Source organism: Helicobacter sp. 11S02629-2 (assembly GCF_002272875.1).
Taxonomy (GTDB): domain Bacteria; phylum Campylobacterota; class Campylobacteria; order Campylobacterales; family Helicobacteraceae; genus Helicobacter_I.
Genome location: NZ_MLAN01000004.1, coordinates 57,672 through 153,386 on the forward strand (window position 1 = coordinate 57,672; position 95,715 = coordinate 153,386).

Consider the following 95,715-nt stretch of genomic DNA (forward strand, 5'->3'; position numbering starts at 1 on the left):
AAGCAACATGAATCAATAAAAATGAAGTTTTTTTGACATTCTCATAAAAATAGTAAAAAATATATAACTTTTATAGTATTTTTAGGAATTTTTTAAGATTTCAGAAAAAGAAAACTAACTTTTGCATCAAGCTAGTCATCTTTATGGATTTAATGTTATATTACTACCTTATTTGATTCTAAGGAGAAAATATGAAAAAGATAGAGACTAAAAAAGCACCAGGTGCTATAGGACCTTACTCTCAAGGTATGATAGTTGGAGACTTTGTCTTTACTAGCGGACAGATTCCACTTTTACCTGATGGAAGCTTTTTAGATGGAAATATCAAAGAGCAAACTCACCAAGTTTGTAAGAATCTAAAAGCTGTTTTAGAAGAAGCGGACTCAAGCCTTACAAAAGTTATAAAAACTACAGTTTTTTTAAGTGATATGAGTTACTTTGCAGAGTTTAATGAAGTCTATGCGGAATACTTTTCACACAAGCCCGGACGCAGTACAGTAGCGGTTAAAAGCCTGCCTAAAGATTCTAAAGTAGAAATAGAGTGCATAGCTAAGTTGTAAAAATAATCTTATACATAAGTCTTATAATGACGTAAGATATTGTTTGTTTCTTTGCTTATCCCCTTAGCCCTAAAGCGTCATGGCAGGGGAAATATAAAGATAATTATTTAAAAATAAATAGTTTTTAGGAAGGGTAAATTTAGATTATAGAATCTAAAAATATCTAACTGATGCATTATTCATTGCACTCTTTTCTTGTGATGACAAAAATAGCATTAAGAGAAGTAGCACAGTAAAGATACCCAGAAAAGATGATAATTTTGTAATCTTGATTTTTATTATAAGTGGTGGAGTGTAGGGGGATCGAACCCCTGACCTCAACGCTGCCAGCGTTGCGCTCTCCCAGCTGAGCTAACACCCCTAGTTAAATTAGGATTTAAAAATGCTAAGGGCTAAATTATAAAGTAAAAAGCTTAAATATAACTTATTTTAAAGGCTTAGGATTCTCTTTAAAACTCCAAAGTTACTCTAAAAAATACCTAATCGCCGCAAATCCAGCCACTCCTAAAGACTTAACTAAGTCTATATTAGAACTATCTATGCCACCTAGTGCTATGGTTTTAGACTTTAGTTCTAAGGGAAGATTCTTAAAGTACTCTACTCCTTTAGGTGCTCCCTTATTAGGTGTGGTAAATAGAGGGCTTAAAGTCACAAAGTTTGCTCCAAGTCTTAAGGCCTTTAAAGCTGTATCTTCATCATGAGTTGAACATATAACATCAACTTTAGTTTTGTCAAACTCCAACATATCAGAATCTAAAAACGACAAAAATTTTTCTTTTAGATGTAAGTTAACTTTTAAACCTTGCTTTAATAAACTAAGGCTAGTTTCAAGATAAGAAAGATTAATAAAAGGCTTTATACCTTTTTTATCACAGACTTCTAAAAACACATTAAGCAAAGCTAGCTCTTTAGAATCTAACTCTTCACTCTTTGTGATAAGCCTAAAACATGCAAAGTGCACGTCTTTTTGACTTGCTTTTAAAAGAGTGGCTTTAAAAACAGAAGGAGAGTTATCTGGATGATAGATTGGTGAAGTTATAAGATAGCTAAACATCGACCTAGTTTACTTAAAGCTAACTTTAAGGCTTTAAGTCTTGCTCACTACTAAGTCTATCAGTAGTCTTGCTAAGAGCTTCTTTAAAACTGCCCTGCTCGCTTAAGGTCACAAAGTAAAGCATAACGCGCAAGAGGAGATTAAAAAACATGCATAGACAAAACGCAGCTAGTGCGTAAAGCACTGCTAGCAAAAAAGGTCTAAAAAGAAAGAGGATGACTACAGCACTAAATATAGCCAAGCCGAAAAACAGCCCTATAAAAAACCTAAGACTAGCTATTAGGAATCTTGCAGACTGCTTTTCTTTAGGCGTCACTTTAGTGTTCTTCGTCTATTATCACAGCACTTGCTAGATAGATATAAGTCAGTATCATAAATACGAATGCTTGAAGCACAGCCATAAACATAAGGATAGCAAAAGGTAAAAGTGGAACTATCCAAGGGATAAGCTGCAACATAACTAGCAAGAACATATCATCGCCTTTGATGTTTCCAAAAAGCCTGAAAGCTAGTGACACTATCCTAGAAAGGTGAGAGATTATCTCCACTGGGAACATAAGCGGTGAAAGAAGCAGTATAGGACCTGCAAAGTGACCAAAGTACTTCTTAAAGCCATTAGCCCTTATACCTTCAAAGTGGTAGTAAAAAAAGACTATGAGTGCTAAGACTAGGGTGTAACTAGTACTTGAGCTTGGTGCTTCAAAGCCCGGTATGATACCTATAGCATTACAATAAAAAACATAGATTCCAATAGTACCTGCTAGTGGAAAGTACTTTCTAGCTAGTTTATCACCTAGTGCGTCTTTTCCTATATAAAGCATACCGCCTATGATGTACTCATAGAAGTTTTGAAGTCCTGTTGGCACAACTTGCATACGTCTAGTAGCTAGCATGCTTATGACTATGGTAATTATGGCAATAAGAACAGTGTAAAAGCCTATGACAAAGCTGTGATTGTTACTTATAAGCCCTGCAAAAGTAAATAATCTTCCTTCCATATACACCCTTTTTTTATAATGTCGTAAGGATAGCTTGGATTAACTTAAAATATATTGATTTTAGTATAAAAACAAGTTTGGAATGATTTTGCATATTAAAGTGTAATATTTAAATTTGACAATGCAAATTAGCTAGATATAAAATACCAAAACTATTTAAGCAGGTTTAAAAGGAGTACAAGTACTATGGGACGAGCGTTTGAGTATAGAAGGGCAGCAAAAGAAAAAAGATGGGATAAGATGAGCAAGGTCTTCCCAAAACTAGCAAAAGCTATAACTGTAGCTGCAAAAGCTGGGGGAAGTGACCCTTTGATGAATGCAAAGCTTAGAAGTGCCATAGCTACAGCTAAAGCCCAAAATATGCCAAAAGATAACATAGAAGCAGCTATAAAAAGGGCTAGTGGAAAAGATGGCGACTTTGTAGAGCTAACCTATGAAGGAAAAGCACCCGGTGGAGTTTTGATCTTTGTAGAGTGCACTAGTGATAACCCAACTAGAACAGTGGCTAATCTAAAAAGCTACTTTAATAAAAGCAAAAACTCTACTTTGCTGGTTAATGGGTCAATTGACTTTATGTTTGAGAGAAAAGCACAGTTTAAGTTTAAAACTAATGATGATTTAGATTCCATAGAGTTAGCTTTAATAGACTTTGGACTAACTGAGATAGAAAAAGCTGAAGATGAAGAAAGTACCTACATAGCTTATGCTAACTTTGAAGACTTTGGGCACATGCAGCAAGGACTTGAAAGCATGCCAAGTCTTGAGATTCTAAGCTCAAAAACTGTAAGAGTGCCAACTACTCCTATAGAAGTAGATGAAGAAAACTTAGAAATCGTAGAAAAACTGCTAGATAAGATAGAAGATGATGATGATGTATTAGCAGTTTATACAAATATCTTGTAATATATATTTTAAGGAATCACTAAGTCACTAAAAGTTGGCACTGAAATTGCTTAGTTTTGGCAGTTGCATTTAGTTATTTGCAAGGTTTTCAAGGAGACTTCATATGGATATAAGTAGCACTTTAAGCCCAAGCTTTGATACTTCAAAGGCTTATAAGCTAGTCTATCAAGCACTAGATTATAGATCTTTAAGACAAGATCTTATAGCTAGCAACATAGCTAATATAGACACGCCCTACTATAGACCAAAAGATGTGGATTTTGAAAGCATGCTAGCAGAGAAGGAAAGAGAAGTCTTTGACGGAGATAAAGGGCAGCAGACTTTAAAGCTAGCAGAGACTTCAGGGAGACATTTGCCCGGAAACACAGCCTCTTTAGATAAAGCTTCTATATTTTTTAGAGATGGCCACCTAGCAAGAAATGATGGTAACAGCGTAGACTTAGATGTAGAAACTACAGAGCTTTCTAAAAACTCTATGATGTATCAAGCATTAACTACAGCACTAAAGATGCATAAAGGTATATTTGCCTATGCACTAGATTCTAGTAAAAACCTATAAGGACTAAGCCATGTTTTTAAGTACTTTTGATATCAGTGGATACGGCCTTTCAGCCCAACGCTTTAGAGTAAATGTCATCTCTTCTAACATAGCTAATGCCAACACTACTAGAACAGATGAAGGTGGACCTTATAGAAGACAAGAAGTTGTACTAAAAGCATTTGATTTCAATAAAATGTTAAATAAAAAGCTTTCTAAAGATAACGACATGATAGGCTATGAAGACCCACTAGATGAAGGAGACTTAGATAAAAAGCCAAATCCTGCCATAACTGGCGTTTATGTAGATAAAATAGTACGTGATGATAGTGCACCTATCATGAAGTATGACCCATCTAATCCTGATGCAAACTCTGCTGGATATGTTGCTTACCCAAATATTAATCCAGTTGTAGAAATGGCCGATCTTATAGAAGCTACAAGAGCATATCAAGCAAACGTAGCTGCTTTTCAAAGTGCTAAGAACATGGCGAGCAACGCTATAGCGATGTTTCACGCCTAGAGTTTTATCCAAGGAGGACAGAAATGGCGCAAATTAACAATATAAGTGTTCCAAAGCTTAGTGATATCTCTCTTACAGACTCTCCTAGTAGCGTCAAAGAAGGTGGAGCTAACTTTTCAACACTGCTTAAAAAATCTTTAGATGAACTAAATGTATCTCAAGAGGCTTCTGATAAAGCTTTAGCAGATATGGCAAGTGGTCAAATTAAAGATTTACACCAAGCAGCCATAGCTATAGGCAAGGCAGAAACTAGTATGAAACTAATGCTAGAAGTACGTAATAAAGCAATCAGTGCCTATAAAGAGATACTAAGAACACAAGTTTAAGCTTAGAGTAGGCTTTACTTGCAGAGAAAAAACTTATTTACAAAAGATAATACCGCCTCTAAAACCTCTTCAAGCATCCCTCCTAAAGAGGATGATGTAAGAAGAAGTAGGCTAGATGAAAACAAAACAAACACACAAAAAACTTACACAAATACCAAACAAGACACAACATCTTTTAGCTTTTATGAAAGAGATGCTTTAATAGAAAAAAAGATTCAAGAAGAAAGACTTTTAAAAGAACAAACCCAAATTAAAACTAAGCAAGAGTTGCTAAGACAAGAAGCACAAAGACAAGAGACGCTAAGACAAGCCAAGCTAAAAGAACTTCAAGAAGCAAAAGAAATATCTAAAAACTTAAACACTAAAAGCAAATCAGCTAAAAAACAACTTCCTTCTAACCAGCAAACGCTTACAAAACAAACAGACACAAAATATCTAAGTAGTCCAAAAATACTTCCTAGCGACAAAGTAAGCAGCGCCCAAAAGAAAAGCACTACTAAACACTTATCTATCAAAGAACATCAAAGCACTAAGATAAACCCACGCAATCTAAGAAAGACTTTTAATGCCCAAGCTATAAGTATGGGGAGAGAGCATGAAAATGTAGAAAAGTTTTTTAGAGCTACTAGACTTCTAGGACTAGTTGTCATACTTTTTGTATGCTTTTTAGTCTTTGTGCTTGCAGTGCTTGCTAAAGGTGTACTGCCCCGCAAGATTCCAGCAGTAGTCATTAGCAAAACAGATGTTGCAAATAGAGGCTCTATTTATAGTAGTGATGGCTACATACTTGCTAATAGCTCAAAGCTTTACAAGATAAGCATAAACCCACAGTCTATAAATCCAGCCAAAAAAGACCTCTTTGTAAACCTCCTTTCAATCTATGGGAATCTAAAAAAAGAAGACATACTAAAAGCACTTGCAAAAAAAGGCTATGTGACTATAAGCTATAAAGTACCCGCCACAGTGGCTGCAAACTTAAGACTTTTGAATATTAAATTTATAGGCTTAGATGTCTTTCAAGAATACACTGATGCTAGAGGCAAGCTAATACAAAAGATGGGGCTTGATATACAAGATAGCGGGATAAATAGAATCTATCCTTTACAAAATGCCATAGAGCCAACCATAGGCTATGTAAGGAAGATAGAATCTGGTCGCATAACACGCGTTGAAGGTGTAAAAGGCATAGAAAACTATAGAGATGGAATCTTAAGCTCAAAAAGAGATGGCAGAGTAACTGGAAGGCGTGATATAGGAGATAACATCATCTTAAACAAAAGCTCTGAGATAGTCTCAAGAGAAGATGGTTTTAACATAGTTTTAAGCATACCTCTAGATCTGCAAATAAGAGTAGAAAAGCTTTTAAAAGAGGCTAATGATAAGTACAAAAGTCGTGAGATGATAGCTGGCATCATGGATCCAAAAACTGGTCAGATGCTAGTGCTTGCCTCATCTAATACCTTTAATCCCAACCTTATAAAAAAAGAAGACTATCCTTCGCTAAATAGCAGTGCAGTTGAGACTTCTTATGAGCCAGGAAGTACCATAAAGCCTATGATTTACTCCTATCTTTGGGAGCATGGACTGCTAGATCCTAATAAGATTATAGATCTAAACAATGGAGTTTATAACCTAAGAGGCTACACTATAAGAGATTCTAGTCCGCTTGCCAAGGCTAAAACTAAAGAGATACTTATACGATCAAGCAACATTGGTATGATGAAACTAACGCAGGGCTTAAGTGGTCAACAGATGTATGATATATTTAAAAACTTTGAGCTTTCAACTATCACTGGTATAGACTTGCCTTATGAGCAAAATGGAATCTTGCCAAGTATAAGCCTTTTAAATCGTGAAGTGTATAAAGCAACTGTAAGTTATGGCTATGGCTTAAGGGTTACTTTCATGCAGCTACTTAGGGCCTATGCTAGCTTTAGTAATGGCGGACTTTTGATGAAGCCAACTATAACTAAGTACTTCATAGCACCAGATGGTGAGAAGTTTAGAGCTAAGCCTGAAGTGCCTAAAAGAGTGCTAACGCAAGATATAGCTAATGGCATGGAAGGCTTACTTCATGAAGTGGTTACTAGCGGTACAGGAAGGCGTGCAAATGTAACTGGAGTCATAGTTGGAGGAAAGACTGGAACTGCAAGAGAGACTAAAAAAGGACGCTATGGAGACCTTTATATAGGCTCATTTTTTGGTTACGCAAAAGATGATTCTAACACCTACACCATAGGAGTAGTAACCTTTGGCTCCCACTCTAATGAAGAATACTACGCCGCCCAGACAGCAGCCCCAGTCTTTTCGGAGATAGTAAAACTTTTAATTAATGAAGGCTATCTTAAAGGTAGCAGTAAGTTTGATAAGAAAAAATAGCCTTTTATAAGTTCTATAGTTTTATAGAATCTATTTTTATTAAATCTTATAAATGCCACTCTTGTGATTAAAGCCATAGAATCTAAAAGCTTTAAGCCTTTTAGATTCTACTAATGCCACTTAGTTTACAACTAAGCTAAGATTTTTATAGCTTGCTTGGTTGTTAAGACTTCACTTGCTAGATATCTGTAGTTTATAAGGGCTGCTAAGTAGCCATCACCTTCAGGAAGCTTAGCCCCAGCTGTAGCATCTTTTATAACTGCCACTTCAAAGCCTTCTTCTTGCAAGTTTCTTAGGTGAGATTCTACACATAAGTTTGCTGCCATACCACAAAGTAATATCTGACTAATGCCTCTTTTTCTTAACTGCAAAGAAAGGTCATTGGTTTGATTCCCAAAGATCTTATGAGGGCTAGCGATTATGGTTTTATTATCCAAGATGTAGGGCTTAAACTCAGGCATGAAGTCAGCCCCACTCCCTTCAAAGCCTTCCATAGTAAAAGCACCCTTCCTATCAAACATACCAGTGTTATGCATAAAGTGCTCACCTGGCCCACCAAACTCCCACTTATGGTCAGTTGGATAGTAAAAGTGAGGTGAAACTGCTACTACTATATTAGCCGCCTTTGAAGCTTTAAAAAGTGAGAGTAAGTGCTCAACTGTATTTTGCTCTTTTAAGCTAGCACCAAAAGCACCCCAACCTACACCTTTTGGACTTAAAAAGTCCACTTGTGGGTCTATCACCACTAAGGCAAGTTTGCTTTTATCAAACTTCATAGGCACACGAGGCAAAGCATACTTTTCTGGGTCTTTATACTTATCCATATCACTTACTGCTTCACTTGTGTTTGCTGCGCTTGCAGATGTTCCTGCAACTACTGCACCTAATGCACCAAGGGCTGCTATCTTTGCACCAGTGCTTAGGGCATCTCTTCTATTTAGTAACTTTTTATCTTTGTTCATTAAAAACTCCTTTAGGTCAAAACTAAAATAAGTATATTTAAAATTCTCATCTGATAATTAATCATTTCTAAATAGTATGAATTTTTCTTAATATTTAAAGTTTGTGCAAATAATCTAATTGGGGAGATGAACTAATTGAGGAGATGTAAAAAACTTTAAGCCCTTAAAAGTAAGGACTTAAATAGAAGCTATAAAGGCTAAAGATAGAATCTATTTAGATTCCATCTTTACTAAAGTAATGCTAGAAAGCCTTAAACTTTCATCTTTTTAGGTTGTTTGAAGACATCTACTGGGTCTGCTTTGCCTTTATATTTTTCAATGTTTACTAGGGCAGTGTTAGCACAGTTTGCATTAGCAAGTTTTGAAGTAGGTATATCAAGCGTTAGGATGTTTGGACAGCCATTTTTGCAAAGTGAGCCAATTTTTCCGGGCTTAACTGGATCATACCAAACACCTTCACTTAGTCTAACTACTTTTCTTGAGATATCTTTAGTTACATAAGCTCCAGCTAGAACTTCACCTCTTGCGTTAAATACTCTTACTAAGTCACCATTTTTGATGCCTTTTTCTTTAGCATCTTCTTCATTTATCCATATAGGCTCACGTCCAGCTATGGCGTAAACATCCCTTAGCTTAGTTTGAGACATCTGAGAGTGAAGTCTATAACCACTATGCGGACTTACCATGTGGAACTCTGCAGGTTTGTTTTTCATACCTAGCCACTCAGCTGGCTCAAACCATGAAGGGTAAGGACGGCAGTCATCGTACTTAAAGCTTGCGATTTTCTCAGAGTAGATCTCTATCTTACCGCTTGGTGTTCCTAGTGGGTTTAAGATAGGGTCTTCTATAAAGTTAGCATATCTTACAAACTCTCCACCTTCTTGAGATTCTTCAAACTGTACAGGTTTATTTTTCTCCCAGAACTCTTTAAACTCTGGCATAGGAATCTTTTGTGCCTTAGCTTGTTTTAAAGCACCGTTATAAAACTCTTCTATCCAGCCAAACTCATCTTTACCACCACCACTAAACTCTTCATACACGCCAAACTCTTTAGCAAGTGAGCTAAATACATCATAGTCATCTACGCTTTCAAACTGTCTTTTTACAAGTGCTTTCATAGGAGTTATCATGATGTTTGAGAAGTCTCCGACCATAGAGATGTCATTTCTTTCATACTCTGTAGTTACTGGCATAACGATGTCTGCATATCTTGCAGTTGGAGTCCAGTAAGCTTCATTAACAACTACAGTGTGAGGCTTTCTCCAAGCTTTCAAGTTATTGTTAGTATTTTGATGATGCACTATAGGGTTTCCACCTACCCAGTAGATCATATCTATATCTGGATAAGTTACTTTGTGACCATTAGCGTCAATTGTTTTGCCCGGATTTAAAAGGGCGTCTGCGATTCTTGCTACTGGGAAGGCTACTTTTGCTGAGTGACCAGCTGTGTTCATACCACCTATTACTGCGGCTTTTCTAGTTGGAACACCACTATTAGCATAGTGGTAAGCTAGACCAAAACCACCACCTGGAAGACCAATTTGCCCTATCATAGAAGCTAAGGTTACTAACATCCAGTGAGGTTGTTCGCCGTGGTGTGCCCTCTGCATAGACCAACCACTCATAAGCATAGTTCTATTTTCATAGAAAGTTTTGGCTAGATTTTTTATAACATCTACTTTTATACCTGATATCTTAGAAGCCCAAGCAGCGTCTTTTACTACGCCATCAGTCTTACCTAGCATATAAGGAAGGAACTTATCAAAACCTTCAGTATAGTTAGCTATGAAGTCTTTGTTGTACTTACCTGTTGTATACATTGTGTGCATGATACCAAGCATTAAAGGTACATCTGAGTGAGGCACTGGAGCTATCCACTCTGCATCTAGTAACTTACAAGTTTCATTTCTTACTGGGTCTATGAAGATGATTTTTTTACCACTATTTTTAAGTTGGGCTAAGAAGTCTGCACCTAGTCCATCGCTTACTGCAAAAGAGATTCTAAGTGTTAGAAGTGGGTTAGATCCCCAGATAACTACTACTTTAGAGTCACTTAATACTAAAGGCCATACAGTTTGTTGTTCATAAACTTCTATGCTTCCTACAACATAAGGCATGATAACTTGAGATGCACCAGTTGAGTAATCGCCTGTTATACCAGAAAAACCACCTGTCATCCCTAGGAATCTTTGAAGCAAAGCCCTACAACTATGAACGTTACCACTTGACTTCCAGCCATAGCTTCCGGCAAATATACCTTCACTACCTTTTTCTTTTCTAGTGCGTCTTATAGCATCAGCTATTAGCTTAATAGCTTTGTCATAGCTTACTCTTACCCACTCATCGCCACCTCTAAGCTCTGGCTTTGGTGAGAGAGGATTTTCAAGATAAGACTTTCTTACCATAGGGTATCTCACTCTAGATTCTGTATAAACCATATCGCCAATGTACTTTTGCATAGGGTTTTCCATCTTTCTATCAAGAGCAGATTCAGACTTAACTATCTTACCGTCTTTCACAGTAACTTTTACTACACCCCAGTGAGCACCAGTTATAACCTCTCCATTTTTTACTAGCTTGCTAGTGAACTTTTTTCCAGCGACATTGGCCATTTTTTCTTTAGCAGAAAGGGTTCCACCAAAAAGACCTTGAGCCATAGGCACCATGGCAAATAAAGCACTAGCTTTTAAAACCGTTCTTCTGCTTATTTTTTCTGTCAAGTTGTTCTCCTGTGTTGAATTTAAATATGTGTGAATGCTTAAAGATTATCTTCTTGTGAAGATAATCTTAAGATGTTAGAAAATGCTTCTTCTTTTGTGTTTTTGTTTTAAAAGTAGCTTAATTGATACTAAGTAATGCTCTGTACTTATTTTGTGTTAGTTCCCGGCATATCGCTTGCATTTTTTTGAAGGTATTGAACTAAAAGGTACTTATCCTCTTTTGGTATACCAGTTCTTGGGAACATAGAATCTACAACACCTGGCCATTGGTTAGCATTAAACTCTTTTGTTGCGTGTAAGCCGTGGCATATAGAGCAGTTTTCACCATAAAGTGCTTTTGCTTTAGAGTATAAAGATTCTACATCTTTTGAAAAGTTACCACCATCTGTATAAAGTTGTACTTCTACTTGGTACCATTTTTTACCGCTTTCTTTATCGTTTATCTCTTTTACTTTTTTAACTTGGATGTTTGCACTTTTTGCAAGACCAGCTACTAAGATTCTTCTATTAACTGCGTAATAAATAGCGTTATCTACACCTTCTTGTGAGTAACCTTCTATCTGTATAAGCTCTTTATTACCCTCTTGCTTTATCATCTTAACTGCTGATGTTGGAAGCAACCTACCAACTACCTTATCACTTCCCTTTTGATAAAGAGACTTAACAGTTGTAGGATACATAACATTATCCGCCGCAAACATAAGACCAACTAGAGCTAAAAACACTAGGACTACTTTCTTCATTCCATCATTCCTTAAATTAAAGATATATATGAATTATAGTCATTTTTGATTCTTAAAAGGTGTAAATAGTCAATTTTTATACATAATTTTTAACTTTTAGGAAAATTTGGTTAAATATTTTTAACTACTAATAACATTTTTTATTTGCATACGTATCGTAATGAGTGAAAATCGCTTTTTATACAAAAATGTTGGGTAAAGATAAAACTTACCTAAATGAAGATGTTTGATGGGCAATTACTTAGGGCTTTGTAAAAAAGCCCCATTTTTAATAAAGATCTTTAAAAGAGGATAAAAAATATTAAAAGAAAATGCTATTAAGCTGCTACAATCCACAACCCTTAAAAGTTTTTAGTCAAATCCATACCCTTATACATACTAGCGACCTCTTCGCCATAGCCATTAAACATCTTAGTAGGTATACGTTCATTAAAGAAGCTATCACCTATATAGTTTTCGCTAGCTTGAGACCAGCGTGGATGCGGTACATTTGGATTAACATTAGCATAAAATCCATACTCATCACTAGCTAGATTAACCCACATAGTACTTGGTAGCTTATCTACAAAAGAAATTCGCACTATACTTTTTATAGACTTAAAGCCATACTTCCAAGGCACAACTAGTCTTAAAGGCGCACCTGATTGAGGAAGTAAAGCTTTTCCATAAAGCCCTATGGCAAGAAGTGTTAAGTCATTATATGCTTCATCTAGCCTTAGCCCTTCGATGTAAGGAAACTTTATACCACCAGCTATACTTGGTGACTTAACAGCTGGCATCTCAGGGTCTACTATAGTTTCAAAGTGGACAAACTTCGCACTGCTTAGCGGCTTAACTACAGCTAGTAAGTCTTTAAGCCTAAAGCCCATATAAGGTAGATTCATACTCCATGCTTCAACGCATCTAAAGTGGTAGTTTCTTTCTACTAAAGGCATCTTAGCTACTATAGTCTCTAAGCTTAGTTTTACTGGCTTTTCCACTAGCCCATCAATCACCACACTCCAAGGGTCAAGCTTAGCTTTGCTGAAAACTTCATTTGCTGCTTTACTAGATGAAGGATCTTCTTTTTGCACACCAAACTCATAGTAGTTGTTATAAGTTATAGCCTTTTTTTCAGGTGTCAAAGAGTTAGGGGTAAGTTTAGAAACTGGAAATGCTGGGTCTTTTTTAAAAAAGAACTTTCTTTGTATAAAGTCGCTTTTTTCAGCCGCTGCTTGTGCTTGCAAGGAGCTGCCTAGTGGAAGTGCTAGAGCACCTAGGGCAAGGGCTTTCATTATAGTTTCTCTTCTGTTATAGTTTTCTATACTTGTTAGTTCGCTATCTTTAATCTCATAAGGTTTTGTCCTTTTTATTAACATATCTCATCCTTTTCCTAGTGAATCTAAAATGCAGCGATTCTAAAGGAAAAGTAACTGTAATAGTAAATAAAATCTTAAAAGTAAATATAAAGTTATATATAAGTCTATCTCTTGAAACTATCTATATAAAAAGTAGATTTCTAAAAGATAAAAGATTAACTTATACTTAACTATCTAAGCTATCTTCAAAGACTACAAAGCTTATAGCATAAGGAAGCATGGAGATTCTACCTGCCTTTAAAGGTGTGCCATTAAGCTCTGGAAGCTTTTCATCTTTTAGCATTAAAGGCACACCATTAAGACTAACTTCTCCATTACTCATAGTCTTATAAGGGTTATCTGAGTGGTAAGGACTAGGTGCTAAAACATAAATCATCCCGCTAGTTTTAAAATCAAAAGTATGCAAGCTACTAGTAGGATTTATAACCATTAAAACCTTCCCTTTTTTACTACCTTTTAAGCTATGTGCATAGATTCTAAGTCCTTTTACTTTTAAGTTAGTTTCATAGACTTCTTCTCCCATAAGCTTTTGCCAAAGAAGGGCAGCGTAGTAGTTAGGTTTGGGCTCATAAGTCTCACCATCAAGCAAGCCATATTCACTAGCACATAAAGTATTATGCATAACTACTTTTACACCAGATTTTGCTAGGCTTCCTAGCTGATTTAAGAATCTAAAAGTATCAAAAAATGTAGCAGCCCAAGGGTTCCCCCCACAAGCACTATCAGCAGTCTCGCTTATCCAAAGAGGAGCTTTTGGTAAGTACTTATCACGCAAGTTTTTATAAAACTCAGCCACGCCATCAGTCTTATCTAACCACTCTAAGCTTAAGGCATCTTCTAAAGTAGTGCCACCTTCTTTAGGACTTTTAGCACAACGCTTAGAGACCGCCCCATAGTAGTGATAAGAAAAGACATCAAACTTAGGCGTTGGCGTAGCAGATAAAAGCATTTCAGTGTTTAAAGCAGACTTGACCATAGGCAAGGCCCCACCTTCACCCACACAGCCCGGCCCCAAAGTTAACATACTTGGAATCTTTTCCCTTGCAAACTTGGTAAAAACTGCTACATCTTTAGCAAAAGAACTAGCATTATAACCCTTAGGCGCAGCACTTACTTCTAAGAGATTAGGCTCATTAAAAAGCTCGGCTGCAGCGATATGACCGCCAAGTTTATGAGTATAGTTTGCTATCTTAGTGGCTTCTTTTGGAGTCCAGATTCCATCTTTATTGCGTGTGCCAGAACTGATGGCAAAAGATGTAACTAGCTTTGCATCAACTGCTTTTATAAAGTCTATAACGCCCTTCCACTCTTTACGCGTTAGTACATTTTCAAAGCCTTTAGGGGCTTTTTTAAGCTTAGGCTTATCATCATCTTGAAAGTAGATGCTATTAGCCCAAGTGCCACTAACACGCACATAGGCTGAACCTAGCGCACTTGCTAGCATGCGAAGTTTTTTATCACTTAGATCAAGTGGCTTTAAGGCTTTATAGAGGTTAGAATTATCATGGCTTAAGTTTTCATTTGACTTTTTAGAATCTATGTCTTTATAAGGCGCCCAAAACTTGCCACCTACTACTTCTACCATCTCTATGTTATAAGATAGATAGCACTTATCAACACTAGTTAGATAGATAAAAGATTTAGGATTGACACTAACTGAGCTTTTAGGATCCCAGCCAGCAAAACTTTTCTCCATAGTGTCATCATTTGCTAAAAGAGAAGCACCTAGCAAAGTCTTTGCCATAGGAGTAAAGGCTAGCAAGGCACTAGCTTTTAAAACTCCCCTTCTATTAAGTCTATCAGCCATGTCTATCCTTTTAAAATGATAATTTTAAAAAGCATTGTAAAACTATATTCATTAACTTTAGTAAAATAAGCCCAAAGTTAAAAGGACATGATGAAAATGGATTCTTATGAATACGGTGAGTTATTAAAAACATTAAGCACAAAAACTACAAATATAGAAAAGATCATAAACCCCACACACATAAAAGAAAGGCTAAAAGATATAGAATCTAAGTCTTTAGACAAAGACTTTTGGGAAGATGCCAGCCTTGCTTCAAAGCTTTTAAAAGAAAAGCAAAGGTTAAACTCCTTGCTTAGTGCTTACATAACAGCAAGTGATAATCTAAAAGATGCTAGCGAGCTTTATGAGATGTCTTTAGGAACTGAAGATAATGACACTTTAGAGCTTTTATATCTTGATAGTGAAGGCTTAGAAAATAGCATCAAAGACTTAGAGATAAAAGTCATGCTTAGTGATGAGTTAGATTCCATGAATGCTATCTTTACTATACAGCCAGGAGCTGGTGGGACTGAAAGCATGGATTGGTGCTTGATGCTTTATAGGATGTATGTTAGATGGGCACAGCGTCGTGGCTTTAAGCTAGAGCTTTTAGACTATCAAGAAGGTGAAGAAGCAGGTCTAAAAGGAGTAAGTTTTATTATAAGAGGAGAAAACGCTTATGGCTATGCAAAAGTAGAATCTGGTGTGCATAGACTAGTTAGGATTTCACCTTTTGATTCTAACGCTAAGCGTCATACTTCTTTTGTAAGCGTGCAAGTAAGTCCTGAGCTAGATGATAATATAGATATAGAGATACTAGATAAAGACATAAGGATAGATACTTATAGAGCTAGTGGTGCAGGCGGACAGCATGTTAATAAAACTGAATCTGCTATAAGGATAACCCACATCCCAACTGGCATAGTAGTGCAATGCCAAAATGACAGATCTCAGCACAAAAATAAAGCCACTGCTTTAAAGATGCTAACTTCTAAACTCTACGCCCTAGAAAAGCAAAAAAACACTGATAGGGCTAATAGTAATGATAAAAGCGAGATGGGCTTTGGCTATCAGATAAGAAGCTATGTCTTAGCACCTTATCAGCAAGTAAAAGACACTAGAAGCAACCTTGCTTACTCTAACACCCAAGCCATACTTGATGGCGAGATAGATTCTATAATGGAAGGCGTTTTAGTAAGCCTAAATCAAGCCAAATAGCACAAGCTAATAACATGAATAAAAGATGATAAAATCACATATGCTAAACCCTACTTATAATAAAGACCTTGCGATGAGAGATGACTTAACTGATATGGATTCTTTAAAAGAAAAGTGTGCTGTAACTGGGATTTATAACTCAAATCACGCAGCTAACCTTGCCTACTACACCCTCTTTGCCATGCAGCACAGAGGTCAAGAAGCAAGCGGTATAAGCGTTAGTAATGGCCACGATATAGCCACTTTTAAAGATAGTGGATTAGTAACTGATGTCTTTAAAAAAGACACCTTAAAAGCCCTAGCTGGCTTTAGTGCCATAGGGCATAATCGCTACTCAACAGCAGGCGATAACTCCCTTGCAGACTCCCAGCCTCTTTTTGCAAGATATAACTTAGGTGAGTTTTCTATAGCCCATAATGGCAATATAACCAACGCTTTAGAACTTCGCGAGATGCTTACTCGTGAAGGGGCTATATTTCAAAGTCAGCTAGATACTGAAGTTATCCTCCATCTTATAGCCAGAAGTAAGCAAACTAACCTTACAGCTAGAATCATAGAAGCTATAAAGATGCTTAAAGGTGCTTTTGCCTTAGTTTTTATAAGCCGTTCTAAAATGTTTGCACTGCGTGATAGATTTGGTCTTAGGCCTCTTTCACTAGCCCAGCTTGATAATGAAGATGGCACTAAAGGCTACGTAGTAGCTAGCGAAACCTGTGCTTTTGATCTAATAAATGCTAAGTTTATAAGAGATGTAAAACCGGGTGAGCTACTAGTCTTTGAAAGAAATAAGATGGAATCCATTCATGAAGCACGATTTGTAAGTACTATGTTTGATGAAAGCACTCCTAGTAAGCCTTGTATCTTTGAGTATGTCTACTTTTCAAGACCTGATAGCTTGGTGTTTGGAAGAAGTGTGTATGAAGTAAGAAAAGCACTTGGGAAAAGACTAGCCATTGAGCATAAAGTAGATGCTGATATGGTAGTGCCCGTGCCAGATAGCGGCATAGCAGCAGCCCTAGGCTATAGCGTGCAATCAGGCATACCTTTTGAACTAGGCTTGATTAGAAACCACTACGTAGGAAGGACTTTCATAGAGCCAACACAATCCTTGCGTGAGTTAAAAGTAAGATTAAAACTAAATCCTATCAAAGAAGTGATAAAAGATAAAAAAGTCATCGTTATAGATGATTCACTAGTTCGTGGGACTACTTCTAAAGCCATAGTTAGACTTTTAAGAAACGCTGGAGCTAAAGAGGTACATCTTTTAATAGCTGCTCCTCAAACCATAAGTCCTTGCTACTACGGGGTAGATACACCCAATAAAGAAGAGTTAATCTGTGCTAATAAAAGCTTAGAAGAAGTAAAAGAGTATCTTCACGCTGATAGTTTAGGCTTTTTAAGTTTAGAAGGTTTAGAGGCTGCACTAACTGAGATAAAAGACGTAAAAAGTGAGACAAATCGTTGCAGTGAGTTTTGTAAAGCCTGTTTTGATGGAATCTATGTAGAGTAAAGGCAATATGCACCATACTTATATGCTAGAATGTAAGGGTAATAAAATAAAGCAAGGTTATATATGAGTTTTTATCACAAAGTTAGATCATATATATTTAAACTAAACCCAGAGACTGCACATGAGATAGTGGAAAAGGCCCTCTCAGGTGTAAGCTACACCCCACTAATAGAAAATATGCTAGCTTCACACTTTTGTAAGTACCACGCTAGCCTTGATAATGAGATTTTAGGTATGAGATTTTACAACCCTATAGGCTTAGCACCGGGTTTTGATAAAAATGCCACAATGGTTAGAGGGCTAACAACGCTAGGTTTTTCACACTTAGAGCTAGGTACCATTACTCATAATCCACAAGATGGCAACCCAAAACCTAGACTTTTTAGACATGTGGAAGCTAAGTCTTTACAAAATGCCATGGGATTTAATAACCTAGGCGTTAGGGCAGTTATAAATAACTTGCAAAAAGTCTATCCTTTTTGTATACCTCTTGGCATAAATCTAGGTAAAAATAAAAATATAGCTCTAGCAGATGCCCTAACTGCTTATGAGCTAGCTTTAAAAGCTACTATAGATTATGGCGACTACTTTGTTTTTAACGTCTCTTCTCCTAATACTGTTGGCCTTAGAGACTTGCAAGATGTAAGCTTTGTAAATGAACTTTTCTCTATGGCAAAAAGCCTAACTAATAAACCGACTTTTTTAAAGATCTCTCCTGATATGGAATTAGATTCCATGCTTGAAGTATGCAAAAGTGCACTTAGTAGTGGGGCAAGTGGACTAATAGCTACTAATACTACGATTGACTACTCCTTAGTTTCTAGCCCAAAGTTAAAAGATGGAATCCCTTTTGGTGGGCTAAGTGGTGAGGTTTTAAAAACTAAAAGTAATGAAGTTTTAAAAGAGCTAGGCAAGGCTTTTTTCAAAGAAGGCATCATAGTCTCAGTTGGTGGTATAGATAGTGCTAGTGATATTTTAGAAAGACTTAAAAATGGTGCGTCTTTAGTTCAGATTCTAACTAGTATAATATATGAAGGACCCGGAGTAGTAAAAAGACTAAACAGTGAACTTTCTTCGCTAATGGTGCAAGAAGGCTTTTCTAATATAAAAGATGTTATTGGGATTAATGTAAGATGAGATTTGTAATAATGATAGGAGTTTTAATGAGTGCTCTAAGTGCGGCTGTATCGCTACCTTTTCAGGTAGAAACACTAAAAGAAAATGGACTAAATATAGTCGTAGTGCCTTTAAGAAATGGCTCTAATGTCATAGAAACTGATGTTATCTATAATGTAGGCTCAGGCGATGAGAAAATGGGCAAAAGTGGTATAGCGCATATGATAGAGCATATGAACTTTAAGTCAACCAAGAATCTAAAAGCTGGTGAGTTTGACACTATAGTAAAACGTATGGGTGGAGTTGATAACGCTTCTACTGGCTTTGACTACACTCGCTACTTTATAAAATCATCCTCTAGTAACCTAGATACTTCCCTAAAGCTTTTTGCTGACTTAATGGGGAATCTCACTTTAAAAGATTCTGAGTTTCAAACCGAAAGACAAGTAGTTATGCAAGAAAGACTTTGGAGAACTGAAGATAACCCTATAGGCTATCTTTACTTTAGATTCTTTAACACTGCCTTTGTTTATAGTCCCTACCATTGGACTCCAATAGGCTTTCATAGCGATATACTTAATTGGAATATTAAAGACTTAAAAGACTTTCACAAAACCTACTATCAACCAACAAATGCAACTGTTTTAATAGTTGGCGATATAGACCCAAAAGAGGCCTTTGCTAAAACAAAAAAGTACTTTGGTAATATCAAAAATAAGAAAGAAATTCCTGCATTTTACGAAAACGAACCAGATAGTGATGGTGAAAAAGTAGTAAATATACACAGATACACAGGTGGCTTAGAGTACCTAGCCCTCGGCTTTAGAACTTCTAAACTAAGTGATAAAAGAGATGAAGCAGCCAAGTATAAAGATAAAGTAGTCTTAGATGTACTAGGCTATATCTTAGGTGGCACTAACTCTTCTTTGCTAGATGAAAAACTAAGCGATGAGTTAAAACTAACTAGTGATATAAGTAGTTTTAATATGAAACTAAAACATGGCGGAGTATTTTTCATCATAGCTACTATGAACAAAGACAAAAAAGCAAGTGATGCTAAAGATGAAATCTTAAAAGTGATACAAAATATCAAAGAAAGAAAGATAAGTGAGGCTGACTTAGATAAGGCTAAGGCTGCTATTAATGCGAGATTTTTATATAGTTTTGAAAGTAGTAGCAAGCTAGCTGGAATCTTTGCAAGCTTTATAGGTGGGGCTGATAGCAAAGACGTAGATGTATCCTTAAAGCATCTTAAAAACTACATAAAAGATGTGAACTCTGTGAACTTAAAAGACTTGCAAGATGTTTCAGACTACTACTTCACTAAAGCTAACTTAACAACACTCACTATGAGTCCAAAGTCCAACTCACACAAGGAAGATGAATGATAACTGGAGCCATGAGTGCTTTAATCACGCCACTTAAAAATGACAAGATAGACACAGAGACTTATGAAAAACTAATAATTAGGCAGATGAAGTATGGCATGGATGCTTGTGTGCCAGTAGGAACAACTGGCGAAAGTGCTACTTTAAGCCATAAAGAACATATGGAGTGCATAGAGATAGCAGTTAAAACTTGCAAGGCTTATAATGCAAAACATGGCACAAAAGTAAAAGTGCTTGCAGGCGCTGGGAGTAATAGCACTAAAGAAGCTATAGAGTTAGCTAGGTTTGCCCAAAAGTGTGGTGCAGATGGAATCTTATGCGTTACACCTTATTACAACAAACCAACCCAAGAAGGCTTATACCTCCACTACAAAGCTATAGCAGAGAGTATAGAGCTTCCAGTCCTACTTTATAACGTGCCGGGTAGAACAGGAGTTAATATAGAAGTAGAGACTGTTATAAGACTATCAAAAGTTAAAAACATCTACGGTATAAAAGAAGCTTCAGGCTCTATAGAAAAGGTTATGGTTATGAGGATAAAGATGCCAGACTTTGTGGTGATGAGTGGAGATGATATGCTAAATCTTCCTATATTACTCCAAGGCGGACAAGGGGTTATCTCAGTTACTGGGAATCTGCTTCCAAAAGAGATATCAGACCTAACTAAGCTAAATTTGAAAGAGGCTTCAGCTATAAATAATAAGCTTTATGATATAAATAAAGCTTTATTTTACGAAAGTAATCCAATTCCTATAAAAGCAGCTATGCATTTAAGTGGGTTAATGCCTACCTTAGAGTACCGACTTCCACTGTGTAATCCTAGTGATGAATGCTTAAAGGTACTAGAACAAACTTTAAAAGAATATGAGGTACAACTATGACACAAGACAGCACTCAGGGCTATATGAGAGGAAAAACACTAGTTATAAGCGGGGCGACAAGAGGCATCGGAAAGGCTATACTTTATAAGTTTGCCCAAAATGGCGTTAATGTGGCATTCACTTATAACAAAAACGAAGAAGAAGCAAAAAAGATAGCAGCTGAGTTGGAATCTAAGTATAAGATAAAGGCTAGATGTTATCCACTAAATGTACTAGAGCCAGAGCAGTATGTAAGACTTTTTGAAGAAGTAGATAAAGACTTTGATAGGGTTGACTTCTTTATATCTAATGCCATTATTTATGGCAAAAGTGTAGCTGGTGGCTTTGCGCCTTTTATGCGTCTAAAACCAAAAGGACTTAATAATATATACACAGCTACAGTTTTAGCCTTTGTAGTAGGTGCACAAGAAGCTACAAAACGTATGAAGCTTGTAGGTGGAGGCTCTATAGTCACACTTAGCTCAACTGGCAACCTAGTCTACATGCCAAACTACGCAGGACATGGTAACTCAAAAAATGCAGTTGAAACCATGGTTAAGTATGCTGCAACTGAGTTGGGTGAGTTTGGTATAAGGGTTAATGCAGTAAGTGGTGGGCCTATTGACACAGATGCACTAAAAGCCTTCCCAGACTATGCCATCATAAAAGAAAAGGTTGAAGAGCAAAGCCCGCTTAACCGCATGGGTACTCCAGAAGATTTAGCTGGGGCTGCATTTTTCTTATGCGATAAAACTCAGTCTGGTTGGATGACTGGACAAACTATGGTTGTTGATGGTGGAACGACTTTTAAATAAGGTCTATACCTTACAAAATGCATTTTTAAACTATTATGCATTTTTACTTCGCTTTAAGTTCTACAATTTTTATAAAGATGTTAAAGAAAGCATTGATGATGAGTTATTAGTAGAACTCCCTATACACCCTCCACTAGAAAAAGAAAAAGACTTAAAAGTTCCACTTGATAGTCTTAAAGCTACTCCTACTTATAATGACCTTTTTATACTAGACCCAAAGCTTAGGCCTTTTGGCAAGACAACTAGAGCCTTTTTGATGCTTTGTAATATTTTAGTTAATAAGCTTTTCCCAAAAGCCTTCATAAGACACATAGCTTTTATACGTATAGATGACTTAAAGATACTAAGAGTAAAGATAAGCAAGCATGATCTAAACTGTGAGTATAAAGGTAGCTTTAAAAGCCTTGCGCTTTATAAGGCCTATGAGAAAGAAAAAGACTTTGCTTATGAGCATTTAGATATAAAGATATTTGATAGAGCTGGCGATAACTATATCTGTCATCTTCACTACACCTTGCCAAGTCACATACAAAACTTACAAGATGCCTATAAACATAAGATGTATTTTATAAATCCAATCTTTATGTTTTCTCACATGGGGAACTTACACCCGCTTCTTGCAAACTGTCTAATAGTAGTACAAGATAGCTTACAGTTTTTAGTACTTGGCTATACAGAAGGCTGTTTAAGCTTTACTGGCAATGCAAAAAGAGAAAAAACTATAAAGCAAAACGATCTAGCCTATCTGCTAGCAAAAGTTCAAAGACACTACAAACAAACCTACTACTTTGATCTTATAGATGTCTCTGGAATCTTAAAGGCTTTTAGATCAGTTGAAGAGTTGCTAGACCTAGGAAGAGATGACATCTTAAAACTACTTAGCTTCCATCAAGCAAAAAATGCCTATGGATATTACAACTTCCAAAAGCCACTCATCACAAGACATAAAAACTTTAATATAAAAACTGCCTTAAAAAGCCTAGTAGCTGCAGGCATAGTGCTTTTAGCCCTACCTTTTATAGAGTTAGCCTTTGCTTCAAAAGAAAGTATTAGCATAGTATCTCAAGAAGAGATAGATACAAATCATAAAAAGCTTTTAAAAACAAGTTTTGATAAAAACTATAAGCCAGTTTACATGCAAGCTTACGAAAAGATGCAAGAAGAAAACAGCCAAGCTATAAGTATAGACAACAAGTTCTAAGCCATGTCAATAACTTTTAAACAATCTGATATTATTCACAAACTAAAAGATACATCTCAAAGGAAACAAAATGGAAAAAGACGACAAACAAACCAAGCTTTATCAAGAGCTAATAAGCCAAAATGAAGTCTTACAAGATGATATAAGAGACCTAGAAGCCCAAGTCTTTGATCTCTTACAAGTTAGTTTTCATTTTGCTGGTGTTAAAAAAGACTACATGCAAGAAGCCTTAGAATCTTATATGGAGCTTTTAGGAGAAGAAGATAATGAGGCTGAGTTCTCAGTCCATGAGATAATAGCCCTCATAAAAAAGATAAAAGCCAAAAGCCCCCATCTTTTTAATAAATAAAAAGCTTATAGCAGTTATTAAAAAACACAAAAAAAGCTAAAGGCGTGCTTTTTAGCTTTTATCCTTTTAATCTAATGGAGACAAGGAATCTAAAGATAGCTTTTATAAGCCTTTTTCTTTCATAGTCTGATAGTAGATTCTTATCTACATTACCAGCTAGTACATCACAGATAAACTCTTTTGCTACTTTTATCAAAAAGCCAGCTTTAAGCCTTCCACTTAACTTTTTATAGTTCCATATATAAGTAGCATACTTCATCTTACAGATAACTTTTTTTAGATGGTGATAGAGACCCTTTTCTTTGGCAAAGCGTCTTATCTCAGCACACTCTTTTATAACACAGTAGGCCTTTTCTTTAGTATTTACAGAGTTTATAGAAGAAGCTTCATTATCTATCCTATAGTGAAGTAGCACATCTTCTATCATGCCAAAACGTTCACTCATGGCATAAAGTTTAAAGGCAAAAGATGTGTCTTGATAGCTTGCTCCTGGTGTAGGTAGAAAAAAGATCCCATTATCTTTTATCAAGCTTTTTTTGACAAGATTAGTCCAGATAGCAGGCGGCTGGTAGAAAGTTTCTACCTCATCTAGTGGTCTATAAACTGTATTTTTAGTGATATAAGAAGTATCACATAAGATGTTTTCATCATCTTTAGAAGTGTATAAAAAGTATTGACATCTTGCTATATCTAAGTCGTTAACCTTAGCTGTAGTGTAGAGTTTTTCAAACATATCTGGCTCTATAAAGTCATCAGATTCTACTATGCCTACGTAGTCACTACTTGCTAAATCTAACCCAGCATTCATAGAATCTCCATAGCCTGAGTTTGGCTTATTAATAATTTTTATGCGGGAGTCATAGCTTGCATACTCTTTTAGTATCTCTAGTGTGCTATCAGTTGAACCATCATTAATGCAGATTATTTCTATATCTTTTAAGGTCTGGTTAACCACACTATCCATGCACTGTCTTAAAAACTTTTCTACGTTATAGCAAGGAATTAGCACTGATACATAAGGGCCTTTTCTTTTTGGACTTGGCATCTATACTCCTAACTTTTAGTTACTTCTGCAGTAACTGCATAAAAGTGAGTGTTGTGTGCCATTTTTAAAGTATTAAAAGATTTCATACTCTTGATCTTACGCATCAGCTTTTTTGCCTTATCTTTCTTAAAGTCTCATTTAAGATAGTAGAGCTAGTGCCTTTTGTGTATGGGAAATACATCACTTTAACACCTACTTTGCTAAATTTTTCTTCCATATCTTTCCAGCTAGCAGAGTTATACCAATCATCTCCTACAAATAAAATATCAAAGTGCAATTTCTCCCACATCTCGTATTTATCCAAGCTTTCTTGAGGTATAGCAGCATCGACATATTTTATATTACGCACTATCTCAAGCCTCTCTTCAAAAGGTATGACAGAACGCTTATTTTTATACTCTACTAGCTTATCTACGCTAACTCCAACTATCAACTTATCACAAAGTCCCTTTGCATTTTTTAGCAAGTTTAAATGCCCTATGTGAAATAAGTCATAAACACCAGATGTATAACCTATTTGCATGTTTGCCTCTCTTTTTGATAATGTTAAAAATAACTTTGAATATAAAAATTACTTATTGTCTATCTTTTCATACATATTTAAAAACTGTTCTAAACACCAACAAAGCCACTTTTGATCACCACTCATCCCCACTGTGCAGTCTTTTATAAACTCTGGCCTTGAAGTTTTATAGTCTTTTAGCCAAGCGTCCATAGCCCTTGGCATGGGAATCTTTGTAGGGATATTTATATCTGGATAAGCTTTTTTAAAAAGCTCTCTTAAAAGGTATTTTGGTTCTCCTGCCCTTATCCTTTGTAAGTCTAAATGTTCTACTTGCATATATGAATATGGATCTAAAAAAGAGATTCCAGCTAGTTTAAAAGCATTCGCATAAGAGCTTAGAGATTCCACCAACATATCATTGTTTATAAGCTTTATAAAATCTATTTTATTATTAGGCAGTTTATATTTTTCATACTCACTAGTTACATCCACATAGTCTTTTAGAGCCTTGCTTGGTTCTATATAGTTATATCTTGTTACAAACTCTTCAAAGTTCCAGTCTTTTGATAAAAGCTTATCCATACCCCCAAAGATATAATCTGCACTATCACCTATAATGATTTTTTCTATACCTTGAGTTTTAGCATGCAAAGCAGCTTTTAAAAGTTGCACCTCTATTGAGTGGAATGGCACTTGATTAGATTCTAAAAGCTTAGGAGTTAGTTTTTCAAAATCACTCCAGTGCATTTCTATTATCTCGTGACTTAAAGCATATCTATGTGTGTATTTTTTAGCTTGGCTTGTTTCGTCTATAGCATTTTCACCTATACACTTAAAGGTGTAAGCTTTAGTATCCTTTGGTAGGTAGGAGGCTAAGATCGCACTATCTATACCACCTGATAAAAATAAAGCAGTTTTTTTAGGCTCATAAAATTGCATTATCTTTTCTTTCAGAATCTTGTCCACATCAACTGCCAATCTTACTTTATAAGGCTTATCTAAAATCGTATATTTACTATGCTTTAGCCCAGAATAAAAGTTAATATTTACATTGCTTATGAATCTAAATGCAAGATAATTACTCATGCAGTATGTTTTATCTACCATAGCACTCTCCTTTTAGTCTATAAAAAAGTAAAGCATTTGGGCTTAAGCGTGGATTTAGTTTTTTTACATCTATCGTATCTATGCTGACATAAACTAGAGTATTTTTAAAATTAGTATCCATTTTCTATCTCCCCAGAGCCTTAGTTATATACTCTGCTATGAGTTCTCCTGACGCACCATAATAATTTTTAAAATACATATCAAAGAACTTTTCTCTATTATTTTTCATAACATCATCTTGACTTATAACTACTGTTTTAATAAAGTCTTTTATGGAGCTAAAATCTTTTGCTATATAGCACTCTTCAAGTACCAACTTGCCAAAGTTATTAAAACGAGTTTTTAAAGTAGCCTTATCTTCCCACCTATTTATAAAGCAAAGTGGCTTTTTTGTGTACATATACTCAGCTAAGAAAGAACCACTATCTAAGATAAGAGCATCACTGCTTGCAAAAAGTCCAAAGTAGTTAGCACCAGTGTATACTTGCCCATTGGGCAAACTATTAAAGCTAGCCATATAGTTGTCGTATTCTTTTTCGCTTAAGATATTTAACTCTAAAACTCTACTTTTTAAAAGTGGATGTGGTCTTAAAACTACTTCTATATCTTTATTAGCTTTTACATATTCATAAAAATCTTTGTAATACAAATGGAAAGTAGCAAAGTTTATAGCCCATGTTGTATTTATAGAGTGATGAGGTGCCCAGATAAGCTTTTTGGCAGTCTCGTTTTTCCATTTAAAAGGTGGTGGATTTAGCAAAGCATCCATCTTTGGATAACCAGTAACTAAGACATTTATACCATTATTATCAGCATATCTTTGAGATAGAAGTTTTGCTTCATTTGTTTCGGCACAATTTAGCCAAACTAAATTATGAAACTCTTCATTAAACGTATACTCTTCTATAGCACACAGCATAAACCCATAAGGTATACTCAAGCAAAGGGCTTTGTTGTAAAAATGCTTCACATCAAAGCTGTCTAATATGTCATTCATCCAATGGGTTTGATAGATTATTAAATCAGGTAGATTAGATTCTAAATCATAGGCAGTTTGCGTTTTAAAGTCATAGCCTTTTATAGTATTAAAACCAAGAGAGACAAAAAAGTTGTAGTTATCCTCTAACACTTTTTCTCTCAAGCACTCCATTATCTCCAAAGCAGGTGATATCAAGATGCTTAGTTCAAAGCCTTTTAGTTTTAAAGCCTTGCAAAGAGAGTGCATAGAAAAGTGCTCTTTATGATAGATGATGATAGTTAGTTTTAAAGGGCGTTTTAGCAACTTCTTAGATTCTAAAAGGTTGTTAGTCATAGAAGGCACAAGTGCTGTGTAGTAAACCTTTTTATCTAAAAAAGCTAGTTTAGATTCTAAGCTAGCTATCTTTTCTTCTAGACTTATTTGCTTAATGTCTATTTTAGAATCTACAAAGGCTTCTAGTCTTGGCTTAAGCCTTTTTATAAGTACACTTTTTATCTTTGCTTTTAGTTTTGCTTTTAACCCTAAAGTGTTGCCTGATAAGACTTTTTCATATTTTTCATTTTTGAGTGCTTTTATAAATCTAGAGCTAACACTATCACTTGGATAAAACATCTTTGCATAGCTACTAGCTAGCTTTAAGACTTTTAATCTATCTTTATCTAAGGAGTGATTAAAAGAAAACTTGAAGTAGCTTTCAAATACCTCTAAAAATAGCCCTTCATAATCCTTATAAATATCATGCTTTATAAAAAACTCATAAAGATTCTTAACTACATACAAGTGATCTATAGCGTGCTCACTTCCGCTAAAAGTTTGATGCATGATGGAGTTCTTACGTCTCCTATAGTGGTAAGGATACTTGTCTATAAAGTAAGCACTTTTACAGCAAAGGATGTACTTAAAGAAAAACTCTGCATCTTCGTAGTATATACCTTCTGGGAAGTCTATATCAAACTTATCTATGATGTCTTTTTTAAAAAGCTTATTGCAGGGAGATACATCTATATTAAATATAAGCTTATCTTGAAGTATAACCTTTCCTTTGTGCTTTACTCTGTAATATTCACTATCAGAATTTATATCGCCAATGGCCATATCTCCAAATACTTGTATACCATAAATGACTATATCTACATCATCTATATACTTTAAAGCCTCTTCATAAAAGTCTAAGTCTATATAATCATCATCATCTATAAAGGCTATATAGTCCCCACTTGCTATTTTCAAGCCTTCGTTTCTAGCACTACCTGACCCCTTGTTTTCTTGGCTTAGTATTTTCATACGGCTATCTTTGGCTGCATAGTCTTTTAATATATCTAGTGAGGAATCTATAGAGCCATCATTTATACAGATAATCTCTAAGTTTTTATAGCTTTGGTTTACTACACTTTCTAAACACTCTTTTAGATACTTTTGAGAGTTATAAACTGGGATTATCACTGAAAGAAGGGTCATTTTGTCATCCTTAGTTTCTTTATCTTAAAGATCATGCCTCTATCAACTCTTACAAGAAACATCAACTCTCCTTTTTCACTTCTTCAAACACATCAAAAGCACGCTCTATAGCTTTGTCCATGTCGTAGTATTTGTAATCACCTAGGCGACCTAGAAAGTAGGTGTTGCTTAACTTCTTAGCTTCATCTAGATATGTGTTATAAAGGGTAGTGTTTTCCTTGCAAGCCACTGGATAGAATCTCTGGCTACTCCCAAGCTTAAAGTCTTTTGGATACTCCTTAGCTATGATAGTTTTTGAAGTTTTAGTATTTAGATAGTGCTTGTATTCATGTATCCTAGTAAAGCTATAGTTGTTAGGATAGTTTATGACTGAGTTTGTTTGATAAAACTCTGTATCGTGAGTTTCAAGCTTAAAGTCTAAACTTCTATAAGGAAGCACTCCAAACTTATAGTCAAAAAACTCATCTATAGAACCAGTAAAAAAAAGTCTTTTGTACCTAAAATCTTTGCTATAGCCTGTGTTTAGTCTAACTTCTATGCTTTTATGATCTAGTATGTTTTTAATAGTTTGTGCATAGCCAAGCATGGGTATACCTTGAAACTTATCTTGAAAATACCTTTCATCAAGGCTGATATGAACTGGCACTCTAGCAGTTATGCTTTTATCTATGCTTTCTGGAATACTCCCCCACTGCTTAGTTGTGTAGTTCAAAAAGATTTTTTCATAGATAAATCTAAACAAGAAGTTTAAGTCTTCATCTTTGCTTTTTTGAAACTCCAAGATAGGTACTTTTGTGTTATAGCTAAACTCTTTTAAAAGCTTTATCTCTAGTCTTTTAGCTAGGGTTATGGGTAGGAGTTTATGGAGTGTTTTTAGATTAAAAGGCACACTTACTTCTTGCCCATCAATTAGGGCTAAAACTTTATGCATGTATATATTAAAAGTGGTGAATCTAGATATAAAATCCCATACTTTTTCACTCTCAGTGTGAAAGATATGAGAGCCATACTTATGTATCAAGATTCCATCTTGCAAATAGTCAAAGCTATGTCCTGCAATATGGTCTTTGCAGTCTATAACTAGTACTTTTTCATCTAAGTTTTCTGCTATAAGCCTAGCTATAACTGCACCTGAAAAACCAGCTCCCACTACTAGATTTATATCATCACTAAAGATTTGCTCCATACCTTATCTACCCTTATCAAGTTCTATCACCACATAATGTATATTGTGTGGTGGTATATATCTTAAAAAGTAACAATTTTATGGAGTAGACAAGTTATTGTAGGAATATACTATGATGATATAGAGTAAAGTTTGTTTTTAGAAGTTTCTTTTTGGAATATTTTTTAGATATAAGGAGTAAGATGTAAATAAAAACATCTGTGTTATAATCTTTGTTAGTTTTTAATCACACAAAACACCACACAATATACATTATGTGGTGTTAATATGTTACATTTTTATACATAGATTATTTCATAAAGTTTATCTTTAGTTTGTTTGTGTTTAGTAAAAGTTGTCTTATATAAGCCTTTTTAAATTTATAAATATAAGATACTCATCATCTTTCACATAAGACGTAGCACTTTTTACTGTAACACCAAGTAGGAATATTAGACTATTAAGTATCACTAGACACAGCTATAGTGTGAAAGAAGTTTTATTTAATTAGTAAAACTTTAGGCAAAGCCAAGCTAAATATACTTATAAGTATATTTATCTCTACCAATCAAAAGCAGTTTTTACCTTCTTACACAAAGCATAGCTAAAGCTTTTTTCTCCTTCTTTAGTTTCTATCACAAAGCCTTTATCATCACTGCTTAGTAAGATGCCTTCAACTATGCTTTTATCTAGCAGTTTTACGCTTAGTCTTTCACCCTTGCTTAGTCCAAAGTGATTAGGCGTGCTTAAGATTCTTTCAATACCTGGTGAGCTAACTTCTAAGTAGTAGTTTTCCATATCAGCTAGCTTTACATCTAGTAAAGGTGAGATAAGGTTACTCATAAAAGTGCAAAAATCTAAGCTTACGCCACCTTCTTTGTAAAAAGAGATTCTAAGTATAAGATTGCCATCTTCTTTTACAAAACTAGCATCATAAAGCTTGGCACCATTTGCTATAGCTAGTGCACTAAGCTCATCTTCTAGGGCTTTATCTAACATGTTTTTCCTTCTTGTGTCTTGCTTTTTTAATCTTTCTTTTCATCTTTGTGGATTTGCTTAAAGATCTCATCTAGCCTATTTTGTGCTTCCAAGCCATCATCTATGATAAAGTTTAGCTTAGGTGGGGCATACCAGCCAGTGACATTTAAGATGTACTCTTTTAAGATATTTCTAGCTCTTTTTAAAGCGTCTAAGACTTCTCTTTCATTATCAATGCCTAGTTTATCAAGATAGATTTTTACATCCTGCTTGCCTCTTGAGACTTCAACTTTTGTGATGGTAAGAGAGTTTATACGTATATCACTAAGGCTAGCTAAGGCAAGGCTTAGTGACTCTTGCAAAAAGGCTTCTTGTTTTTGCTTTATGATCTCATTTTTTTGCATGTAAGTCCTTAAGTAAAAGAGTTTTTATGCTTGCTTTATCTTGTGGTCTTTTTAGATTCTTAAAGCTCTCTTTTTTTGGCTATCTGCTTATAAGTTTCTATAACATCTTCTGCTTTTAAGTCATTAAACCCTTCTAGCATGATCCCACACTCAAAGCCTTTTTTAACTTCCCTCACGTCATCTTTAAAGCGTTTTAAAGAAGCTATCTTGCCTTCATGTACTACTTTGCCATTTCTTATAACTCTTGCAAGTAGATTTTTTTCTATCACGCCCTCATTAACCATACATCCTGCGATAACTCCTACTTTTGCCACTGAGAAAAGCTCTCTTATCACAGCTTCGCCAGTTATCTCTTCTTCCATGATAGGAGACATCATACCGCCAATTAGTAGTTTAACTTCATCTAATAAGTCATAGATTATAGAATAAGTTTTCAGACTAACACCTAGGTTTTTAGCTTCATTTTTTATCTCATTGCTTGCTTTTATATTAAAGCCAAGTATGATGCAGTTAGTGCTTGCACTTGCAAGGTTTACATCTGAAAGAGTGATACTTCCAACTCCAACACTTATAACATTAATCTGTACTTCATCATTACTCAAAGCAAGAAGGGAGTTTTTGAGTGCTTCAAGACTTCCTTGTGTATCAGCCCTAAGTATGATAGGAAGGCTTTTAAGATTCTCTTGGGCTACCATAGTACTTAGCTCATCAAAGGTTACTTTTGTGGTTTTGCTTAAAGCCTTTTGTCTTAGGTAAGCACTCCTTTTCATGGCCTGTTCGCGCGCTTCACTATCAGTCTCTGTATAGTAGACACTAGATCCTGCTAGCGGGACTTCATTAAGCCCAGTTATCTGTGCTATCTCGCTAGGGTGCAACTCAGTTAGCTCATTACCCAAGTCATCTTGCATAGATCTAATCTTCCCATAAGCAGTATCAGCTACTACGCTCATACCAACTTTTAAGATTCCTTGCTCAACTATTATAGTAGCAACAGACCCTTTGCCTTTTTGCTGGGAACCTTCTAAAACTATAGCTTTTGGCCTTGCTTTAAGGCTTGCTTTTAGATCTAAAAGCTCAGCTTGTATAAGTATAGTTTCAAGAAGTAAGTCTATACCTTCTCCACTTTTTGCACTAAGTGGTATAAAGTCATAGTTACCACCCCACTCACTTGGAGTAAAGCCAAGCTCAGCACACTCTGATTTTAGTTTGTCTGGATTTGCGTTTTCTTTATCCATCTTATTCATAGCGATGATTATTTGTACATTGGCATTTTTAGCATGGTTTAGTGCTTCTATACTTTGTTGTTTTACACCATCATCAGCAGCTATAACTATGATAGCTATATCTGTAACTTGCGCACCCCTGCTTCTCATCTGTGCAAAGGCCTCATGCCCCGGAGTATCTATAAAGCTTATCTTTTTGCCATTTTTTTCTACCATATAAGCACCTATGTGCTGGGTGATACCACCTGCCTCGCGGCTTGCTACCCTAGAGTTTCTTATCTTATCTAACAGGGAAGTTTTACCGTGGTCTACGTGACCCATGATAGTTACAACTGGTGGTCTTTCTACTAGATCTTCTTCGTTTATAACTTCTTCTAAGATCTCATTACCAACTGACTGTATTTTTACATTGATTCCAAACTCGCTTGCTAGTATCTCTATAGTATCTCTATCTAAAAAGTCATTTTTTAATACTTTTAACCCTAGGTTAAAAAGTACTCCTAAGACCTTATTTAACTCTATGCCAGCTTTATCAGCAAACTCATAAACCCTTACATCTTCAGGTATTAGAATCTCTTTTAGGTTGTTTGCTTCATTTTTTTGATTATTTTTATCCATGCCCTTATTTCTGCTCTTTCTAGTAGATCTTTTTATAGAACCTTCTTGCATGTAAGGACTGTAGCGATTAAGCCTTATCTTGTCATTAACTGCTTTTCTTACTTTTTCTATCTCGTCTTCATTTTTTAGTTCTTGCTCTCTTAAGTCTAAAAGCATAACTTCTTCATCATCGTCATCATAGCTACCAAAGCCAAGCTCTCTATCTAGCTCAAGATACTGAGTGTGGTGGGTTGACTTAGCAGAAGCTTTTGGTGCTTCTTTTTTCTTTTCTTTTTTAGGTTTAGTGCCTTCACTACCTGCTAGTTTTATCTTAGCTAGGGTTTCATTGGCATTAGTTAGGTCAATCTTTGGCTTTTTGTCACTTCTAGGTGCTACTTCTTCACTTTGATTCTTACTTACAACTCTAACTCTTCCATAAGTCTTTCTAACATCTTGTTCTACTGGTCTAGGTAGAGAGTTACCTTCAAGTTTGGCGTTATTAAGATCGTCTTTTATCTCTTGTATGGCTTGCTTTATCTCTGGCTTATTTAGATTAAGGATAGGTATATCTTTTTTAGAATCATTTCTAGAATCTTCATTTTTCATATCTTGTAAGCTCATAGCACTAGCTTTAAAGTTCTCATCTTTTTTGGTATCAGGCTTTATATCAGGCTGCTTAGTTTCTACTTTAGGAGTGCTTACTATCCTTATCTTGTCTTTAAGTGGCTTTGCTTCTTTTATATCATCTTGACTACTTACAGTATCTTGGCTAGCTGTAACTTCTAGGTCTTTTTTGGTGCTATCTTTTAGTGCTGCTTTGACATCTTCTTCTTTTTTAGCTTTTGTAGTTTTAGCTATGTCTTGCTCTAATGCTTCTTCAATCTTAGCGGCATTATCTTGGCTACTAGAGTTAGCTTGATTAGAAGCATCTTCTTCTTTAGTGGCATTAGAATCTGCAGCTACTTTTGTGCTTGCGTGAGTGTCTATACCTTGAGTTATATAGGTATATAGCCTTAAGGCTTCTTCATCATTTACTGAGCTCATCGCCCCTTTTATATTTAAGCCTAACTCTTTAGCCTTTGTTACGACTATGCTAGGTTTTTTTCCTAAGTCTGCTGCTATTTCACTTATTTTTGCCATTCTTATGTCTCCTTAATACAACACTACTATTAGCAAGTTTCATCAATATATTTTTAATATCTGCTCGCTTAGAGCACTCATCACAGATGTAAAAACTTCTTCCTATCCCACTAAAAAAAACTATTTCCTTGTTACTAACTTGCAGTCTAAAAAGGCTACTTTGAGGTAGTCTCTTTCTACATCTAGCACACATGCGAATACTATTTTTTGAAGCAGGTTGACTAAGAGCTGTCTGCTCTTGCAGGGCACTAACTAGCGCATTTATATCCTTTAAGGTGGTTGTCAAATTAAAACTTCTCTATCTTTACGCCGTCATTATCAAATGCGACATCAAAAACTCTATACTTTGAGAATCTACTTTGAAGCTTAGCACAGATAGCACTAGCATCATCTTCATAACAAAGACTAAAGATACTAGATCCACTCCCAGAAAGCGTAGACATAAGAGATCCTGCATCATAAGAAGCGTTTACTATATCAAAAAGCACAGGCATATCTCTCATCCTCTGATCTTGATGCATCCTATCAACTGCAGCTTCTTTTAGCATATCCCATCTTTCTTCAGCAAAGGCAAAGCTAAGTAAGCTTGCATGAGATAGATTAAAAACGCAGTCTTGGGTGTTGTAAGCTTTTGGGAGTATATTTCTTGAGTACTTAGTGTTCATAGCCTTAGGAGGTATGACCATGACAGCTCTAACACAACTAGGCATATTTTTTCTTAAGGTTATAACACTGTTATGGTTTTTATGATGTTTTACTATGCTTACATTAAAGCCACCAAAGACTGCTGGAGTAATATTATCAGGATGGTTTTCATAGTTTAAAGCAAGGTTTAAAATCTCTTGCTTGTTTGGAATCTTATTGGCAAGTTTATACGCACTAAAGATAGCACCAACTATCAAAGCACTTGAGCTTCCTAGCCCTCTTGATATAGGTATAAAGTTATTAAAGTTAAAGTCATACTGGATGCTAGTATCACCTATTTTTTTTGTGACCTCTTTAAAGATTTTTACAAACATATTATCATTTAAGAACTTAGCCCTATTGCTGCCTTCTCCATTTATCTGTATGCTTTGAGTCTGAGAAGGTGTGATAGTGAAAAAATTTCTAAAATTCAAAGAAAGCCCAAGACTATCAAAGCCCGGACCTAGGTTTGCACTTGTAGCTGGTACAGAAAAGTTCAATCTTTCTCCTTAATAGATCACACTATTAATTGTTGTATTTTGCAGATTCTTGAAGTATAGCAAGACTTGGCTTAAATAGTACATCTTTTAGCACTTTCTACTGGCTAACTAGTCTAGTTATATCATTTAGTGTTCCTATAAGCATCAAAGCTATTAAGATAACTATACTTAAAGTTATAAGCACTCTTGCTATGAGGGCATTAACACTGCGTCTAAAGATCCACTCATAGGCGTTAAAAACTATCTGCCCGCCATCTAGCATAGGAAGGGGGAGGAGGTTTAAGATTCCAAGATTTATAGAGATTAAAGCTATGATATTTATAAAGACAAGCACATCTTGATTTAAAGCCTTAGTGCTAAGCTCTGCTATACCTATAACGCCACTTACTTCTTTTATCCCAGCTAGGTTAGTTACCATCTTTTTAAGTCCAGCTACTATTAAGTAAGCATAGGTTTTAAACAGCCTCCCTGCGTCGATAAAGGCTTCTTTTATAGTTGGTTTCACATAGTAGACTGCTTGGGTTACTCCTAAAAGAAGACGGGAGTTTTGCTCTTTTAGCTCTACTTGTAGATTTAAGATTCTATCTTCTCTTTTTATCACTAGATCTGCTGTGCGTAAAGACTTATTAGAGTTTAAGATAGTAGATATATCTTGAAAGTGACTTATATCTTTACCATCTACTTTTAAGATTAGATCTTTTGGCATTAAGACTTTAGCACTAGGAAAGCTAGGGTCAACTTTGCCAACTTCTGGCCTATCTAGTGGCTTAGCTATATGATGAAAAGATATAGCTAAAAGCAAGATGAAAGCTATCAAGAAGTTAAAAAACGCTCCTGCAAAAAGTATAGCTATCCTTGCTAGGTGATGCTTAGTATCAAGGCTATCACTTTTAAAAAAGTCTCTTTTTGTCTTTCTATACTCTAGTATTTTTTGCTTTTCAGACTTAAGGCTTTGTGGTTTTTGCTTTTCATCAGCTATCTCATCTCTTTCGCCCTTTAGCTTTACATAGCCTCCAAGTGGGATTAAAGAGATGGCATAAATCGTGCCTTTATAGTTATAAGCTAGTAGCTTTTTACCAAAGCCTATACTAAAAACTTCAACTTTTACTCTAAAAATCTTAGCTACTAAAAAGTGACCTAGTTCATGAAAAAATATTAAAAATCCCAAAGCTATGATAGAGATTATTAGATTCATCGCTTCAAGGCCTTGTAGTACTTAAAGGCATAATCAAGCCCAGAATAAAGTGTAATAACAACTGCTATCCATAAAAGTATATCTCCACCCGGGAAGTAGTCAGCTAGTAAAAAAGCTATGGCTAGAATCTGAAAGCCAGTTTTATACTTACCAAGACTTGAAGCGGCTATACTTTCTTTGCCCATGGCTGCTACTACTCTAAGTCCAGTTATAAAAAACTCTCTACTTAAGATTATAAAAATTGCCCAAGTATTAGCCCTATGAAGGAACAAAAGTCCAAAAAAGGCAGCCAAGATGAGCATCTTATCAGCTAAGGGGTCAAAGACTTCGCCAAAGGCGGACTTAAGATTAAAGTGCCTTGCAACATAACCATCAAAAAAATCAGTAATAGAAGCTAGGCAAAATATAAGACAAGCAAAGTAGTTAAGCCAAGTTTTATCTACATAAGAAGGCACAAAACTACTCCAATGAAGTATTAAAGCTAGCAGTAATATCGCTAGTATCATCCTAGAGACAGTTAAGATGTTGGGAATGTTTCTCATATATAAACTCGCTTGGCAGGATACTTATAAAGCCACGGGTGGGCGTATGTTGAAAATTATATCCTAATGTTTTGTGATAAAATTAAGCCTGCTTAATGTGTAAATGAATATATTCAAAAAAGGGCTCTAATAGGTGGTTTTATGCAAAAAACAATTACAGTTAATCTACCTGTAGACGAGGAGGAAAGCAGAAGGCGCGTTCCTAATGCTTTTGATAAAAAAATACTTGGCGAGTATGTAGAAGATAAAGATGAAAATGAGAAAAAAAAGTATAAATTCCTAGTCTCACTAAAAAAGCTTTATAGACTAAGTAATACAAGAGATAGATTCCAACTAGTAGGAATCTTTTTACTTACCATATTTTTATCTTTTATGGAGACCTTTGGCATAAGTGTCATCATGCCTTTTATAACCCTAGCTGCCACACCTCAAAGAATCCTAACTAATAAATATGCTCACGCAGTCTATGAGTTTTTTGGCTTTAGCTCTACTACTCAGTTTATGGTGACTTTTAGTGTTATCTTGATACTTTTTTATATATTTAGAGCTTTTTATCATGTGATGTATTCTTATATTACTAATACTTTTTCTTTTAGGAAGTATCACAACTTTGCCTTGCGTTTGTTTGCCAAGTCTTTAGAGTTAACCTATCTAAAGTTTACTTTTACTAATAAAGACAGACTTAGGCAAGTCGTCACAGGCGAAGCACAAAACACAGCTAGTTTCTTACAGTCAGTTTTAAGCTTTTTAAGTGATGTCTTAACAGCTCTTTTTCTTTATACGCTTTTATTAATAACAAACTGGAAGATGACTATCATCCTAACTTTAATCCTTGCTGTAAAAGTTTTAATCATCTCTAAAGTTTTAAATAAGATAATAGTAGATCAAGGTCAAAAAAGAACCAAGTATGACCAAACCTTTCTTGGCCTTTTAAGTAGAAGCTTTGGTAACTTTAAGCTAACTAAACTTCGTGGGAATCAAGATGAGCTTTATCAGATATTTAGCGATACTTCTTTAAAAAGAGGTAAAAGCTCTATACTTGTTAGCACCCTTAGTGTTACTCCTAAGATGCTACTAGAAACCATAGGCTTTTCCTTACTTATAGCCTCAGTTGCTTACATACTTATAAAATATAATGACGCTTCAGCAGTTTTACCCATCATAAGTATGTACGCCCTAGCCTTATATAGACTTTTACCAATAATTACTAACCTCTTAAATAAATACCAAAGTATGCTTTATGAACAAAACTCAGTCAATATAGTATATGAAGCCTTGCATGAAGTAGGTGAGAAAAAAGGCTATGGACCAATTGAGTTTGAAAAAGACATAGTATTAAAAGATGTAGATTTTGCTTATATAGCTGATAAACCAGTTTTACAAAAGATAAATCTAAGTATTAAAAAAGGACAAAAAGTAGCCTTTGTAGGCCCAAGCGGAGCAGGTAAAAGCACCTTAGTTGATCTAATCATAGGTGTATATCACCCAAAAGGGGGTAATGTCTTAATAGATGGCAAACCTTTAACTCCTGACAATTTAGACACGTGGAGACGTAAGGTTGGCTATATACCTCAGCAGATATTTTTATATGATGGGACTGTGGCTGCAAACATAGCCTTTGGGGAAGAAGAAGATGAAGATAAGATAATAGAGGCTTGCAAAAAGGCAAACATCTATGACTTCTTAGTAGAACATAAAGGTATAAAAACTACAGTAGGTGATGGAGGAGTTAGATTAAGTGGGGGTCAGTTGCAGCGTATAGGTATAGCGCGTGCACTTTATAATGACCCAGAGATCTTAGTCTTAGATGAGGCAACTTCAGCCCTTGATAATGACACAGAATCTAGGATTATGGATGAGATATATAAAAGCTCAGAGAATAAGACTTTGCTAGTTATAGCCCATAGACTAAGCACTATAGAAAGATGTGATACTAAGGTTGAAGTTAAGGCTTATAGGCCTTCTTAAAGGTCAAAAGAACTAAGCTTTAAGTAAGCCTAGTTATAAGTTTTTAAGTGGAAGTGGAATCTAAAAGATTCCATAAAATAGCTAAGGCTAAAAAGGCTTATTTAAAGTCTTTAAGTAAAAGTTTTTCTGTGTCCATAAGTCCTATGCCTTTATCAAGTATATCTCTTGCTATAGCTTGTGCTTTTTCTAGTGAGTGCATCTTAGCGGTTCCGCACTGATAGATGTTTAGCTCAGGTATATCAGACTTTGAAGCAACTTTTAAAACATCATTCATAGAATCTTCCCAAGCTTGTCTAACATCTTCTAAGTTTGGATACCCTATAACACTCATATAAAAACCAGTCCTGCAACCCATAGGTGAGATGTCAATTATCTCAACATCACCTTGATTAAGATGCTCTCTCATAAAGCCCGCAAAAAGATGCTCTAGAGTGTGGATTCCTTCTTCGTCTAAGATTTCTTTATTAGGCTTGCAGAATCTTAAGTCAAAAACACAGATATCATCTCCATGTGGAGTTTTCATAGTCTTAGCTAGTCTTACAGCTGGTGCTGGCATGATGGTATGATCAACTTTAAAGCTATCAAGTAGTGGCATTTTCAATCCTTATAATTATGGTTTAATACTATATGAAGTTTAAGTATATCAAAGTTATAATAAAGCGAAAGTTTTATAAGTTTTAAAAGGATAAATACATGAAAAAAAGTATATTTGTAGGGTGTGCTTCGTTGCTGTTTTTACTAACTGCTTGTGCTACTAAAAGCGTGGAACTGCCTGAGTCAACTTGCAATACTTTGCATGATGTTAGCTCTTTTGACATAACAAAAGATGCCAGCTCTAATGACAATCTTCCAGACTACTTAGTAGAAGATGCTATAGATAACGCTTTGGATAATGCCTGCTTTAACGTTGATAAGTCTGTTTTTCATAACCAAGACAACAAAAAGCTAAGAACTGTATATAAGATAGTAGAAGAGGATAAGTCAACTGAAGGGCTTTTAAAAGACACTCAAACTAAGACTTTAAAGATAACTGTTACTTCAAGCCTCCAAACTGTCAAAAAACAAAACAACGAGATGACTAAAAGCACAAAGTACAACACTCAAACTGTCATCCAAAAGATAGATGCTAACCAGCTAGCAGGAATAGGTCAAAAGGCAAACTTGCAAAACTCAGACATCATGAACGCACTTCAAGGGGCTATACAAACATCTATTAACACCATATTAACTAATGAAGATAAGTAGATGAAGCTTATCTTCTACACGATGATACTTTCTATCATAGTCGTAGCTTGCACAGGAAAGCCAAAGACAAATGAGGTAAATGGAGTTTTTAACCAAACCCAGTGCAATATGTCTTGTGTAAATGGCAAATGCAAGCAAATATGCATAAACTCACAAGGTACTTTTAAGTAGCCTTCTTGAGATAGCAATGGCAAAAACTAAAAGTATAAAAAGTATCTTTGAGTGCCAAAACTGCGGCTTTAATAGCACCAAGTGGCTGGGCAAGTGCCCAAGTTGTAATAGCTGGGATAGCCTAGTAGAAATAAAAGATAGCACTAAGATAGAGTATATAACTAACACTAGTCTTAACTCTTTAGACCTAGCTAAAGCAGAAAAGATAACAGATATAAAAGAAGAAAGTTTTCATGCCTTTAGCTCTTTTCAGTCAGAGCTTGACTTAGTCTTAGGTGGTGGAATCTTACAAGGAGGACTTTATCTAATAGGAGGAAGCCCCGGAGTTGGAAAGTCAACACTACTTTTAAAGATGGCAGGTGATATAGCCAAAAGTGGTAAAAAAGTGCTTTATGTAAGTGGCGAAGAAAGTGCCCACCAGATAAAAAAGCGTGCTTCTCGCTGTGATGCTTTAAGTGAGAATCTTTTCTTACTAAGCCAAATAGAACTAGAACAAATAAAGCTAGCTTTAAATACTGATAACTATGAAGTTTGTATAATAGATTCCATCCAAACCCTTTACTCTCCTAATCTAAGTGCAGCCCCGGGCTCTGTCTCTCAGGTAAGGGAGATAACTTTTGAGCTTATGCGTCTTACTAAAACTAAAAACCTTGCTACTTTTATAATAGGTCATATAACCAAAGATGGAACTATAGCTGGTCCTCGCGTGTTAGAGCACATGGTAGATAGTGTGCTTTACTTTGAAGGCGATAAAAACTCTCAGATAAAGATTTTGCGTTCTTTTAAAAATCGTTTTGGGTCAACTTCTGATATAGGAATCTTTGAGATGACGCAAAAAGGACTTATCTCAGCAAAAGATGCCAACAAGCAGTTTTTTCACCAAAAAAAAGATTTGCCCGGCAGTGCTGCAACTGTCATCATGGAAGGAAGTAGAGCGCTTGTTGTAGAAATACAAGCCCTAGTTAGTTCTAATGAATATGGCATGCCAAAACGCCTTGCAAATGGCTTTGATAGCAACCGCTTAAACATGCTTTTAGCCCTCTTAGAAAAAAAGCTTCAAATCGGCCTTGGGCACTATGACGTCTTTATAAACGTAGCAGGAGGTATTAAGATAAGTCAGACTAGTGCAGACCTAGCCCTTATAGCCTGCGTGCTTTCAAGCTTTAAAAACAGAAGCCTTAAGCATAGCTCAGCCTTTTTGGGTGAAGTAAGCTTAGTTGGTGATATAAGACCCATCCCAAATGTTGAGATAATCCTAAAAGAGTTGGCCTCTTTTGGCTTTAAAAACGTCTTACTTCCCTATGTGCCACCAAATATCAAAACATCTTTAAACTGCATAGAAGTCACAGAAGTAGCACAAATCATAGACTGGATGTAGCTAAAAAAGATAACTTTATCTTTTAAAAGTATTAATCATTTTTATGGGTAGTTATGATTACTACATCAATATAGGCATCTTCTAGCACATGATATAAAAACTACCTAAGATATATGATTTAATAAAAAAGAAGGCTTTAAAAGCTTTGGTTGTAAATGAATGATAGGGATAAGTGATAGTAAGTAGTCAAGATATTTTAGATAAGCACTAAAAGTATGTAGTGCTTTTTACAACTTTGCAAAGTTTGTAGGCTAGATAAAGCCCTAATGCTAGTCTTAGTTCCTAACTGCTATCTAGCTAAACTAGGAACTAATACATCTTAGAATCTATAACGATAAAGATTATGTGTATTCTTAAGGTTTGTGCCCTACATACAAGCGTATCTTACGCTTATGCACTCTGGTATGCTTGCTAGCTCACTTAAAAGCTCTTTACTAACTGCATTATCAACTAGGATTAAAGCTAGGGCTTCATTTTTATCTTTGCTGGCTTCCATGCTTCGCCCTAGTCTAAAGTCAGCTATATTTACTTTGTGCTTAGCTATAGTATTACCCACACTTCCTATAACGCCGGGCACGTCTGTGTTTCTGAAAAGTATTATGTTGCCATTTGGCTCTAAGTCCATACCAAAACCATTGACATTACTAAAACGAAGGATCTTATCTTCATAAACTGTGCCACTTACTGAGATGCTTTCTTTTTGTGTGTTAAGCGTTAAAACCAACTTGTTTTTAAACTGATTAGCACTTTGTTTATAAGTAGAACTTACGTTTATGCTTCTGTTTTTAGCTACAAAAAGGGCGTTCATATGGCTTACTTTTTCAGATAAGCTAGGCTTTAAAGTACCTACTGTTGCAAAAAGCAATAAGTTTTCAACATAAGGCTCTAAGTCAAGCCCACTAACTTCTAAGTTTATAGAGCTTATAGCGCCTTCTACTACTTGGGCTGCAAAGAATCCTAACTTTTGTGCTAACTCAAGATAGGTTTTTATAAATACTGGGACATCTTCTGCTAGTGTTGGTAGATTAAGTGCGTTTGGATAGCCAGATCCTCTTACAGCACTTAGTGCAGCACTTGCGGCTTCTAGGGCTATCTTTTCTTGAGATTCTAAAGTGTTAGCTCCTATGTGAGGAGTTACATAAATATTATCAAGTTCTAAAAGCTTATTGCTAGTAGCTGGCTCTTTATCAAAAACATCTATACCTGCAAAGGCTATCTTTTTTGACTTTAAGCCTTCATATAGTGCATCTTCGTTATAAAGTCCACCGCGTGCGCAGTTTATCAAGATAACGCCATCTTTCATCTTGGCTATCTCTTTGACATCTATCATATTTTTAGTTTGGGCATTTTTTGGTGTGTGTATGGTTATGATGTCACACTTTAAGATGTCTTCAAAGTTTTGAGTGTACTCCACACCCATATCAAGTGCCTTGCTAGCTTTGATATAAGGGTCATAAGCAAGTACATCCATCTCAAAAGCCTTAGCCCTTTTGCCAACTCTTGAGCCTATGTTACCAAAGCCAATGATTCCAAGCTTTTTATCTTTTAACTCAGTGCCATACCAGTCTTCACGTTTCCATATATGGTCATGTTTTAGTTGGTGGTTTGCACTTGGCAGTCTTCTAATAGCACATAGCATATGAGTCATAGTAAGCTCTACTGCAGCTATGGTATTGGCTGTAGGGATGTTCATAACTACGATTCCATAGTTTGAGCACTCATCTATATCTACGTTATCTACTCCAACCCCAGCTCTAACTATGGCTTTAAGTTTAGTGTTTTTAGCAGCTTCTATAAACTTAGAATCTACATTAGTAGAACTTCTAGTAATAACGCAATTAGCATCACCAATGTGCTTTAAAAGTTCATCTTTAGGCATATCAGCTAGATAGCTTACTTTTATATCTGGATTAGACTTTAATAGATCTATACCTTTTTGGTGGATGTGATCACAAACTATGATGTGGTACTCTTGCATTGACTATCCTTTTATAGCTTATAGCTTTTGATTAATTTGATATTTTATATTGTAATAGCGAAAATCTTTTAGCATACTCTCCCTTAGTGCAGCATCTGGTATAGATACTAGCAAGGCAAGCTTATCGCCACTTTTATAATAAGAAAACTTTATGTGCTTTTGTCGCAAAATCTCATTTAAGTAGAAAAATTTATATTCATCTAAGTTTTCTATCAAAATCTTAGTTGGGTCAACTTGCATTTCATTTGGTTTTTTGACACTTATGTTGATATTTATAACATTGATTGGGAATTGAAAATCAGAGTTTGGCACATCAGCCTTAGCTAACCACCCTGAGTTATCACCAACATCTAGCTTTGGCTCCGTACCTAAAGTGCTAGTCTCTATGACTTTTGCATTTTTTAGTGCTAAGCTAGAATCTACCTTGATAGCTGGTGGATTAAATCTTTCATAGAAGAGGTATAAAGTATACCCTCCTAGAATAATTATGATGACAAATAGTCCAGTAACGACTTTGTACATATCACTACTGTAGTTTACCTTTTAGTAAGTCGCCTAGTGAGTTCATCCTTTCATTACCTGAACTATACTCACTTAGCTCTTGCCTTTCTTTTTGTTTCTGAAGACGTCTTACTGAAACACGGATCCTGTTAGCCTCTGTGTCAACGTGAGCTAAAACTCCATTTATCTCATCGCCTACTTTGATCTCTTCTTTTTTAAGAGGGGCTAGGTCATCGTTTCTTATAAGTGCATCTACGTTTTCATCTTTTATCTTTATAAACACACCAAAGTCTTGTATGTTTATAACTGTTCCTGAGATTGGATCATCTACATTGTACTTTTTACTGAACTTCTCAACTGGAGATTCATCTAGTGCTTTTAGACTTAGACTTACTTTTTCATTAGTCTTATCTATCTTTATAAGCTTAACTTCTAGCTCATCACCTATTTTATAGATCTCTTGAGCCTTCTTGCTTTTATCCCAGAATGCATCTTCGTTGTGCAATAGTCCATCAATACCACCTAGGTTTAAAAAGATCCCAAATGGAGTAAATGTCGCAATCTTGCCTTTTATAATGTCTCCAACTTTATGCTTTTCAACAAACTTGGTAAATGGCTTATCTTGCTGCTTTTTAAGAGATACTCTAAGTCTTCTGTTTGCAGAATCTATCTCTATAACTTCTACATCTATCTCTTCGCCAACTTTTAGATAGTCACCCGGATACTTTATGCTTTTATCCCAAGATATCTCAGATATATGCAAGAAGCCTTCTAGGTCATTACCCAAGTCTACAAAAGCACCATAAGTTTCTATGTTACTAACTACAACTTTTATAACATAACCTACTTTTATCTCGTTTTGTATCTCTTGCCACGGATCCTCAAAAAGAGCTTTTATAGAAAGTGAAAGCCTTTTTTTCTCTTCATCATACTTGATAGGCTTAACTTTTATCTTATCACCTTCTTTGTAAAGTTTAGAAGGGTTAACTGGCCCTTTATGACTTATCTCAGTATAGTGTACTAGACCTTCTATGCCATCTATATCTACAAACATACCAAAGTTAGTTATGTTTTTAACTACACCTTCGTAAGCTTCTCCACTTTGCACTAAAGATATGGATCCATCATGCTGTCTTTTGCTGCTTACTTCAAAATAGCGTTTTCTTGAAACTATTATAGAATCATCTCTAATCTCTATTATGCACACTTTAAAAGACTTGCCTATGTGGGCGTCTTTCTTACTTCCGTCATCTTTTAAAGCAGAGGCAAACTTAGGCATGAAGTACTCAACGCCATCTTTTTCAAGTATGTAGCCGCCTTTGTTTTTGTTGATAACTGTAGCTTCTATAATCTTGTCTTTATAGTTGTCAGCTGCTTTAAGCTTGTTTATCTCATCTTGAGTTATCTTATGCTTTAACATCTTTTTATAAGAGACTACGCCACGGTTGTTGGTATAGACTTGTATGCTATCGCCTTTTTTAAATAAAAGCTCGCCGTTTTCGTCTTTAATCTCTTCTACTGGTAATCTACCTTCAGACTTACTACCTATATCAACCATAGCATATTCATCATTAATCGCTACAATAACTCCATCTTTAATAGATCCACTGTTGTTTTTCTTCTCGCTTTGCTCAAACATACTAGCAAAGTCGTCTTCCCCTTCGCTATTTACTAAATCTCTTAGCTCATCTTTCTTCAGATTTTGCATTCACTACCTTTTCTCAAAACTTTTCAATTATTCTAATATAAATTTTATATAAAACACACACTTTTTTTATAAAATAGACATTTCGTCTATATACATTGTAAACATGTAAAGGGTACAATCAGTTATAAAAAAGATTCCATCATCCCAAGTTTCAAGGTCTATTACTAATGCACACAGCTCAAACCATACTCGATACTATAAGTAACGTAAATATACTCTTTTACATCATAGCCTACTTAGTGGGTGGGATCCCCTTTGGTATGATGATAGTAAAAATCAAAACTGGAAAGAACATCCTAACAACTGGTAGCAAGAGTATAGGTGCAACTAATGTCTATCGAACTTTAAATGAAAGCAATGTGGCTAATGCTAAGATATGGTCACTAAGCACTTTGATACTAGATGCCATAAAAGGGCTAATAGTAGTCTTAATAGCTAAGCTAATGGGCTTAAGCTATGAAACACAGTGGGCTATAGCTATCTTAAGTGTTATAGGTCATTGCTATAGTCCGTGGATTGGCTTTCATGGAGGGAAGGGCGTATCAACTGCTATAGGAAGCGTTATCCTCCTTATGCCAATTGAAGGAATAATAGGCCTTATCATATGGGGAGTAGTAGGAAAGGTCTTTAAAATCTCTTCTCTTTCATCCTTGCTTGGCGTGCTTTGTGGTGTCATACTAACCTTTATAGTGCCTCATATCATACCGCTGCCAGATAGTATAAATATAATCGCACAAATCCACTCTCACGTCCCAGTAGTAATAATCGCCCTAATAGTCATTTACACCCACTGGAAAAATATAGTAAGGCTTTTTACCTTCAAAGAAAAAAAGTTTACCACTAAGTCTGAAGGTGCAAGTACTGCTAGTTCTAACTAGATAGCCTTGTAAGTCTTAGGTCTTTTTTTGGCGTCTTGCCTAGGAAGGGTTAACCTCCTCTCCTCATTTTTTCAACTAAGCTGCGGGTCAAAGCCTTTATTTTTGGAAAGAAATAAGCAAGCAGTAGAAAGTAGGATGAGAAAGCACTGGGATATAGAATCTAAAAATCAGATTCTATAAAACTAAAAAAAGTTTTTTAAATATATGATTATTTCGTCGCATTACACGCTTCTTGCAAGGGTATGTAAAATGATACTTTTTACAAAGTCCCTTCTTACACACCCTTGCAAAAAGTGACTTTAAACTATCAAGTAATTGCCCTTATATATAAACATATGATATTACTAAGTAGAAGTAGTGCTAAAAAAGAAGTTTTATAGAATCTAGGATTCTATAAAATTGTGAGTGATATTTATGAAGGAAGTTAATTCTCTAATAAGCCTATTTAATCTTTTCTAAAGCACTTCTCATACGCTTAAAGCCCTCTTCTAGCTCAGCATCACTAATGATAACTGGAGGTAAAAGCCTAACTACATTACGACCACTTTTTAGAAGTAAAAGTCTTTCAGCCTGGGCTACTTTTATAACTTTTTTCTGAGTATCTAGGTCTTTTGCCTTAAGTCCTCTCATAAGCCCTAAGCCTTCTTTACTTAAGAAAATATTAGGAAAGTCTTTTAAGATAGCATCCATAAACTCATCTACTTTTTTAACTGTCTTTGCAACCGCACCGCTTTTATAGTGCTCTTCAAGCAGTCCTAGTGCACTTAGACAAGCTGTAGTTGAAAGGGCATTACCTCCAAAAGTAGTACCGTGTTCACCTGGCACAAGTGCTTCTTTTATAGTAGTGACATTAGCCCCTATGACTAGTCCTCCAGCAAGACCTTTAGCAAGACTTATAATATCTGGCTTTACATCATAGATCTGAGTTGCTAAAAACTCCCCACTTCTATAGATTCCACTTTGGACTTCATCTACCATAAAAAGTACTTCATGTTCTTTGCAAGTTTTTTCTAGCTCTTTTACTTGTGCTTTATCTAGTGCGTTTACGCCACCTTCACCTTGGATAAGTTCTATTAAAACACAGGCTACTTCTGGGTCTCTTTTTACCTTTCTTATCATATCTTCTAAGTCTTTTGCATACTCAAAGCCTGGAACTAACGGATAGAATCCTTTTTGAAGACTAGGCTGTGCAGTTGCAGTAATGGCACCATAAGTTCTACCATGGAAACTTTGCTCTAGTGTTAGTATCTTATACTTGCCTCTTTTATTACCCCACTTTCTAACTATCTTAAATCCACACTCATTAGCCTCAGCTCCAGAGTTATAAAAGCTAACTTTTCCTTCTTTGATACCAGCTAACTCTAAAATCTTTTTAGCGGCTAAGCCTTGGGATTCTATATAGTAGTAGTTTGATACGTGCAAGATCTTAGCTACTTGGTCTTGCAAGTCTTTTACAAACTTAGGGTGAGAGTGCCCAAGACTTATAACGCCTATCCCAGAACAAAAGTCTAGATAATCTACATCTTTATCATCATAAAGCCTAGCACCCACTCCTCTTTTAAAAGAAAGAGGTATCCTCTCATAGGTTTGAAGTACGTAGTCTTTGAAGGTTTGTTCTGTTTGTTCTAAAGTTTGCTCTTGCATTTTTACTCCTTATGCATGTAAATTAGGTTGTGTTGTGTTTAAAGACTAACACAAAAAAGATTAGTTTTATATAGAAGTTGTATTTTAGTAGCATATATTTATATATATGCTACTTTTTTATACTTTTCTTATATATCACACTTTGAAAAACTGCATATTATCTTTAATATCTTGACTAGACTGCTTTAACTTCTCTACTTCTTTTACATTTTGTAACATAAGCTCATTAGTGCTTTCTGCCATCTTCGCACTTTCTTCTATATTTTTTTGCAAAGTAAGGATCTCATCAACCTTTTCTTCTAAGATAGCACTAGCACTACTTGCATCTTCTAAAGAGTTATTAGCACTCTTATAGATTTCATCTAGCATGTTATTAGTATGTAAGACCATATCTTGTGAAAGCTTGGCGTTACTTACACTTTTTTCTATGCTTTTAACACAGTCTATTATATTAGATTCCACTTCTTTTATTATCTGCTGTATGGCTATGCTGCTTTCTGCACTTCTTTCAGCAAGCTTTCTTACCTCATCAGCCACAACTGCAAAGCCACGTCCATGCTCTCCAGCCCTTGCTGCTTCTATGGCTGCATTAAGCGCTAAAAGATTAGTCTGATCAGCCACATCTGCTATCAAGTTTGCACTTTCGTTAATGTGCTTTGAGTTTTCTTGCAAGTTTTTTACCAAAGAAGCACTTTCTTCTATATTCTCAGCCACAAGAGATATCTTACTTACTGCCTCACTTACTCTATCTTTGCCCTCTTGGCTTAAAGTCTGGGTGGTGTGAGAGTTTTCAAGTGTTCTTTTTGCACTGCTTTTTATAGTGTCCATAGAAATTGCAAGCTTTGTTACAAAGTCTTTGTTTTGGTTAGTAAGGCTAGATTGCTTAGAGATTATCTGAGTTGTGGTATCTATACTTGTAGTTATATTTTGTGCACTTATATGGACTTCATTAGCAGTATTTAGTACTGAAAGTAGGTTTTCTTTTAGTCTTTTACTTAAAAGGGCTATCTTTTCCATGATGGAGTTTTTCTTAGTGGTTTTTAGATCTTCCCTTAAGTCTCCCTCACTTAAATTTGAAAGGCTTAAAAGTGCTTTAGTTGGATTTTCCCCTATGGTGTTAGTTAGGAATCTATCAGTTAGTATCATGACTATGATGCCAACTATTATTAGTGCTATGGCAAGGGCGATTAGTATCTTATAAGTTACTGTTACTGAGTTATCTACTACTGGAGATAAGCCTTGATTCCTCGCTTCTTGCAAGTCTATGAACTCATTTATAAACTTTAGCCAGTTGGTAAAAAGAGGTCTAGTTTTATTAAGCTCTTTTAAAGCGGCATCATTCTGTCCAGATAGTTTTAAGCTTATAGCACTTTGGATTAACGGCTGTGCTGTGTCTTCAGTCTTATTTATACGAGAGAGGATTTCTAGCTCTTTGGCATCAAGACCATTTTTATCTACAAAGTTAGTTTGCATATTAGTTTTAGCTTCTGCATAGAAGGCTTCAAGACGCCTTATATCTTTTATGTGAGAATCTACTTCAGAACTATCATTATCTATAATGACATCTCTTAAAGCTATAGCTCTATCATGCACGCTACCCCTAAAGTTGATGGCGTATCTTTGCTTGACTGAGTTTATAGTGTTTATCTCAGATAAACCCTTTTCTATGAAGTTAAGCTCTCTTATAGAGACTATGATAACAATAGCTATTAGTATGTAGATGATGCCAAAACCAACTAGTAAGAATTTATTTTTCAAAGCGTCCCTTTTGTTTTGTATGTTTCTTTAAAGGATGATTCTAACATTATACAGATATTGTTAAGAAAAATTTATCTTTAACATTTAGATAAAAAGGCGACTTAAGATAAAGGTTAAAATAATAAACTATGAGATAAGCCTAGCTTTTATTTAAAGCACAAGCTAGATATCTCTCTTATTAGATTAATGCAAAATATAGCCATAACTATATACGCATTTTAGATTCTATAATCTACTAGAATCTAGCAAGATTAAACTAGCTCTTTTTACTGTTAGCTCTCTTTGCTACTAACTCTAGACTTAGCACTTTTTACTGTATTTAAAAGCAAAGAAGATATAGTCATAGGCCCAACCCCCCCCGGCACTGGAGTTATATAGCTACATTTTGGCGCTACGCCTTCAAAGTCTACATCGCCTTTAAGACTGCCATCTTCCATCCTAGTTATGCCTATATCTATAACTACAGATCCTTCTTTTACCATGTCTTCTTTTATAAGTCCTACTCTACCAGTAGCCACACATAAGATATCAGCTTGACGCGTAAAAAAGGCTAGATCTTTTGTGAACTTATGGGCTATAGTAACTGTGGCACCTGCATTTAACATAAGCATGGCAAGGGGACGCCCTACTATAGTGCTTTCGCCAACTATAGTAACATCTTTACTTTTTATATCGATGTTGTAGTATTTTAGTAGCTCCATAACGCCTAGAGGGGTCGCTGGCACAAAGCCATTAAGCTTAGAAGTAAGTTTTCCACTATTAATTGGATGGAAGCCATCTACATCTTTTGAAGGAGTGATGGCATTTAGCACGGCATCTGCGTTTATGTGAGTTGGGAGGGGAAGTTGGATTAAGATTCCATCTATTAGAGGGTTTAGATTAAGATTTTCTACCATGCACAAAAGATCTTTTTGGGTAGTTTTTAAAGGCATCTTATAAGTTATAGAAGTTATGCCTACTTTTTGGCAAGCTTTAGACTTCATATTAACATAAGCTTGGCTTGCTGGGTCTTCGCCAACTAGTATAACAGCTAAGCTTGGGAAAATGTGCTCTTTAGCTAGAAGGGCTACTTCTTTAGTTATATCATCTTGAATCTTAAGAGAGAGTTTTTTACCATCTAATAAGGTCATATTAAATCCTTTTGCAAATAGATTCCGTATAATATACTTTTTTTGGAAGGCTATGAAGTTGCATAAAGTTGTTTTTGTATTTTTTATGTCTTGCGTGCTTGCTTTTAACCTAGTGTCTGGGCAAGACTTCTTAACAGATAAAGAGTATGGAAGGCAGCTTTATCTAGACCCTCGTGGAGTGGCTTGCATCAAGTGCCATGGGGTTGATGGCAAAGGAAGCTTTATCGCTAAGTATAAAACTAGGTCTGGCAAGGTTAAAGAGATAATAGCCCCAGATATAACAAACCTTGACTATGAGCACTTTAAAGAAGGTATCATAAATGGCAAGGGTGTTATGCCAAGGTACTACTTAACTGATGAAGAGATTAATGCTATCTATACATATATAAACGAAGGACAAGAAGATGTCAGATGAAAAAAAGATAGAGTATCCTTGTATTTGGGAATATAAAATATTTACTAGTGATAAAGACTATGTGCTAAAAGAGATAGCAGATCTAAATAACAATATTAAGATTCTAAGCTCAGATAGGCAGTCAAAAAATGGCAAATACACAGTCATAGACACCAGCTTGTATGTCGAAAATGAAGAAAAAAGAAATGAAGTTTTTACCAAACTAAGGAATCTAAAAGAAGTCCACTTAGTCATATAATAAAAGTCAAATCAAGTTTTAAGGAAAGCGATGCGTTTAGTAGAAAAGATTTCAGGTAGCATCTACCTCATAGTTTTAGGACTTTGTATAGGGGGGATAGTCTTAAGTGCTATAAGTGCGGCTACTATCTTTGATAGTAATGCGATTTTAAGGATTAATGACTTATCAAATAGCATACTTACTCGCTTTGATGAAGGCATCATCATGACTAAGATTTTTGAAAGATTTGGCTATATATTAAATATATCAGCCATCATTATCTTAGTTTATGAAAGCCTTTCTTTTAAACTCCAAAAAAGTGGCTTTTTGCTATGGCTTTTAGGGATCTTAAATGCCATTTTAATATTTCTTTTTACCTTCTACTACACTAATAAAATAGTCACTATGCAAAATGAAGGTGCAAGTGTCACAGCAGGGGTAGACTTTAATCTAGTCCATAAGCAAAGTGAGGTAGTTTTTAAAGTCTTACTAGTCACTTTGATAATAGCTTTTATAGCAAGAGTGTTTATCCTAGCTTCTAATAAGACTTTAGAATCTAAGCCAAAAACAAGGGCCAGAAAAAAGACTGAGTAAAAGCTAAGTGCAAGGCAAGGTAAAATTAACAAGGCATGAACTAGGCTAAAAAGCAAAACTAGATTCTATAAAAATGGATTCTATAAAAGATAAATTTAACAAAAAGAAAGGCTAGTAAAGTGGGCATAAGGAGACTTGGTTAAGTAGCCTATGGCTTTATTTGTCTATAATGTTTGTTTTTGAATCTTTTTAGAACTTATAAAATATTCATAACTTTAAGGAGGTTAGTAGATGCTAGCACAAGTCGTATTAAAAAAAGTTGCTTCTAAGTTACATGAGGTAGACCCAAGCATAAGTTTTGAATTAGTGCTTTGGGATAAGGGCGTTATAAAAAAAGGAGATGGTGAGCCAAAGTTTAAGATAGTTTTTACAAAAACTCCTACATCTAAGGTACTAACTGGCGGGACTATGGATGCTTCACTTATCTTTGGTGAGCTTTATATGGATGGCTTTATAGAGATAGAAGGAGACTTTGATAGTGCTATCTTGCTACTTCATAAAAACTCTATCAAAAAGTACACAAACAAAGTTAAAGACATAAAACCTCCAAAAACTACTGATGTAGAAAAGAAAAATATCAAAAGTCACTACGATATAGGTAATGACTTCTATAAACTATGGCTTGATAGCACTATGAGCTATTCATGTGCCTACTTTAAAACTAAAGAAGATTCTTTAGAGCAAGCCCAACTTCAAAAGATACATCACACCCTAGCAAAGCTAAACCTTCAAAAAGGTGAAACCTTGCTTGACATAGGCTGTGGCTGGGGCTATCTAGCTATAAGTGCTGCTAAAAAATATGGTGTAAGAGTTTTTGGAAACACTATAAGTGAAGAGCAGTTTAAGTTTGCAACTAATAGAGTAAAAGAAGAAGGCTTAGAAGACTTAGTAACTATCAAACTTTTAAACTACCAAGATCTAAGCTTGGAAGCTTTAGGGCTAGATAAACCGCTTGATAAAATAGTAAGTGTGGGTATGTTTGAACACGTCGGCAAGGCAAATATCAGCTTTTATCTTTCAAAAGTTAAATCCATATTAAAAGAAGGCGGTAACTTCTTACTTCACTCTATACTTTGTGAGTTTGAGGGTAATACTAACGCCTTTATAGATAAGTACATCTTCCCGGGTGGTTATATACCAACTTTAAGAGAAGTTATATATGCAAGCACAGACTTAGAGTTTGAACTAGGTATGGCAGAAAGCCTTAGGATCCACTACGCCATGACACTTGATAAGTGGAGTGAGAACTTTGAAGCTAAGATTGATGAAGTTAGAAAGATGTATGATGAGAGATTTATAAGAATGTGGAGGCTTTATCTAGATTCTTGTGCGTCTGCTTTTAGAGTAAACTCAGTTAATATCTATCAGCTTTTCTTTACCAAACACTTTAACAACAACGCCCCTTTAACTAGAGAATACATCTATAAATAAGACTAAATCTTAAAGCACATCTTAGTTTTATGGAATCTTAAAGATTCCATAAAGCATCATTTAAAAAATCTTTTTTAAACCATGTAGCACAAACTTAAGTCCATACACATAACGCTTAGTCATGCCGCTTGCTTTTTGTCTTAAAATATCAATAAAGCTTTAAAACCTACTTACTAAACACTTTCTTTTTATATATGTAGTAATATTTGAGACACATTAAAGCACATAAACTCTCTTTACAAAGGTAGCTAAATGGAAGCAGTCGCAGGCATCGCACTTTTATACGTTATATTGTTCCTTTTATATTGGGGTGGTACTGCTTATATCAGAGTAGATAGAGAAAGGACTATGCCAAGAAAGAAAGGGTTTAGATTCTTTTTCTTCCTTTTTATAGTTGGGATAGTCATCTTTGCTGTATGGTTTCTTTATGAGACCCCAAGCAAGATGACAGCCATAAGCTTTTTAGCCCTTGCTTACTTTGTAGTATTTGCCATATTTTGGATAGCTTCAAGCTTGCAAAGGAGGATAAAAAAGTGCCCTTATAAAAGAAGTAGCTGGTTTAATGCTTTTATGATTTTATTTGTAATATCTATAGCACTTATGATAGCAGGGCTTGTAAAAAGCTTGCCTGATAACTACGCTACAAGCATGCCGACTATATCAGAGAAAGATAGCACAAATCCCTATGCTAGCAAGTATGATGATGCAACCCTTTTAAAAACTATAAGAAAAGATGCTAGAAATACCTTTTATAACAAGCCCTACAATAAAGACAATAAGTTCGATGATGGTCTAAATAAGTCTTTAGCAAGAATCTTAAAGCAAAACAATATACCTGATTCTTTATCGCAAAACTTTACAAACTGTGTGAACTATGAGATCTGGACTAAACCAGAAGATGCCACGTTTGACCTACCTCTTAAGACTTGTGTTAGCGACTATAGCAGTGGTCTTATGCAAAAGACAAAGTATGTAAATCCAACCTATGCTATGGCTAATTTTAAAAAAGATGATGAAAGCAATGCTGCTCTTATAAACTATGTCAAAACTCATATGAATGCCAAAACTAGCTTTGAGCATGTAAAAACTAGCTACCAAATAGAAGACACCAACACCAAAAAAGGTGTGTTTATAAACATGACTTATAGGCAAAGAAATGTGTTAAATGAAACTGTAATTAGCCATATCTACGCAAAGATAGATGATAAAGGTAAGATAGTAGTACTAGATAAAAACTAAGTACATGCAATAAGACTTTGAGTTAAAAAAGTAGATTCTATAAATTTATAGAATCTATTTGTATTTATGTCTTAACGCTAAGGCATATAGTATTAATGAAGCAGTCTCTATCTTGTCTTGACACTAAAAGGCGACATAGTCACTAACGTAATAGTTGTGCGTTTGCGTCATCATGGGAGTGCAGTGGGCACGATTAAACAAGCATCAAAAGAATCCATAAAAAGTAAAAATATTGATTTGTTATAATTGAAGTAGAGGTTGCCCTAAGAGGGTGGTGCCTCTTAGGTGTATATCTCGTTCCAAAAAGGAAGGAGGTGATGCCTAATGAAAAAGATTGGGAAAATCTTAGTTTTCATTATACTAGTTATTTTATTAACCTGTACTAAATTAAACTAAGAATAAAAGCTAAAAACTAGAAAGGCGCTTCTCAAAAAAGCCTTTTAGCAAGCCTAGTTTTTAGTTAATCTTTTTCAAAGAAACTTGCGCTATCGCTTGTTTTTTCACCCTCTTGAAGTTGCTTGCTTACTCTTACTTAATATAGCTTAGTCACTAAACGCACTTTTTTAAAAGCTAAGTCTTTACTAATTTCCATCCAACTCCACAAACCACCAACCTAAACTTACTAATACTAAAAGCTAAGCTTCTCTCACTATGTAAAAGTTAAGCCTTCTCTTTCTTTCTTCTATTTTAGTAAAAGATCATTTTAATATTTAAAGTGAAAAAGAGCTAAAAATAGCTAAAAGTAAAATCTTATTTCATTTTTAGTATTAACTAATAAATATTTTTTATAAAAGTTTTCACTTTAAGCTTCCTTTAATACAAAAAAAAAAAAAACAATTAGAATTTTCTAACTCACTAAGTTAGTGGTAATTAAATTCTAAAAGTAAAAAGGATAAAAGATGAAAAAGGTTACTAAGATAATACTAGCTACTAGCTTGATAGCTAGCTTAAGTAGTGTGGCTATGGCTGCTACCCATCATAAAAGAGGTAGTCACTCTAGAGAAAGTATAAGCTCTAGTAGTAATAATGACATAAGAGGAGTTAAGTTCTTACTGGGGGCTGGAGTTGGCACAGGACTAGATATAAATACTAATAAGGGCTTTAATGTAAATCTAGCGCCCAATGCAGGACTAGATGCTAAGTTAAAACTAGGTACTGGAATCTTTACTACTACTAGATCTAGCACGCTAGGTTTACAAGCGACTATAGGAGTAGGAGCTAACTCTATAGGTAGTACTTCTAGTTTTAATCCTCAGTACTCAGTTAACTTAGACTTTATACAAGCCTTTAAACTTGGAAGCACAGGCTATATAAAACTAGGTTATATAATAGGCGCTGGTGTTGCTATAAGGACTAATGATGGTGGTAGTAATGGAAGAGGAAACTTTAGTGGTGATAGTGTAGTTGGGGCTGCTGTGGCTAGGATAAATGGGATTGACAATCCAGCTGCTAATGGTAATACATTACCAGATCATATAAATAGTGGCACTGAATCAAATAATTATAATGATGCAATAGCTAAGGCTAAGCAGGCATATAGCTCTGCAAAAAGTGGCAACTTTCAAGATGCAAATATTTACATAGCTGCTGCACAAGCTAGTGCAGGCAAGGTTTCAGGATTTTCAGTTTTGGGTCCGGCTGCTCTAGTGGTACCAAGCAGTTATGCTGGAGGACAACAGCTACAGGCTGCTGCAGACCTAAAAGACACTATAAACAATCTAGCCGTTCTTATCAAACAAATGCAAGATACTAGGATATCGGGGTTAAATTCTCAATTAAGCTCTGCAAATTCTAGATTAAATGATCTCCAAAACCAACTAAACCAAGCAAATAGCGATAAGACTACACAACAAAATAGAGCAGATACTTTACAGTCCCAGCTAGATACAGCTAACAATAAAACCATACCGGATTTAAAAAGTCAAATAAGTACTTTAACAACTGAAAAGTCTAAGATACAAGAAGATTTAAATACAGCAAATACAACTGTTGCAGCCTTAAAAGCAACTTCAGGTCAGCTAACTCCAGAACAAACAAAAGCTTTAAATGCTGCTAAACAGCAAGTTACAGATCTAACAGCTGAGTTAGGCACAGCTAATACAAATCTAACTAAGGCTCAAGGTGATTTAGAAAGTACTAAAACTCAACTAAGTGCAGTAACAGCTCAACTAGATGAACTTAAAAGACAAAATCGAATAGCAGCTGCTAATGAAGAAAGTGAAGCAGAGCGTAGACGTAGGGCAAGTGCTAATAACACCCCTTCACTAATGCCTACTCTTAAAGCTGGGCTTATAGCCTTTATAGGTAAGCATCAAGCAGTATCACTAGAGTATCAGTACTACTTTAGAAATACCATGCCTAATACAGCTAGTAGTGATATCTCATTTAACTATACCTACTACTTTGGAAGTAACTAGGAGATTAGATAACAACCATTAGACTAAAGCTTGGGGGTTGTTGATATGAGTTAGTAAGAGTTATATGTGTTTGAAATATTTGTCATTGCTAGAAGGTCTTTAGATCTACTTGGCAATTAAATATTTAAGATTTAAGATTCTATTTATTTAAGAATCTTAACTCTTTGGGTTTGGGTGGGTGGGATGCATTACTTAAAAAGTAGTCTAAGAGTTTATGAAGATCTTTTTGTATGTTTGATCTTTATAACTAACTTTAAACTACTTAAAGACTTAAGTTTTTAGGAGTGATTATATTTTGTATGTTTATAGTCACAACAAAAACTTAAACCTTTGTCTTTTTAAGATCGCTTAGGGCTAGATAAACTTTATAAGCTTTTATTAGTGACAAAAGCTTATAGGTCTAATCTAGCCCTTTTTTATTGTACTTCGCTGTAATTAGTGCTTAATTAGCTTACATAGTTTTAAAAAGCCTTAAGATTTAAAACCTAAAACTCTGCATGCCAAACTCCCTGCCCATAGCGATTTGTGCTTGTATCTGGGCAACTTTGTCATCTTTTATAAGCGACTTAATCGCAGGCGTATTAACTAAGATCTCACAATCTAGCCTCATATCCCCCTCTATACAAAGCAGTTTTTGACATACTAAGGCACTAAGACTATCAGCTAGATTAACCCTCATATCACTTTCAAAGCTGCCTAAGATTCTAAGTATCGCACTTACTGCATCACTAGCATGGAAAGTACTTATCACAAGATGCCCGCTTAAAGATAGCATGATGGCTTCTTTTAGAATCTTAGGACTTAGTATCTCTCCTATAACTACTACATCTGGGTCTTGGCGTAAGCTTGCGTTTAGACCAGATTCAAAGCTAGATATATCTTGACCTACTTCTTTTTGACTTATGAGGGAGTTTTTATTAGCGTGCATGTACTCTACTGGATCTTCTATAGTGACTATGTGCTTGTTAAAGTTAGCGTTTATATAATCTATCATGGCACTAATAGTGCTACTTTTCCCACTGCCTGTAGCACCACAAACTAGCACTAAACCATGCAACTTATCACAGATGTCTGAAAGTACTAGCGGAAGGCCTAAGCTTTGAAAACTTGGGACTTCTAAAGGCAAGATCCTTAAGGCTAAAGAAAGGCTGCCTTTAGACTTATAAAGGCTAGCTCTAAGATTTAACTCTTTTAGTCTTAAAGTCTTACTTCTTTCAAACTCTAGACTATACTTTTGCTTTAAGTCCACAAGCAAGGCACTTAGATCTACTTGGACATCTTGTCTTAAAAGCTCTTTTTTAACCCTAAAGTACACGCCATCTTGTGTTATATGTAAGTCGCTTGCTCCTAGCTCTTTAGCCTTAAGTAATAAGTTTTCCATTAGTCTTCCTTTAATATGAAGCGTTTTATAGCACGCAGGTTGTGAGTGCTAAGCGGGCTTTTAGATTCCACAACTATATCTAGCAAAAGGCTTTTGTCATCTAGTCTATTAACAAAATAGCTTCCTTTGAAGTGAGGACTTAGATCTAGACTTTGGGTTGCACACTTTTCTAAGCCATGCTTTCTTAGACAAAGCAGTGCCATATCTTTAAGACTAGATATATAAAGTAAAGACTGAGAGTGGATGTGCAAAGCTAGTGCGTCTTCTTTTCTTTGGAAACTTATATGAAGTGAAGAGATGACAACAAGGCTTATACTTAGGGCTATAACTAGGGCATACAAGCTAGCAAAGCCACTTTTAAAACTCCCATCCTTAAGGCTTTTAAAGCTTGATATAAACGCCATGTAAGATAACCATATCACTTAGGCAAGATTTAGTGCATATCTCTAGGTGCAGTGCATCAAGACTGCTATCTAGAGGATTAGATTCTATCCTTGCGTCAAGTTTTTGCACTTTATCAAGAAGGAGGGCGCCATCTAAAAAAAGACTGCTATTTTTAAGCTCTAAGATATGAGACTTTAAAGTAGGTTTAGAATCTAAAAAAGACTTACCTTCTTTTGGTGCTAGGTATAAGTCATCATAGCCCTCCCACTCTAGTCTATCTTTAGTGAGGCTAAGAGAGTTAGGATTTGCATCTACTAGATAGTTACTTAAAAGCATGTGGGTTTGGACAAGCCTTCCTTGCTCTGTGCTTGTAAGGCTGATGGCTGCATTTTGAAGTTTTAGTGCGGCTGTGCTTTTAGTCACACCTATGCCAATGATAGCTAGCACTATGATAGCTAAGAGGGCTTCTAGCATGGAAAAAGCTGGGCTAAGACGCTTCACTCTACACTTTCAAACTTGATGTATCTTAAGCTTTCTGTGCCAACTGTAGCACTGTAGTGCTTGATGTTATAAGTTAAAGCACTATTTGTTAAAAGCTTAGTAGTTGGCGTGCCATCAAGCCTAACTTCATTTATAAGTGTGCTTTTAGCTAACATGTGGTTAGTAAAAAGTGGCTCATTCAAAGCAGTTGTTATATGAGACTGCAGTAAAAATATAGTGTAGTAGCTTAAAGAAGTGACTATCAAAGCATAGATTAGATCTGGGAGGATAAAAGCTTCTTTAAAACCTTTGTGACTAGAATCTTTTTTGATAAAAGCCTTTAAAGTAAGGCTTTCTTTAAGACTAGTAAGTTTTTTAGTCTTAAGAAAGTAAGTTAGTTTTTCTATGAAAACCCTAAAATTCTTCATTATAGTAAAAAGTTTTTTGATAGGTTATGTAGTGCTCTTTTCTATTAAGCTTATACTTAATAGTAAACACACCATCATATCTACCAAGCTTTTGAAGATCTTTAACTTTTACAGTGTAAAGCTCTAAATTAGCCTTATCTTGTATCATGTTATAGTCTAGGTCTATATTGGTATCTATCCTAGAAAGTTTTAAGTAGATAGATTCTATCTTGGCTGCTGGGTCTTTAACTACTGGATTTAGTTTTAAAAAGATCTCATCATCACTATCGGTAAGTATGCTGTGGTGAAGCTTTTCATCAAACTTCCTTCCTATGTGCTCAAAACTTCTTTGATCAACACTAAAATAAGGAGTTTTTAGCTTGTCATATCCTATCTCATCACCATCTTTAGTGCCTGCAAAAACAGTGTAGTTTTCTTCAAACTGATACTGCATTTTTAACATATCGTTAATGTTGTGATCTACATAGTTCTTTGATAGCCCATAGTTGCTATTAGTCTCTATTGGCTGCTTAGAAGAAGCATAAATAATAAGACCTATAAATATTATGCCTATGATAATGATGCCTATGATGCCTATAGGCCAAAAAGTCTTCTTTTTCATCTATATCCTTTATCTTATGCCTTTTTTCTTTGCTTACTCTTATAAGTCCCATATAAAAATAGACCTACTAGCACTATAAGCATCAGATACAACAACCACTTTATGATCCCTTCAGGCTTGTCTGATGGGTTAAAAGCAGACTGAACTTTTACTCCATAATGCTTTGCACTTTGTTGCACAATAGCAGAGTATAAGTTAAACAGAGAATAGTCAATTTTCTCTTCCTTTTGCATAGGTTTTTCATTACTAAGCGGCAAGTATGGATAAGCATAGTCTTCTAAAAGCTCATTAGGATTTAAAAAACTGCTATCAGTTCTTACATTTATCTTATAGTCTTGCTTATAAAAAAAGATAATCGCATAAGGGGAGTTTAGCTTTCTAATTACATTGTCTTCATAAATACGTCTATTATCAAAGGCTTGTTTTAGGCTTTGATCATTTATCTTACTATCTATCTTTGTATATGTGGGAGTTTTATCAACTAGTGATATGTACACAAAAAAACCAGCCTTATCCCTTAGCTCTCCAGAGATTATATCTATGCCTTTTAGACCGCCTTTTATAAGGGTCTGATCGCCAACTACAAAATCTTTATAAGGCTTATCTTGGCTTATATCCTGTGCTTGTAAAAATGTGCATACTACTAAAAGTATGCACAGAATGTATTTTTTCAAAACTTATCGCTTATACCGCGTGTAATAAGAAGTTAGGCACTAAAGCCACAACTATACTAACTATCGCAATAACCACTAGTGCAAAAGCCACTAATTTTTCTAATCCAGTAAGTTTAGGTTTCATTGTATTACTCCTTTACTTTGTGATATGTAATAGCCTTGCTGTTATCTACACTCTTCATCTGTAAAGACGAAGTATTTATAGTGTAGTAATCAGTTGCATTCTTCCTTTGTACATAGATAGCACCCCACCCTACTATGACTGCTCCTATGACAACAAGCAAGACTGCTATTATGAACCCTGTATACCCGTTTAATCCAAATCTTCCATTCATCGCATTCTCCTTATTCAAGTGGTCTTTTAGAAGCTATAAATGCATCTAAGGCTTTTATTTGAACATCTGAGAAGTTAAGATACTGGAAGCTTGGCATCTTTCCTATCTCACCATGTTTACCATGAGTTAACACGTGTTGAAGGAAGGCAAATTTACCATACTGTGTTAAATCAGCTGCAAATCCAGCTACACCACCGCCATCACCTTTACCATCAACTCCATGGCATGCAGCACATGCACTAGCAAAGATTTGCTTTCCTTGTGCTACTAAGGCTAGGTCATATTTAGTGCTAGTATCTTTTACAAGATCACTCATAACATACTCAGCAACAGCCCTCTTATCGCTTTCTTTGCTTAATAGACCAGCTGGCATTTCACCTGCCATAAAGCCTAGTCCTTTACTACCATGAGTAATAGTATCCATTATACCTTCTACTTTTCCCCATCTAGTAAGGTTTTGTGCTTTACCATCAATCCCTTCTGCAGTTAAACCGTGGCATGAAGCACACTGAACTAAAAATATCTCTTGACCCATCTCTTCAAACTGAGAGGTAGTCATGTTTTTATGAAGCTCAGCAAATCTAGCGTTATAGTCTCTAACTTCTTGGTTGTATTCACCAATTTGTGAGTAAGAGTTTAATGGATAGCCAAAAAATATATACCATAAAGCCCACAAGATAAGGATGAAAAGAGACAAAAGCCATCCAGTTGGGATGTTGTTGTTAAACTCTCTAATACCATCCCATGAGTGCTCACCTAGTTCACCTTCTGCCTTGCTGGTCTTCATCTGCTTGATATAAAAACCAGAAATGACAATAGTTAGCACCAAAATAACTATTGCTGCTATAAAGCTCATTAAATTTATATGATCACTTAACCAGCCCATTATTTTTCTCCTCTCTTTTTGTCTTCCTTGTTGTGTCTACTCTCCAACAGCTCATCATTTATATCATCGTTTAATACAAGATCAGAGTACTTTTCATAGTCCACAAGCCCCTTTCTTTGCGCTCTATATAGGTAAACTATATAGGCATATAAGAAAATTACTAACAACACTGTTACAACTAAGTAGGCACTAGCTCTTCCAAATAAGTCAAATCCATCTATCATCAAAGTCATGAACTATCCTTTACTTGCCTAGTCTTTTTTGTCCCAAGCTATTTAGATAGGCGATAAGTGCAACTACCTCTTTAACTTCACCTTTTTTAAAGCTTGCAGCTATCATTGGATTTTTCATCTCTTCTACTACTTCTGCAGCATCTTTCATATACTCTTTTTTAGCATCATCTAAAGTTCCAAGTTTTGTTTCACCCGGTTTATCATAAGGAACTTTAAATACTTTTTTCTGAGTATAAGCTTCTGCGTAAGCAGTATTAAAGTCTGTATCTATCCTATAAAGATGCTTATAAGAAGGCATGATAGAACCCGGAACTACAGATCTAGGATCCCACATGTGGTTAGCATGCCAGTCACTACTTCTACTATCACCTATCCTATGTAAGTCTGGACCAGTTCTTTCAGATCCCCAAAGGAAAGGTCTATCATAAGCATATTCCCCACTTAAACTATACATACCATAACGCATAGTTTCACTCCTAAAGTCTCTTATAAGCTGAGAGTGACAACTTATACAACCCTCTTTTATATACACTTGACGACCTGCTGTTTCAAGCACTGTTAAAGGTCTAAGACCTTCTAGTGGCCTTGAAGACTTCGCAAAGTCTGGCAAGATCTGCACCAACCCAGCTATGGAAAATACAACCACAAAAGCCAGTGTAAAAAAGAATGGATTTCTTTCTAACCATGCAAACATATTTTCTCCTTTTAAGCTGCCATAGGTGAAGCGTACTGAGGCTCTTTTGTAAGCTCTTTAGCCGCTACTATAGTCATTATTACATTGTAAATAAACATTATGAATCCAATTAGATATAAAGCACCACCTATAGCCCTTATGACATAGTAAGGGTGTATAGCAACTACTGTATCTATAAAGGAGTACTTAAGCTCTCCATAAGGTGTTAAGTCTCTCCACATCATACCTTGAACGATACCAGCTACCCACATACTTGCGAAGTAGAAAACTATACCGATAGTCATGATCCAGAAGTGGATTTCAATAATATTTTTTGAGTAGATCTCTCTTTTAAACATCCTAGGCAGCATATGATAAAGACCAGCGATGATAGTAAAGCCAACCCATCCTAAAGTACCATCATGAACGTGACCTATGATCCAGTTTGTAAAGTGAGCAAGGGCGTTAACAGATCTGATTGATTGGATCGGTCCTTCTAAAGTTGCAAGCATATAGAAAGTTGATGCAAGAACTAAGAACTTAATCAAAGGTGATTCTTTTAACTGATGCCACTGACCTCTCATAGTAAGAAGCATGTTTATAGCAGTACCCCATGAAGGAAGTATTAACACAACAGAGAAAACTGACCCTAGAGTTTGTACCCAATCTGGAACAGTTGAATATATAAGGTGGTGACCACCAGCCCAGATATACACAAACATCAAACTCCAGAAAGAAAATAGCGTTAACTTATATGAGAAAACTGGGTTACCAGATTCTTTAGGTAAGAAGTAGTAAATTAACGCAATGATACCGCTTGTGAATACAAACGCAACAGCATTGTGTCCCCACCACCATTGAATTAAAGCGTCATTAGTTCCTGCATACATTGATATACTTTGCCAAAAGCTTCCTACACCAGCTATAAAGTAGGTTGGAACTGCAAGGTTATTAAATATATAAAGTATAGATATAGCAGTAAAGGTAGCTATGAAATACCAAAGCGAGATATATATGGTTCTTTCACGTCTAACAGCCATAGACCCAAAAAGACTTATACCCCAAACAACCCATACTATAACGACTAATATATCCACTGGCCAATCTAGCTCTGCATACTCTTTAGACTGAGTTAAGCCACCAAAAAGAGTAACAACAGCTACAACTAGTAAGATGATATATAAAACTACGTGTAAGTAACCTATGAACTTAAGAAACGGATGTTGATTATAAGTAATCTTTAGCGTTCTTTGTCCAATGTAATACCAAGCAGCCCAGATACCACTTAACGTAAATCCATAGATGATAACGTTTGTGTGAAGTGGTCTAAGCCTTCCAAATAGCGAGTACTGACCTGCTATGTAGTTTAGGTCTGGATAAGCTAGCTCAAAAGCTAGAACTAGACCTATTAGCATACCTATGAAGCCAGTGACCAACGCTATGTACAAAAACCATTTTGCAATGGAGTAGTTGTACTCTAGTTTTGAACCCTCTTGCATTTATATCTCCTTCAAAAAAATCAATAAGCGTGACAAAGATTGTAATATGATTAACATTAGCCTTAACTTAAAAAAGCATCAAAGTTAAGTTAATATTTACCAAGCATTAACAATCATAAATATTGTGAAATGTGATTTAGCTTAATGCTATTTGACTAAGCGTTTGAATATAATATCTTGTTTTCATTCAAAAGATGCAAAAATATGGAACTTGGCGTACTAAGTTTTTCTCATCTTTGTAAAAAGATTACAAAGGTAGCAAAATACTAGAATTTGGATTCTAAAACTAGTAGTAAAAGAAGTGATGCTGGGGATGAAAACTAGCTTTATTTAATAGGAAAGATATTTGAGAGATATATGGAAAAAAAAAGGTTTTAGCACCATCATTTTAGTAGCCTTCATAGGTATGTTTATAGATTCTAGTTACAAAGTGCTACTATATAGTGCCTTGATAGAGACTAATAGTCCACTTTACTTATACTTTTTGCTAGCACTTTTTATCATACTGCCTTTTTTACTAGTCCTAAGCCCCATAGGTTTTGTAGTGGACTTAGTTTCAAAAGCTAGACTTTTAAGGGTGCTTTCTATGATTAGCTTTATAATAATGCTTATAGCTGTGCTTAGTCTTTGGTTAGGTCTTTTTTCTCTTAGCTTTTTTCTTTCTTTGCTGCTTAGTTTTCAAAGTGCTATCTTACTTCCAACCTTACAAGTCCACTTAAAAGAGCTAGTTGGCGATAGATATCTAGCTTGGGGTAATGGAATCTTTAGAGCTAGCTTTTTAGTATCTATCTTTTTTGCTATCTTAATCTTTAGCCTTTTGTTTCATGGCATCTACCCTCTAGGCGTGCGAGATATCACAGTCATACTTCATGCAATCTGGCCTCTAGCACTTTTACTACTTTTTATATCTTGCTTACTAGTATTTTTTACTTACAAACTGCGTATAAAAAGATCTAGCACAACTATGAAGTTTGATAAAAAGGCCTATTTTGAAGGAAGGCTTTTAAAAGAGAATCTAAACTTAGTCTTAAAAGATAAGCATCTTTTATATCCAACCCTTGGCATGTGTATATTTGCTGGTATCATAGCTACGCTTTTTTCTTACTTTGGTCTTTTAAGTATAAGTAATAGCACGCTAGATTTCTACTTCCTAGTAGGGATAATAGGCATGACACTAGGCTCTATCATATCTGGGCGCTTTTCTAAAAACTACATAGAAACAGGACTTATACCCCTTGGACTTATACTAGTTTGTGTATCTTTAATACTTCTTATGATGAAAACTTATATCACTCCTTATATAAGTTTTTTTATATGTGGTATAGGCATGGCTTTTTTAATAGTGCCTTTGCACACCCTTTTGCAGTTCTACTCAAGTAAAAATGACGCAGGAAGGATCTTGCTTACTTCTAACTTCTTGCAAGCCTTAGTATCTTTAGTGGTTTTAGTCATCTTTTTTATCTTTGCCCTAGCAAAACTTGATATAAGAATCCTTTTTAACATAGTTGTCATATGCAGTATCATCATATCTTTTGGCGTCATAGTAAAGATGCCTTTTTCACTTTCAAGACTACTTACAAATCTAACTTTTGCCCAGCGCTACAAACTCATAGTAAAAGACTTTTTTAAAGTACCAAAAACTGGAAGCACTCTCTTGCTTGGGAATCAGTTCTCGCTAATAGACTGGGCTATAGTACAAATGGCTGTGCCTAGGAAGGTCTTTTTCGTCCTTGATACTAGCGGGCTTAGCCTAGTTTTAAAACTCTTTTTAAGATTCTCAAACGTCATAGATAGAACCAAAAAAGACTACCTAGAAAAGGTAAAAGCTGTGCTAGATAAAGGGCATATAGTCTGTATGTTTTCAAGTGGTGAGCTTTCTCTTAATGGGCATATAACTGATATTGATGATGAGTACTTAAAACTAAAAGATATGGAATCTAAAACTGTTATTGTGCCCTTTTATATGTGTGGACTTTGGGGGAGTAGCTTTTCAAAGTCAGATGCTGAGTTTAAGCAAAGACGTAAGAATCTTAAAAAACGTCTTGTAAGCATAGCTTTTGGGAATCCTATAAGTATAAGCTCTCCTCCTTCGCTTATAAAAAAGAAGATTTTTGAGTTATCTTTTAAAGCGTGGCGTTCACGCTGCGATAGCCTAGGAGATATAGGAAAAGCTTTTATCTACTCATGTAAAAAAAGAAGCACTGATATAGCCATAATAGATTCTATGATAGGTGAGTTTAGCTATCTTAAAACTCTAGCCCTAGCTTTAATCTTAAGTAAAAGCATCCCTAAAGACACCCAAAACATAGGCATACTTTTACCCTCAGGCATAGCAAGCATACTTTGTAACATGGCTATCTTTCTAGCTGGTAAAACTAGTGTGAATCTAAACTTTACCGGTGGAGATAAAAACGTAAGTGATTCTATAAAACTAGCTGAGATAAGCTATATCTATACTTCAAAGGCTTTTTTAGAAAAGCTAAGTCTTAAGGGCATAAACTTAAATCTAAGTCAAACTAAAAACTTCTACATGGAAGAAGTGTTTGCAAAGATAAAAGAGAAAAAAGCAAAAGCACTTAGCTTTATACTGCTAGCTAAGCTTTTACCTGCTTTCTTACTAAACCTAGTTTTTAACAATGTAAGAAATACCAAGACTTGTGCTTGCATACTTTTTAGCAGTGGTAGTGAAAGCTTGCCAAAAGGAGTGATGCTAAGCCACTTTAATATTATGAGTAATATCTCTCAGATCTCAGATGTCATATACGCTAGTAACAAAGACGTTATGCTTGGCTCCTTACCGCCATTTCACGCCTTTGGGTTAACTGTGACTACCTTGCTTCCTTTGATAGATGGCATAAAACTTATAACCTACCCAGATCCTTTAAACTCACTTGAGATAGCAAAGTGCATAGCTAAAAACAAAGTAACTATCATGTGCGGCACTTCAACACTTTTTAATATCTACTCTAAATCAAACGCGCTAAATGCCATGATGTTTGAATCTTTACGCTTAGTAGTAGCTGGGGCTGAAAAACTTAGTGCTGAAGTAAGGGTTAGATTCTTAAAAAAGTTTAATAAACCTATACAAGAAGGATATGGGGCAACTGAAACTACTCCTGTAGCAAGTGTGAACTTGCCTGATAGGTTTGACACCACTAAGTGGGTATGTCACATAGGCAGTAAGGAAGGCTCAGTTGGTATGCCACTGCCTGGCACTGCTATAAGAATAGTAGACCCTGATACCTTAAAAGAGCTACCTACTAACGAAAGTGGCCTTATCTTAATAGGTGGGCATCAAGTCATGCTAGGCTATCTAAATGACTTAGAAAAGACTAATGAAGTAATAATCACTCAAGATGGAATCAAGTGGTATAAAAGTGGCGATAAAGGCTATCTTGATGAATGTGGCTTTTTATACATAGTAGATAGATACTCACGCTTTGTAAAAACTGGCGGTGAGATGATAAGCTTAAGCCTTATAGAAGAAGAGATAACTAAGCTTATACCTGAAAATTTAGATCTGAAAATCCACGCTTGTGCACTAGAAGATTCCAAAAAAGGTGAAGTTGTAGCCTTACTTATCCAAGATAGCAAAGATTCACATAAAGAACTTATAGAGCTTATAAAAACTTCTAATCTAACTAATATCTATAAGCCTAGCAAATACTTTGTAGTTGAAAGTATCCCAATACTAGGAAGTGGCAAGGTTAATATAAGCCTGGCTAAGAAACTAGCAAAAGAGCTAGATGAAAAAGCACGAAGTGAAAAGTAAAATTTATTCATGCAATTTAGGGTACAAGTTATGTAAAATAAGCAAATAAAACTATTAAAGGCTGAAATTATGACTATGACAATAATCACCCTAATCGCACTTTTATACATCATTATATTTCTTTTATACTGGGGTATATCTTACCTAGTAAGAAGAAGTAAGGAGATTTTCACTCCTAGACCTAAAAGCTTCAAAGTCTTTCTTTGGATCTTTTATCTAGCCATTATAGTTTTTATCATCTTTGTCTTCTTTGCCACTTCAAGGGCGGCATGGGCGTTTTTAGATATATCTATAGTGTACATGGTAGCTTACATCATCTACTTCATAGGCTCAAGTATAGAGAGAAAAGTTAAAAAGATAACTGATAAAAGATCTAGAATCTTTGGTCTTTTAGGTGCCCTTTTCTTATGGGCTATCATACTTTTAATCTTTGCAATAATTGCCCTTACTACTAATGCATTTTATAGCTAACTAACATACGCCACACAAAGCACCTTTAGTCCTTGAGAAAGGCTAAAAGTGCTTTTTTACTATTATGCAGTACTTGCTATGTTTCTAAAAAAACGTGTTAGATTTAAAAAAAGTAAAACTAAACTAGATTCTACAAAGCTATAGAATCTAAATAAATCTTTAATATATAAACTTTACTACAGAGTCAAAACTTCGTCTAAGCTGTGCTTGCTTCCTAGGACTTGCAGCATAGCCAAAGCATAAGACTAGGCTTACTTGAAGCTTTAAAGGATCTAGATTGAGAGTAGATTCTAAAGTCTTTTTATCAAAGCCCGCAACTATGCAGCTTTGTATGCCTAGGCTTGCTGCCATATTAACCATATTAGTGCTAGCTATGTAACACTGAAGTGAAGAGTAGTGATAAAGGGCTTCATCACTAAGCCCTTCAAACCTAGCTTTATACCACTTCTTATACTCCTCTTTTTGTGCATCGCTCTTATCATGTCTTCTAGTAACCATCATATCAGCATGAGGTCTATTAGGTCTTAAGTCATCAATCTTAGCTAGAACTACTACAAGCTTTGCACACTCTTCTACTTGAGGCTGATTATTACAAGCTAGCCTGATATCATGTTTTAAGCTTTTAGATTCTATAACGTAAAACATCCAAGGCTCTATGCCTATAGAACTAGGGCTTTTACGCCCTGCTTCTAGAATCTCTTTAAGGTTGATATCGCTTATATCTTTTTTAGGATCAAAGTTGCGACAAGAGTACCTTTCATCCATAACATCCATATAGTTCATAGCCATTCCTTAAGATTTTATAAAGGCTTCTATCCTAGCTATACCTTCTCTTATATCTTCTATACTGCAAGCAAAGCTCATCCTTACAAAGCCATCCATACCAAAAGCAACTCCCGGGACTAGTGCAACGCCTTTTTGATTTAATAGCTCTTTACAAAACTCCATACTATCTCCATTAAAGCCTTTGACTTTTGAGATATCTATAAAAAGATAAAAAGCACCATCTGGTTTTACCACACTTATACCAGAAATCCTTTTTATAATGGCACATGCCTCATCCCTTCTTGCTTCAAAAGCCTCTCTCATCTGCTCTACTTCAGTAGTAAGGCTAAGGGCGATAATAGAAGCTTTTTGAGTTATAGAGTTGATATTTGAAGTGCACTGTGATTGAAGATTAGTCATTAGCTTAACTAGCTTTTTATCCTTAGAGGCAGCATAGCCCATGCGCCAACCAGTCATAGCCACTGACTTAGAAAGACCATTAATAGTCACAGTTTGTTTTAATATATCTTCACCTAGTGATCCAATAGAGTGAAACTTAACTCCATAAACTAGCTTTTCATACATCTCATCACTTATAACCCAAAGCTTATGTTTAACTGCCATCTTAGCTATCTCAGTTAGCTCCTCTTTGTCATAGACCATGCCTGTTGGGTTATTAGGACTAGTTAAAACTAGTGCCTTTGTTTTTGGGGTGATATGCTTTTCAAAGTCTAGGGCACTTGCTTTAAAGTTATACTCTTGCTTAGTTGGCACAAAAACTGGCTTACCACCACTATAGGTTACAAGCTCAGGGTAAGTTACCCAGTAAGGAGAAGGGATTAAGACCTCATCACCATCATCTATTAAAGCTTGGAAGGTATTAAAAAGGCTTTGTTTAGCACCATTACTAACTATAATCTCATCTCTTTCATACTCTAAGCCATTATCCCTTTTTAACTTTTCTCTTATAGCGTCTAATAGCTCAGGGATTCCAGCTACTGGAGTGTACTTAGTAAAGCCAAGATTTAGCGCCCTAACTGCTTCATCTTTAATGGGCTTAGGTGTGTCAAAGTCTGGCTCACCTGCTGAAAAGCTTAAGATGTCTTTGCCTTCTGCTTTTAGCTTTTTGGCTAGTGTGTCAACCGCTATGGTTGCTGATTCGTGTAGTCCTAGTATTTTTTTAGAATATTGCATTGTTTTGCTCCGTGTTATTTAGTTGCGTAAAAAAGTTTCATATTTAACTTTTCATCTAGATGTATATGTACACTTGAATTCAAAACTCGATTATCATCGGTCATGAAGTTCACTTCTATTTTATCTCTAATCTTTAGTTTTAGTAAGAATCCAAAGATATTATCAGATATAGGATAGCTTTCTATGAACATAATGTTTAGTGTGGTAAAGGTTGGGTTACTCATATGAGAGATTGGGTCTGACTTTGCGATCTCAAAAAAGGCTACTTTAAAGTCTTTGAAATCTTCATAACTTTCTATAGGACCATGACACTCTATATTTAAAGTCTTAGAATCCAAACTGCCAGTTACTTCAAAGTTAGCTTCACTCATCTAATCACACTTTTTAAGTTAGTATCTTCCATAAGGCTTTAAAAACCTCGCCTAAGTTATCTTTAAATATCGCCACCATAGAAGGTATGATAACTATTAAGGCTACTAGTCCTATGGCGATTTTTACTGGAAAGCCAATCACAAGCAGGTTAAACTGCGGGTGAGTTTTCATTATCATCCCAAATATTATGTCAGAAAACAAGATGATAGCTAGCACTGGAAAAGCTAGCATAAAGCCTAAAACAAACATATGACTAAAGGCTTTTACAAAGTAGTTTAACACATCTTGCTGCAAGACAAATCCCCCAAGCGGCGTGCTATTTAACGTCCTAGCTATGATATCTAAAAATAAGTAGTGGAAGTTAAAATGCAAAGCCATAAGAGTCATAAGCAAGATAATAACTTGTGCTATAACTGGCTTAGTGCCTCCACTCATGGGGTCAAAAGTAGAAGCTAGGGTTAATCCCATAGCAAAGCTAATCATATCTCCAGCAAAGATAATGGCTGAAAAAACTACTTGTAAGGCAAGACCGCAAATAAAGCCAAGTACTATCTCAAAAAACCCAGCCATGATTAACTCACCTAAAGAATCTACCCTCACAACCACATGAACTAATGGAAAAAAAGTAACAGTCAGCACAAAGGCAAGGGCAGCCCTAACGCTTATAGGCACTAGTTGATTATCAAAAAAAGGAAAAAAGGCAAGGATAGCACCAAATCTTAGTAGCAATAATACAAATGCCACTATATTATCCTGCGTTAAAAACCCTAAAAACTCTAGCAACTTTAAACCTTTTTATATCTCTTCTTTTCACAAACTAGCAAAATATCTACTAATAAAATCCTATACATGGCAATTTGAAAGGCTATTATCTCTAAAATAGCATTTTAAGTATCTTTAAAATTTAAATTATTTGCATTGCTAAAGGTTATATTATGCAAAATAGATTCTAAGTGTGTAAGCATATTTAGTATAATCAGACCTGACCTTACACAACATACTTGCAACATAATGGGAGTGAGAATGAAACAAAATAAGAAAGATGACAAACCTTTAACTAAAGATGGTATAAAAAAAGCAGTAGAAGGCATGATATCTGTAGTCAATGCCATGACTACTAATCAAAGCGAAAAAGATGAAGGTCTTTTAACAAAAAACGAAGCACAAAACCTTAAGCCAAGTCTTTATGCAGTTATCATTTTTAATGATAACTACACAACTATGGAGTTTGTAGTAAACATGCTTATGATGATTTTTGATAAAGATAAGACTGAAGCAAACTTCATCATGATGCACATCCATACAAAGGGTGAAGGCATAGGCGGTATATATCCATATGATATAGCTGAGTATAAGTTGCAAGCCGCAAGAGATTTAGCTAGAGAAGCTAAAGAGCCTTTAGTGTTAGAAATAAGGGAAGTATCATGAATAATAAATTAGATGAATTTTTATCATATGTATTTAATGCAGCTATAGAGTACGCTGGCATTTTAAGGCACAGCGTTTTAACCATAGAGCATGTATTTCATGCTATTTTAAAGCATGAAGTAGGTGTGGAAATCCTTACTTCAGTAAAAGATAACATAGATATAGATAAGCTTAGTGGCGCCATAGAAAGCTATCTTCAAAGATATGTCCCAAGCACTATAAATCTTAACTATGATCACGAACTTCAAAACACTCCAGCTTTGATGAGAGTTTATGCAAATATGATGGATCACTTAGAGAGTGCTGGTCAAGAAAACGCAGGCATAGAAGACTTTTTAGTTGCTATGATGAGTGAAGATAGAGCCTACTCTGTAAAACTTTTAAATATGGAAGGTGTAACTTTAGGGAATCTTAAAAAGGCTGTGATTAAGTTCCAGCTTGAAAAGCAGATGTCTTCTCAGCTACATCAAGATACTAAGCGTAATGCTAAAAAATCTATCTTAGATGAGTTTGCTACTAATTTAAATGAAGAGGCAAAAAAAGGCAAGATTGACCCACTAGTAGGAAGGACTAAAGAGTTAGATAAGATAATTCAGATTCTTTGTCGAAGGAAGAAAAATAACCCTGTGCTACTAGGTGAAGCAGGCGTTGGTAAGAGTGCCATCATAGAAGGTCTAGCCCTAGCTATAATTAATAAAAAAGTGCCAGCCAAGCTAAAAGATTCCATCATCTACTCTTTAGATATAAGCTCGGTTGTAGCAGGGACTAAGTATAGAGGTGAGTTTGAAACTAAGATGCAAAACATCTTAAAAGAGTTAACTGCAAGAAAGAATGTAATCATATTTTTAGATGAAATCCACATGATGGTTGGGGCTGGGTCTACTACTGGAAGCACCATAGATGTAAGTAATATCTTAAAGCCTAGTCTTGCAAGTGGTGCTATAAAAGTCATAGGTGCTACAACCTTTGCAGAGTATAAGGCTACTTTTGAAAAAGATAAGGCCCTTAGCCGCCGCTTTTTACAAGTAAAAATCGATGAACTAAGTCCTGAAGATAGCTTAAAGATCTTAGAAAAAATAGCGCCAATTTATGAAAAGTTTCATAATGTCAAATACGACCATGAAGCCTTACAAGCAAGTGTAGAGCTATCTTCAAAGTATATATTTGATAGACATTTACCAGATAAGGCAATAGACTTAATAGATGAAGTAGGTGCTAAAACCCAGCTTAAGTCTAAAGGGAAAAGTGAAGCAACGCTTATTACAAAGCTTCAGATAGAAGACTTACTAGCTAGTAGTATAAACATACCAAAAAGCACGCTTACTAAAAGCGAAGATAGCTTGCTTTTAGACTTAGATTCTAAGTTAAAACAAAGAATCTTCTCTCAAGATAAGGCTATAGATGAAGTAGTCGCAAAGATCAGGATTAACAAAGCTGGACTTGGTGAGTTAGATAGACCTATAGCTACTTTTCTTTTCGCTGGTCCTAGTGGGGTTGGCAAGACAGAACTAAGCCGTGAGTTAGCTAATACTCTAGGGATAAAGTTTGAAAGAATTGATATGAGTGAGTATGCAGAATCTATCTCAGTAACTAAGCTTATAGGCTCAGCACCCGGCTATGTTGGCTATGATAATGGCGGCTTGCTAGTAACTAAGATAAGAACTAATCCGCACTGTGTTTTACTGCTTGATGAGATAGAAAAAGCCCACCCTGATATCTATAACGTCTTGCTTCAAGTTATGGATAGTGCAACCCTAACTGATAATATGGGCAATAAGGCTGATTTTAAAAATGTCATCTTAATCATGACTAGTAATGCAGGAAGCAAAGAAAGTGCTAGCATGGGCTTTTTAGATGCTAAAAATAAAGAAGATAGGGCTATAAAAGATCTTTTTACCCCAGAGTTTAGAGGCAGACTTGATGCAGTAGTGCACTTTAACCAGCTTGGTGAAAAAGACTATGAAAGGATAGCTATTAAGTATATCCATGATTTAACAGCTAGTCTAAAAAGCAAAAATATAACTTTAAAAATGGATTCTAAAGCTAGTAGCTTTATAGCCCAAAGGTCAATTGATAACTCACTTGGAGCTAGAGAGATAAGACGCATAATAGATTCTGATATAAAACCAAAACTTAGCATGCTTATACTCTTTGGTGAGTTAAAACATGGAGGAGAAGCAAAAATAAGCTGTGATAAAAATGGGCTTAAAATAATCCCCCTTGCTAAGAAAAAAGAAAGCTTAAAAGCTAAAAAAGAAAAGGCTTAATTAAAAGCCTTTAGGGCTTAATTAGACGCATTTATAAAAGGTCTTGCCTGATAAATAAAAGCTATAATAAGCCTAAATACTAAATCTAAGGTAGTAACATGGGTTCAAAAGTATGGAAGTTTGGAGATAACATAGACACAGACTTAATAATCGCTGCTAGGTATCTAAACACAAGCGATGCAAACGAGTTGGCTAAAAAGATTTTCGAAGATGCAAGAGTTGGCTTCGCTAAAGAGATTAGCGAGGGTGATATAGTAGTAGCTGGAGAGAACTTTGGCTGTGGCTCAAGTAGAGAGCATGCGCCAATTGCTTTGAAGGCTGCTGGCATAAAAGCAGTTCTAGCACCATATTTCGCACGTATCTTTTATAGAAACTCTTTTAACACAGGTCTTCTTATACTAGAGTTAGATAAAAAAGATATAGATTCTATAAAAGAAGGTGATAACTTAGATATAGACTTGAAAGCTGGAGTTGTTAAAAACCTTACTCAAAACACTACTTATAAGTTTAATGACATCCCAGAGTTCATGCAGTCTTTAGTTGATAGTGGTGGTCTTATGTCTTATGCTAAAAAGCAACTAGATTCTATACAAGGCTAAGACATAATGAAAAAAGTTTTAAATATAGCAGTACTAAAAGGTGATGGCATAGGTGTTGAAGTAGTTGATGAGGCTTTAAAAGTACTAAAGGCTTTGAGCGAAAAGCTAGGCTTTGAGTATGGTTTGAATGAAGCCTTGATAGGAGGGGCAGCCTATGATGCCTTTGCTACTCCTTTACCAAAAAAGACACTAGAGGTCTGCAAAGCAAGTGATGCTGTACTTTTTGGTGCTATAGGTGGCCCTAAGTGGGAAAGTATAGAAAAAGATAAAAGACCAGAAGCAGGACTTTTAGCCCTACGTAAAGAGCTTGGACTTTATGCCAACATAAGACCTGCTTTTGTCTTTGATGAGCTAGTAGATGCAAGCCCTGTTAAAAAAGAAGTAGTGCAAGGGGTTAATCTTGTCATAGTAAGAGAGCTTATCTCTGGAATCTACTTTGGCACCCCAAGGGGTATAAAAAAGCTAGGCAGAGATAGATATGGCTTTAATACTATGGGCTATAAAGAAAGTGAGATAAGAAACATAGCCCACGTGGCTTTTAGGCTAGCTATGACTAGAGGAAAGCATGTCACAAGTGTAGATAAGGCTAATGTCTTAGAAGTAAGTGAACTTTGGCGTGAAGTAGTAACTGAGGTAAGTAAAGAGTACCCTGAAGTAGTTTTAAATCATTTATATGTTGATAATGCTTCTATGCAGTTAATAAGGGCACCAAAAAGCTTTGATGTAATAGTAACTAATAATATGTTTGGAGATATACTAAGTGATGAGGCTAGCCAGCTAACAGGTTCTATTGGTCTTCTCCCTTCAAGTAGTATAGGTAGCACAACTGCCCTCTTTGAGCCAATACATGGCAGTGCTCCAGATATAGCAGGCAAAGATATAGCTAATCCAATCGCTTGCATACTATCTTTAGGCATGCTTTTAGACCATCTAAAAGTGCCAAAAGCTAGCGCTTTGATACTAGATTCCATAAAAAAGGCTTTAAAAGAAGGAGTTAGAAGCAAAGACCTTGCTAGCTTTGATGCCAAAGAGGTTTTAGGCTGTAAAGAGTTAGGAAGTCTTCTAGCTAACAATATAAAAGAAGCAAAGCTTTAAAATGTATAGAAAGCTTTTAAGCCTAGCTTATGTCTATGAGATAAAAGGGAATCCAAACAAATCCAAGCTTATCTATGAAAAGATTTTAGAGCTAAAAGATTCTACTGATGAAGCCCTAACTCCTTTAGAGTTATACGAAGCAAAACTTGGCACAAAAGCTATTAATCATATAGAAAGTAAAAGTATCTCTGGTAGTCTTAATACAACAAACTTAAAAGATAAGATAGATGGGATAAAAACACAAGATGAAAGTGTTATAAGGTGGCTTTATAGATGGAACTAAAAGATGTAGTCCTTCAGACTTTAAACGAGCTTGAAAATGCAGTAGATGAAAGAGGCTATCAAGATATAGGTATTAATGCTAATGCTGGTGAAGCGGAGTTCTTACACGCCTTAAAAGAAAGACTTTTTGTGCTATTTGAAGGCATAAAACCTAGTAGTGATGATGATGAGATAATAGAGATACAAACTAATGATAGAGTAAAGCTTAATATGATATGCAACTTTTTGCAGTTTCAACTAGCTTTGATTGATGCAAGATTAGAGTTAATAGAAGGTAGTAATAAATAATAAAAAAAGAAAGTATTGAAATATAGAATCTAAAACTATAAAAATTAGATTCTATAAAACTAGAAAAGTTTTTTTAATATTTGATTTCTTTATCATGCATTCTGTACTTCTAGCACATGAGACAAAAACTACCTATAAAAACGATCTTTTTTACTTTTTAGACTTTCTAGCCCTTTCTCTAGCCTCTCTTTTTTCTAAGGCTTCATTTTGAAGTCTTATAGCCTCTTTATATTTAGGCTGCTCACGTAAAGAATCCATATCTTTTTTTAGTCTTTTATAAGCCTTATAGACATTTAAGATAGCTGCTGCCACGCCATAAACTAGCCCTATAACTATAAACCACTTCCAGTCAGTGAGTTTATAAAGAGCATAGCCTATGCCTAGCCCTATAAGCACAGCCACGACCATGGATATGCCAAGGCTTGCATTATAAGCGTTACTTACTAGTGAGTACCACTTAGTGCCTTCCATATCAGAGTTAGGCACACTTTTATTAGTAGTATTAGAATCTTTAGGACTAGGCACTAAGATAGCCTTTAAGCATCATGTTTTATCTCTTTTAGGGCATCATTTGACTTAACTATGACTTCATCCATCATAGCTTCATTCATAGGGGCGCATATAAAGCTAGTTTCAAACTGGCTAGGTGCAAAGTAAACACCACGATCTAGCATCTTAGCATGCCATCTTGCATAAAGCTCAGTATTAGATTCTAAGGCTTCTTTAAAGTTAGTTACAGGTTTGTCATTAAAGAAAAAGCCAAACATCGACCCTCTTACTTCAGTTTGCAAACTAAAGCCATTACTCTTAGCACCCTCTTTAAGCCCAGTAACTAGCCTAGTAGCCAAGCTTTCTAGCCTTTCATAAAGAAGACCATCATCTTGCCTTATTATTGCTAGGCTCATAAGTCCTGCACCTACTGCTATAGGATTCCCACTTAAAGTACCTGCTTGATACACCCCACCAACTGGACTAAGAAGCTTCATGATGTGATCACCACCTCCAAAGCAAGCTAGTGGAAAACCTCCACCTATAACTTTGCCAAAGGTATATAAGTCAGCTTCTACTCCATAAAACTCATAGCTTCCTCTAAGACCTGCTCTAAAGCCACTCATGACTTCATCTAAGATTAAGACTATGTTGTGTTTGGTGCAAAGTTCACGTAGCTCTAATAAAAACTCTTTTTTAGCTGGGACTAAGCCCATGTTGCCTGCTATTGGCTCTATTATGACGCAGCCTATGTTTTTACTTAGCCTTAAGGCTTCTTTAAAAGATTCTATAGAGTTATACTCTGCAACTATAGTGTGCTTTGCCACATCTTCTGGCACACCTAGAGAGCTAGTAGCCCCAAAAGTTGCTAGACCGCTTCCAGCCTTAACTAAGAGGCTATCACTATGTCCATGATAGCAGCCGCTAAACTTTACTATATCATCTTTACCACTATAAGCACGTGCAAGCCTTATAGCACTCATAGTGGCTTCTGTGCCTGAGTTTACAAAGCGTACTTTTTCTAAGCCCGGTATTAGCAAAACTAGCTCTTTTGCCAAGGCGGTTTCTAGCTCAGTTGGTGCACCAAAGCTAAAACCATTTTGCATGATTTCATGTAAGCACTTTAAGACACTAGGATGTGCATGACCAAGGATTAAAGGACCATAGCTTTGCACAAAGTCTAAATAAGTGTTATTGTCTTCATCACTTAGGTAAGCGCCCTCTCCTTTTTTTATAAAGCGAGGTGTCCCACCTACAGCACCAAAAGCACGAACTGGAGAGTTAACACCACCGGGTATTACTTGCTTTGCTTCATTAAAGTCATTAATGCTATGAAGGATATGCTGTTTTGAAAAGTCTTTATACACTACTTGCCTCCTAGATAGTCTTTGATATTTGCCACAACTGAAGCAATAAGAGTGTTTTTAGAATCTTCATAAGCCCATGCAACATGAGGAGTAAGCAAAAGCTTATTTTTATCCTTAGAGTTAAAAAGCTCATTAAACACATGGTTTTTTTCCATAGGCTCTTTTTCTAGCACGTCAGCACCAAAGAAGATATTTCTTTTTTTAATCTCACTAGCTAGATCTTTTTCATTAACGATTCCACCACGACCAAGGTTTAAAAGCACTGCATTTTCTTTTAGTAAGGCTAGTTCGTTTTTAGAGATTAGATTCTTAGTTGTTTCATTTAATGGTGCATGGATAGAGATGATATCACTAGTGCTTAGCAAGTCTTTTAAGCTTTTATTAGGATAGCTAGCGTGCGTGTTTTTACCACTAGTTGAGTAGTGACTTACTTTTGCACCAAAAGTAGTGGCTATCTTTGCTACTTCATGACCTATGCTTCCAAGTCCTATTATCCCCCATTCTTTGTTGTTAATATCTTGTAAAGGAAAGTCTAGGTTGCAAAAGATCTCACTTTCTTCCCACTGCTTACTTGAAACATAGTGTGAGTAGTATGAAAGCTGACCTAAAAGCCCTAAAGCTAACATAAAAGTGTGTTGGGCTACTGACTTAGTAGAGTAGCCTGCTACGTTTTTTACAGCTATGCCTAGCTCTTTGCAGACATCTAAGTCCACGTTGTTAGTACCAGTGGCTGAAACGCAGATTAATTTAAGGTTAGGAAGCTGCTTTAAGGTATCTTTTCTTAACTCTACTTTATTAGTTATAACTATAGTGGCGTCTTTACATCTTGAAAGCACATCTTCATTTTTAGTTATGTCATAAAAGACACTCTCAAAGCCTTCTATGTTAAATAGACTTTTATCAAACTGCCCTAAGGTTAAAGCATCAAGCATTACTAACTTTTTCATAAGCGTCCTTTTATATTGGATTTGATTCTGACTTTATTTTACCTATATATTACCCACATACATAGTGTGATTTATAAATTCCACACTTTTGGAATCTACTTTTAACTAAATGCTAACATGCCTTAATATTTGACTGCCTCAAAAAGGCCAAACTAAGACTTAAGCTCGCCTCTTTTTTTCTTTCTTTTATGCTGTAAGTAATAGCCTATATAGCAAATAGCAGTAAAGACTATAGTTCCATAGATAGCATATCTTTGCTCAGCATCATACATAGACCCAATAATTGAAGCTGCACAAAGCACTAGGGCGATTATTGGCGTATAGGGCATAAAAGGAGTTTTGTAAGGAAGGGAGTTAAGGTCGCCTCCACTTCTTACAAAGTGGCGTCTAAAGTTAAGCTGGGATAAACTTATAGCCATCCAAGTGACTATGGCAGTAAAGCCACTTATGTTAATTAAAAGCTTAAATATAGTCTCTGGCTCATAGACTTTAGAAAGAAGGGCGATTATCCCTCCTATCATAGAAACTATAACTGCAACTACTGGAATCCCGCGTTTGTTTACATAGGCAAAAATAGGCGGTATAGTCTTTTTCTCTCCTAATGCATAAAGCATCCTAGCACTTGCATAAAGCCCAGAGTTACTAACTGAAAATATAGCCATGATAATGACAAAGTTCATAATATCAGGCGCATATGGAATCCCAATATCACTAAGGACTGTAACAAAAGGACTTTGAGATGAAGAAGCCTCTTTACTAGGAAGTAAAGTAGCTATAATGAAAATAGACCCTACAAAAAAGACTACTAGTCTCCATAAAGTCGCATTAATCGCAGCAGGCATGGCTTTTTGTGGATTTTTGGTCTCGCCTACTGCTACACCTATAACCTCAGTGCCAGAAAAAGCAAAGTTAACCGCCAAGATTACCACTAAAACCGCACTTATGCCATGCGGAAAGATTCCATCTTTATAAAAGTTAGCAAAGGTATAGCTAAAACTGAAATCATGAGTTATAAACCTATGTGCTATAGCCACTATGCCTATAACTAAAAAGATGATAACTACAGCTACTTTTATAGATGAGAAGATAAACTCACCCTCACCAAAGATTTTAACTGTATAGATATTTAAAGCAAAGATTATGATTCCAAAGATTAATGCAAAGACCCAAACATCTATATGGGGAAACCACCTCTGCATCAAAAAGCCTACAGCGGTAAACTCACCTCCTAAAGCAGCAACCCAAGTAAGCCAATAAAGCCACGCTACAACATAGCCCGTGCTTGGACTTATAAATCTATGTGCATACTCACCAAAGCTAGAAGTGTGGGGAAGATAAGAGCTAAGCTCTCCAAGAGATAACATAACTGAATAGATGATAATAGCCCCTAAAAAGTAAGCTATGATAGTACCTACAGGACCAGCTTGGAAGAGGTTTTCTCCGCTTGCTACAAAAAGCCCTGTGCCTATAACGCCTCCAAAGGCTATCATCATTAAATGTCTTTTGGTAAGACTTCTTTTAAAGGAATCTTGTGCTGTAAAGTCTTTAATCTTTTGATTAGAGTAGTCCTTCTTCCTTTGCTCCTTCTCCATTACCTACCTTTAAAAGTTCAAATTGGCTTGCATTATATAGAAAAGATTCTAAAAAGATGAAAATCTATGCACAAGACCCATGCCTACACTCTATCTTTTTTTCCAAACTTGGTTTGTGCAAAGTAGCCTATAAGACAAACTATACTAAAGCCTATAGTTGCATAAATAGCATATCTTTGCTCAACATCAAAAAAAGACCCAACTATCGCTGCAAGGCATAAAATGATGGCAATTATGGGAGTATAAGGCATAAAAGGAGTTTTATAAGGCAAGGACTTTATGTCTCCTCCTTCACGCACAAACTTACGCCTAAAGTTAAGCTGAGATAAGCTTATAGCCATCCATGCTATAAGGGTTGCAAACCCACTTACATTAATCAAAAGTAAAAATACACTTTCAGGTTCATAGATCTTAGATAAGAGGGCTAAGATACCTCCTATCATGGAGAATATCACTCCATAAATCGGTATACCTCTCTTAGTAGTCTTACCAAAAAAAGCAGGGATGGTTTTTTTCTTACTTAGAGTAAAAAGCATCCTAGAGCTTGCCCAAAGCCCAGAGTTAGCCACTGAAAATATAGCCATAATAATAACAAAGTTCATAATATCAGCCGCATATGGAATCCCAACATCACTTAGCACACTAACAAAAGGGCTTTTAGTAACTGCTGCTTCACTAGAAGGTAGTAAGGTAGCTATCACAAAAACTGAGCCTATAAAAAAGACAGCTAGGCGCCATAAGGTTGCATTAATAGCTGAAGGCATGACTTTTTGAGGATTCTTAGTCTCACCTATAGCTACGCCTATAGATTCAGTCCCAGAAAAGGCAAAAGTAACTGCTAGGATGACCATTAAAACAGCACTTAGTCCATGAGGAAAAACTCCATCTTTATAAAAGTTAGCAAAGGTATAGCTAAAACTAAAATCATGAGTTATAAGCTTATGCACTATTGCTACTACACCTATTATAAGAAAGGCTATCACTGCTATAACTTTTACAAAAGAAAAGATAAACTCTCCCTCTGCAAAAAGCTTTACTGTGAATATATTTAATAAAAATATGATGATTCCAAAGATTAGTGCAAACACCCAAACATCAATGTAGGGAAACCACCTTTGCATCAAAAAGCCTATAGCTGTGAACTCACTCCCTATGGCCACTATCCAGTTAAGCCAGTAAAGCCACACCACCACGTAGCCAACACTAGGAGAGATAAAGTTATGTGCATACTCTCCAAAACTAGAACCATTAGGAAAATAAGAGCTTAACTCCCCAAGACTAAGCATAACTGTATAGATGATAAGTGCACCTACAGCGTAAGATATAAGTGCACCTAGTGGACCAGCTTGAGAAAGATTATCCCCGCTTGCGACAAAAAGCCCTGTGCCTATAACGCCTCCAAAAGCTATCATCATAAGATGACGTTTTGTTAGTTTGCGCTGTAAGTTACTATCTTGTGTAGTATCATTTTTAAGGCTTTCTATACTTGTGTGTTTTTTCCCTGCAGCGTTATTGCTTCCCAACTTCTACCCTTATAAAACTTAAACTATAAAATACGTGAATGTAAAAACATTATATAAAAAAGATTCTAAAACTAACTAGGCTAGATAAGATTCTACTTAAAATCTTAGCTAGCTATAAAAGCCTGCCATTAAGACTAGGAATCTTACAAACTTCATAGGTTTTAAAAGTAGCTATACGCCCTTTTGCAGTTCTTTCCAAAAAGCCATTAGCTAGCAAATAAGGCTCTATAACATCTTCGATAGTGCCTTCATCTTCACTCATAAAAGCAGCGATAGCACTTAGACCTATGGGGCGATTTTGTGCATTAGCAAGTAAGGTTAGATACTTTAAGTCTAGCTCATCAAATCCTAGCTCATTAACCCCTAACTCATCTAAGGCGTGGCGTGCTAAGTCATAGTCTATACTATCTTTTTCAGCAACATCAGCATAGTCTCTTATACGCCTTAAAAGCCTTAAAGCTATACGTGGTGTGCCACGTGATCTTTTTGCTATCTCGCTTGCTGCTTTAGAATCTATTGCCTTATTAAGCTTGATGCTAGCTTTTTCTATGATAAGGCTTAACTCATCTTGATTGTAAAACTGCATCCTAAAGTTCATGCCAAATCTATCCCTTAGCGGATTAGAAAGCATGCCCGCCCTTGTAGTAGCACCTATTAAGGTAAAAGGAGCAAGGTCTATCTTTATAGTCTGGGCAGCTGGGCCACTGCCTATGATGATATCAAGCCTATAGTCTTCCATAGCCGGATAAAGTATCTCTTCTATAGCTGGGCTTAAGCGGTGGATCTCATCTATGAAAAGTATATCGCCTTCATTTAGATTAGTCATTATGGCTGCTAGGTCGCCTGACTTTTCTATCATGGGGGCGGCACTTACTTTTATGTTGGCATTCATCTCATTAGCCACTATGTAGCTAAGGGTAGTTTTACCAAGTCCTGGAGGGCCAAAAAAGAGGATATGATCTAGACACTCTGCTTTGTTATTCCCTTCTTTTTGACCTTTTTGACGTCTTTTTTTGGCAGCACTGATTGATACTTGGAGATTTTTTTTAATCTGTTCTTGCCCTATGAAGTCATCCCAAAGACTTGGGCGTAAAGTGCTTTCTTGCTCGCTTTCTAGTTTAGTGCTTTCAACTAGCTCATTTCTATCTATGATGGAAAGTTTTTCCATGTCTTATCTCCTTGAAAGCAGCTTATATCTTTAAGGAGACAATTATAGCAGCCGCCAAATTAAGGTTCTTTTAAAAGTTTATCTGATATATTCTCAGTCTTTTTTTACTAAATAAAAGCTACCAGATGGACAGGTGGGTGAGTTGGCTTAAACCACATCCCTGCTAAGGATGCGTAGTCGCAAGATTACCGAGGGTTCGAATCCCTCCTTGTCCGCCAGTATAAAATCCCCTTTAAACTTAATCTTAGCTTAAAACATCACGCAGGGCAACTTTGAAAATTAATAGTTGTATTATTAACTTCTTAGCCATCTTGTTTTACTCCTTTAATTTAAGATTCTATCTAGTTGATATAAAAACAATATAATTATATATTAAAATGATTATGAAGTTCAGGCTTTTTCATCATATGCATATAAAAATACTATAATATACGTGTATAAAATATAAAAAGGTTAAAAGATGGATAAAGACGCACTAACTACTAGATTAATAGAGCTAGGTATAAGTAAAAAAGACTTCTCAGATTTAGCCAACATCTCTTATAACACAGTTAATAACTGGAATAATGATACTAAGCCAGTCCCTGCTTGGGTTGAACCCTTTTTATACTACTACGAGAGGGCTAAAAGGTTTGATGAGGTTATAGATATGCTTAAAAAGTATGGGGGATAAAGATATAAAAGATATTAAAAAACCATTAAAGCATCCTTTTCAAACCTGCTTAAGCCTCTTTTAGACTTTTACAACTACATAGCTAGATTAAAAGTACTACAAAATGGAGATCTTAAGCACTAGATTCTAAGCCACCTTAGCCCACGCGGGTATATCAGTGCAGATTCTTAGATCTTTTAGCTTTTTTAGTTGATTATCTAGGGCACTTGTATCTACCCCAAAGGGCGTGCAAGCTTCTAGCTCTATGGCTAGGTTTTCATTGGTGTTTGTGTCTTTTGGGTTATAACAAGCCTTTATACATATTGATGGTACAAATTATTATAAGAATCCTCTAAAGTTCTATGTGTTATAACAGGATTTGTCATGTATTCCCAGCCTTCTTTGTTATAAGAAGTTTGCAACGCTAGGACTTGGAGTTAGATAAAGCCAAGCTAACTTTTATAACTTTTCTTGCCTTATTGACCTCTTGGCCTGCTCTATTATATTTTCTGTTCTCTTATATAACCATATTATAAATCCTATATACCACTTAACTACATAAAAAGCCATAACTAGCAACACAAGAAAAACCAAAAACACTATGTATGCAGTTACTATCCACATATTTTCTCCTTTTCACAACCTCTAGGACTTTTTAAAAAAATCCATTCATCCTTTTAATCTTTATCATTACTATAAATACTACCTAAAAGAGCAAAAAGATGCAAAGTGAACTAACCTTAAAACTAAAGCCAGACTTTGATGATCTAAGTAAAGCTATAAATAGAGTTACTAGGGCTACAGGGGCTAATCTAACTAATACTTTAAGCGATTCTATAAAGAAAGCTACTAGCAACTTAAATACTAACTTAAGTTTACGCAATATCTTTTCTAAAGAAGTAGGAGAGCTAAACAAACGTAAAGCCCATTTAGGAACACCCCTTACTCCTCTAGCCCAGTCACTCACACTTGATCTATCAACACCTATAGCTCTTTTAAAACACTTGCATCTAACATCTCTTGCCTTTAAATATGAAAATATTCTTAATTATAAATAAAAGGGGGATGAATGCATTTTAAACACATTTATACTTATTAAAATGGATACTTAAAGTTTTTACAACGATGCTAGTTTAGATTTAAGCTCTTCTAGCTCCTTTTCTTTTAAAAGAAGTGTAAACATAACGCTAGCCCACTTTGGAAGCTTCCCTTCCTCTCTAGCCCAAAGTCCTACAGTGTTTTCAGTAACTCCTATTTTTTTTGCCAGCTTCCTTTGTGTTATGCCCTCAGTTTCTAAAAGCTCTATTAAAGGTACAAAAAGCATATAGAGCTAGAAGGGATAAACTAGAAGTTAGTATCTACTCTTTAAAAACTCCCCTTTCTATAAACAACTTTAAGATGAAACCAACTAAAGGTGGAACTAATGTCGAGATACAAAAAGGTACTAGGACTTTTTTTAAAAGTGGCTTTGTAGTAGATAAAGACAAAGGAGTATCTGTGTATGCAAGCAGGATAGATAAAAAAACAGGGAAATTAAAAACTAAAGGCAGGGGTGGACGCTTTTTTGCCACCAAAGACCCTAACTCTAATCACGGCTTTGAAGCAAAAAAAGCAAAACTTTATAGATATGAGAGTATAAAAGGACATAACCGCAGAAGCAGCAAATATGACGAGGTTAGCTATCTTTACACTAAGTCTTTTGAACTTATAGCAAATGACACTAAAACTAAGCTTATAAAAGAGGCAGTAAAGATTTTTAAAGCAGAACCTAGCAAGGAGTAAAAGATGGAAGAAACTTATATAGCAATGCAAGGAGAAGCTAAGATAGATAAGTTTAGTATCTCTCAAGTTAATCACAATGTAAGCTCACAAGGCTGGGATATGAGTCTAACTTTGGAGTAGGAAAATATGCTAGAATGGCATATTAAGGAGTCATATATGATTTTAACCCTAGTGATATTAGTTATTATCGCTTTCTTGCCTTCTATATTTGTATTTTTCTACTCTGCAATAAAGGAGGGGCTAAAGCATGCAAAAGAAACACAAGAAAAAAGACTTCCTAATCCTAAACACAAAAAACTTAATATGTGGTTTAATTCTATAGCATCTATAGTTTCGCTAGTGCTTGTTTTAAGCTCTTTTGCACTAGGTCTACCTCACTACATCACCATACTTTTTTTATACTCTTGCTTATGTTTTACAGGGCTTTTTATCTACTCAATATATCTAAAAATAAAGACAAAAGAGTAGGGTCAAAACACTAGCTATATAAAAGCTAATGGGCTTTTATATAAACAAAAACAAGGCGTTAGCTTCCTTGCTTTGTACAAGATTTTTTAATAAATCTTTTTTAGAACTATGCCCTTACTTAAGCTTTTACTTAGTTTTTCTCCTAAAGTAGCAGTTTGCCTATCAAACTGATGCAGGCTTTTAGTAAGTGTGCTTATATCTGCGGTTATGTTTAAAGTTACTGCCATTTTTATATCCTTTTATGCTTTCTCTTCCATCTTTGCTTTTTTATATCAAACTTTTTACCTTGCAGCAGTTTATAAATTAGATAGAGACCATTTAAAACTTCACTGCTTATATCTTTTACTTCTTTTTTGCTAAGCATGTGGCTATATCTACTCAAAGTTAGCACTCATGCTCCAGCTTTCAGGGCTTAAAGTATGGCTTACTTGGGTTAGTAAGTAGCGCTTAATTTCCCCTCTTAACTTTAGATCTAAAAAAGCCCCTGCAAAGATAACCCCTCCTACTTTTGTAAAGCTTCCTTTAGTTAGTCCCTCACTAAGCCCAAACCTAATTTAGAAAATATAGCCTTTTATAAAGCAAAGATGATACTGCTAAATGACTATGACCCAAAACCTTTAACTAAACTTTTAAGTAAAAAGATAACTACCTATCTAAAGGCTAATGAAGTAAAAGACCCAGAAGGCTTTAAGGCCTGTGCTAGATTTAATATATTTAACAATCTTTATGATGATGGCAAAACCATCGCCATAGACTTTTTGTTAAATAACTGCAAGTTTGATGATAAAAGCAACCTAAAAGCCTACCAAAATATAGATGCCTTTAAAGAATTTATAAGCCTAAGTAAAGAAAAACTCCCTAGCAGTAAAGATATAACCTTAAGTGGGGTTAATGTAAATAGGCAAGGTGTGCTAACTATAGCCCTACTAAGAAAAGGGGAGTGCTCTAAAAGATTTCCTTCCGCCTCTTGCAAAGATGCCTTTGTAAGAAAGTTTGATAATGGAGGGATGGTATTTTCATACAAAGGTAATATTATGGGTGTTGGTGTGCCAAGTGGGACTTACTAAGTGTTAGTCAACACAAAAACACTAGCTAGCTTGCTAAGTCTTACTGACAGGCATGTGTACAATCTTGAAAAAGCAGGAGTGCTTAGCAAAGAAGAAAAAGATGCTTGGGATGTAAAAAAGTGTTTTAGTGCTTATCTAAACTATAAGATAAATCTTGAAAATATAACTGGTGATATGGGCAAGATAAAACTAAAACGTGAGTTAGCAGAGGCAAGATTAAAAGAGCTAGCTTTTAAGGTGCAAACTAAAAAGCTAGTAGATATAGACACTGTGAGTAATACGTGGAGTGATATAAGTAATGTTGTAACTCACAAGCTTTATGATTTGCCAGTTATAAGAATCTCCTAAAGTCTTACATGTTATAATGAGAAGGAAAACCGAAAAGAACACTTAGATAAGATGAGCGAAAAAATGCTTCACAATAACTTAGAGCAAATAAAAAAGACAATTAATAAATTACAAAATAAAATAAAGAGCACTAACAAAAAAATAAAAAATTACACAAAGGCTGAGCAAGCTATCAGACAAGCTTTGTTATTTAGACTTCAGACCCCAACAGATGAAACTGTAGAATATATAAAAAATTCACAGACTACAGATTATCACGATCATGATGAATTATTAGAAGATTTGCAAAATGAAAACAGGCAAGAAAGCTAATTTATGTGAGAGCTGAATATCCAAAATACTTACGTAAAAGATTTAAAATTAGTGATCAAACAAAGATGGGACGTAGAATCCATCAAACAAGTGGTTGATTCTTTGATGCAAGATGATGTATTAGACAAAAGGCTAAAAAACCATCAGCTAATTGGAGAGCAAGGGAGTTATAAGAGTCCCCTAAAGTTCTATGTGCTACAATAAAAGCAATGATTGACTGGGACTGCTATGAGTTATAAGAGTCCCCTAAAGTTCTATGTGCTACAATAATTGAAATGCTCCATTTTAAAAGTTTCAGGTTATAAGAGTCCCCTAAAGTTCTATATGCTACAATTTTCGATGAGCTGTTTAGACTTAGCAACATGTTATAAGAGTCCCCTAAAGTTCTATATGCTACAATCTCCCAAAATGGTCAAATTCAGATTATGTAGTTATAAGAGTCCCCTAAAGTTCTATGTGCTACAATTATAAAAAATTTTAATTTTTATACAAAAAGGTTATAAGAGTCCCCTAAAGTTCTATGTGCTACAATGCAGTTGTTAGTTTTGTGACTTGCACTTTGGTTATAAGAGTCCCCTAAAGTTCTATGTGCTACAATCGTTCTAGCTCCCCACCACTAAGACTAGGAGTTATAAGAGTCCCCTAAAGTTCTATGTGCTACAATACATGTCGGACTTAAGCCCGTAATTTAGGGCTTTGAAAGCATATTTTTAAAGCTTAAAGTAGTTTTAAACTTTAAAATGCTACAGTTAAAGCCTCCAAATGTAGAACTTTAGGGGACTCTTATAATAAGACTTAAGATTTTAAAGTCTTAAGTCGCACACACGTGGTTTAAGACCACGGTTTTCTTAAAGCCAAGGCCTTAGGGTTTTGTCTTTAAGATACTTTAATATTTTTATCTTTCTATCATTACAGCTATCATCATCACAGACATTACAAGCGTGAGATTATACCCCAAGACAAACCTAACTAGATCTAATAAAGTATTAATTAACTATCAAATAGATGCATGCAGATATAAACTACAAATCCAAAGATGGTATCAAAAATGACGTAAATATGGCTTTTATAAAAAGTAGATTCTATGTAAGCAAGAACCTAGGAGTAGCTATAAGCCGAGTTCTGTATTAGGCAATCATTTATCTTCTTCTTTATCTCGCGATAAAGCTTTAGCGAATAGCTTTAATATTAAGACTTATTTAACCTGCTATTCTTGCTACGGATTGGGTTTACATGGCATTTATAATTGCTTATAAATCGGTAGGCTCTTACCCTGCCTTTTCACCCTTACTTTATGAAATCTAGATTCTATAAAGCGGTATATTTCTGTTGCACTTTCCCTTAGTTTACACTAGCCATTTGTTAAATGGAATCCTAAGTCTTTGTAGCTCGGACTTTCCTCTAGTGCTTAAAAGCATACTAGCGATTGCTTGCTACTCCTAGTGGTGCAAAGTTTAGCAAAAAAAGGCTAAACTTGGGGAATTAGAAAAAACTTACTTAGAGATGACATGCAAGCAAACACTATCTTCAAACTCCTAACTTTTGGAATCTTACTTTTTGGAGTAGCTTTCTCGCGCCCAGTCCTAGTAAAAACTACTCCTATTAAAGAAGGTTCTTTAGAAAAGCAAAGCGTTTTCATAGGCACTATCAACTACAAAGAAAGCTCACAAGTCGCCTCACAAAGGCAAGGTGTAGTTCAAGACTTGAGATTTAGCGTTGGAGAGAGGGTTAAAAAAGGTCAAGTTTTAGTAAGTCTTAATACTGACGTACTGCAAAAAGAGCTTGAAGTCAAAGAAGCAAAGATCGAAGAGGCAAAGTTCCAAGCCCAAAAGATTATAAACGAAGTAGCAAGGTATAAAAACTTACTTGATGAAGACGCTATAGCACTTCAGCAGTATGAAAACTTAGAGTTTGAGTTAAAAGCCAAGATGGCAAGTATCACTAGCTTACAAGCAGACTATGACTTATCTAAAGAGGAACTTACTCAGATGGATATAAAAGCTCCCTTTGATGGCATAGTTATAAATAGACTTACAAACGTCGGCCAGTGGCTAAAGGTAGGAGACCCAGTAGCACTTATACTAAATACATCTCATATAGAAGTTATAGTCTATGTGCCAAGTAATATAGCAAAGTTTCAACGCATAGGCTCTAAAGTTAATATGGATATAGATAACAAACACTATCTAGGCAGGATAACAGCCCTTATACCACGGGCTGATGAGCTTTCGCGCACCTTCCCTATACATATATCTTTGCCTTATAGACCAAACTTTCTAGATGGCATGGCTGTAGAAGTAAGGCTTAATACTGAAGGGCTAGTTAGCGGCTACCTCGTGCCAAGAGATAGTGTTGTTGAGTATCAAGGAAGAACAGTTATTTTTATAGTGCAAAATGGCAGATCAAGGGCAGTTAATGTCAGTGTGCTTTCATTACAAGAAAAGATAGCTGTAGTGCAAGGAAGTATGAGAAACAAAAACTTAGTAGTCATAAGTGGTCAAGATAGACTGCAAGATAATATAGAAGTACAAGTACAGCCTTCCCATCCCACAAAACCAAGTCATACACAAAAAGCTATAAAAAAGGGCTAGATTTTGAGACACTCTATATTTTTCACTATTAATGTTTTATTTTTGGTGGCATTAGTGCTTTTTCTTACTTTTTCTTACTTTTATGCCCACGTCCAGCCTGAAGTTGAAAGCCTAAGACAGTATAACAACATAGCAGCTTCTATAAACCGCCTTTTAAAGTATGACGCTAGTATAGATGAGATAAGGGCGTATCTTAAAAATATAAACTTTGTAGAGATAAAAGACATAAGGGATAAGATGAAGCTAGAGCTTCCTTCCATCATGCCCTACTCTTTAGATAGACGCGCAAGTGTCAAAATCTTACAAGTTTATAATGACATCTATATCTTGATACAAACTCATAGAGATATATTTGTCTATAAAGATTCCACGCACTTTTCGTGGTCTAGATATCAGATAATAACTCTTATAGGAGTTTTAGCCCTTTTACTAACTTACTTCTTACTTGTAAAAAGACTTTTGCCACTTAGAATCTTACGCCACGACATAGTGCAAGCCTCAAGGGGTGGGACTATAAAAGAAGTGGATATGAGCCTTTATCAAAAAGATGAGATAGGGCAGCTTGCCTTAAGCTTTAACATGGCAGTTAATAGGATAAAAGCACTTAATCAGTCCCGCGAGCTTTTCTTAAGAAGCATCATGCACGAGCTTAAAACTCCCATCACAGTAGGCAGGATAACTGCTGAGATGTTACAAGATCAAAAGCAAAAAGAAAGACTTTGCAAAGTCTTTGAAAGGCTTAATCAGCTTATAGATGAGTTTGCTAGGGTAGAAGAGCTAGCTAGTAAGAGTTATAACTTAAATAAAAGTGAGTTTTTACTAGTAGACCTAATAAGCTTTGTAAAAAAGATGCTTTTAATAGACGCACTTAATGACCCAATAGAGCTAGAAGAAAACAACGACTTGATAAAAGCAGACTTTGAGCTTTTTGCCTTAAGCGTTAAAAACCTACTTGATAACGCCATAAAGTACAGTACTGATGGCAAGGTTAAAGTTAAAAGTTCTAAGTGCGACCTCATAATCTCTAATCTTGGTGAGCCTTTAAAGATGAGCTTAAATGAGTACTTTAAGCCCTACTTCAAAGAGAAGAAAAACCCTAACTCTAAAGGCTTTGGCTTAGGTATGTATATAATCAAAAATACACTAGATGCCCAAGACTTAAAGATAGAGTACAACTATAAAGATGGCACAAACTACTTCATCATAAAAGACTGCATAGTGGAATCTTTTTGTGCCCTTCCTAGTAAAGAAGGAAAAGCTAAAGACACTAAAACTCAAAGCGCCAAAAGAAGAGATGGCAAAGGCAAAGATTCTAAAGGCTTAGAAGACTTTGATATCTAAGATACCCAAAGCCTTTAAATGGCTATCTTGCCAAGACTTATAATGTATAAGCCAATGCGCATAAAAGTCTGCCACTTTACATAGTACCTAAGAGACTTAATACAAGCTTTTATGTAAGCTAGTTTAAAAGCATCATATCTATACTCTAACTCTATAACTGACTTAAGGATGTTTTGCGCTCTAGTTTTAGATTCTAAAAAATACCTATTAGCATTAATAGCTTTTATGGAATCTAGCCTATTAAACTCATCTATAACAGCTTTTAAATCCTCTACTTTTTTAGCTGTGCTTAAAGCGTCTCTCTTTCTAGTTATGGAGCTTGCACTCTCGCAGTAGATATAAAAACGCCCTTTAACGCCTATGCTTTTTTTAGCTAGTGAAAGCACTATGAAAGTTTTTAGGGCATCTTCTGCCATCTTTAGTCTAGGCATATCTTCCATATAAGCTAAGGCTTCTTGCAAAAGGTCTTTTCTAAATAGCTTAGCCCCTATCTGCCAAGGTGGAGTAGCACAGTCTAAAAACACAGCCTTTAATACATCATCACCTTTTTTTGTATCAAGTACTACTTTTGGTGAGACCCTCTTCCAAGTCTTTGGATGATACTCCATACCAAAAAAGATAGCATCAACTACTTGTCCATCTTGTGCTAAGGAATCTAAAATCTTTGCCTTTAAAACCTCACAAGCTTGCAACTCTATATAGTCATCAGCATCTAGAAATGCTATATACTCTCCCCTTGCTTGCTTTATACCTTCTAGTCTTGCGTGAAAAGTGCCTAAATTGCTTGCATTACTAACTATGCTTATACGAGGGTCTTTAGCAGCATAGCCCTTAACTAGGCTAATAGAACAATCACTAGAACAGTCATCAACTACTATCACTTCTATGTCTTTTAGACTTTGGTTGATGCAAGATTGTAAAGTTCGCTCTATATAGCTTTCTGCATTAAAAACTGGGATGATGATGGAGATAAAGATTCTATCTTTAGGGTTTGTATCTTGCATGGATTATCTTACCTAACTAGCCTATTAGTTTATTTATATTTGCGGAATCTTTTAGCAACACTCTTTTTTTATGTGTCTAAGCCTTAAGCTAGTGCTAATGGTAGCAAAATCTATTAGCATATACATAAGCTTTCTTAGCCTAAAGACGCATATCAAAAAAAGATATAAATGGATTTTCATAGCTTTTGTAAATGTTTTAGCCAAGCTTTTAACGCTTGGCATTTCTATAGCCACTAATACTAGCGATTCTTTTTTTAACTTAATATATTTTTATTTTAAAGCTACTTTGGTCTCTTTTAAAAGTCTAGCTAGATTAAAATATACTTTCAAAGCAACTTTTAGATTCCATATTTAATAGTTGTAATTATCATATTTTCTAAACCTGCAAGATTTAAAGCCACTCAAAGCCACTCTTAGTATCTTAAATCTACTCTTTTAATATTTAGCCCAACCCCCCTCTTTAGAATTAGAATTTTAAGGAGAAAAGTTATGAATGTAGTAGAGCCTATAAAAAATAAAAAAGACTTACAGAGGATAGAAGCAAGACTTGCATTAAGAAATAAGCGAGATTTACTGATGTTTGAACTAGGTATAAATAGTGGACTTAGAATCTCAGATATTTTAAAGCTAAATATAAAAGATGTGCGTAGTCAAACCCATATACATCTTGTAGAAAAAAAGACTAAAAAGGTTAAACGCTTCCCCTTAAACCAAAAAGTGAAAGGCTTAATCCAGTCTTTTATAGAAGGTAGATATGATGATGAGCCACTTTTTAAGACGAAGTTTAATAATAGGCTTGATAGATTCCAAGCATATAAGATAGTTAGCAAAGCCTGCAAAGATGTAGGCATAAAACAAAAGATAGGAACTCACTCCTTACGTAAAACCTTTGGTTACCACCACTATCAGCAGTTTAAAGACTTAGCCATCTTACAGCGCATCTTTAATCACGCCCAAGCAAGCACTACGCTTAGATATATAGGCATAGATCAAGAAGAGATAGATAAAAGCTATAGCAGTTTTGTACTATAGTGCTTTAAGCTTTAGTGTTTAGAATCTAAACACTATCACACCACATAATAGGTATTGTGTGGTGTTTTCCTACTTAAGATTAGCAAAAATTGTAGCACATTTTGTGTCATAGATAAAAAATATAAACATTTGCTAATTTATTAACAAATAAGATTCTATATTTTCCCATAAGTTTAGTCTCACAGGCTAAATCTTGATACATTTTCTCTCCACGTTTTACTTGCTAGTAGCAATTATCCACGTTTTTAAAAACCTAGCACCACACAATACCTATTGTGTGGTGTAGTGAGGTAAATCATGCAAAAACTAATCATCCAAGCAGGGGGTCGTGGCACAAGGCTAGAAGGTCTGACTAGAAATAAACCTAAGTGCTTAGTCCCAGTAGACAACCTCCCTATAATCTTTCATATCTTTAAACATTTTC

At 35.4% G+C, this 95,715-nt stretch carries 95 protein-coding genes, 2 tRNA genes, 1 other RNA gene and 1 CRISPR repeat array; of the genes, 45 read left to right on the forward strand and 53 right to left on the reverse strand.

The window, feature by feature from the left end; translation table 11 throughout:
* Positions 1–191: 191 nt before the first annotated feature.
* Positions 192–560, forward strand: a complete 369-nt coding sequence (locus tag BKH40_RS03660; protein ID WP_095277053.1) for a RidA family protein — start codon at positions 192–194, stop codon at positions 558–560.
* Between the two features lie 285 nt (positions 561–845).
* On the opposite strand, the gene BKH40_RS03665 is transcribed toward BKH40_RS03660, so the two are convergent.
* From BKH40_RS03665 to BKH40_RS03680, 4 genes are all read right to left on the reverse strand, one after another.
* Positions 846–921: transfer RNA gene (locus tag BKH40_RS03665), tRNA-Ala, on the reverse strand.
* 102 nt (positions 922–1,023) lie between these two features.
* Positions 1,024–1,614: a thiamine phosphate synthase gene (locus BKH40_RS03670; protein WP_095277055.1), complete on the reverse strand. Its 591-nt coding sequence runs from the start codon at positions 1,612–1,614 to the stop codon at positions 1,024–1,026.
* Positions 1,615–1,639: 25 nt separating this feature from the next.
* A complete protein-coding gene (locus tag BKH40_RS03675; RefSeq protein ID WP_095277056.1) occupies positions 1,640–1,930 on the reverse strand; it encodes a hypothetical protein in 291 nt (96 codons plus the stop codon).
* A 1-nt stretch (position 1,931) separates the two neighbouring features.
* Positions 1,932–2,612: a F0F1 ATP synthase subunit A gene (locus BKH40_RS03680; protein ID WP_095277057.1), complete on the reverse strand. Its 681-nt coding sequence runs from the start codon at positions 2,610–2,612 to the stop codon at positions 1,932–1,934.
* A 186-nt stretch (positions 2,613–2,798) separates the two neighbouring features.
* Between BKH40_RS03680 and BKH40_RS03685 the strand changes: the two genes are divergently transcribed.
* The 5 genes from BKH40_RS03685 (at position 2,799) to BKH40_RS03705 (ending at position 7,281) form a co-directional block, all read left to right on the forward strand.
* Complete coding sequence (locus BKH40_RS03685; RefSeq protein WP_095277059.1) at positions 2,799–3,515, forward strand: YebC/PmpR family DNA-binding transcriptional regulator; 717 nt, start codon at positions 2,799–2,801, stop codon at positions 3,513–3,515.
* Between the two features lie 103 nt (positions 3,516–3,618).
* Positions 3,619–4,074: a flagellar basal body rod protein FlgB gene (gene flgB / locus BKH40_RS03690; protein ID WP_095277061.1), complete on the forward strand. Its 456-nt coding sequence runs from the start codon at positions 3,619–3,621 to the stop codon at positions 4,072–4,074.
* Positions 4,075–4,084: 10 nt separating this feature from the next.
* Complete coding sequence (flgC, locus tag BKH40_RS03695; protein ID WP_095277062.1) at positions 4,085–4,576, forward strand: flagellar basal body rod protein FlgC; 492 nt, start codon at positions 4,085–4,087, stop codon at positions 4,574–4,576.
* Between the two features lie 23 nt (positions 4,577–4,599).
* A complete protein-coding gene (gene fliE, locus BKH40_RS03700) occupies positions 4,600–4,902 on the forward strand; it encodes a flagellar hook-basal body complex protein FliE (protein WP_095277064.1) in 303 nt (100 codons plus the stop codon).
* Positions 4,903–4,920: 18 nt separating this feature from the next.
* Positions 4,921–7,281 (forward strand): penicillin-binding protein 2, encoded by a 2,361-nt coding sequence (locus BKH40_RS03705; protein WP_257842499.1) that lies wholly within the window; start codon positions 4,921–4,923, stop codon positions 7,279–7,281.
* Positions 7,282–7,412: 131 nt separating this feature from the next.
* Here the strand turns inward: BKH40_RS03705 and BKH40_RS03710 are convergent, their stop codons facing one another.
* The 5 genes from BKH40_RS03710 to BKH40_RS03735 all read right to left on the reverse strand — a co-directional run bounded on the left by BKH40_RS03710 (position 7,413) and on the right by BKH40_RS03735 (position 14,871).
* Positions 7,413–8,243 carry a cysteine hydrolase gene (locus tag BKH40_RS03710; protein ID WP_095277065.1) on the reverse strand — a complete coding sequence of 277 codons (831 nt, stop codon included), beginning with the start codon at positions 8,241–8,243 and terminating at the stop codon, positions 7,413–7,415.
* A gap of 251 nt (positions 8,244–8,494) precedes the next feature.
* Positions 8,495–10,909, reverse strand: coding sequence for a molybdopterin guanine dinucleotide-containing S/N-oxide reductase (locus BKH40_RS03715; RefSeq protein ID WP_095277208.1), 2,415 nt, complete (start codon positions 10,907–10,909; stop codon positions 8,495–8,497).
* A gap of 200 nt (positions 10,910–11,109) precedes the next feature.
* Entirely contained in the window at positions 11,110–11,706 is a 597-nt protein-coding gene (locus tag BKH40_RS03720; protein ID WP_095277067.1) for a hypothetical protein, read from the reverse strand.
* Positions 11,707–12,047: 341 nt separating this feature from the next.
* A complete protein-coding gene (msrP, locus tag BKH40_RS03725; RefSeq protein ID WP_095277069.1) occupies positions 12,048–13,064 on the reverse strand; it encodes a protein-methionine-sulfoxide reductase catalytic subunit MsrP in 1,017 nt (338 codons plus the stop codon).
* Between the two features lie 166 nt (positions 13,065–13,230).
* The gene (locus BKH40_RS03735) at positions 13,231–14,871 is read right to left on the reverse strand and encodes a hypothetical protein (protein WP_095277072.1); all 1,641 of its coding nucleotides are present in this window, start codon (positions 14,869–14,871) and stop codon (positions 13,231–13,233) included.
* A 96-nt stretch (positions 14,872–14,967) separates the two neighbouring features.
* On the opposite strand from BKH40_RS03735, the gene prfB reads away from it, so the two are divergent.
* The 8 genes from prfB (at position 14,968) to BKH40_RS03775 (ending at position 23,307) form a co-directional block, all read left to right on the forward strand.
* Positions 14,968–16,068, forward strand: coding sequence for a peptide chain release factor 2 (gene prfB / locus BKH40_RS03740; RefSeq protein WP_095277074.1), 1,101 nt, complete (start codon positions 14,968–14,970; stop codon positions 16,066–16,068).
* 73 nt (positions 16,069–16,141) lie between these two features.
* Positions 16,142–17,578, forward strand: coding sequence for an amidophosphoribosyltransferase (purF, locus tag BKH40_RS03745; RefSeq protein ID WP_257842500.1), 1,437 nt, complete (start codon positions 16,142–16,144; stop codon positions 17,576–17,578).
* A 63-nt stretch (positions 17,579–17,641) separates the two neighbouring features.
* The gene (gene pyrD, locus BKH40_RS03750; protein ID WP_095277075.1) at positions 17,642–18,715 is read left to right on the forward strand and encodes a dihydroorotate dehydrogenase (quinone); all 1,074 of its coding nucleotides are present in this window, start codon (positions 17,642–17,644) and stop codon (positions 18,713–18,715) included.
* A 26-nt stretch (positions 18,716–18,741) separates the two neighbouring features.
* The gene (locus tag BKH40_RS03755) at positions 18,742–20,082 is read left to right on the forward strand and encodes a pitrilysin family protein (RefSeq protein ID WP_095277077.1); all 1,341 of its coding nucleotides are present in this window, start codon (positions 18,742–18,744) and stop codon (positions 20,080–20,082) included.
* Entirely contained in the window at positions 20,079–20,963 is an 885-nt protein-coding gene (gene dapA / locus BKH40_RS03760) for a 4-hydroxy-tetrahydrodipicolinate synthase (RefSeq protein ID WP_095277079.1), read from the forward strand. The genes BKH40_RS03755 and dapA overlap by 4 nt, the downstream gene beginning before the upstream one ends.
* Positions 20,960–21,757, forward strand: coding sequence for an enoyl-ACP reductase (locus tag BKH40_RS03765; protein ID WP_095277081.1), 798 nt, complete (start codon positions 20,960–20,962; stop codon positions 21,755–21,757). Before dapA ends, BKH40_RS03765 begins: the two co-directional genes overlap by 4 nt.
* On the forward strand, positions 21,735–22,958 hold the full coding sequence (locus BKH40_RS03770; protein ID WP_095277082.1) for a hypothetical protein: 1,224 nt from the start codon (positions 21,735–21,737) through the stop codon (positions 22,956–22,958). The genes BKH40_RS03765 and BKH40_RS03770 overlap by 23 nt, the downstream gene beginning before the upstream one ends.
* A gap of 70 nt (positions 22,959–23,028) precedes the next feature.
* Entirely contained in the window at positions 23,029–23,307 is a 279-nt protein-coding gene (locus BKH40_RS03775) for a hypothetical protein (protein ID WP_095277084.1), read from the forward strand.
* Positions 23,308–23,365: 58 nt separating this feature from the next.
* Here BKH40_RS03775 and BKH40_RS03780 read toward each other — a convergent pair whose 3' ends face one another.
* The 12 genes from BKH40_RS03780 to pgsA form a co-directional block, all read right to left on the reverse strand.
* Positions 23,366–24,352, reverse strand: coding sequence for a glycosyltransferase (locus tag BKH40_RS03780; protein WP_095277086.1), 987 nt, complete (start codon positions 24,350–24,352; stop codon positions 23,366–23,368).
* A gap of 103 nt (positions 24,353–24,455) precedes the next feature.
* Entirely contained in the window at positions 24,456–24,875 is a 420-nt protein-coding gene (locus tag BKH40_RS03785) for an adenylyltransferase/cytidyltransferase family protein (RefSeq protein ID WP_095277087.1), read from the reverse strand.
* 48 nt (positions 24,876–24,923) lie between these two features.
* A complete protein-coding gene (locus tag BKH40_RS03790; RefSeq protein WP_095277089.1) occupies positions 24,924–25,964 on the reverse strand; it encodes an asparagine synthase-related protein in 1,041 nt (346 codons plus the stop codon).
* Positions 25,954–26,085 (reverse strand): hypothetical protein, encoded by a 132-nt coding sequence (locus BKH40_RS08950; RefSeq protein ID WP_257842502.1) that lies wholly within the window; start codon positions 26,083–26,085, stop codon positions 25,954–25,956. The genes BKH40_RS03790 and BKH40_RS08950 overlap by 11 nt, the downstream gene beginning before the upstream one ends.
* Positions 26,086–26,088: 3 nt before the next feature.
* Positions 26,089–28,401: a glycosyltransferase gene (locus BKH40_RS03795; protein WP_095277090.1), complete on the reverse strand. Its 2,313-nt coding sequence runs from the start codon at positions 28,399–28,401 to the stop codon at positions 26,089–26,091.
* Between the two features lie 61 nt (positions 28,402–28,462).
* Positions 28,463–29,587: a UDP-galactopyranose mutase gene (gene glf / locus BKH40_RS03800; RefSeq protein WP_095277092.1), complete on the reverse strand. Its 1,125-nt coding sequence runs from the start codon at positions 29,585–29,587 to the stop codon at positions 28,463–28,465.
* A 540-nt stretch (positions 29,588–30,127) separates the two neighbouring features.
* Positions 30,128–30,565: a ribosome maturation factor RimP gene (locus tag BKH40_RS03805; RefSeq protein ID WP_095277094.1), complete on the reverse strand. Its 438-nt coding sequence runs from the start codon at positions 30,563–30,565 to the stop codon at positions 30,128–30,130.
* Between the two features lie 26 nt (positions 30,566–30,591).
* Complete coding sequence (gene rbfA / locus BKH40_RS03810; protein ID WP_095277096.1) at positions 30,592–30,948, reverse strand: 30S ribosome-binding factor RbfA; 357 nt, start codon at positions 30,946–30,948, stop codon at positions 30,592–30,594.
* Between the two features lie 59 nt (positions 30,949–31,007).
* Positions 31,008–33,908, reverse strand: a complete 2,901-nt coding sequence (infB, locus tag BKH40_RS03815; RefSeq protein ID WP_095277098.1) for a translation initiation factor IF-2 — start codon at positions 33,906–33,908, stop codon at positions 31,008–31,010.
* A 287-nt stretch (positions 33,909–34,195) separates the two neighbouring features.
* Positions 34,196–35,092 (reverse strand): homoserine kinase, encoded by an 897-nt coding sequence (gene thrB, locus BKH40_RS03825; RefSeq protein ID WP_095277099.1) that lies wholly within the window; start codon positions 35,090–35,092, stop codon positions 34,196–34,198.
* Between the two features lie 97 nt (positions 35,093–35,189).
* Positions 35,190–36,287 (reverse strand): RIP metalloprotease RseP, encoded by a 1,098-nt coding sequence (gene rseP, locus BKH40_RS03830; protein WP_095277101.1) that lies wholly within the window; start codon positions 36,285–36,287, stop codon positions 35,190–35,192.
* The gene (gene pgsA / locus BKH40_RS03835; protein WP_095277103.1) at positions 36,284–36,829 is read right to left on the reverse strand and encodes a CDP-diacylglycerol--glycerol-3-phosphate 3-phosphatidyltransferase; all 546 of its coding nucleotides are present in this window, start codon (positions 36,827–36,829) and stop codon (positions 36,284–36,286) included. The genes rseP and pgsA overlap by 4 nt, the downstream gene beginning before the upstream one ends.
* A gap of 141 nt (positions 36,830–36,970) precedes the next feature.
* Here pgsA and BKH40_RS03840 point away from each other — a divergent pair, with 141 nt between their 5' ends.
* The gene (locus BKH40_RS03840; protein WP_095277104.1) at positions 36,971–38,797 is read left to right on the forward strand and encodes an ABC transporter ATP-binding protein; all 1,827 of its coding nucleotides are present in this window, start codon (positions 36,971–36,973) and stop codon (positions 38,795–38,797) included.
* Between the two features lie 97 nt (positions 38,798–38,894).
* Here the strand turns inward: BKH40_RS03840 and luxS are convergent, their stop codons facing one another.
* Entirely contained in the window at positions 38,895–39,392 is a 498-nt protein-coding gene (luxS, locus tag BKH40_RS03845) for an S-ribosylhomocysteine lyase (RefSeq protein WP_095277106.1), read from the reverse strand.
* Positions 39,393–39,490: 98 nt separating this feature from the next.
* Between luxS and BKH40_RS03850 the strand changes: the two genes are divergently transcribed.
* From BKH40_RS03850 to radA, 3 genes are read left to right on the forward strand one after another with little or no spacing between them, the layout of a single operon-like run.
* Entirely contained in the window at positions 39,491–40,042 is a 552-nt protein-coding gene (locus BKH40_RS03850) for a hypothetical protein (protein WP_095277108.1), read from the forward strand.
* Positions 40,043–40,213 (forward strand): hypothetical protein, encoded by a 171-nt coding sequence (locus BKH40_RS08710; protein WP_180675103.1) that lies wholly within the window; start codon positions 40,043–40,045, stop codon positions 40,211–40,213.
* Between the two features lie 16 nt (positions 40,214–40,229).
* Positions 40,230–41,591: a DNA repair protein RadA gene (gene radA, locus BKH40_RS03855; RefSeq protein ID WP_095277110.1), complete on the forward strand. Its 1,362-nt coding sequence runs from the start codon at positions 40,230–40,232 to the stop codon at positions 41,589–41,591.
* A 367-nt stretch (positions 41,592–41,958) separates the two neighbouring features.
* Here the strand turns inward: radA and serA are convergent, their stop codons facing one another.
* Genes serA through BKH40_RS03870 form a run of 3 tightly spaced genes read right to left on the reverse strand, consistent with a single transcriptional unit; the run spans position 41,959 to position 45,778 of the window.
* Entirely contained in the window at positions 41,959–43,569 is a 1,611-nt protein-coding gene (gene serA / locus BKH40_RS03860) for a phosphoglycerate dehydrogenase (RefSeq protein WP_095277112.1), read from the reverse strand.
* An 18-nt stretch (positions 43,570–43,587) separates the two neighbouring features.
* The gene (locus BKH40_RS03865; RefSeq protein ID WP_095277114.1) at positions 43,588–44,091 is read right to left on the reverse strand and encodes a hypothetical protein; all 504 of its coding nucleotides are present in this window, start codon (positions 44,089–44,091) and stop codon (positions 43,588–43,590) included.
* 4 nt (positions 44,092–44,095) lie between these two features.
* A complete protein-coding gene (locus BKH40_RS03870) occupies positions 44,096–45,778 on the reverse strand; it encodes a 30S ribosomal protein S1 (RefSeq protein WP_095277116.1) in 1,683 nt (560 codons plus the stop codon).
* A 167-nt stretch (positions 45,779–45,945) separates the two neighbouring features.
* Between BKH40_RS03870 and plsY the strand changes: the two genes are divergently transcribed.
* Positions 45,946–46,656 (forward strand): glycerol-3-phosphate 1-O-acyltransferase PlsY, encoded by a 711-nt coding sequence (plsY, locus tag BKH40_RS03875; protein ID WP_095277118.1) that lies wholly within the window; start codon positions 45,946–45,948, stop codon positions 46,654–46,656.
* Positions 46,657–46,683: 27 nt separating this feature from the next.
* Positions 46,684–46,836: a hypothetical protein gene (locus BKH40_RS08715; RefSeq protein ID WP_180675105.1), complete on the forward strand. Its 153-nt coding sequence runs from the start codon at positions 46,684–46,686 to the stop codon at positions 46,834–46,836.
* Between the two features lie 261 nt (positions 46,837–47,097).
* On the opposite strand, the gene BKH40_RS03880 is transcribed toward BKH40_RS08715, so the two are convergent.
* From BKH40_RS03880 to folD, 3 genes are all read right to left on the reverse strand, one after another.
* Entirely contained in the window at positions 47,098–48,300 is a 1,203-nt protein-coding gene (locus BKH40_RS03880) for an aminotransferase class III-fold pyridoxal phosphate-dependent enzyme (protein ID WP_095277120.1), read from the reverse strand.
* 135 nt (positions 48,301–48,435) lie between these two features.
* On the reverse strand, positions 48,436–50,058 hold the full coding sequence (locus tag BKH40_RS03885; RefSeq protein ID WP_095277122.1) for a methyl-accepting chemotaxis protein: 1,623 nt from the start codon (positions 50,056–50,058) through the stop codon (positions 48,436–48,438).
* A 272-nt stretch (positions 50,059–50,330) separates the two neighbouring features.
* A complete protein-coding gene (gene folD, locus BKH40_RS03890) occupies positions 50,331–51,188 on the reverse strand; it encodes a bifunctional methylenetetrahydrofolate dehydrogenase/methenyltetrahydrofolate cyclohydrolase FolD (protein ID WP_095277123.1) in 858 nt (285 codons plus the stop codon).
* Between the two features lie 52 nt (positions 51,189–51,240).
* Here folD and BKH40_RS03895 point away from each other — a divergent pair, with 52 nt between their 5' ends.
* From BKH40_RS03895 to BKH40_RS03920, 6 genes are all read left to right on the forward strand, one after another.
* On the forward strand, positions 51,241–51,603 hold the full coding sequence (locus BKH40_RS03895) for a cytochrome c (protein ID WP_095277125.1): 363 nt from the start codon (positions 51,241–51,243) through the stop codon (positions 51,601–51,603).
* Positions 51,593–51,841 carry a DUF493 family protein gene (locus tag BKH40_RS03900; protein WP_095277127.1) on the forward strand — a complete coding sequence of 83 codons (249 nt, stop codon included), beginning with the start codon at positions 51,593–51,595 and terminating at the stop codon, positions 51,839–51,841. The genes BKH40_RS03895 and BKH40_RS03900 overlap by 11 nt, the downstream gene beginning before the upstream one ends.
* 30 nt (positions 51,842–51,871) lie before the next feature.
* Positions 51,872–52,414: a DUF4149 domain-containing protein gene (locus BKH40_RS03905; protein WP_095277128.1), complete on the forward strand. Its 543-nt coding sequence runs from the start codon at positions 51,872–51,874 to the stop codon at positions 52,412–52,414.
* A gap of 231 nt (positions 52,415–52,645) precedes the next feature.
* Positions 52,646–53,845 carry a class I SAM-dependent methyltransferase gene (locus BKH40_RS03910; protein WP_095277130.1) on the forward strand — a complete coding sequence of 400 codons (1,200 nt, stop codon included), beginning with the start codon at positions 52,646–52,648 and terminating at the stop codon, positions 53,843–53,845.
* A gap of 252 nt (positions 53,846–54,097) precedes the next feature.
* Entirely contained in the window at positions 54,098–55,084 is a 987-nt protein-coding gene (locus BKH40_RS03915; protein ID WP_095277132.1) for a hypothetical protein, read from the forward strand.
* An 899-nt stretch (positions 55,085–55,983) separates the two neighbouring features.
* Complete coding sequence (locus BKH40_RS03920) at positions 55,984–57,501, forward strand: hypothetical protein (RefSeq protein ID WP_095277134.1); 1,518 nt, start codon at positions 55,984–55,986, stop codon at positions 57,499–57,501.
* Positions 57,502–57,979: 478 nt separating this feature from the next.
* Here the strand turns inward: BKH40_RS03920 and BKH40_RS03925 are convergent, their stop codons facing one another.
* The 11 genes from BKH40_RS03925 to ccoN form a co-directional block, all read right to left on the reverse strand.
* Positions 57,980–58,882 (reverse strand): ATPase, T2SS/T4P/T4SS family, encoded by a 903-nt coding sequence (locus BKH40_RS03925; protein ID WP_095277136.1) that lies wholly within the window; start codon positions 58,880–58,882, stop codon positions 57,980–57,982.
* The gene (locus BKH40_RS03930) at positions 58,882–59,286 is read right to left on the reverse strand and encodes a hypothetical protein (protein ID WP_095277138.1); all 405 of its coding nucleotides are present in this window, start codon (positions 59,284–59,286) and stop codon (positions 58,882–58,884) included. The genes BKH40_RS03925 and BKH40_RS03930 overlap by 1 nt, the downstream gene beginning before the upstream one ends.
* Positions 59,264–59,767 carry a hypothetical protein gene (locus tag BKH40_RS03935; RefSeq protein ID WP_095277139.1) on the reverse strand — a complete coding sequence of 168 codons (504 nt, stop codon included), beginning with the start codon at positions 59,765–59,767 and terminating at the stop codon, positions 59,264–59,266. Before BKH40_RS03935 ends, BKH40_RS03930 begins: the two co-directional genes overlap by 23 nt.
* Entirely contained in the window at positions 59,764–60,174 is a 411-nt protein-coding gene (locus tag BKH40_RS03940) for a hypothetical protein (RefSeq protein ID WP_095277141.1), read from the reverse strand. The genes BKH40_RS03935 and BKH40_RS03940 overlap by 4 nt, the downstream gene beginning before the upstream one ends.
* Positions 60,161–60,775 (reverse strand): hypothetical protein, encoded by a 615-nt coding sequence (locus BKH40_RS03945; protein ID WP_095277143.1) that lies wholly within the window; start codon positions 60,773–60,775, stop codon positions 60,161–60,163. Before BKH40_RS03945 ends, BKH40_RS03940 begins: the two co-directional genes overlap by 14 nt.
* Before the next feature lie 14 nt (positions 60,776–60,789).
* Positions 60,790–61,449 (reverse strand): hypothetical protein, encoded by a 660-nt coding sequence (locus BKH40_RS03950; protein ID WP_095277145.1) that lies wholly within the window; start codon positions 61,447–61,449, stop codon positions 60,790–60,792.
* Positions 61,450–61,577: 128 nt separating this feature from the next.
* Positions 61,578–61,784, reverse strand: a complete 207-nt coding sequence (locus tag BKH40_RS03955; protein WP_095277146.1) for a DUF4006 family protein — start codon at positions 61,782–61,784, stop codon at positions 61,578–61,580.
* A 10-nt stretch (positions 61,785–61,794) separates the two neighbouring features.
* On the reverse strand, positions 61,795–62,670 hold the full coding sequence (ccoP, locus tag BKH40_RS03960; RefSeq protein WP_095277148.1) for a cytochrome-c oxidase, cbb3-type subunit III: 876 nt from the start codon (positions 62,668–62,670) through the stop codon (positions 61,795–61,797).
* Complete coding sequence (locus tag BKH40_RS03965) at positions 62,670–62,894, reverse strand: cytochrome c oxidase, cbb3-type, CcoQ subunit (RefSeq protein WP_180675111.1); 225 nt, start codon at positions 62,892–62,894, stop codon at positions 62,670–62,672. The genes ccoP and BKH40_RS03965 overlap by 1 nt, the downstream gene beginning before the upstream one ends.
* 19 nt (positions 62,895–62,913) lie before the next feature.
* Complete coding sequence (gene ccoO, locus BKH40_RS03970; RefSeq protein ID WP_095277152.1) at positions 62,914–63,597, reverse strand: cytochrome-c oxidase, cbb3-type subunit II; 684 nt, start codon at positions 63,595–63,597, stop codon at positions 62,914–62,916.
* An 11-nt stretch (positions 63,598–63,608) separates the two neighbouring features.
* On the reverse strand, positions 63,609–65,075 hold the full coding sequence (ccoN, locus tag BKH40_RS03975) for a cytochrome-c oxidase, cbb3-type subunit I (protein ID WP_095277154.1): 1,467 nt from the start codon (positions 65,073–65,075) through the stop codon (positions 63,609–63,611).
* A 346-nt stretch (positions 65,076–65,421) separates the two neighbouring features.
* Here ccoN and BKH40_RS03980 point away from each other — a divergent pair, with 346 nt between their 5' ends.
* Together BKH40_RS03980 and BKH40_RS03985 are read left to right on the forward strand one after the other, a co-directional pair.
* On the forward strand, positions 65,422–68,847 hold the full coding sequence (locus BKH40_RS03980; RefSeq protein ID WP_095277156.1) for an MFS transporter: 3,426 nt from the start codon (positions 65,422–65,424) through the stop codon (positions 68,845–68,847).
* Positions 68,848–68,916: 69 nt separating this feature from the next.
* Positions 68,917–69,318, forward strand: coding sequence for a hypothetical protein (locus BKH40_RS03985; protein ID WP_095277158.1), 402 nt, complete (start codon positions 68,917–68,919; stop codon positions 69,316–69,318).
* A 159-nt stretch (positions 69,319–69,477) separates the two neighbouring features.
* On the opposite strand, the gene BKH40_RS03990 is transcribed toward BKH40_RS03985, so the two are convergent.
* Genes BKH40_RS03990 through fliR form a run of 4 tightly spaced genes read right to left on the reverse strand, consistent with a single transcriptional unit; the run spans position 69,478 to position 72,432 of the window.
* Entirely contained in the window at positions 69,478–70,101 is a 624-nt protein-coding gene (locus BKH40_RS03990; protein WP_180675107.1) for an NAD(P)H-dependent oxidoreductase, read from the reverse strand.
* 9 nt (positions 70,102–70,110) lie between these two features.
* Entirely contained in the window at positions 70,111–71,277 is a 1,167-nt protein-coding gene (locus BKH40_RS03995) for a pyridoxal phosphate-dependent aminotransferase (RefSeq protein ID WP_095277161.1), read from the reverse strand.
* A gap of 14 nt (positions 71,278–71,291) precedes the next feature.
* Complete coding sequence (locus tag BKH40_RS04000) at positions 71,292–71,648, reverse strand: hypothetical protein (protein WP_095277163.1); 357 nt, start codon at positions 71,646–71,648, stop codon at positions 71,292–71,294.
* Between the two features lie 13 nt (positions 71,649–71,661).
* Positions 71,662–72,432 carry a flagellar biosynthetic protein FliR gene (gene fliR, locus BKH40_RS04005; protein ID WP_095277164.1) on the reverse strand — a complete coding sequence of 257 codons (771 nt, stop codon included), beginning with the start codon at positions 72,430–72,432 and terminating at the stop codon, positions 71,662–71,664.
* Positions 72,433–72,672: 240 nt separating this feature from the next.
* Here fliR and BKH40_RS04010 point away from each other — a divergent pair, with 240 nt between their 5' ends.
* The 6 genes from BKH40_RS04010 (at position 72,673) to BKH40_RS04035 (ending at position 77,608) form a co-directional block, all read left to right on the forward strand.
* A complete protein-coding gene (locus BKH40_RS04010) occupies positions 72,673–73,077 on the forward strand; it encodes an ATP-dependent Clp protease adaptor ClpS (RefSeq protein WP_257842511.1) in 405 nt (134 codons plus the stop codon).
* Positions 73,074–75,344 (forward strand): AAA family ATPase, encoded by a 2,271-nt coding sequence (locus BKH40_RS04015; RefSeq protein ID WP_095277166.1) that lies wholly within the window; start codon positions 73,074–73,076, stop codon positions 75,342–75,344. The genes BKH40_RS04010 and BKH40_RS04015 overlap by 4 nt, the downstream gene beginning before the upstream one ends.
* A gap of 98 nt (positions 75,345–75,442) precedes the next feature.
* Complete coding sequence (locus BKH40_RS04020; RefSeq protein ID WP_095277168.1) at positions 75,443–75,943, forward strand: 3-isopropylmalate dehydratase small subunit; 501 nt, start codon at positions 75,443–75,445, stop codon at positions 75,941–75,943.
* A gap of 6 nt (positions 75,944–75,949) precedes the next feature.
* Positions 75,950–77,038: a 3-isopropylmalate dehydrogenase gene (gene leuB, locus BKH40_RS04025; RefSeq protein WP_095277170.1), complete on the forward strand. Its 1,089-nt coding sequence runs from the start codon at positions 75,950–75,952 to the stop codon at positions 77,036–77,038.
* Between the two features lies 1 nt (position 77,039).
* Positions 77,040–77,321, forward strand: coding sequence for a hypothetical protein (locus tag BKH40_RS04030; protein WP_095277172.1), 282 nt, complete (start codon positions 77,040–77,042; stop codon positions 77,319–77,321).
* On the forward strand, positions 77,312–77,608 hold the full coding sequence (locus tag BKH40_RS04035; RefSeq protein WP_095277174.1) for a hypothetical protein: 297 nt from the start codon (positions 77,312–77,314) through the stop codon (positions 77,606–77,608). Before BKH40_RS04030 ends, BKH40_RS04035 begins: the two co-directional genes overlap by 10 nt.
* Before the next feature lie 150 nt (positions 77,609–77,758).
* On the opposite strand, the gene BKH40_RS04040 is transcribed toward BKH40_RS04035, so the two are convergent.
* The 6 genes from BKH40_RS04040 to ruvB form a co-directional block, all read right to left on the reverse strand.
* The gene (locus BKH40_RS04040) at positions 77,759–78,079 is read right to left on the reverse strand and encodes an AtpZ/AtpI family protein (RefSeq protein ID WP_095277216.1); all 321 of its coding nucleotides are present in this window, start codon (positions 78,077–78,079) and stop codon (positions 77,759–77,761) included.
* Between the two features lie 65 nt (positions 78,080–78,144).
* On the reverse strand, positions 78,145–79,437 hold the full coding sequence (hemL, locus tag BKH40_RS04045) for a glutamate-1-semialdehyde 2,1-aminomutase (protein ID WP_095277218.1): 1,293 nt from the start codon (positions 79,435–79,437) through the stop codon (positions 78,145–78,147).
* Between the two features lie 26 nt (positions 79,438–79,463).
* Positions 79,464–80,411, reverse strand: coding sequence for a D-2-hydroxyacid dehydrogenase (locus tag BKH40_RS04050; protein WP_095277176.1), 948 nt, complete (start codon positions 80,409–80,411; stop codon positions 79,464–79,466).
* Positions 80,412–80,563: 152 nt separating this feature from the next.
* On the reverse strand, positions 80,564–82,003 hold the full coding sequence (locus BKH40_RS04055; RefSeq protein WP_219350150.1) for an amino acid permease: 1,440 nt from the start codon (positions 82,001–82,003) through the stop codon (positions 80,564–80,566).
* A gap of 83 nt (positions 82,004–82,086) precedes the next feature.
* Entirely contained in the window at positions 82,087–83,418 is a 1,332-nt protein-coding gene (locus tag BKH40_RS04060) for an amino acid permease (RefSeq protein WP_095277220.1), read from the reverse strand.
* Between the two features lie 220 nt (positions 83,419–83,638).
* On the reverse strand, positions 83,639–84,694 hold the full coding sequence (gene ruvB, locus BKH40_RS04065) for a Holliday junction branch migration DNA helicase RuvB (RefSeq protein WP_095277178.1): 1,056 nt from the start codon (positions 84,692–84,694) through the stop codon (positions 83,639–83,641).
* A 127-nt stretch (positions 84,695–84,821) separates the two neighbouring features.
* Between ruvB and BKH40_RS04070 the strand changes: the two genes are divergently transcribed.
* The 3 genes from BKH40_RS04070 (at position 84,822) to BKH40_RS04080 (ending at position 86,404) form a co-directional block, all read left to right on the forward strand.
* Positions 84,822–84,912, forward strand: a tRNA-Ser gene (locus tag BKH40_RS04070).
* 242 nt (positions 84,913–85,154) lie between these two features.
* Entirely contained in the window at positions 85,155–85,367 is a 213-nt protein-coding gene (locus BKH40_RS04075) for a hypothetical protein (protein ID WP_095277179.1), read from the forward strand.
* Positions 85,368–86,068: 701 nt separating this feature from the next.
* The gene (locus tag BKH40_RS04080) at positions 86,069–86,404 is read left to right on the forward strand and encodes a hypothetical protein (protein ID WP_095277181.1); all 336 of its coding nucleotides are present in this window, start codon (positions 86,069–86,071) and stop codon (positions 86,402–86,404) included.
* 59 nt (positions 86,405–86,463) lie between these two features.
* Here BKH40_RS04080 and BKH40_RS04085 read toward each other — a convergent pair whose 3' ends face one another.
* Positions 86,464–86,670, reverse strand: a complete 207-nt coding sequence (locus tag BKH40_RS04085) for a transcriptional regulator (RefSeq protein WP_095277183.1) — start codon at positions 86,668–86,670, stop codon at positions 86,464–86,466.
* 74 nt (positions 86,671–86,744) lie between these two features.
* On the opposite strand from BKH40_RS04085, the gene BKH40_RS04090 reads away from it, so the two are divergent.
* Positions 86,745–87,128 carry a hypothetical protein gene (locus BKH40_RS04090; RefSeq protein ID WP_095277184.1) on the forward strand — a complete coding sequence of 128 codons (384 nt, stop codon included), beginning with the start codon at positions 86,745–86,747 and terminating at the stop codon, positions 87,126–87,128.
* A gap of 156 nt (positions 87,129–87,284) precedes the next feature.
* Entirely contained in the window at positions 87,285–87,596 is a 312-nt protein-coding gene (locus tag BKH40_RS04095; protein WP_095277186.1) for a hypothetical protein, read from the forward strand.
* Positions 87,597–87,682: 86 nt separating this feature from the next.
* On the opposite strand, the gene BKH40_RS08720 is transcribed toward BKH40_RS04095, so the two are convergent.
* Positions 87,683–87,823 carry a hypothetical protein gene (locus tag BKH40_RS08720; RefSeq protein WP_180675109.1) on the reverse strand — a complete coding sequence of 47 codons (141 nt, stop codon included), beginning with the start codon at positions 87,821–87,823 and terminating at the stop codon, positions 87,683–87,685.
* A gap of 357 nt (positions 87,824–88,180) precedes the next feature.
* Here BKH40_RS08720 and BKH40_RS04100 point away from each other — a divergent pair, with 357 nt between their 5' ends.
* The 3 genes from BKH40_RS04100 to BKH40_RS04110 are packed head-to-tail and all read left to right on the forward strand — an operon-like array spanning position 88,181 to position 89,323.
* Positions 88,181–88,663 carry a hypothetical protein gene (locus BKH40_RS04100; protein ID WP_095277188.1) on the forward strand — a complete coding sequence of 161 codons (483 nt, stop codon included), beginning with the start codon at positions 88,181–88,183 and terminating at the stop codon, positions 88,661–88,663.
* Entirely contained in the window at positions 88,664–89,011 is a 348-nt protein-coding gene (locus BKH40_RS04105) for a hypothetical protein (protein WP_095277190.1), read from the forward strand. It abuts the gene before it with no gap.
* 51 nt (positions 89,012–89,062) lie between these two features.
* Positions 89,063–89,323, forward strand: coding sequence for a hypothetical protein (locus tag BKH40_RS04110; protein ID WP_095277191.1), 261 nt, complete (start codon positions 89,063–89,065; stop codon positions 89,321–89,323).
* 166 nt (positions 89,324–89,489) lie between these two features.
* Positions 89,490–89,987: direct repeats of the CRISPR family, unit length 36 nt; unit sequence GTTATAAGAGTCCCCTAAAGTTCTATGTGCTACAAT.
* A 431-nt stretch (positions 89,988–90,418) separates the two neighbouring features.
* Here the strand turns inward: BKH40_RS04110 and rnpB are convergent.
* Positions 90,419–90,765: RNase P RNA component class A (rnpB, locus tag BKH40_RS04120), an RNA gene on the reverse strand.
* 66 nt (positions 90,766–90,831) lie between these two features.
* On the opposite strand from rnpB, the gene BKH40_RS04125 reads away from it, so the two are divergent.
* Both BKH40_RS04125 and BKH40_RS04130 read left to right on the forward strand, forming a co-directional pair.
* Positions 90,832–91,914: an efflux RND transporter periplasmic adaptor subunit gene (locus BKH40_RS04125; RefSeq protein ID WP_095277193.1), complete on the forward strand. Its 1,083-nt coding sequence runs from the start codon at positions 90,832–90,834 to the stop codon at positions 91,912–91,914.
* Positions 91,915–91,917: 3 nt separating this feature from the next.
* Complete coding sequence (locus tag BKH40_RS04130) at positions 91,918–93,255, forward strand: ArsS family sensor histidine kinase (RefSeq protein ID WP_257842512.1); 1,338 nt, start codon at positions 91,918–91,920, stop codon at positions 93,253–93,255.
* Between the two features lie 14 nt (positions 93,256–93,269).
* On the opposite strand, the gene BKH40_RS04135 is transcribed toward BKH40_RS04130, so the two are convergent.
* Complete coding sequence (locus tag BKH40_RS04135) at positions 93,270–94,259, reverse strand: glycosyltransferase family A protein (protein ID WP_095277194.1); 990 nt, start codon at positions 94,257–94,259, stop codon at positions 93,270–93,272.
* A 489-nt stretch (positions 94,260–94,748) separates the two neighbouring features.
* On the opposite strand from BKH40_RS04135, the gene BKH40_RS04145 reads away from it, so the two are divergent.
* A complete protein-coding gene (locus BKH40_RS04145; protein WP_095277197.1) occupies positions 94,749–95,291 on the forward strand; it encodes a site-specific integrase in 543 nt (180 codons plus the stop codon).
* Positions 95,292–95,715: the final 424 nt, after the last annotated feature.

Bases quoted from the DNA above. Each gene is read 5' to 3' on its own strand.
- BKH40_RS04125 (WP_095277193.1), top strand. From the start codon at position 90,832: ATGCAAGCAAACACTATCTTCAAACTCCTAACTTTTGGAATCTTACTT.
- BKH40_RS03870 (WP_095277116.1), bottom strand. From the start codon at position 45,778: ATGCAAAATCTGAAGAAAGATGAGCTAAGAGATTTAGTAAATAGCGAA.
- BKH40_RS03940 (WP_095277141.1), bottom strand. From the start codon at position 60,174: ATGAAGAATTTTAGGGTTTTCATAGAAAAACTAACTTACTTTCTTAAG.
- BKH40_RS03785 (WP_095277087.1), bottom strand. From the start codon at position 24,875: ATGCAAATAGGTTATACATCTGGTGTTTATGACTTATTTCACATAGGG.
- BKH40_RS03710 (WP_095277065.1), bottom strand. From the start codon at position 8,243: ATGAACAAAGATAAAAAGTTACTAAATAGAAGAGATGCCCTAAGCACT.
- BKH40_RS03735 (WP_095277072.1), bottom strand. From the start codon at position 14,871: ATGGCTGATAGACTTAATAGAAGGGGAGTTTTAAAAGCTAGTGCCTTG.
- dapA (WP_095277079.1), top strand. From the start codon at position 20,079: ATGATAACTGGAGCCATGAGTGCTTTAATCACGCCACTTAAAAATGAC.
- ccoO (WP_095277152.1), bottom strand. From the start codon at position 63,597: ATGTTTGCATGGTTAGAAAGAAATCCATTCTTTTTTACACTGGCTTTT.
- BKH40_RS03795 (WP_095277090.1), bottom strand. From the start codon at position 28,401: ATGACCCTTCTTTCAGTGATAATCCCAGTTTATAACTCTCAAAAGTAT.
- ccoN (WP_095277154.1), bottom strand. From the start codon at position 65,075: ATGCAAGAGGGTTCAAAACTAGAGTACAACTACTCCATTGCAAAATGG.
- BKH40_RS04030 (WP_095277172.1), top strand. From the start codon at position 77,040: ATGTATAGAAAGCTTTTAAGCCTAGCTTATGTCTATGAGATAAAAGGG.
- BKH40_RS03905 (WP_095277128.1), top strand. From the start codon at position 51,872: ATGCGTTTAGTAGAAAAGATTTCAGGTAGCATCTACCTCATAGTTTTA.
- purF (WP_257842500.1), top strand. From the start codon at position 16,142: ATGAGAGATGACTTAACTGATATGGATTCTTTAAAAGAAAAGTGTGCT.
- folD (WP_095277123.1), bottom strand. From the start codon at position 51,188: ATGACCTTATTAGATGGTAAAAAACTCTCTCTTAAGATTCAAGATGAT.
- BKH40_RS03780 (WP_095277086.1), bottom strand. From the start codon at position 24,352: ATGCCAAGTCCAAAAAGAAAAGGCCCTTATGTATCAGTGCTAATTCCT.
- rseP (WP_095277101.1), bottom strand. From the start codon at position 36,287: ATGAATCTAATAATCTCTATCATAGCTTTGGGATTTTTAATATTTTTT.
- BKH40_RS04020 (WP_095277168.1), top strand. From the start codon at position 75,443: ATGGGTTCAAAAGTATGGAAGTTTGGAGATAACATAGACACAGACTTA.
- BKH40_RS03880 (WP_095277120.1), bottom strand. From the start codon at position 48,300: ATGCAAGAGCAAACTTTAGAACAAACAGAACAAACCTTCAAAGACTAC.
- BKH40_RS04040 (WP_095277216.1), bottom strand. From the start codon at position 78,079: ATGGAAGGCACTAAGTGGTACTCACTAGTAAGTAACGCTTATAATGCA.
- BKH40_RS03920 (WP_095277134.1), top strand. From the start codon at position 55,984: ATGAAAAAGGTTACTAAGATAATACTAGCTACTAGCTTGATAGCTAGC.
- BKH40_RS03895 (WP_095277125.1), top strand. From the start codon at position 51,241: ATGAAGTTGCATAAAGTTGTTTTTGTATTTTTTATGTCTTGCGTGCTT.
- BKH40_RS03900 (WP_095277127.1), top strand. From the start codon at position 51,593: ATGTCAGATGAAAAAAAGATAGAGTATCCTTGTATTTGGGAATATAAA.
- radA (WP_095277110.1), top strand. From the start codon at position 40,230: ATGGCAAAAACTAAAAGTATAAAAAGTATCTTTGAGTGCCAAAACTGC.
- BKH40_RS03955 (WP_095277146.1), bottom strand. From the start codon at position 61,784: ATGAATGGAAGATTTGGATTAAACGGGTATACAGGGTTCATAATAGCA.
- glf (WP_095277092.1), bottom strand. From the start codon at position 29,587: ATGGAGCAAATCTTTAGTGATGATATAAATCTAGTAGTGGGAGCTGGT.
- luxS (WP_095277106.1), bottom strand. From the start codon at position 39,392: ATGCCACTACTTGATAGCTTTAAAGTTGATCATACCATCATGCCAGCA.
- BKH40_RS03685 (WP_095277059.1), top strand. From the start codon at position 2,799: ATGGGACGAGCGTTTGAGTATAGAAGGGCAGCAAAAGAAAAAAGATGG.
- BKH40_RS03985 (WP_095277158.1), top strand. From the start codon at position 68,917: ATGACTATGACAATAATCACCCTAATCGCACTTTTATACATCATTATA.
- pgsA (WP_095277103.1), bottom strand. From the start codon at position 36,829: ATGAGAAACATTCCCAACATCTTAACTGTCTCTAGGATGATACTAGCG.
- BKH40_RS03945 (WP_095277143.1), bottom strand. From the start codon at position 60,775: ATGAAAAAGAAGACTTTTTGGCCTATAGGCATCATAGGCATCATTATC.
- BKH40_RS03670 (WP_095277055.1), bottom strand. From the start codon at position 1,614: ATGTTTAGCTATCTTATAACTTCACCAATCTATCATCCAGATAACTCT.
- BKH40_RS03965 (WP_180675111.1), bottom strand. From the start codon at position 62,894: ATGATAGATGGATTTGACTTATTTGGAAGAGCTAGTGCCTACTTAGTT.
- prfB (WP_095277074.1), top strand. From the start codon at position 14,968: ATGGATTCTTATGAATACGGTGAGTTATTAAAAACATTAAGCACAAAA.
- BKH40_RS03850 (WP_095277108.1), top strand. From the start codon at position 39,491: ATGAAAAAAAGTATATTTGTAGGGTGTGCTTCGTTGCTGTTTTTACTA.
- BKH40_RS03765 (WP_095277081.1), top strand. From the start codon at position 20,960: ATGACACAAGACAGCACTCAGGGCTATATGAGAGGAAAAACACTAGTT.
- BKH40_RS03790 (WP_095277089.1), bottom strand. From the start codon at position 25,964: ATGGTAGATAAAACATACTGCATGAGTAATTATCTTGCATTTAGATTC.
- BKH40_RS04010 (WP_257842511.1), top strand. From the start codon at position 72,673: ATGAAACAAAATAAGAAAGATGACAAACCTTTAACTAAAGATGGTATA.
- rbfA (WP_095277096.1), bottom strand. From the start codon at position 30,948: ATGCAAAAAAATGAGATCATAAAGCAAAAACAAGAAGCCTTTTTGCAA.
- serA (WP_095277112.1), bottom strand. From the start codon at position 43,569: ATGCAAGAGTACCACATCATAGTTTGTGATCACATCCACCAAAAAGGT.
- BKH40_RS03755 (WP_095277077.1), top strand. From the start codon at position 18,742: ATGAGTGCTCTAAGTGCGGCTGTATCGCTACCTTTTCAGGTAGAAACA.
- infB (WP_095277098.1), bottom strand. From the start codon at position 33,908: ATGGCAAAAATAAGTGAAATAGCAGCAGACTTAGGAAAAAAACCTAGC.
- BKH40_RS04000 (WP_095277163.1), bottom strand. From the start codon at position 71,648: ATGAGTGAAGCTAACTTTGAAGTAACTGGCAGTTTGGATTCTAAGACT.
- BKH40_RS04035 (WP_095277174.1), top strand. From the start codon at position 77,312: ATGGAACTAAAAGATGTAGTCCTTCAGACTTTAAACGAGCTTGAAAAT.
- BKH40_RS04085 (WP_095277183.1), bottom strand. From the start codon at position 86,670: ATGCTTTTTGTACCTTTAATAGAGCTTTTAGAAACTGAGGGCATAACA.
- BKH40_RS08710 (WP_180675103.1), top strand. From the start codon at position 40,043: ATGAAGCTTATCTTCTACACGATGATACTTTCTATCATAGTCGTAGCT.
- msrP (WP_095277069.1), bottom strand. From the start codon at position 13,064: ATGTTAATAAAAAGGACAAAACCTTATGAGATTAAAGATAGCGAACTA.
- BKH40_RS04055 (WP_219350150.1), bottom strand. From the start codon at position 82,003: ATGGAGAAGGAGCAAAGGAAGAAGGACTACTCTAATCAAAAGATTAAA.
- BKH40_RS04050 (WP_095277176.1), bottom strand. From the start codon at position 80,411: ATGAAAAAGTTAGTAATGCTTGATGCTTTAACCTTAGGGCAGTTTGAT.
- BKH40_RS04100 (WP_095277188.1), top strand. From the start codon at position 88,181: ATGATACTGCTAAATGACTATGACCCAAAACCTTTAACTAAACTTTTA.
- flgC (WP_095277062.1), top strand. From the start codon at position 4,085: ATGTTTTTAAGTACTTTTGATATCAGTGGATACGGCCTTTCAGCCCAA.
- BKH40_RS04095 (WP_095277186.1), top strand. From the start codon at position 87,285: ATGATTTTAACCCTAGTGATATTAGTTATTATCGCTTTCTTGCCTTCT.
- BKH40_RS04110 (WP_095277191.1), top strand. From the start codon at position 89,063: ATGAGCGAAAAAATGCTTCACAATAACTTAGAGCAAATAAAAAAGACA.
- BKH40_RS04135 (WP_095277194.1), bottom strand. From the start codon at position 94,259: ATGCAAGATACAAACCCTAAAGATAGAATCTTTATCTCCATCATCATC.
- BKH40_RS03775 (WP_095277084.1), top strand. From the start codon at position 23,029: ATGGAAAAAGACGACAAACAAACCAAGCTTTATCAAGAGCTAATAAGC.
- BKH40_RS08720 (WP_180675109.1), bottom strand. From the start codon at position 87,823: ATGGCAGTAACTTTAAACATAACCGCAGATATAAGCACACTTACTAAA.
- BKH40_RS08950 (WP_257842502.1), bottom strand. From the start codon at position 26,085: ATGGATACTAATTTTAAAAATACTCTAGTTTATGTCAGCATAGATACG.
- BKH40_RS03805 (WP_095277094.1), bottom strand. From the start codon at position 30,565: ATGTTAGATAAAGCCCTAGAAGATGAGCTTAGTGCACTAGCTATAGCA.
- BKH40_RS03680 (WP_095277057.1), bottom strand. From the start codon at position 2,612: ATGGAAGGAAGATTATTTACTTTTGCAGGGCTTATAAGTAACAATCAC.
- flgB (WP_095277061.1), top strand. From the start codon at position 3,619: ATGGATATAAGTAGCACTTTAAGCCCAAGCTTTGATACTTCAAAGGCT.
- BKH40_RS03660 (WP_095277053.1), top strand. From the start codon at position 192: ATGAAAAAGATAGAGACTAAAAAAGCACCAGGTGCTATAGGACCTTAC.
- BKH40_RS03990 (WP_180675107.1), bottom strand. From the start codon at position 70,101: ATGAACTATATGGATGTTATGGATGAAAGGTACTCTTGTCGCAACTTT.
- BKH40_RS03840 (WP_095277104.1), top strand. From the start codon at position 36,971: ATGCAAAAAACAATTACAGTTAATCTACCTGTAGACGAGGAGGAAAGC.
- BKH40_RS03995 (WP_095277161.1), bottom strand. From the start codon at position 71,277: ATGCAATATTCTAAAAAAATACTAGGACTACACGAATCAGCAACCATA.
- BKH40_RS03930 (WP_095277138.1), bottom strand. From the start codon at position 59,286: ATGGCGTTTATATCAAGCTTTAAAAGCCTTAAGGATGGGAGTTTTAAA.
- leuB (WP_095277170.1), top strand. From the start codon at position 75,950: ATGAAAAAAGTTTTAAATATAGCAGTACTAAAAGGTGATGGCATAGGT.
- BKH40_RS03910 (WP_095277130.1), top strand. From the start codon at position 52,646: ATGCTAGCACAAGTCGTATTAAAAAAAGTTGCTTCTAAGTTACATGAG.
- ccoP (WP_095277148.1), bottom strand. From the start codon at position 62,670: ATGGGCTGGTTAAGTGATCATATAAATTTAATGAGCTTTATAGCAGCA.
- BKH40_RS04090 (WP_095277184.1), top strand. From the start codon at position 86,745: ATGAAACCAACTAAAGGTGGAACTAATGTCGAGATACAAAAAGGTACT.
- BKH40_RS03865 (WP_095277114.1), bottom strand. From the start codon at position 44,091: ATGTACAAAGTCGTTACTGGACTATTTGTCATCATAATTATTCTAGGA.
- BKH40_RS04060 (WP_095277220.1), bottom strand. From the start codon at position 83,418: ATGATGATAGCTTTTGGAGGCGTTATAGGCACAGGGCTTTTTGTCGCA.
- pyrD (WP_095277075.1), top strand. From the start codon at position 17,642: ATGAGTTTTTATCACAAAGTTAGATCATATATATTTAAACTAAACCCA.
- BKH40_RS03915 (WP_095277132.1), top strand. From the start codon at position 54,098: ATGGAAGCAGTCGCAGGCATCGCACTTTTATACGTTATATTGTTCCTT.
- BKH40_RS03715 (WP_095277208.1), bottom strand. From the start codon at position 10,909: ATGGTGCCTATGGCTCAAGGTCTTTTTGGTGGAACCCTTTCTGCTAAA.
- BKH40_RS03925 (WP_095277136.1), bottom strand. From the start codon at position 58,882: ATGGAAAACTTATTACTTAAGGCTAAAGAGCTAGGAGCAAGCGACTTA.
- plsY (WP_095277118.1), top strand. From the start codon at position 45,946: ATGCACACAGCTCAAACCATACTCGATACTATAAGTAACGTAAATATA.
- BKH40_RS04080 (WP_095277181.1), top strand. From the start codon at position 86,069: ATGCAAAGTGAACTAACCTTAAAACTAAAGCCAGACTTTGATGATCTA.
- BKH40_RS04075 (WP_095277179.1), top strand. From the start codon at position 85,155: ATGGATAAAGACGCACTAACTACTAGATTAATAGAGCTAGGTATAAGT.
- fliE (WP_095277064.1), top strand. From the start codon at position 4,600: ATGGCGCAAATTAACAATATAAGTGTTCCAAAGCTTAGTGATATCTCT.
- BKH40_RS03720 (WP_095277067.1), bottom strand. From the start codon at position 11,706: ATGAAGAAAGTAGTCCTAGTGTTTTTAGCTCTAGTTGGTCTTATGTTT.
- ruvB (WP_095277178.1), bottom strand. From the start codon at position 84,694: ATGGAAAAACTTTCCATCATAGATAGAAATGAGCTAGTTGAAAGCACT.
- BKH40_RS03770 (WP_095277082.1), top strand. From the start codon at position 21,735: ATGGTGGAACGACTTTTAAATAAGGTCTATACCTTACAAAATGCATTT.
- BKH40_RS04015 (WP_095277166.1), top strand. From the start codon at position 73,074: ATGAATAATAAATTAGATGAATTTTTATCATATGTATTTAATGCAGCT.
- BKH40_RS04145 (WP_095277197.1), top strand. From the start codon at position 94,749: ATGAATGTAGTAGAGCCTATAAAAAATAAAAAAGACTTACAGAGGATA.